Below are 110,568 nucleotides of genomic sequence, written 5' to 3' on the forward strand. Positions count from 1 at the left end.
CGGCCCGTGAGCTCGTCTTCGATCGTGTCGTCGTCGATGTAGGCCATCACGTGGTCCATGTACTTTTCGCCCTGGCGCTGGATCTCGTCGATGTCATACGCGAGGGCGTGGCGGACGTCCTCGATGGCCCGCTCGCGGTACTCCTCGCGGACCGTCTCGAGGTAGCGGTAGTAGGTCTCGAAGTTGTCCTCCGGGATCGAGCCGTGGTGCTCTAAGTTCTCCTCGAAGAAGTTGAATACCGTCAGCGGCGAGAGGAACCCGCGCGAGCGGTGTTTCGAGTCCATGATCGCCTCGGCGATCTCGTCGCCGATAAAGCGGGGCGAGACGCCGACCATCCCCTCGCCGATCTCGGCTTTCGCCTCGGCCTCCTCGCGGAGCTTCTTGACGTCGATGTCGTCGCCCTCGTCGATCTCGCCGTTGTAGGCCTTGGCCTTCGAGAGCAGGTCGACGGTCTCGGTGTCGGGCTCCTCGATCCGCGTGAGGACGCCGAACAGTCCCGCCATCTCGAGGGTGTGGGGCTCGACGTTGATGTCGGGGACGTCGGCGTTGTTCAGCATCTTCTCGTAGATCTGGGCCTCGTCCTCGTAGGAGAGGACGTACGGGAAGTCGATCCGCTTGGTGCGGTCGTTGAACGCCTCCATCTTCTCGTCGCCCTTCTTGTCCTTGTACTCGGGCATGTTCGTCCGCCCGACGATCACCTGGTCGATGTCGATCCGCGGGTTGCTCTTTGGCTTGATCGTCTGCTCCTGGGTGGCGTGTAGGAAGTCATAGAGGAACTCCCGCTGGAGCTTGAGCAGCTCCTCGCCGGAGAAGACGCCGCGGTTGGCGTTACAGAACGCCCCAGAGTAGTCGAACGCGCGCGGATCCGACTCGCCGTAGATGGCGATCTTCGAGTAGTTGACGTCGCCGGTTAGCTCGGTCTCGTCCTGGTTTTTCTTGTCCTTGGGCTCGAACGTCTCGAGGGCCTGACGCTTGTTCTCGTCGGCGACCAGCCGGATGACCTCGACGTGGTTCTCTAAGACCTGCTGGAGGTCGTCCTCGTAGTAGGCCAGCAGCCTGTCCATGTAGAACTCGCTTTCGGGGTCCAGCGCCTGCTCGTTCTGGATGGTGTAGGGCGCGTCGAGGACGTCGTTCAGGTCGTCGATCACCCGCTGGCGTTGCTCCAGGGGCAGCAAGACGAGCGGATCCTGGTTCATCGGCGAGCGAACCGTGTCGTCGGCGGGATCCTGGTCCTGGATGACGTCACAGAGGTTCGTCCAGCGGAACGTGTACATCCGCCCCTCCTCGCGGAGGGTGTAGTCCTCGAAGTACTTTCGCACCTGTTTGTCGAAGTGGGACTTCCCGGATCCGACCGGACCCAGCAGGAGCTTGATCCGCCGTTCCGGACCGAGCCTGCGAGCGCCCGATTTCACCTTGTTGACGAACTCGTGGATCGACTGGTGGATCACCTTCCCGTAGAAGGTGTTCTCGCCGCCGTGGAGCGGGTCCTTGGAGGCGAGTTCGTACTCCACCACTCCCTCGGTCTCGTCGTAGGTCGTCCCGTAGTAGTCGAACATGTCCGCAACCCGCTGGTGGGCGTTGCGGGTGATCTTCGGGTCCTCGTAACACTCCTCTAGGTACCAGCCGAAGGACTTGGTTTCCCGCAGGTCCGCGGGCATCGATTCCTTGTAATCCGTACTGAGCTTCTCGAGCGTCTCGATGTCACCGTTCATGGTATCATTGCCAGTTTCGTCCCCCGTCGGTCGTATCGGAGTGAACGTCGTTCGACCAGCCTGTACCGTCGTGCGGCCGGACCGCCGCTATCCGCCGTCTCGTATCCGTTCGACGCGCCACGGTCGAACCGCTCCGCGCGGCTGCCTGCGGAGGGCGCGAACCGGTGCGGACGGCGTCGATGCGTCGTGCCATGTGTGAGCCATCACCACCCTGCGTCGCGCGAGGACCGTGGTTTCGGTCTCGGACGACGGTGCGCCGGGGACGGGCGCGAAGTGGGATCGGTCCGGCGAGCGGATACCGATAGTATTTAATGAGTGAGTAATCCACGTACTTAAGCTTAGCCCCAAAAGGTATTTGCCAGCAGATGTTTTCTTCGTAGATCCTATGCAAATTATAGTTGGGTAACGATATCGCTTACCAGGGTCGCGGGACGGCGGAATAAGACCACCCCTTGCAGCTGACGGGGTTGGCGGTGCGCGACCGTTCACGAGGGGTGGACCGATCCGGGACGACGCGCATTTACGCCGCTCGCTCGTACTCCCAGTATGAGCGAACTCGAGTCGCTACCCGACGCCTGGGAGGTCTGGTCGGCCGAGGACGACGGACGGCTCGTCCTCGCGTACCGGCCCGACGTCTTCGACGGCGAGGCGTTTCCCGCGCCCTGTCTGCCGACGCTGTATCTGACACACGGGAAGCGAACGCGCAGACCGGGAACCAACCCGACGGATCGGACGGCTGCGACCGACTGGTTCGTGACCTTCTACCTCGAGCCCGACGTCTCGTTGAACGAGACGAACCGGTTCGAGACCCGCGCCGAGGGGCTCGAGCGGACCGTGGAGCTCGCCCGCCAGTTCGACGACGGCGGGATCGACTATCGGGCGCTGTACCAGGTTCCCCGCGAGGAGTACTTCGAACGGCTCGACGAACTCACTGGCCGATCGAGCTGAGCCGCGCTCGGACGTGAGGCTTAACCGCCGTCCGCGACTACCGATCCGTATGTCTACCGTCACCCTCATCGGCTCCCGGCTGGCCGAGCCGGGGACCGAGTTCGTCTACGAGGGCGAGGCCGACGGCTGTGCGGGCTGTCCGTACCGCAGCCAGTGTCTCAACCTCTCGCAGGGAACCAGATACCGCGTCACCTCGATCCGCGAGAACGCACAGACCCTCGAGTGTGCGATACACGACGAGGGGGTCCGCGCCGTCGAGGTCGAACCCGTTCCCGTTCCGGCAAACGTCCCCACGAAGGGCGCGTTCGCCGGGAGCAAGGCGAGTCTCCAGGGTCCCTGTCCGTACGTCGAGTGTCCGAGCCACGAGTACTGCGAGCCCGACGGTGCCGAGTTCGACGAGGAGTACCGGATCCGGGAGATCGTCGGCGATCCGCCCCACGACGTCTGCCACCTGGATCGCTCGCTCCAGCTGGTCGAACTCGACACCGACGGCTGACCGACGATCGGTTGCTACGGTTCCAGAGCTTCGCCCTCGAGCCAGCTATCGGCCCAGCAGGAGATCTCCGCGAAGACCGGTTCGAGCGACTCACCCTTTTCGGTCAGGCTGTAGTAGGTCGCGATCGGCGCGTCTTCCTCCAGGCGACGCTCGACGAACCCCATCTCGCCGAGATCGTCGAGGACTCGCGAGAGGGTGCGGGCGTTGGCACCGGTCTCGCGTTTGAGCTCGTTGAACCGGTGTTCGCCCTCAAGCAGCGTATGGAGGACCGCGAGCCGCCACTGGGAGCCGATCTGTTCGATCGATTCGACGACCGGACAGGCCTCCTCCTGCCGTTCGGACGAGTTCTGTGATTGCGGGGTTGCCATCGACAGTTCGTATACGGCCCCGGAGTATAGAGGTTCGGATCCGAACCAGCTAACCGAACGCCACCGCGAGGACTCACCGCACGGGTTCGTCCTCGAGTACAGATTCGATGCGCTCGAGCGCCCGCAGGCAGACGGGCGCGTAGCCGACGGCGGTCGGCGGAAGCTCGAAGACCACCCGACAGCGATCATCGGCGAGTTCGTCCACCCGGTGGCCCGTCGCCGAGACGCCCGCGATACGCCACGTCCAGCGGCGATCGGTGCGGTCGGTTACCGCGAACGGGAGCCAGAGACCGGGCACCCGGATTCGTCCGGTCGTTCCCGTCCGAACGCGGCCGTCGGTCGCGTCGACCCCGCGAATGATCGGCGACCACTCCGGCCACCGTCGGACGTCGACGAGCAGGTCCCAGACGTCCTCGGGCGGGACGGAGAGAACGTGGGAGGCCTCGAGCCGTCTCCCGCCCGCGGCGAGCTGCAGCCGTGTCATACGTTATCGTCGCGAGCCAGCGGTAAGGACGTTCTGCCGCCCGGGCTGGCGAGGGCGATCCGTCGCCGTGGTGCGGTTCGGACCCGACCGTTATGTCGGTCGGAGCGAATCGTAGGATCGTGACTGGAGACCACACTCGGCGCGCCGTCCTCGCGGGGACGCTCGCTGCCGGCGTCGGCGGGCTCACGCTGACCGGGGCGAGGGAGCTGCTCGACCAGTTCGCCCCGCTGTCGGGCCGTGCCTGGGACGCGGCCGACAGATCGATCTCGGAGCGCGTCGCGAGTCCCTACGGCGAGGCGAGGGTACGCTACGACGAGGACGGCGTCCCCAGTATCGTCGCCGACGCCGAGCCCGCGGCGTACTTCGCCGTCGGCTACGTCCAGGGGTTCGATCGGCTCGCACAACTGGACCTGCAACGGCGGGTCATGCGGGGGCAAGTGTCGGAGCTGGCCGGTGAGGGAGCCCTCGCGGACGACGAGTTCCACGTCGCGATGGACTTTGCCGGCGCGGCCGAGGCGACCTGGGAGCTTGTCGCCGAGACCCCCGCCGGACCGCTCGTCGAGGCCTACGTCGACGGCGTCAATGCGTCGATCGACGGCGAAGGGCTCCCCCTCGAGTTCGAGCTGCTGGGGTACGAGCCCGAGCCCTGGACGCCCGTCGACTCGATGCTGATGGAAAAGCAGATCTCCTGGGACCTGACCGGGAACTTCGGCGAACTCCGTCGCGCGCTGGTCGCCGACCGACTCGGCGAGGACGTCCTCGAGGAGCTGTTCCCCGAGCGGCTGGACCACGACGTGCCGATACTGCGGGAGTCGATCGAGGCGGAAACCCTCGAGGGCGAGCTCGACGTCGGCTCGGTTTCGGACGAGGACGCCGTCGGGTCGGCACTGACCGACTGGCTCTCGCGGTTCGAATCGCCCACCGGGATCGGCTCGAACAGCTGGGTCGTTTCCGGCGAGCACACCGAGAGCGGGCGACCGATCGTCGCCTTCGATCCACACCTGACGCTGATGACGCCTCCGCTGTGGTACGAACAGCACGTCGAGACCCCCGAGACCTCGGTTCGGGGTGCGACGTTTCCGGGCGTCCCCTTCGTTATCGCCGGCGCGAACGATCGGGGGACGTGGTCGTTCACGAACGTCGGCGCGGACGTGCTGGACTGTTACACCTACGAGATCGACGACGACGGCGAACGCTACCGCTACGACGGGGAGTGGCGAGAGTTCGATCGCGAGGAGCGGACGATCGCCGTCGCTGGCGGCGACGATCGGTCCATCGAGGTCAGGAAAACCGTCCATGGGCCGGTGTTGGAACGCGAGGGCCGAACCGTCGGCGTCGCCTGGACGGGCCACACCGCCACGCGGACGACCGAGGCGATCTACGAGTACGAACGCAGCGACGGCCTCGCGGACCTGCTCGAAGCGACTCGGAAGTTCGACCTGCCGACCCAGAACCTCGTCTACGCCGACGCCGACGGCCGGACGCTGTACTACGCGACGGGCAAGCTCCCGACCCGCGAAATCGACAGGGAGGTCGTCTCGGGTAATCGCATCTTCGACGGCTCCGCGGGCGAGGGCGAGTGGGACGGGTTCGAGCCGTTCGGTGAGTCCTCCTGGGAGGGGTTCGTCCCCTTCGCGGAGAAACCCCACGCGATCGACCCCGACGTCCTCGCGACGGCTAACCAGCGGGTGGTCGACGACCCCGGCCACTACGTCGGCGTCGCGTACGCGTCACCCTACCGCGGCGAACGGATCTACGACCGCCTCGACGAGCACCTCGCGTCGGGCGAGCCGACCGACCTCGAGTTTCACCGGGAGCTGCAGAACGACACCTACGACGGGCGGGCCGAACAGCTGGTGCCCGAGTTGCTCGCGGCGCTCGACGAGCGGATCGAGGACGGGGACGAACACGACGGCCTCGAGGACGCCCGCGACGTCCTCGCCGACTGGGAGTACGAGATGGACGCCGACTCCCGGGGAGCGCTCGTCTTCGCCCGCTGGATGGACCGCTTCCGGGAGCTGGTCGTCGAACCCGACTTCGAGAACGCGGATCTCGACGAGTCGTACTACCCCGACGACTGGGTCGTCGCGACGCTTCCCGCCGACAGCCTGTTCTTCGAGGAGCGCTCGCGGACCGAGACGATGGTCGCCGCGTTCGAGGACGCCCTCGACGAGATCGACGCGGCGGGGTGGGTGCGCTACGGCGACTGGAACTCGACGCGGATCATCGAGCACCCGTTCGGCGCGGAGGCGCCGTTTCTGAACTATCCCGAACTCCCGGCCGACGGCTCGCGAGCGACGGTGAAAAACTACCGCGTCGGCTCGGCTGTCGGCGCGAGCTGGCGGATGGTCGTCGAGCCCGGCGGCACGGCGACGGCGGTGCTTCCCGGCGGCAACTCGGGCGACTACTTCTCCGATCATTACGACGATCAGCTTGAGAACTGGCTCGCGAACGACCAGACGCCGATGGACCGAACGCTCGACGACGAGGGCGAGCCCGACGTCGTCTTCGAGGAGGGATCGTCGTGACCGAAATCGATCGAAGCGGCGAGGACGAGGACGCGAGCGGCGACCCCGGAATCGACGCTGTGCTCGAGCGCGTCCGCACCGAACCGCGGGCCCACTGGCTGGCCGTCCTCGTCGTCGTCCCGATCGGCCTGATTCTGGCCTGGCTCCACTGGCTCGGACTCATCGTCGCCGGGGCGCTCGTCGGGTTCATCTCGCCGACCGTGTGGCACGGGCTCGTCGGCGCCTTAGGGTTTGGCGTCGTCGTCCTCGCCGTCTTTGCGATCGGGCTCGGGGATTCGGTCCGGGGCGTCCTCGAGATGGCCCCCGCCGTCTACGTCACGGTCGTGAGCGCGCTCGGGCTACCCGCGCTGGGTGCGCTGTTCCGGGGTATCGTCTGAGTTCGACGAGTGCGCGGGCCGGTGCGGGGACACGCTTCGCGTATCAGGAAACGTCTCTTCGCGGTAACCGCTCGATGTGTCTCTTCACGAGCACACGGTAGACTGTCCCGAGCAACCCGTAGACGGCGAGACAGGAGACGAAGGCGATCGTCCCTAACTTGCCACCGGAGCCGCCCAAATACGGGGCGGTGTACACCACTACGAGCCCGACGGCGATACCCGCCATCGCCATCCAGCGTTCGTCCGGAATACGGGTCGAATCGCTCATCCCTGCAAACGAGGCCGCGTATATCGCTGCTGCCAGCAGGTCGCCAGCTCCCGGATACAGCCACGGAAGCGCGACTCCGCCGAGGATGCCGATAACAGCGGATGCTGACACCGGATCGAGTGGCAGTCGATGGTGCAGCGTAAACGTAACCACCGCCGCGATGACCGAGAAGCCCACGACGAGGACAACGGTGTCAGACGCCGGCAGCTGGTCGCTGAGAAACGATGTCGGCGTTCCGAGGATCGTGAGGGCCACTCCGACGAAAGCGGTGGTACCGAGTTTCCCGCCAACTCCGTGAAAGATCGGTTGGGCCAGGAGATAGATGACGACTGCCAGCATCGCCGCCACGAGACCCTGCCAGTAGGTCGGAAACACGATCGGCGAGGTCATACCGACGAACGCTCCACAGTAGGCCGGAACGGCGAGCGGACGCCTCACGGCGACCGCCAAGAGGCCGGTGAGGCTCGCGGCAACCACTGGTGTGAGTCGTCCCTCGACGACGAGGACGAAGGTTACCCCGGTCGAAACGGAGTCCGAAACAGCGCTCACCGACTCCCAGCAAGAGGCGCTGGTACTCGCGTACGATCGTGGCTACTTCGAGTCTCCCCGTCAGGTAACGATGGAAGAACTCGGCACAGAGCTCGGAATTTCCCAACAGGCTGTCGCGTCTCGGCTCCGCCGTGGACTAAAGCACATCCTCGGGAGTACCCTTCCCGAAACAGCGGACTCGAACCGGTAGCGCATTTAAGAGCGTTGTATATCCAAAAGAAGTCGTGATACCGTTATCCGGCTAAGAAGGGATAGACGATGCCAGAGGGAGAGGGAAACCGAGGAGTTGCGGAATGTCTCGACTGTGGAAATGCCTATGCGGCTACGAAGTGGCCGAATGGGGAGGTTCAACCGATCGGAAATAAAAACGGATGCCAATGTGGCTCAACGAAGTTTCAGATCGTCGAAATGGAGAGCGACACCGTTTTCGATGAAACTGATCTGACCGACTACTGAGGTCCACAGCGTTGCTCGGTAACGGGCTTCGGTGCGGAAAAACGGATGAGCGAAGACCGCGGCCAGTCGCAGTCGAGCACGTTCTTGATTCGCGAGACGATGCCGTCGTCGCTTGCCGATCCACGTACTGTTTTTTCGTTCCCCTGTGTACGAGGCGGTATGGAGTACACGACCCTCGGCTCGACCGGGATGGAGGTCAGTCGACTCTGTCTGGGCTGTATGAGCTTCGGCTCGAGCGACTGGCGCGAGTGGGTCCTTGAGGAGGAAGAGAGCCACGAGATCATCGACCGCGCGATCGATCTGGGGATCAACTTCTTCGACACGGCCAACCTCTACTCGAGGGGCGAGTCCGAGCGGATCCTCGGAACGGCCTTAGAGGGCCACCGGGAGGAGTCCGTCGTCGCGACGAAGGGCTACTTCCAGATGCGCGAGGACGATCCGAACTCGGGCGGGCTCTCCCGGAAGGCGATCGAACAGGAGCTGGCGGCCAGCCGCTCGCGGCTGGGGATGGACACGATCGACCTCTACCAGATCCACCGCTGGGACGACGACACGCCGATCGAGACGACGATGCGGGCTCTCGACGACGCCGTCCGCCGCGGTCACGCTCGGTACGTCGGGGCGTCCTCGATGTGGACTCGTCAGTTCGCTGATGCCCTCCACACCAGCGATCGGCTGGGCCTCGAGCGCTTCGCGACGATGCAGAACCACTACAACCTCGTCTACCGCGAGGAGGAACGCGAGATGCTGCCGTTCTGCGAGAAGGAGGACATCGGCGTGATGCCGTGGTCGCCGCTCGCGCGGGGCTATCTCACGCGTCCCCACGAGGAGATCGACGCGACGACGCGCGGCGAGACTGAAGAACACATGTACGACCACCCCTACCGCGAGGGCGGCGGCCAGGAGGTAAACGAGCGCGTCGCCGAGATCGCCGCTCAAGAAGGTGCCACGATGGCCCAGATCGCGCTCGCGTGGCTGCTCCACAAGGACTGGGTCGACGCCCCGATCATCGGCACCACGAGCGTCGAACACTTGGAGCAGGCCGTCGAGGCTCTCGAGATCTCGCTGTCGGCGTCGGACATCGCCTACCTCGAGGAGCCCTACGAGCCGGTGCCGGTGTCGGGACACAGCTGACCGCAACCGAGGACGGCCGCCGTCCACCAGCTACGCCTCGCTCACGTCCCAGTCCTCCCGCGTGTCAGCCATCTCCCAGAATCGGTGCTCGAGCTTCGCACTCGTCAGAAACGCCCGTTCCATCGCCTTGCGTTCGCCGGGGTAGCGCTCGCCACAGCGGTCGACGAACGCCCGCACCCAGTCGACGGCCTCGTAAAACTCCTCGCTCGTATACTTCTCGATGAACGGCATGTAGCGGTGGTCCTCGTCGGCGAAGTCGGCTCCGTGTTCAGCGATGTCGAGGTAGCCCTGCCCGCAGGGGTTGATCGCCGCTGCGATCTCCGCGAGGCTGCCCACGTGGGCCGTCCGCACGAGGAAGTTCGTGTACGCGACACAGGTCGGCGCCTTCTCGACGCGATCGAGGCCCTCGCCGATGCCGTAGTCAGCGGCGAACTCCCGGTGGAGATCCAGTTCGACGTCGAGGATCCCGTGGGCGACCCTCAGCAGGTGGGTCATCGTCTCATCCTGGTGGGCCTTCGTCCCCGCGATCGCGAACACGCGGGCGTAGTCCAGCAGGTAGCAGTAGTCCTGGCGCACCCAGTAGACGAACGTCGCTTTGTCGAGCGTCCCGGCCGAGAGTTCCCGGACGAACCGATGCGATTTCTGCGCGTCCCAGATCGGTTCGCCGCGCTCGAGGAAGTGATCGCTGAACGCCATCGAACGAAGGTGTTATGCTGTGGTACAACTGAATCATGAGGCGCGGAAACGGTAGGTGCTTCCGTGCGGGACGACCTAGCTCATGAAGAGTCGCCGTCCTGCACGTTCGTGGCGCATCCCCATGATTTCGGCCAGCGGCGCGAACGAGGACATCGCCGCGATATCGTCCTCGAGGTGGCGCTGGCAGACCGTCTCGATCACCGGTTGGAGGTCCTCGAGCGCGGCCTGGATCTCCGTGTGGCCGAACCGCCCGAGTCGCTGGGCGGCACCCAGCAACCCCGTCACGAACGAGTAGGTGTGAGCGAGGCAGGCCTCGAGTCGCGAGAGGCCGCGGCGCTGGGCGACGACACCGAAGGCGACGGGGTAGTGGCCGGGAGTCGAGCCGTCTTCGACCGCCTCGACGAAGCTCCTTGCGACGCTTCCGTTCGTCACCCCCTCCCCCTCCAGCAACAGCTCGGAGAGCTTCGCCCCCGCCTTCGTCGAACTCTCGCGGAACTCCGCGGGCATCGTCACCGCGTGGAGCCGTTCGTCGACCGCGAGCAGTCCTTCGAGATCTCCGTCGGCGCTCGCGGCGTGGGCGTTCGCGACCGCGACCGTTTCGCAGGGTCCGACAAGCCGTCGCAGATAGGCCGCGATTAGCTCCCTGAGGTCCTCGCCGTCCCCGATCCGGTCCTCGTTGACGTACTGCTCGAGGCCGTAGGAGGCGGTGTAGCTCCCGACCGGGAGAAACGAGTCCGAGAGCCGCAGCGCCGAGAGGAAGGCGTCGGCGTCAGTGCTCATGGTGGTCGTGGACGTGATCGGACGCGTGGCTGTAGTCGTCGTCACCGTGGCTGTGTTCGTGGTCGTGGTCGTGGTCGTGGTCGTGATCAGCACTGTGGGCGTGGTCGAGATCCTCGCCGTGAGTATGATCGTGTTCGTGGTCCACCCCACCGCCTTCGAGCTCCGTCACGAACAGATCGGCCTCGACCGTCGTCTCTCGGACCTCGGAACCGGGAACGACGTCGGCGACTACCCGCTCGACGATGTGGCGGTCGGCCTCGAGTGGAACGTAGACGGTTCCGTCCTCGACCGCCAGATCCCAGTGCTGGTTGCCGGTCCGGTGGCCGAGTTCGACCGCGGCTGCCATCGCGTCAGCGGTCGGAGCCGGCAGCTCGACCGCTAGCGCGTCGCGGGGCTCGAACGAGACGAGGACCATGCGCTCGTCGTCGACGAGCAGGACGTCCCCGGCCGAGACCGCGGGCCGATCGAGGACGACGCCGACGTCGGTCCCCGCGTCGGTGGTCGCCCGGAACCGCGAGCGTCGACGATCGTCGGCGTCGATCACGACCCGCTCGAGCGTGCCGTCGGCAGCGTGGTCGTCACGCAGCGCCGCGAGCTCGTCGTCGGCGTGGACGTTGCCGACGACGCCGTCGACTCGCTCCATCAGTACCGGCGGTCGGCTGGCGCGCCGACCCCCAGGAGCTCCAGTCTCGTCTCGTCCCACGCCGCCCGGAGCGCGCCCGTGACGTCGGCCCCGCGGTGGCCGAGGAGACGAACGACGGCGCCTGCCCCGCAGGGCAGCGCCGAGACGCCGGTGTGAACGTCCGGCTCACAGCCGTCCTCGTACGCCGCGAGGCGCTCACGAATCGACGCGACGAGTGTCGCCGACTCGTCGCTCACGGGTTTGTCGGCACCGTCCGCGCTGTCGCCGTCCGCATCGTCCCCCGCTGTGCCGTCACCCGGAGCGAGGACGTACAGCGAGCCGACGACGCCGTACTCGCCGACGCTGGCCGGGTCCCGTGGGTCTCGCGCCGCGGGCCGGAGGTCGACCGCGTCCGCACAGACCAGCCGATCGTCGTGGCGGGCCTCGACCCGCGAGTGGTAGTGGTCGAAGCTGAAGGGCTCGTGGTCGCTCAGCCCGTCGGGGACGAGGACGTCCGCGACGATCGCGACCGCGCCGTCCGCGAGGTCGACCGACACCGTCTGCAGGCAGCGGGCGTCCTCATTGACGATCGTCGGACCGGGGACGTACTCGAGGACGCTCCCCGCCTCGACGGTCAACGCGGCGTCGAGGTGGGCGTAGTTGGCGTCCATGCTGTGGACCTTCGTCGCGCTCTGAGTCGTTACGTGCGCGCGAGCGCCTGACCGCGCCTCAAGGCGCATGCGGTGGCGATCGCCCTGCGCGACCCCGCCGGTGGGCTCCTGGGCGACCAGCGTCGCGAGCCCGGGCGCGGGATCGGTGTCGAGGGTGCCGGTGTGGTGGTAGGGGACTTCGGCCCGGTCGCGGACGAGCCGCGTCGGTCCCTCGTCCGCGCGGGCGAACGTCGCCTCGAGCAACCCGTTCTTGCCCGGTCCCGCGGCGGGCGCCTGGGCGAGCGGTTCGGCCGCGTAGTCCTCGAACGCCGGCGGCAGCCGGGCGGTCTTGGCCCCATCCGCGGCGCTCACGCGAACAGCACCTCCCGCTCGACGTGCGCGAGGACGTCGTCGACGCCGGTGCCGTCCTTGCAGTTGGTGAAGACGAACGGATCGCCGCCGCGCACGTCACCCGCGTCGGCCTCGATCACCTCGAGGTCGGCGTCGACGTGGGGCGCGAGGTCGGTCTTGTTGACGACCAGCAGGTCGGCCTGGGTGACTCCGGGGCCCCGTTTCCGGGGGATGTCCTCGCCCTCCGCGACGGAGATGACGAACAGGAAGTAGTCCGCCAGCTCGGGGTTGAAGGTGGCGGCGAGGTTGTCGCCGCCGCTCTCGACGAGGACGACGTCGAGTTCGGGGTGGCGCTCGGTGAACTCGTCGATCGCCGCGAGGTTCATCGAGGGGTCCTCGCGGATCCCCGTGTGCGGGCAGGCGCCGGTTTCGACGCCCTCGACGAGGTCCGCGGGCAGGAGGTCGGCGAAGGACTCCCGGAAGACGTCGGCATCCTCCTGGGTCATGATGTCGTTGGCGATGATCCCCACCTCGTACCCTTCCTCGACGAGCTCAGGGACGAGCCGTTTCACGAGCGCCGTCTTCCCGGAGCCGACGGGGCCGCCGAGGCCGACCTTCGCGACGTCGCGGTACCCCATCAGTCGTCACCCTCCGTCGGATCCGGCCCCGCACCGCTTCCGCGGGCCTCGGCGTCCTCGCTTTCGCCCGGCTCGCCCGCTTCGCCGACCGCGAGCTTCTCGCCCGGGCCGGGATCGACCGTCTCGAGCTGGTCGCGCGTGTCGGCCCGGATCGGGTCGTGGACCGTCACGAGCTTGGTGCCGTCGGGGAAGACGGGCTCGACCTGGATCATCTCGACCAGCTCGGGAACGCCGTCCATCACGTCCTCACGGGTGAGCAGCTGGGTCGCCTCCGAGCGGATCCGCGAGACGGACTTCCCCTCGCGGGCGGCCTCGCAACACCAGTCGGAGATGTACGCGACCGTCTCGGGATGGTTGAGCTTCACGCCCCGCTCCTTCCGTCGGCGGGCGAGCTCGGCGGCCATGAAGACCGTCAGCCGCTCCATCTCCTTCGGCGAGAGGTTCATTCCCATGGGATCACCTCCGTCGGGTGTGCAGTGGTACCCGAAGCGGAAACTGGCGCTGAGTCCGGGTGCGATCGTGCCGTCGATACCGCCGAAATCGTCGTCGGAGCGGTCGCTGGAACTGTGTTTTCGGTGATCATGATCAGAGCAGGTATCGCTGTGCGAGCGGGACCTCGTCGGCCGGCTCGCAGGTGACGTGTTCGCCGTCCACTTGGACCTCGAAGGTCTGGGCGTCGATCTCGATGTCGTCGGGACAGTGGTCGTTGTGCAGCATCTCCGACTTTCGGACGGAGCGCGTGCCGCTGACGGGACGGACGGGCGTTTTCAGGTCGTAGGCGTCGCCGACCCCGTTCTCGGCGGCGGCCTCGCTGACGAAGCTGATCGAGAGCCCCTGTTTCGCCCGTCCCTGGGCACCGGCTCGCTCCCGGCCGAGGACCGGCTCGCAGGTCATCAGCGAGCCGTTGGCCTCGCCCATCTGGGACCAGACCGGGAACCCGCCCTTGATCACCGCCCGGGGCTTGATCCCGAAGAAGCCGGGATCCCACAGCACGATGTCGGCGAGCTTGCCGGGTTCGAGCGAGCCGACGTAGTCGTCGATTCCCGCCGTGATCGCCGGGTTGATCGTGTACTTGGCGACGTAGCGCTCGATGCGGGCGTTGTCCGCGTCAGTCCCCTCGTCGGCCTCGAGCGGTCCCCGCTGGGCCTTCATTTTGTGGGCGGTCTGCCAGGTCCGGGAGACGAGCTCGGCCATCCGCCCCATCGCCTGGGAGTCGGTCGTCATCATCGAGATGGCGCCCGTATCGTGGAGGACGTCCTCCGCGCCCAGCGTCTCCGCACGGATGCGCGACTCGGCGAACGCGACGTCCTCGGGGATGTCTGGATCCAGGTGGTGACAGACCATCACCATATCCAGGTGCTCGTCGAACGTGTTCTCGGTGTAGGGCATCGACGGGTTCGTCGACGAGGGCAGCATGTGTTCGTGGCCGATCAGCTCGAGGACGTCGGGCGCGTGACCGCCGCCGGCGCCCTCGATGTGGAAGGTGTGGATCGCCCGCCCGTCGATCGCGTCGAAGGTGTCCTCGACGAAGCCGGACTCGTTGAGCGTGTCCGTGTGGATACAGACCTGGATGTCCTCCTCGTCGGCGACGTCGAGGCAGGTGTCGATTGCCGCGGGAGTCGAGCCCCAGTCTTCGTGAAGTTTGAGGCCGCAGGCGCCGGCTTCGATCTGCTCGCGCAGCCCCTCGGGCCGGCTGCTGTTGCCCTTTCCGTAGAAGCCGACGTTGACGGGCCAGTCCTCGGCGGCCTGCAGGAATCGCTTGATGTTCTCCGGCCCAGGGGTACAGGTCGTCGCTCCACCGCCGAACCCGCCCCCGAGCATCGTCGTGACTCCAGAGCCGAGCGCGTGGTCGACCAGCTGCGGACTGTTGAAGTGAACGTGGATGTCCAGCGCTCCGGGCGTCGCGATCAGGCCGTCGGCGGGAATGGTGTCGGTGTTCGGCCCGATCACCATGTCGACGCCGTCCATGGTGTCGGGGTTGCCGGCCTTCCCGACGCCGACGATCCGACCGTTCCGAACCCCAACGTCGCCCTTGCAGACGCCCAGAACGGGATCGATGATCACGACGTTCGTGAACGCCCAGTCGAGCGCGCCCTCGGCCCGGGTCGTCCCGGACTGCATCCCCATTCCGTCGCGCATGGTCTTCCCGCCGCCGAAGACGGCCTCCTCGCCGGGCGTTCCGTAGTCGGTCTCGATCCTCGCCAGCAGGTTCGTATCACCCAGTCGGAGTCGATCGCCCTCGGTCGCTCCGAACAGCTCCGTGTACTCGCGTCGGGAGAGTTTTCGAGTCACGGCTCGTCCCCTCCCGCCGTCGGATCCTCGGTGTCGATCCCGAGGAACCCCCGTTCGCGAGCCCGCTCGAGCGCACGCTCCCGGACGTCCTCGTCATCCAGGGGCCCTTCGACCAGCCCACTCATTCCGTGAACGATCCGGTCGCCGCCGATCGCGACGAGCTCGACCGCCCGCTGCTGGCCGGGCTCGAACCGGACTGCGGTCCCGGCCGGGACGTTCAGTCGGAAGCCGTACGCCCGTTCCCGGTCGAACCGAAGGCCGGGGTTGACCTCGAAGAAGTGAAAGTGCGACCCGACCTGTACCGGTCGGTCCCCGGTGTTCTCGACCGTGACGGCTGTCGTCTCCCGTCCCTCGTTGATCCGAACCGGGTCGTCAGCCGGCAGCAACTCCCCCGGGACGATTCCGCTCATCCGCGGCTCACCACGACGCTCGATCGTTCGTCCATCACGCCGTCCTTCGAAAGGAGGTGTACTAACCCACATTGTTACACCAATATTTGCAATCCTAACGCATTCGTCTACAGAATCTGGTCAGAACGGAACGTATATTTCACCACTGGCCGCTATCACAGTGAAAACTGGACGATCGCCAACGGACCCGGGCGCCGTCGGTCACTTCGAACCGAGGGCTCGTTCGAACGCAGGAAGGTTGATCTCGCGCATCTGTCCCAGGTAGTCGCCGTACCCGTCTTCTTGCCACTCTGCGACGGTGCTCTCGGCGGGCGAGACCATCAGCGTGTCCTCGACGGTGTCGGCCTCCGCGGCGATCGTCTCGGCGAGGCGGTCGCCGTCGAAGTAGTCCCAGAGGACGTACTCGATGCCCTGCTCCTCGATGAACGCGACGGTGTCGGCGATCTCCTCGCTCGAGGGTGCGGCGTCGGGCGAGAGGCCGACCGGGGTGTGGATCTCGAACCCGTAGCGCTCGCCGAGATACCGAAACGAGTCGTGGCCGGCCAGCACGACGGCGTCGTGTTCCCGATCCGAGAGGCGCTGCTCGTACTCCTCGTGGAGGGCCGTCAGCTCCTCGAGGTAGGCCGCGGCGTTTTCCTCGTAGGCCGCCTCGTTGTCCGAATCGATCGCGATCAGTCCGTCGCGAACGTTCTCTACTCCTCGGCGAGCGAGGACGGGATCGGAGAAGAACTTCGCGTCGTACTCGCCGTGGCTGTGGCCGTGTCCGTGATCGTGGCCGTCGTCCCCGTGCTCGTGATCACCGTGTCGGTGCTCGTGCTCGCCGACCTCGGTCTCGAGCGGGGGCGCCTCCCAGACGACCTCGCCGTCCTCGAGGACCTGCACGACGAGTTCGGTGAACCCGTCCTCGAGCCCCTCGAACGCGATCGCGTCGTCCTCGACCTCATACTCGAGAACGTCGTCGCCGTGGCCGTCGGCCGTCCGGACGGCCAGGGTCTGCGCCCCGCCGACGTCGAGCTCGTCGCCGTCGTCGGTCTCGGCGACGACGGTCACTGAACGGACGTCCTCGAGCGGGATCGACAGCGGGTCGTCGTGCCAGTGGTCCCCGTGTGCGTACGCGACCGTCTCGTCGTCCGCGAGCAGGGTGAGTTCGCCGACAGCGAGCTCCTCGACGCGGTCGGCCTCGCCGTGACCGTGATCGTGGTCGTCGTCGTACTCGAGCAGGTCGATCCCCGCCAGCGCGTCGATCAGCGCGAGGTCGGACTCGTCCTCGAGTTCGGGGACGGCGTCGTCGACCCAGTGCTGGAACCCCTCGGCGTCGAGGTAGACGAAGGCGTCGGTTTCGGCGATCTCGGGGACGAGCGTCGACGGCGGCTCCCAGCCGTGGCCGTGCTCGCCCTCCGGAACGGCGTTCTCGACCGTCGCGGATTCTCCCGCGACGGCACCAGCAAACTCCGCCAGCGTGAAAAACGAGGCGTACAGGTCGCCGTCGGGAACGTCATCGTCGCCTACCGGCTCGTCGAGACAGCCCGCGAGGGCGACCGAACAGAGTCCGCCCGCCGCACTCAACACGTCGCGTCGTCGATGGTTCATCGATACCCCTTGCTCGCCACCGCCCTCACATATATCCCCCGTCTCGGGTAATACTGCTCGAAACGGTCGTTCGATCGGGTTCCGCTGGTGACGGCCGGATTCGGTATTCGTTCAGAACTCGTCGAAGCTGATCGTCCAACCGTCGGCGGCGTTCGATCCGGAGTTTCGGCTCGTCGAGGACGTTCGCTCCCGTTCGAGCAGAGGTGGCTCGAGCTGGAGTCGGACGATCTCATTCCGAAAGGTGGAATTATATCGAGTAGTAGGGAATGTAGGACGACGAACGTCCAGAATATTATCGTCCTTATCGACGACCACTTATCAGGGGAGACGTTGTACTATTATCAGGGAACGCTTTTATATTAGTGATAGAGTCCGACGAACAGAGACGATGTCTGGACGAACGTCACTCTATTCCGGAGAATCAGTTGACGAACTAGCACTCCTATCGAGAAACGCTGCGTGTTCGGAGGGGTGTTCGTGAGCGAACGGTCGCTTACCCGCCGTTCGGTGCTCGCGGCCGGATCGACCGCTGCACTGGCGGCCACCGCCGGCTGCGTCGGCGAGGGGGCCGTCCTCGGGATGGGAGATGGCAGCCCGAATCCGACGGCCGCCGTCCTCGAAGACCGGTCCGGAACGTTCGCGCTGACGGGCACGGCAAAGTACCGGACGACGAAGCTCGCGATCGAGGAGATCAACCGCGACGGGGGGATCCTCGGTGAGGAGCTCGAGGTCTTCGCGCCGGACCCGCAGTCGGACAACATGCGCTACCAGGATCTGGCCCGTCACGCGATCTACCAGGAGGACGCCGACGTGCTGTGGGCAGGATACTCGAGCGCCACCCGCGAGGCGATCCGGCCGCTGATCAACGACCACGAGCAGCTGTACTTCTACACCACCCAGTACGAGGGCGGGGTCTGCGACAAGACCGTCTTTCCGCTCGGCGCGACGGCCCGCCAGCAGCTGGGCGCCGTCGTCCCGCACATGATCGAGGAGTACGGCGACGAGATCTACACGGTCGCCGCGGACTACAACTTCGGCCAGCGCTCGGGAGAGTGGGTGAAGATCATCGCCGAGGAACACGGTGCCGAGGTCGTCGGCGAGGAGTACATCCCGCTCGAGGAGTCCCAGTTCGGTTCGACGATCAACAACATCCAGGCCGCCGAGCCGGATTTCGTGATGTCGATGCTCGTCGGCCAGGATCACTCGGCGTTCTACGAACAGCGCCTGGCCAGCGGGCTCACCGACGTCCCGATCGGCACCTCGACGAACATGGCCCAGGAGCGCGAACACCTGCGGATCGATCCGCCCGCCCTGGAGGACGTCTACGCCGGCGTCAACTACATGGAGGAGCTGCCGACCGACCGCAACGAGGCGTTCGTCGAGCGCTACCACGAGCGCTGGGACGACGCGGAGTACATCAACCAGGAGGCTCAGAACAACTACTTCTCGGTCTACCTCTACAAGGAGGCCGTCGAACGCGCGGGAACGTTCGATCAGGCGGCCGTGATCGAGGCCCTCGAGTCGGGCCTCGAGGTCGAGGCCCCGGAGGGCGACGTCACGCTCGATCCGGCCACCCACCACATGAACCACAACATGCGTATCGCACACGCCGACGAGAACCACGAGATCAGCTTCGACGAACCGCGGACGATCGAACCAGTCTTCCTCCAGGAGGTCGGCTGTGACCTGACCGAACGGGCCGAACAGACCCAGTACGAACCCGACGCGCTCCCCGAGGTGGCCTGAGATGACGGGGGCAGGACTGCTGAACTTCGGCTTCGAGTTCGTCGAGATCTTCGCGTTCATCGTGCTGGCGACGGTCGGACTGGCGGTAATCTTCGGCATGATGGGAATCATCAACCTCGCCCACGGCGAGTTCATCCTCGTCGGCGCGTACGCAACGACGTTTACCTTCGCCGCGGGACTCCCGCTCCCGCTGGCGATGCTCACCGGCGTCGTGCTGACGGCGGTCTACGGGCTCGTCCTCGAGCGACTGATCGTTCGGCACCTCTACGGACGCCTGCTCGACTCGATGGTCGTCACCTGGGGGATCAGCCTCGTGATGATCCAGCTTACGCGGATCGTCTTCGGCAACACCGCTCCCGGGATCGGGATCCCGTTCGGACAGCTTCCGATCGTCGACGGCCCCGTCTACTACCTCGTCCTCGCAGCCGTCGCGGTCGGGGTGCTCGGCGGGCTGTACGCGCTGTTTATGTGGACCGAGTTCGGGATCCGCGCCCGCGCGACCATGCAAGACGAGGCGACCGCACGCAGCATGGGCGTCGACACCGACCGGATGTACATGTCGACGTTCGCCGTCGGCTCCGGATTGGCGGGCCTCGCGGGCGCGCTGTACGCACCCGTGATGACGGTCACGCCCGAGTACGGTACCGGCTTCCTGGTCGAGGCGTTCGTCGCGGTCGTCGTCGGCGGCGCCTCCGTCCTCGTGGGGACCGTCCTCGCCAGCGGCCTCCTCGGGACGGTCAACGCCGCGGTGACGAACGTCGCCGGCACCTTCATGGGACAGGTCGCGATGCTGATCGCCGCGATCGTCGCCATCCGGCTGATGCCCGACGGAATCACGGGAGTGCTCGCCGACTGGCGCGAGAACCGGGGTGAGAGCCAGTGAGCGTCGATTCGGGCGAGGGTCCCCTCGCCGCCCTCCGTCGACCGTTCGAGGGGCCGAACACGATGGGCAACTCGTCGGCGTTCTGGCTCGGCCTCGCGGTCGCCGTCGCCGTCCTCGCGGCGCTGCCCGCTCTCTTCGGGCTCTACGCCGCGGAGGTCGGCGCGGTGTTTCTCGCCTACGCCCTGCTCGGGATGAGTCTCGCGTTCATCTGGGGGTACTGTGGCATCCTCAGCTTCGGGCAGGTCGCCTTTTTCGGCGTCGCCGGCTACGCGTTCGGAATCATCGCGATCAACGCCACGACGCTGACCGGGCTGACACTCGCCCTGCTGGCGTCGATCGCCGTCTCGACGGCCTTCGCCGCGGCGCTTGGCTACTTCATGTTCTACGGCGGGGTGCGGGACGTCTACGTGACGATCCTCACGCTCGTCGTCGCGCTGGTGTTGTACACGTTCATGGGCCAGACCGCGGGTGGCGAGTGGTCGGTCGGCGACGCCCGGCTGGGCGGGTTCAACGGGATGAGCGGTGTTCCGGATCTCGCCGTCGGAATCGGTTCGACCGGAGTCGAGATCGGACTGCTCGGCCACTACTACGTGACGCTGGGTGCGCTCGTGGTGACCTACCTCGGGCTGCGCGCGCTCGTCAACAGTCAGTTCGGCTACGCGATGATCGCGACCCGCGAGGACGAGGATCGGACGGCGATGTTCGGCTACGACACGACGTTCATCAAGCTCGTCGTCTTCACGATCGGCGGTGCGATCGCCGGTCTCGGCGGCGTACTGTTTACCACGCAGAACAACTACGTCGATCCGAGCGTCTTCGGCATCACCGCCGCGGCGCTCCCGGTCGTCTGGGCCAGCGTCGGCGGCCGAACCTCGCTGATCGGCACCGTCGGCGCCGCGCTCGCGATCCAGTTCGTCGACTACCGGCTCGCGCTCTCGGGCAGCGAGTGGGCGCTGGTGGTGATCGGCTCGCTGCTGGTGTTCGTCGTCCTCGTGATGCCCGAGGGGATCGCCCCGCGGCTCCACGAGTACGTCCTCGAGTCCCGCGAGGACGCCGACTCGTCACCCGTTCCACCGGATCCGCCCGCGGCCGCCGAGGAGGTGAGCGACTGATGGCGACGAGCGATCCGACCGTCCGGACCGCGCCGGCGGTCGACGAAACCGGCGCGGACTCCTCACGGATCCTCCAGACGCGCGGACTGCGCAAGGAGTTCGGCGGACTCACCGCGACCGACGACGTCGACTTCGCCCTCGAGGCGGGCGAACTGCGCTGTCTCATCGGCCCCAACGGCGCCGGCAAGAGCACGTTCCTCAACCTGCTCACGGGACAGCTCGAGCCCACCGACGGGGAGATATACTACGACGGCGCCGACATCACGGGGCTGGCGTCCCACGAGCGAGTCGACCGCGGAATCAGCATGAAGTTCCAGGTGCCGAGCGTCTACGAGGGACTTACGGTGGCCCAGAACCTGCGGATCCCGCTCCAGCAGGTCGTCGGCCCCGACGCTTTCGACGCTCGTACACACGAGATCCTCGAGCGGTTCGGCCTGCTCGACCAGTGGGAGACCGTCGCCGGAGCGCTCTCTCACGGCCAGCAACAGCGCCTCGAGATCGGAATGGCGATGGCGACGGAGCCGAAGCTCATGCTGCTCGACGAGCCCGTCGCCGGACTCTCGGTCGAGGAGACCGCAGATATCGCTGAACTCCTCCGGGAGATCGCCGGCGACGACGGCGTCGCCCTGATTGTCATCGAACACGACATCGACTTCGTCGAAACGATCGCGGATCGGGTCACGGTTCTGGATGGGGGCTCGATCTTCAGGGAGGGCTCGATCGAGGAGATCAAGGCCGATCCCGAAGTGAAGCGGATCTACCTCGGAGGTGATCACTGATGCTCGAACTCACGAATCTGCACGCGTCGTACGGGAAGACACCGATCCTCCGCGGCGTCGACGTCGACGTCGACGAGGGGGAGATCGTCGGGATCATGGGGAAAAACGGCGTCGGCAAGACGACGCTCGTCAAGGCCGTCATGGGCCTGCTCGAGGTCGACGAGGGACGGATTCGTTTCGCCGGGAGCGACGTCACCGACGAGTCGGCCGATGTCCGGGCTCGTCGCGGAATCGGCTACATTCCGCAGGGACGAGACGTCTTTCCGGAACTGACCGTCGCCGAGAACCTACGGATCGGCGAGACGATCAACGAGAGCGACGACCGACTGCAGTACGAGGCCGTCTACGACTACTTCCCGATCCTCGAGGAGCGCCGCGACCAGGAGGCCGGGACGATGAGCGGCGGCCAGCGGCAACTACTCGCGATCGGCCGCGCGCTCGTCGGCAACCCCGATCTCCTCCTGCTGGACGAACCTTCCGAGGGCGTCCAGCCCTCGATCGTCCAGGATATCACGCGAGATCTGCAGCGGGTCAACGAGGAGCTCGGGACGACGATCCTGTTCGTCGAGCAGAACCTCCACGTCGTCCAGAACCTCGCCGAACGGTGCTACGCCATCGACAAGGGGACGATCGTCGACGAGCTCGAAGACGATCGACTCCAGTCCCGGGAGGCGGTGACGGAGTACCTCGCGGTGTAGCCGTCCCCGACTCGGGCGGTGCCGAACCGCGTCAGGAGAACCGCGCGGCGACGTCGGCTTCGGTGATGATCCCGACCGTCTCGCCGGCCTCGGTGATCATCACGGCCTTGTAGTGTTCGAGCAGATTGCTGATCTCGTCTAAGGTCGCGTCCTTCGAGACCGTCGGGAAACTCTCGCTCATGTGCCCTTCGATCGGCTCGTCGCGGGCCTCCGAATCCAGGTGGACGAGGTCGCTCTGGCTGATCGAACCGACCGGGATCCCGTCCTGGATGACCGCCAGTTGTGAGTACGCTTCCTCCTCCATCTTCCGGGCGGCCTCCTTGACGGGGTCGTCGGGTGCGACGCTGACGACCGCCTCGTTCATCAAGTCCTCGGCGCGGACGACGTCACTCTCGGCGGTCTCGAGGGCGTTGACGATCCGGCGTAGCGTCGAGAGCCGCGGATCGACGTCCCCGCCCTCGATCCGGGCGATCAGGGGTTGGGAGACCTCAGCTGTCTCGGCCAGTTCGCTCTGGGTCAACCCGAGTTCGGTGCGGCGCTGGCGCAGATCCGCGGGCGTCGGAAGCTCCATACGAGCCAATAACTAAGGGTTATAGAAAGGTGTTTGGGTGGTGGCGAAGCTACTCGTCGTCGGGCGTCTCGACGATCTCGACGACCGACAGCGGTACGTCCCGCAGAGCGCCCCCGACCTCGCTTTTCGCGATCCGGGAGGCGTGTTCCTCGCTGTCGGCGTTGAAAACCTCCATCTCGAGGGCCAGGCCGACGAGTGCGGTGTCGGCCGCGACGAACGCCGAGTCGAACGGTTCACCACAGGCCGGACAGCCCGTCGCGCCGACCTCGACCTCGACGTAGTCCAGCCCCTCGCTGTTGAGTCGTTTGCCGGCTTCGCTGACGGCGACACCGATCGCGTCGTCGATCTCATCGACGTCACGCACCAACCACGCTGCTTCCATCGCGACGAGGTAGTTTCCCATACCGGATGGTCGGTCCGGGGGGTTTCCTGCTTTGCGGTTCGGTTCGGCCGACGGTCGACGGCGCGCACGGGAACCGGATAATTCGCATAAGTTACGAGAATTGGCCGAATCGATTCGGGCCAGGATAGCCGAATCCCGGTCCCGGACCACATCGAGTTGGCCGTTCTGCAAGTCTGGTTGAATCGCAAGACGGCACCGACTTATTTCTGAATCAACGATCGTTATACTCTTCGCTCGGCAGGAACACTTATATATCACCTCGGTCTCCCAACGGGTGAACGCCGATGAAAACCCGCGTGCACCACGCGACACTGTTCGCACTGTACCAGCTCAGCATCGTCGTCGGCATCCTCATGATGCCGCTTGCGATGGCGACCCGCCAGGCCGGCTACACCCTCCCGATCCACCGTCTGATCGAAACCGTCGGCGAAGCCTACGACGACGTCAACCAGGAGTGAACTGGGACCGTTTTCCGTTCGATGCCGTTCCAGCACCGCTCTCGATCGACGGCGCCGTACGGACCGTCGGTACCGGAAACGAGCGTTGTGACCGCCGATGTTTTATATGGCCCCGACCGTAACCTTCGGTCAATGCGTACGCCTACTCACGACTCGGACTTTTCCCGAACGAGCGAGCAGCTGTCGGCGGAGGTCAACCCCTACGAGCCCGAACTCGGCTCGCTGCCACAGAACGACCTCTCGGCGGCCGACCTCGACAATGTCAACAAGACCGGGACGACGACGATCGGTATCACGACCGCCGACGGCGTCGTCATCGCGACGGACATGCGCGCCAGCCTCGGTGGCCGATTCGTCTCGAACAAGAACGTTCAGAAGGTCGAGCAGATCCATCCCACTGGTGCGCTGACGATGGTCGGCAGCGTCGGCGGTGCCCAGTCGTTCATCAAGAGCCTGCGCGCCGAGGTCAATCTCAACGAGGCCCGACGCGGCGAGGCCATGAGCATCGACGCGCTCGCGACCCTCGCCGGAAACTTCGCCCGCGGCGGCCCCTTCTTCGCCATCCACCCGATCCTGGGCGGTGTCGACGAGGAGGGTAGCCACGTCTACAGCATCGACCCCGCCGGCGGCGTCATGGAAGACGACTACACCGTCACCGGCTCCGGGATGCAGCTGGCCTACGGTCACCTAGAGCAGGCCTACGAGGACGACATGTCCAACGAGGAGGCCAAGACGGTCGCCGCACGCAGCATCAAGTCCGCGGCCGAACGCGACACCGGCTCCGGGAACGGCGTGTTCCTCTGTGAGATCACCGAGGAGAGCGTCGACATCCACGGCCACCACGACTTCGACGAAGTCATATAATCCGCTCGTCGCTCGATCGCGGCTGCTTTTCCGTCTTGTTCGGTTCCTGCGAGCGCCGTTGCCGTTCTCGGACGCGATAGCGACGTCGCAACCATCACTGGGACAACAGTTATACTGCATGTTGTTAGTTGGTATCATATGGCGGTAGAACATAATCTCGAGAGCTACGAGGCGGCCCGTGAATCGTTCGACTGGGACGACATCTACGCCGACGCCGACTGGGACGCCCCCGAGGAGATCAACATCGGCCACGAGGTCTGCGACCGTCACGTCGAGGACGGGGATCGGGTCGCGCTCCGACAGGTCGGCGTCGACGGCGAGTCCCGCACCCTCACGTTCGAGGACGTGGCCGAGCGAACGAACCGGTTCGCGAACGTCCTCGAGGAACTCGAGATCGAACGGGGCGAGCGCGTGTTCTCCTACATGCCTCGGATCCCGGAACACTACGTCGCGCTGGTGGGAACGCTCAAGCGCGGCGCCGTCTTTGGCGGGGTCAACGAGCGGTTCGGTCCCGACGGGATCTCCTATCGACTCGAGGACTGCGACGCCTCGGCGGTCGTCACGACCAGCGACAACTTAGACACCGTCGAGGACGCCCTCGCTGACGCCCCTTCGGTCGAGCACGTCCTCGTCGTCGACCGGGGCGAGGGGGTCGGCGAGCGGGTCAATCTGGCGGACGCGCTCGCGGACGCCGCCCCGGAGTACGACACTGTCCGGACGAGCGGCGAGGACGACGCCCTGCTGTACTACACCAGCGGGACCACCGGGCCCGCGAAGGGGGTGCTCCACAAACACCGCTGGGTCACCGGCGTGGCTGCCACCCAGCAGTTCGCGGTCGACCTCCGTGAGGACGACTGCTACTGGTCGACGGGCGATCTGGGCTGGCTCACGGGACCGATCAACACCCTGGGCGCGTGGTTCTGGGGGACTGAACTGTTCACCTACGAGGGCGAGTTCGACCCCGAGACCTGGGCCGACCTGCTCGACGAGTACCCGATCACGGTGCTTTTCAGCGTTCCGACTGCCTACCGGATGCTCCGGGAGAACGAGGCCGTCCTCGAGGGCTGCGAGCTCGATCTTCGCCATGCGCTCTCGATCGGCGAACCGCTCTCGGCGGGTGTCGTCGAGTGGGGCGAGGACGTCCTCGGCGTGACCGTCCACGACACCTACGGCCAGACCGAGACGGGCAACATGATCATCAACAACTACCCGACGATGGAGCTGCGGCCGGGCAGCATGGGGAAGCCGCTGCCCGGGATCACGGCCGAAATCGTCGACCCCGAGACCGGTGAGGTTCTCGGGCCGGGCGAGACGGGCGAGATCGCCCAGCGGGGTGACTACCCCTGTTTCTTCGCCGAGTACTGGCGGAAACCCGAGAAGACCCGGGATTGCTTCGTCGACGGACCCGACGGCGAGTGGTACCTCTCGGGTGACCTGGCACACAGGGACGAGGACGGCTACTTCTGGTTCGAGGGACGGGCCGACGACGTGATCATCTCCTCGGGGTACCGGATCGGCCCCTTCGAGGTCGAGAGCTCGCTGGGCGAACACGAGGCGGTCGCGGAGGCCGCGGTCGTCCCGAAGCCCGACCGCCAGCGTGGGACAATCGTCAAGGCCTACGTCGTTCCGAGCGAGTCCGCTGACCCCACGGAAGCCACAAAAGAGGACATCAAGACCTACGTCCGGGAGGAGCTCTCGGCCCACGAGTATCCCCGCGAGATCGAGTTCCGCGAGGAGCTCCCGAAGACGGTGACCGGGAAGATTCGCCGCACCGAACTGCAGGACGACGCCGCCGAAGAGGCGGGCGAGGCCGAAACGGCGTAACGGAAGAAGGGGTCGCGAGGCTGCGTTCGTCAGTCCGACTGCTGTGTGGTCTCGAGTTCGGGTGTGGCCTCTGACTCGGCGATCTCGGGGGTCTCGATCCGCTGTGCGCGGCCCGTCTCGCTCGATCGGTAGATCGCGTCGATGACCCGCTGGACCGTCAGGGCCTCCTCGACCGTGTTCGTCTCGGGCTCGACGCCCGCGGCGACCGTCTCGAGGAACCGGGCGTCCTGCTCCTGGTGGCCCGTCAGCGAGGCGTCGCCGGTGAGGCTGACGTCGGCGTAGTGATCGCAGCCGGCCGTGCCGGCCTCGAGGATCTCCATGTCCGTCGAGCCGATGTCGAACTGGGCGCCCGCGTCGGTCCCCCGCACGCGGAACTCCATGCTCGGCTCGCGGTTGGTCGCCCACGCGGCCTCGAGCGAGATCGTTCGGCCGTCCTTGCAGCGAACGAAGGCGCTGACCGAGTCGTCGACCTCGTAGGTCTCTGCGGTTCCGTCCCAGGCGTCGCCGAACCCGTCGGGGTCGGCGTAGTCGTCGTCCATCCCGAACGTCGAGCGGGCGACGCCGCTGACCTCGACGACCTCGGGAAAGTCCATCGCGTACAGCGCGAGGTCGATCGCGTGGACGCCGATGTCGAGCAGCGACCCCCCGCCGGCGAGGTCGGCGTCGGTGAACCACGAGCCGGGACCGGGCACCCCGCGCCGTCGAACGTAGTTGGCCTCGACGTGGGTGAGCTCGCCGAAGCGGTCGCGTTGCTCGTCGAACATCGCCATCGAGGCGGCGTGGCGGTTGTGGAACCCGACCATGCAGATTCCCTCGGCCTCGGCCGCCGCGTCGGCGATCCGCTCGGCGCTCTCTAACGTGTGGGCCAGCGGCTTCTCGACGAGGACGTGGTTACCGGCCTCGAGGGCGTCGATCGTGATCGGCTCGTGAAAGCGGTTCGGCGTCGTCACGATGACGGCGTCGACGTCCTCGTCGACGACCAGTCCCTCGTGGGTCTCGTAGGTTCTGGCACCGAACTCGGCGGCGAACCCCTCGCGCTGGTCCTCGACGAGGTCCGCGCCGGCGACGACCTCGGCGCCGAACTCCTCGACGCTCCGGGCGTGGAGGTGGCCCATCCCGCCGAGACCGACGACGCCGACGCCGATGTCCGCCTCGATCACTGAGAAACCCCCCGTTTCTCACCCGTCGTTTCGATTTCTGCACCGAAAACCCCGAATTTCGCTGTCGTTTGCGTACGATCCTGATTCATACCGAAACGCGGGCAGCGATCGAGATAAGTATTGTGTCCCGCAAATCTGTACATCGACTGTTCATATACACTCGGCGATAGTATTCCCGAATAAAACCACCGACGAATACGGTCCGAACTCCGCGATTACTCTCCGTCCGGAGCTCACCGTCCGAATAAATTATCCATTGTGTCCCGCCGCGAGGACGCCGACCGGTCCAGCTAAGGACGTGCGGGCGGGAGCTCCCGGCCATGGTCGCAGTCACAATCTGGAACGAGTTCCGACACGAACAGGAAGAGGAAGAGGCCGCCGCAGTCTATCCCGACGGGATCCACGGGGCGCTGGCCGACGTCTTCGCTGACGCCCACGAGGTGCGGACGGCCACCCTCGACGAACCGGAACACGGGCTCACCGAGGACGTCCTCGATGCCACCGACGTCTTGCTGTGGTGGGGTCACATCGCTCACGACGAGGTCGACGACGAGATCGTCGACCGGGTCCAGGAGCGCGTCCTCGAGGGGATGGGGCTGATCGTCCTCCACTCCGGCCACTTCTCGAAGATCTTCAAGCGGCTCATGGGGACGACCTGTAACCTCCAGTGGCGCGAGGACGGCGGTCGCGAGCGGCTGTGGGTCGTCGACCCCGGCCACCCGATCGCCGACGGGCTCGGGGAGTCGATCGAACTCCCGACGACGGAGATGTACGGCGAGCCGTTCGACGTCCCCGAACCCGACCGACTCGTCTTCACGAGCTGGTTCGAGGGCGGCGAGGTGTTCCGCAGCGGCTGCTGTTACCGGCGCGGGAACGGCCGGATCTTCTACTTCCGACCGGGTCACGAGACGTACCCGATCTACGAGAACGAGGATATCCAGCGGGTCCTGAAGAACGCGGTCGAGTGGGCGAGTCCGCGTGCGGGCTCGCCACGGACGTTCGGGGAACGCGAGTGAGCGGCGACCGGCGCCTCCTCGTCGGCGAAGCTACAGTTCCTGGCGACCCTCGTCGGTGATCACGCTCTCGAGCAACTCGATCGGCGTGGCGTCGTAGGAGGGGTTCTCGATCGCGAACCCCTCGGCGGGCTCGGACATCACCTCGCTGCCGGGGCGGTACTCGTTCTCGAAGACGAACCCCTCGCCGACGATCTTCGAGGCCGAGCCGACGACCGTGACCGGGACGTCGAGCTGGGCCGCCGTCGCGGCGATCGGGAAGGTCCCGACGCGGTTGTACAGCGTCTCGTCGACGATACAGTCCATCCCGACGACGACCCGATCGCAGTCCTCGAGGTAGAGCCCGTGGGCGCTGTCGGTGATCAGCGTCGCGTCGACGCCCTCCAGATCGGCGAGGGACCGAGCCGTCTTGCGACCGATGTAGCGCGGGCGAGCCTCGGTGATGTAGACCTCGAACTCCTTGCCGGCCTCGACGGCCCGTTCGAGGGCCTCGAGGACCGTCGAGGAGTAGTCGTGGGTCAGCAGGGTGGCGCTGTCCTCGAGATACTCGACGGCGTTCTCGGCGGCCAGATCCTTCCCCGATTCGACCCGGGAGACGACCGCGTCGATTCGCTCCTGGGTGAGTTCCTTGGCCTCCGGGACCGTGTCGACGTCGGCCTCGGTGACGTCGTCGACGACCTCACGGACGGCGTTCTGGAGCGAGGCGTGAGAGGGGTTCGCCCGGCGCAGTACCGACCCGTTGCGCTCGAGGGCGCGTTCGTACTCCTCGAGTGTGGCGAACTCCCGTTCGAGGAGCTCCTCGAGCGCTCGCGTCGCGTTTACCGCGACTACCGAGGAGCTGTGTGTCTGCAGGTCCTTGATCTCCTCGACCGTCTCGTCGATCATACCTCCACGGATTCCCGTGAAGGCAAAAGGTGTTCCGGGTGTCCTCGCGATCCGAACGCGGCTACGCGTCGTCGAACTCGAAGCTCCGAACCAGTTCGTCCGCGATGCGCTCGCGAAACTCCGCGAGGACGGTGTCGAACTGCTCGGTGTCGTCGACCGCGGCCCGGACGTCCTCGACGCGCTCGTCGGGCAGCTCGATCCGGAACTCGCGGTCGCCGACGTAGACGGGCTCGCTCTCGCTCAACACCTTCCGGTCGATCGCACGGAGGATCTCCGACTCGTACCGGCCGTGGAGCTGGTCGTAGGCGTTCGAGTACGCCGCCTCGAGCTCCTCGAAGTAGTGGACGTACTTCTCCTCGAACTTCTCGGGGTCGAACTCGGTCACGGGTGGTGTTCGGGGAGCGAGGGGGTAAACGGTTCGGGACCCCGACGTCCTCGGCACGGCCCACGGTTCGTCGAGGACGGAGCGTCCGTCCCGCAGGCTTACCTTCGCGAACTCCCTAGAGCTGGTGATGACCGTTACCGTCCGCTACACCTGTCCCCACTGCGACGCGGTCCACAGCCTCGAGCGCCCGCCCGATCTCGCCGACCGCTCGGTGACGACGGTCTCCCAGCCGGGCTGGGAGTACGCTTCCCCCGACGACCCCGATCGCGAGGACGCCGACGGGATCGCCTTCGTCTGTGGCGAGGACGGCCCGACGACGGATCTCGACGGCGAGCCCGTGGAGGGCTGTGACCGTTCGTTCTACCTCAACTTCGTCAGGTACGAACACGGCGTCGAACTCGATCCCGATCCGCCGACGTACGGCGGCCCGCGGTTCGATTTCAACGCGTGAGAAGCTGTTGTTCGGACCGCTACGCATAGGACAAGTACTGTTTGGTACTTTCGAATACAGGAGAGTGAAAAGAACAAACTGGTTATAACTTCTCGGCGATTTCCTCAGCAGTAGTCACCAGTCGATAGAGTAGATAAATGACACCCAAACCGCCGAGAACGAGAAGTGCAGGAATGGGTTCAAGGCCTAACAGAGAGACTATAGCAACCCCAACAAGCAACGAGAGAAAAAGTTCGGCCAACGTTCTGTGGGGATGATCGGTATGAGAGGAGGCCATATTTTGATTTCAGATTCTTGATTGAAATTCTTTGTGAAAATGGGTGGTCTAAGGTGCTGGTTGAGACGCTCAGCGTTAGGTACGCATCCCTACGTAACGCAGTCCCCTCGAAATCCGAGTTCGCCGTCAGCACCCGTAGAGCAGCCGTCCAGAGCGAAACCGCAACAATTCTCGCATACGTAGCGTTCAAGGCGTCTTTTCCCGTAGCCGCGGGTAGTGACCCAAGAGCTCATCGGGGTGTTGTTCGGCGACCCGTTCGCCGTGATGAACACGATCGGGCTGGTCGCGTTCGCACTCGTCGGCTCGAGCAAGGCGATTCGCGAGCGGTTCGATCTGTTCGGCATCGCCGTCGTCGGACTGGCCATGGCGTTCGCCGGCGGGGTGACACGCGACGTCCTCGTGGCCCGCGTACCGTTAGCGCTGCAGTCGCCGATCGAGATCGCACTCGGACTGCTCGGCGTGAGTTTGGCGATCGCCCTGAGCGTCGTACTGCGCTCCCCGGACGATCACCCGATCACGCTCGTTTCGGACGCGATCGGACTCGCGGCCTTCGCCACGACCGGAGCCATCGTCGCGACGGAGACCGGCGTGTCGGCGTTCGGCGTCGTGGCTATCGCGACGATCAACGCGGCAGGCGGTGGTGCGGTCGCCGATATCCTCCTCGATCGATCACCCTTTATCCTCCTCGAGGACTTCTATGCGAGCTGTGCAGTGCTGGGCGGGAGTGCGTACTGGCTGGCCGGAGCTGTGGGTGCGACCGCGGGGACCGCTGCCGCGGCGTGTGCAGCGGTGACGCTCGCGACCCGGCTGGCTGCGGTGTCGTACGGCTGGAGTCTCCCGACGGCACAGAAGCTGGAATCGTTCGGCAAGTAGCTCGAGCTCGTCTCCGTTACAGTCGCGAGAGGCGTCCGCCGTCCGGTTCGATCCGCTCCAGCCGTACTTCCGCACCCGGATCGCCTCCTCCATCGGACACCGATATCCGAACACAACCCTTTTCGACGGCGGGCCGTACCCTCCGGTATGGACGAAGACGCCGTTCGCGACCGCCTCCGGACGGTCGAAGATCCGGAACTCGAGGACGACATCGTCTCGCTCGGGCTCGTCAACGAGCTCTCGGTCGACGGCGAGGAGGTCGACATCGACCTCGCGCTCGGGGCGCCCTACTCCCCGACCGAGACCGACATCGCCGGCGAGGTCCGGGAGCTGCTGCTCGAGGAGGGTCTGGAGCCGAACCTCTCTGCGAGCATTCCAGACCGGGACGACGGGGGCGACGAACAGGTGCTACCGGGAGTCAAGAACGTCATCGCCGTCGCCTCCGGGAAGGGCGGGGTCGGCAAGTCGACCGTCGCGACGAACCTCGCGGCCGGGCTCTCCCAGCTCGGTGCCCGGGTCGGTCTGTTCGACGCCGACGTCTACGGGCCGAACGTCCCGCGGATGTTCGACGCCGACGAGCCGCCGATGGCCACCGAGGACGAGACCCTCGTCCCGCCCGAGAAGTACGGCGTGAAGCTGATGAGCATGGCCTTCCTCACCGGCGAGGACGACCCCGTCATCTGGCGGGGACCGATGGTCCACAAGGTCATCACCCAGCTCACAGAGGACGTCGAGTGGGGGAACCTGGATTACCTGATCGTCGACCTCCCGCCGGGGACGGGCGACACCCAGCTGACGATGCTCCAGACGATGCCCGTCACGGGCGCCGTGATCGTCACGACCCCCCAGGACGTCGCCTTAGACGACGCCCGGAAGGGACTGGAGATGTTCGCTAAACACGACACCGTCGTGCTCGGTATCGCCGAGAACATGTCGACGTTCGCCTGTCCTGACTGCGGCGGGGAACACGACATCTTCGGCTCGGGCGGCGGCGAGGAGTTCGCCGAGACCCACGAGATGCCGTTCCTCGGCTCGATCCCGCTCGATCCGACCGTCCGCGAGGGCGGCGACGGCGGGGAGCCGACCGTCGTCTCCGACGACGGCGAGACCGGGGACGCGTTCCGAACGATCACCGAGAACGTCGCGAACAACACGGGGATCGTCCACCGACGCGGCGCTTCGCAGTCGAGCGGGCAGGGAACCCGCGTCTCGGAGCGATGACCGACCCCGAAGATCCCGAGTTCGAGCCCGACCCCGAACGGGTCGACGCGCTGCGGGAGGTCGCGGACGAGATCCGCGGCGAGAGTAGCGAGCGAAAGCAGCTCGCCAACATCCTCTACCGGACCAGCGACCTCTACGACGAGAGCGAGGACACCTCGCCCGAGGAGATCGTCCGAAACGTGAAGTTCATCCTCGAGGTCACCGAACGCGGCGGGCTCGATCGCTGACCGTCCGATTTCGGCCGTGGGCTCCGTCGGAGCCGCCAGGCGCGGCGCTTTTGGTTCCCTGTCCCGAGGTACCACCGTGGACGCGAACCAGCAAACCCGCGCGAACCCGTACGGGATGGACGAGGACTGCCGGAACTGTCCGGCGCTCTGTGAGACGCGCACGCAGGTGGTCCACGGCTACGGTGACGTCGGCGCGGACTTCCTGTTCGTCGGCGAGCGGCCGACGGCCAGGGCCGACGAGGTCGGCGTCCCCTTCCTCGTCGAGGACTCCGAGCGGAGCGACGAGGACGGCACCTCCCTGCGACGAATGCTCGAACGGCTGGGCCTCTGTGACGCGACCTCGCCCGCCGACCGCCCCGAGCTCGAGAACGTCTACCTGACGAACCTCACCCGGTGTCGCGACCCCGATCGGAAGCCGACCGACGGGGAGATCGGCAACTGCGAGCCCTACCTCAACGCCGAGATCCGGATGATCAACCCCGAGATCATCGTCCCGGTCGGCGAGCGTGCCCTCGCCGAGATCGGCGTCGAGTACACGACGACGCCCGTCGAGGAGCTCGCGCTCGAATCGGACCACGCGACGACGATCCGCGGGCGCGGGTTCGAGCTCGTGCCGATGGTCGAGCCCCGGGAACAGACCGACGCCCAGACCCAGGCGTGGCTCGAGCACTTCGTGGAGCTGATGGCGTCGGACTATCGACAGACGAAAGGTCGACAGAAACGCTAACGGCAGTCGCGCTACCAGTACGGGTTCTCCAGCCGTCGCGTCGATCCCGAGCCGAGAGCGATCAGCGCACCGACAACGACTGCGGCGATGGCGAGCGAGCCGACCGTCGGCGCAAGCCACTCGCCCGGCGAGTCGATGACGTAGCCCGCCAGGAAGCCGCCGACGCCGACGCCGACCAGCAGTGCGATCGCGAGCGTTCCGACCAGTCCGGTGCTCGAACGCGAGTCCATACCGACACACTGGTCTCGATCCCCATAGTTTTACGCGACACGACGGCTCGGACTGGAGGCGCCGCGTTCAAGGCCCGCCACGCCCGAGAGACGCGTATGATCGTCGTCGTCCCTGTCGACCCGCCACGCGAAGGAGTCGTTCTCTCGTCGCTCGTCGATCGAACCGTGTTGACCGAGGCCGAAGCCCGCGAACTCTACGAGGCGAGCGTCGTCGACGTCCTCCGGACTGCCGCCTCGAGCGGCGGCGACCTGCTCGTGAACTACCGGGACGAGGACGCCCTCCCCGACTCGATCTCGGCAGACCCCAAGGCCGAGGTCCGCGAGCTGGCCACCGCGGCGCTTGGCGCCCTCGAGGACGTCCGGTTCGAACGCCAGGTCGGCTCAACGCGTGCAGCCCGGGTCGGGAACACGGTCACGCACCTGCTCGAACAGGAGGGCGCCGACAGCGTCGGCGTCCTCGAGCCGACGGCGCCGCTTGTCGCTCGCACCGAAATCGACGGCGCGGCGATGTCGCTGCGGCGCCACGACGTCGTCCTCGGGGCGTCCTCGGGCGGCCGAACGTACTTCACGGGCTTTTCCGAGCCGATCGACTTCACGGACGCCGACGCGGTCCCCGAGTTAGCGACGCTCGCCGAGCGGGCCGACGAGGACGGGCTTGACGTCGGGTTCGCCCCGACGGTGCCGACGATCGCGACCGAGTCGGGCCTGTGTGCAACGATCGCGGGCGGACGGGCCCGAGCGGTGACGGAGCGCTCCGCGGGAGCGACGACGACGGCGGTCGCCGAGGATCTGGGGCTGCGCGTCGGCGAGGGGGAGTCGATCGAACGCGAGTAGACCGATAACCCTTTTTGAACGGGTGGAGAACGTAGGGGTGAGGTGGGGTGGCAGAGCGGCCTAACGCGCCTGCCTTGAGAGCAGGTGGCTGTCAAGCCTCATGGGTTCAAATCCCATCCCCACCGTTTTTCGGCGAACAACTGCGACGAGCCTCGCGAGGAGCACGTGAGCCGGAAAACGAAACGGTGGGATTTGAACCAGACCGAGGTTCTGCGAACGCAGTGAGCAGGTTCTCGGGCGTGGTTCAAATCCCATCCTCACCATTGCTGTTGCGAACAACTTCATGACCGACAGCGACGTCGGTGGGACTCGAACCACCTGAACTTCGGCCACTTCGCTCCCTCGTTCTGCCGTTCGAATCCCACACCCACCATCTTCTTCCGAGACCACACGACGAGCCCCGCCGACGTGAAAACGGCTCGAGTGCAGCACCCGACTCACCGCACTGCAGACGCCGATTCGGAGTGGCGTAACAGCAAAAGCAGCCCCGGCACGAACAGGAGCGCAAGCGCGAGGACGAACGCCAGGAGTCCGAATGGGAGAACGGAAAACAGCTGGATCGCGAGGACACAGACTAGCAGTCCGATGATAACGTTCAGCCGGAACAGGACGTCCTTGTCGGTCATCGTCCCCGAATTTCGAACGGGACGGCAAGTGTCTTCGGGACGATGCGTCGCGTCAGTGCTTGCGGGCCGACCGAAGCGCGGTCGGGGACGACACGCCTATCGGTAGATCCCCCGATAGCGCTCGCGGTACTCGAGGACGCCGAGCCGCGCCTGCCGGCGCGATCGGAAGCCGATCCCGAACGCGGGACAGTCGACGTCCTCGCAGTGCCAGTAGAAGGTGTCCGTCCGCCCGTCCCGGCCGACGTCGACGTCGGTATCGCAGCGCGGACACCGCCACCCCCATCGCAGATTACCCGCTCGCGGTCTCGGTCGAGTCATGGCAGCCCCGTTCGAGCGTTCGGTTCGGTGCGGAAAGCGATCGGGCTGTACATGGTGTCGCTATTTGTCGGGGTGGAGAGCACGGGCTCCGAACGTCGCTATACGGGTGAATACTTTCTGTCCAGAAATGTCGATCCAAAAGGGGAAGAAGGGGGTCGGCGAACCGGTTCTCGGTGGTGGACGACCGCTCGAGGACGGCGTCCTCGGCCACGCTACTCGCCGCGGCGAGCGACGAGCGCGGAAGCGCCTATCGGTAGGACAGCTCGAGTTCGAGTGCCCGGTCCAGCAGCTCGCCGTCGTAGCGCTCCTCGGTCTGGTCGGGACGGCGGTCGTGGATCGCCCGCACCGTTTGGACGGTGTTACGGAAGTTCTTGAACGTCGCCTCGTCGACCATCTGGCCGTCGATGGTGACCGCGCCGGTGCCCTCGCGTTTGGCCTCGTTGAAGCGCTCGATCTTGTGGACGTCGCGCTCGAGTTCCTCGGGCGTGGGCATATGGATCGTATTCGCCTGGAGCGTCTGCTTGGGGTACAGCGACCAGGAGCCGTCCAGTCCGACCTGGGCCTCGCGTTCGACCTGGTCGGCGTACGCCTCGGCGTTGTAGAACGTCAGCCCGGCCCGCTCTTTGAACAGGTCGTCAAACGGGCCGCCGATCGCGAGCAGCCCGCCCGCGCTGGCCTCGTTCGAGAGCGCCTCGAGCAGCCCGTCCCAGCGGGGCATGCCCTCGCCGAGGTCGCGACCGCCCAGCTCGGCGGCGTAGTCGACCGGTCCGAAGATCAAGGCGGTGAGCCGCGAGTCGGCGCCGAACTTCGCGATCTCGCGGAGGTCCGAGCGGGCCCGCCCCGACTCGATGATGATCGAGAGATCGATCGAGCCGTCGGGGTAGCCGTGCTCGCGTTCGGCCTCCGCGACGGCGGCGGCGGCTCGCTCGACGTCCGCCACGCGGCCGACCTTCGGGACGACCACGCCGTCGATCTCGTCGCCGATCTCGGCCACCAGGCGGTCGATCTGTTCGCGCCCGTTCTCCCGGAACCGGTCGTCGTCGTAGGCCCACTCGACGCGCGGGTGGATCTCGCCGGGGAACTCGTACTCGGGGACGCGATCGATCGTGTTCTCGAGCCCCTCGGCTTTCATGTCGGGCGCGGTGCCGTCCTCGAGGTCGGGGACGAGCCAGTCGGGTGCCTGGAACCCCTCGGCCTCCAGCGCCGAGACGAGGTACTTCGCCGTCTCCTCCTTGGGGACGGCGGCGGGTGCAGTCTGGAACGTGCGGCAGAGTCGGATCTCGGTATCGTCGGTCATGCGTGTGGATGTGTCTGGTGTGGTCGGAAACGGGCGGTCGGCGGGCGGTTCAGCTCGAGCGCTTGCGGATCTCCGCGGTACGAGTCCCGGAGTAGACCGGTGTCTCGTCCTGGTTGAACGCGATGTGTTCGAAACGGACGGTGCCCGCTTCGTCACGCCCCGTCTCTTCGGCCTCGAGGACGCGGGTGAACGCGTAGACGGTATCGCCGGGCGTGACGAACGTGTGGAACTGTTCGTCGTCGAACCCGACCTCGCGGTAGGTGTCCTCGTCGGAGCGGGCGTGACCCAGCGCCGTCGATCGGGTGACGTCGCCGTAGGTGACGATGTCGCCCGACGGCGAGTTGGCCATGACGTCGGCGTTGTGGTGCTGTTTGGCAGTGTTCAGCGTTGCCAGCGGCAGTCCGGCGACGGTCGTGTCGTCCTGCGTGCGACCCCGCTCGTGGCGGTAGGCGACTGCGGCGTCCCGGTCGTCGGCGCGCTCGAGGGCCTCGCGGAAGTCCTCGAAGGCGCCGCCGTCGGGGGTGACGAACTCGCTCGGGAGGTCGGGCTCGTCGGGCTCTTCGGCCGCCGCAGCGCTTCCGCCGCCGCCGTCGGTCGCGACGGGCTCGCGTCGCGGGATCATGTTCGTTCGTTCGTAGGAGCAGAGGACGTCGTCGGTCTCTGCGTCCCGACCGCGGGTGCGCCAGGTGACGATCCCGTACTCGGGCCGGGAGCTCGAGGTCGCCGTCGAGACGACCTCGCTCTCGACGCGCAGTTCGGTGCCGGTGTAGACGGGGGCGCCGGGGTATCGGACGTCGGTGCGTCCGAGGAAGTAGCCGCCCTTCTCGCTTAAGTCCTCGACGGTGATTCCCAGCGTGGCGGCGGTGAGGTAGTCGGGATGGACCGGGGGCTCGTCGAACCCCCGCTCCCGGGCGGCGTCGGTCCGCCAGTAGGCGGGATCGTGGTTCAGCGTCTGGCTCATCCAGGCCTCGTTGCCCCACTGCGTGAGCGTGAGCCCGGGATCGTGCTCGATCAGATCCCCCTCCGCGAACGCCTCGAAGTAGTTGCCCTTCTCGCGGGTGTCGGCGCGGTCGAGCGCCCGGGCGAACGTCTCGGTGTCGGTCCAGTCGATCGATCGCGGCTCGCTTCGCTCGCCGCTCTCCGTTCTGGAGTCGCCTTGCGATTCCCTAGTCATCTGCAGCCACCTCGTCAGTGTTCGGACGTTGTCGGTCTCTGTTTCGTCTGGCGACGGTTCGTCGCATCTCGTTTTCCACGATCATGTACCCCTCGTCGAACCCCATTCCGGGCTTTGCAAGCACCTGTGCGGCGTCGGTCGCGAGCGCGACGTGCGCGCAGGCCCGCGCGGAGGTCTCGGTCTCGTTGCAGGTCCCGCCCAAATAGGCGCGGGTGTCGGTCCCCTCGCAGTACCGCACCGCCTGGCCGCTGCGGTGGATCCCGCCGAGGTCGGGAGTCTTGATCTGGACGACGTCGGCCGCGCCCCGGTCGACGAACGCCCGGACGTCCTCGAAGGTATTACACCACTCGTCGGCGACGATGTCGACGCCGACGCCGGCGGCGGCGAGCCCCTCGCGGAGCTCGACCATCGCCTCGATCTGCCCCTCCCGGTCGCCGACGTCCATCGGCCCCTCGATCTGGATCGGAGAGGGCGCGGCGGCGTCCTCAAGCGCCCGGAAGTAGTCAACGACCTCCTCACGGTCGTAGGGCGGGCCGAATATCTCGCCGATCATGCCGTAGACGTCGATGTGGAACCGGGGGTCGTACCCCTCCGGGCCGAGCTCCTGTGAGCGCTCGACCAGCCACTCGACGTACTCGAGCAATGTCCCGCCGTCCTCGCCGATCTTCTCGACGCTGTTAATCAGTCCGTGGGGGAGGACGGGAACGCCCTTGACGAACATCTTCTCGGTGTTGACATAGCGGTCGTCGCCCGACTGGCCGAAGACCGGAACCGGCTCGGTTGCCGGCTCCGTCCCGAGCTCGTCTGCGAGGACGTCCGTCCGCGTTGCGGCCGCGTCGCGTGCGGCCGCGGCCAGCAGCGCCTGTGAGACACCGTATCGGATCGCCGTGTGGAGCCGGTCCCCTTCGATCTCGAGGTCCTCGAGTAGTTCGGCGTTCGCGAGGAACTCGCCCGCCTCGCGGCCGGTCAGCGCCTCGGCGACGGGACCCTCGACGACGGGGGCGTACTCGGCGGCCCGGAACAGGGGGTCGCGTCCGCCCGCGCCGGAGTACTGGACCGCGGCGCAGTCGCCGCGGTGGAGGCTTCCGTCCTCGAGTTCGACCTCGACGAGCAGCGTCTCGCCTGCCTGGCGGATCTCGTCGAACCCCTCCGTGACGGGCTCGCCCTCGTAGGTGAACCCGTCCTGGCTGGCGCCCGCTTTGATCGCGCGCTGGTCGTCGAAGAAGAACCCGCTGTAGCCCGGCGTGGCGTGGATCGTCTCAATCCGCACTGCCGACACCTCCTTTCTCCTGCGGGCGGCCGATGAGCTTCCCGTCGCTGATCGCGTCGACGTCGTCGGCGACCATCCGGAACGACTCCTCGCGGCCCTCGGTGTCGGCCCGCTGGGAGAGTCGTGCCTTGTGAATCTCCTTGATGTCGTCGTCCATCGCGAGGTCGCCCCACTCGAAGATCCGCACGCGACCGTCGTCGTCACGCGCGGGCAGGACGGCGCCTCTCGCGCTGTCACTGGGCGCGAAGGGGACGTCCAGCGCTCCGGAGTCGAACGCCTTGATCGTTCCCTGGACGACGTCGCCGTCGCCGTGGCTGAAGATCGTATCCATGAGACACCGCGTCTCTCGCTCGATCAGCTCCTGTTCCTCCGCGATACCGTCGATGTCGATGTTCTGCTCGATCGCCATATCGATAACCTGTCTCGTCGTTCGAAGCCCGGCAGCGTTCGCTTCCTTCGTCGGGACCCCCTGGAACTCCTGGGGCGATTTGGTGATCACCTTGTTTGGCTGGGCGATGGCGGCTGTCATCCCGCCGAGGCTGATGACGCCGTTAGCGCGAGCCTCGTCGGGCGGGAACCCGCCCATCCACTCGTGAAAGACCGTCGTGACGACGACCTCGTCGGGGAGATACTCGTCCCCGAGCTTCTGGAGGGCGTTCAGAGCGGCGACGTCCTGGACGACGTTGCCGACCTGGCCGTAGCCCAGCGTGATCGAGCGCACGCCCTGGGTCGCGGCGAGCTGGCCCTCGACGATCATGATCGCGATCGCGATCGAGGGCGGGACCAGCGTCCCCGTCAGGGGGCCGAACGGCTCGCGGTTGATCCGCACGCCCCGCTCGGTGTAGGCACCCGCCAGCCGATCCACGAACTGCCACTTCTCGATGGTCTCCTCGAGCCCGTGGCGTTTCGTGTAGGGGATGTTGTACGAGATCGGTCCGCCCTCGAAGCTCTGGAACCCGCCCGCGAAGGTGATCGCCGCCAGTAGCCGGGCGTCGGGAGTGCCGTGACGGACCTCGATCGGGGCGTCTAAGGCCTCGATCAGCTCGCGACAGCCCTCGATCCCGTGGTTGACCGCGGGGAACCCGTTGAGGGTGTCCTCGCCGGTCTCGCGAGCCTTCTCGAGCCCCTCCTGGGCTTTCCCGTACTCGTTGTCGCGCGTGTAGGAGTCGATCGTCGTCGGGAGCAGATCCGCTCTCCCGTCGTCCTGCAGATACTCCAGCAGCTCGATCTGGTCGTCGAGCCGCGGGACCCCCGCACGCGGTTGCAGGAGCGGTTTGTCGGCCGACTCGAGGACGTCGGCGAACCGCTTGCTCGCCGGCAGCGACTCGTGGTAGCGAATCGCCTCCTCGAAGTCGACGTCCTCGCCAGTGGACCAGCCGGAGCGGATTTCGTTGTCGATGCGCCGCAGCTCGTCGGACGGAATGCGTTCGTCGCGTATCATCGAGGGAGGGCTATGAGGTGACGGTGACCTGGTCGGACTCGGAGGTGGTGAGGTGGAGGTCTCGTTCGAGGGCGGCGATCGCCTCCTCGGGGTCGGTCTCGGAGTCGAAGACGCGATCGAACCCGAGCTCCTCGAACGTTTCCCGGGTCTGCTCGAAATCGTCCTGGCCGACCGCGAGGTTGCCGCCGATGTAGGTGACGGCGTCGATGTCGGCATCGTCGAGGACGTCGTGGAACCCCTGACAGTCCTGCTCGGCGTGCCCGTAGAGCGAGGAGACGAGTACAGCCTCCGCCGAGTGGGCTACCGCGGCCTCCGCGAAGTCCTCCTGGGAGGTCTGGACGCCGAGGTTGACGACGTCGAAGCCAGCTGCACTCAGGGCCTGCTCGAGGATCGTGATGCCAACGACGTGAGCGTCGGAGCCGATCACGCCGAGGACGACCGTTTGGGACATCGTGTGCAGAACCATGAGGAATACCCGTATAAAGTTAATGGTTGATCATGATAATACTCCTTATACAACCTAGCACCACCCCCTTGAGAGACAACCACACCTTCATGATCTATTGCAAAGGTTTTTGCGCCTGTCCACAGTCACTCGCACCCATGGGCGCACTGTCGAATCTGCGCGTGATCGACCTGACGCAGGTGCTGGCCGGCCCGTACTGTACGATGCTGCTCGCGGATATGGGCGCCGACGTCGTAAAGATCGAGCGTCCCGGTGGGGACCTAATCAGGTCGAACCCCCCGTTCGTCGACGACGCCGACGAGGAGGCCTACGGCGGCTACTTCCAGAGCGTCAACCGCGGCAAGCGCAGTCTCGAGCTCGATTTCAACGACGAGGACGACCGCGACGATTTCCTCTCGCTGGTCGAGGAGGCCGACATCGTCGTCGAGAACTACCGCGCGGGGACGATGGAGAAGTACGATCTGGGCTACGAGACCCTCAGCGAGCACAATCCGGAGCTGATCTACTCCTCGATCCGGGGTTTCGGCGATCCGCGTACGGGCGAGACCCACCGTCAGGGCCAACCCTCCTTCGATCTCATCGCGCAGGCGCTTGGCGGCGTGATGGAGATCACCGGCCACGAGGACGGGCCGCCGACGAAGGTCGGCCCCGGGATCGGCGACCTCTTCACCGCGACGCTGAACTGTATCGGGATCCTCGCGGCGGTCAACCACCGCGAGCAGACCGGCGAGGGCCAGTACGTCGATACGGCGATGTACGACGCGATGCTCAGTATGACCGAGCGCGCGATCTACCAACACTCCTACACCGGCGAAGCGCCCTCTCGTCGCGGAAACTCCCATCCGACGCTGTTTCCGTACGACGCCTTCGAGACCGCGGACGGGTACGCCGTGATCGCCGCGTTCGGCACCAACCACTGGCGGGAGGTCTGCGAGGCGATGGACCGACCCGATCTGGCCACGGAGTACCCCGATGCGGCCGATCGCCTCGAACACCGCGAACAGTTGCGCGAGGAGATCGCCGCGTGGGCCGAGGGCATCGAGACGGAGACGCTTGTCGACACCCTTGAGGGACGGGTTCCGGTCGCGCCGGTCCAGAGCACCGACGAGATCTTCGAGGACCCCCACGTTCGCGACAGGAAGATGCTCGTCCCCGTCGAACAGCCCGGAGCCGACGAAACCGTCGAGATCGCAGGCTCGCCGATCAAGATGACCGAGACGCCGCCCGAGCCCGGTCGGCGAGCGCCGTTGCTCGACGAACACCGCGAGGAGCTTCTCAAGGACGGCGAACTCGAACCCGCGGATCCCGAAACCGCGGCCGACGACTGATCGTCGACGGACGGATCGTCCGCGGACCCGTTTCACGGCGAGATCGGAGCGGAGGGTAATCCTTTTGCGCCCCCCACACACACCTCGGAGTATGGACTGGCCATTCGACCCCGACGGGGAGCAGGGTAGCGAGGGAATGCGGAAGTTCGACATGCGGATCATCGCTGATAAGGTCGACGAGGAGGAAGACTTCCCGATGGATCGCGACGAGTTCGTCGCCGAGCACGGCGACGACCCGATCCGGATCAACTACCAGCGCGTCGTGCCGATGCGGGAGATCTTCGAACACGTCGACGCTGAGGAGTTCGAGACGATCGTCGACATGCACAAGGCCGTCGGCGCCGCGATGCGGACCGGCGAGTTCTGGGAGTACCACCCGAAGGGAGCCGACCCCGAGAAGAAACGCGCCTGAGCGGCGTCACGGATCTGGATTACGTACCACTTATACGACACCGCTCGAAATTTTCGGGTACCGTGACGAACACGCAGGTTACGCTCCTCCAGATCGACAACTACGGCCCGTGGACCGTAACGCCCGAGCCGCGACGGGAAGCCGACCTCCAGACGCTCCAGTCGCGGCTGTACGCCGACGTCTCTCAGTTCGTCGGGAACCGCGACGGCTACGTCTTCTTCACCCGCTTCGACAACATGATCGCCGTCACGAACGGGCTCTCGCGCGAGGATCACGCGTTGCTCCAGGAGTCCGTCGGTAACCGCTACCCCGTTACCGTCAGTCTCGGGGTCGCGACCGGGACGACCCCGGTCCAGGCGCTTTCCGACGCGACCGCCGTGCTCCAGGAGGCCGGCAGCGCACAGGACAAGAACCGTCGGGAGTGTCTCGAGGGTCGAACCATCGACGACGCCCACCGCACCGGCGAGGACGTCCAGATCGCACACTTCGACGTCATCGACGCGACGGGCGAGTACACCGACGAGCTCAACGCCTTCGATACGTTCATCGAGATCGAACAGGGGTACGCCTCTCTTATGCGACACATGCGACGGGCCCACGACAGTCTGGCCTTCTTCGTCGGCGGCGACAACGTCATCGTCGTCTGTCCAGATCTCGGGGTCGACGCCTACGAAGAGGCCATCTACCACGTCGAGGAAGACGTCGACGTCGAACTCCAGGTCGGCGTCGGACGCGGCAGCGTCGCCCACGAGGCGGGCATCGCGGCCAAACACGCCCTCGAGGACTGTCGGGCCGACGGGACCAGAGTCGAGTTCGATCGGTGAACGGTTCCGATCACGAACGCAGCCGTTCTCCCGGTTCTTCGTACTCAGCGTCGAATCCAGTACGTTTGTCACGCGTTCACTTAACCGTGCCGGAGATAGTTTTTAGCCGGTTCGTGGGATTTGTACACATATGGAACAGGAACTGTCCGTCAGGGAGGTCCTGACGACCGAATACGTCGGCGTCAGCGAGTCGGACCCCGTTCTGGAGACCGTCCGCCTGATGCGTGAGGAACGGGCGGGCTGTGTCCTCGTTGTTCGCGGCTCGGAACCGGTCGGGATCATGACCGAGTGGGACGTCCTCGGACTCGTCGCCGCGGAGGACGACCCCGCTGAGACGACCGTCGGCGAGGTGATGACCAGCCCCGTTATCTCTATCGGTGCAGGCTGGTCGCTGGCCGACGCCGCAACGACGATGAGCCGACAGAACATCCGTAACCTGGTCGTCGAGAGCGACGATGAGGTCGTCGGCGTCCTCACGCAGCGCGACGTCATCACTGCGGCCGGCTCCTTCCAGGGTGCGGCGAGCGGTGCCGCCGAGCCGCCGCTCGAAACCGATCGACCGATCGGCCAGTCACGGGGCTCCCGTCCGAGCGAGGAGATCGACACCGAGCTGTTGCCCAACGGCGGCGACGAGTTCTCGACCCAGGGCGTCTGTGAGGCCTGTGGCTCGCTCGCCGACTCCCTGTGGGACGCCAACGGGCGACTGGTCTGTTCGGACTGTCGCTCGGTGTGATAGCAAACCCTTTCTGACGCTGCCGCCGACCCGACGATAATGCCTCCGGAGACACCGGTCGTCGAGCCGGCGACGCAGGCGGATCTTCCCGCGATCACCGAGCTGTGGGTTCGACTCGCTCGCGGTCAGCGTACCCACGGTTCCTCGGTCCGCGCCGAGGAAAACCGGGAGACAATGCGGGAGCTGCTGGCCGGCCACCTCCACACCGATGGGCTGCTGGTCGCTCGCGACGGGAACTCGATCGTCGGTTTCGTCTCGTTCTCGCTCGAGCGCGGGACGCTCGCGCTCGATGCGACCCGCGGACTGATCTCGAACGTCTACGTCGAACCCGCCTACCGCGGACACGGTGTCGGGACGGCGCTGCTCAAGGCCGCCGAGGACGTCCTCGCCGATCGGGGCGCGGCGGTCGCCGTGCTGGAAGTGCTCTCGGACAACGAGGACGCCAGGCGGTTCTATCGTCAGCGCGAGTACGACACCTACCGGGTATCGATGCGCCGATCGCTCGCGGACCGATCGGAAAGCGATACACACTCAAAGGAGGACGGGTAACTCACTGCTGTGCCAGGGGAGCATGGGCGGTTCATGCACTCGACTTGTAATCGAGACTTCGTGGGTTCAAATCCCACCCCTGGCTTGACGTCGCGAGCACGCTCGCGAGCGACGAACAGGCGCGTGAGTTTGGAGAAGAGAACGGCGCCGCCGTGACCGTCGTTCAAATCCCACCCACTCCGCGGACGTGACAAAGCAGTTCGTCGCGATCATCTCGCTTTTCGAGTCTGGTTACGATTCGGACACGTATCCGATCGACGGACACGCATACCATCCAGACCGACTGTCCTGCCACTCGAGCGGTTCGATTCGGCCGGTGTAATCGGTCGTTACGGTGGGGTCGTCGATACTGGTAGCCGTTCCGATTCATCGCGGACTAATCCGACGTGGTTCGGATATAGTTCTGCAATCGACCCGCTGAATCGGGTGAAAAACCCGTAGGACACTGTTTCAATCATCACAACTTCTCGGAGCGTATAAGTGCTGCGAGGGATTCGGCGTGAAACTGTTCTATTTCGACAGCCACTACCTCCGGGTCGATTATTTCCGCGCTAATTCGCCGGTAGGGGTGAACCGCGAGATAAGGGGGAAGGGCCCTCGTTCCGGCGGGAAAACAGTTGAATCGGGGCCGTTCGCGAACTGCGATATTTTCGACTCAGATTACTTCGAGTATATGTATAACCGACCCGTCTCTACAGAAAGCCGTAATGTCGAACGACTCTGGTAACTGGCTGACAGGTAGACGATCGTATCTGAAGGGCTGTCTCGCTGGTCTCGGTACGCTTTCGGTCGCCGGGATGGCCTCCGCGTCCTCGGACGCGAGCACGAGCGAGGACGACTACAGTAACGTCGTCGATATCGTCGAAGCGGGTGCGGATCCGAACGGGAACGAGTCGGTCTCCTCTGTCGTACAGGAGAACATCGCGGACGACACGCTCCTGAAGTTCCCCGAAGGGGAGTATTACATGGACTCTCAGGTACGGATCACCGGGTTCAACAACGTTGGCGTCGTCGGCGACGGCGCGACGCTGATCCCGGCGAACTACAGCTCCTTCGACGGGCCGCAGTACCGACTGTTCCGACTTGGAACCAGCGGGAGTCCGGGTGGGTCCGTCTGGTTCGAAGGGTTCGACGTCGACCAGACCGCTTCTAACACGGGAATCCGCGTCATCAGCGCGGAGGTCAGCAACGAACTCGTCGTCCGGGACGTCTTCGTCCACGGTGTCCACGACAGCGGTACCTGGGGTCCGGCGCTGTTCAACATCACCGACTCCGACGGAACCGGTATCGTCGACTGTTTCCACGCGTTCGACGGCGGACAGCACGTCGACGATACGCCCCACGGCGGCCGCTGGCGCGGCGCCACCGGGATTATTCTCAACGGCAACCACCAGGGCCACATCACGTTCAAGGACTGCGTCCTCGGAGCGTTCCCCGACAACGGACTGTACGCCTCCGGCGACAACGGTCGCATCGACGTCGAGGGTGGCTGGTACGAGAACAGCGCAACCGCTTCGGTCCGTCTCAGCGGCAACAGCGGCTCGATCTCCGACGCGATCCTCGTCGTCGACGAGAACCCGACCGGTGCGGAGGGACAGCACGCGGTCCGTCTCGACCACGGCAACGAGTACACGATCTCGAACGTCACTATCGACACGCCGAACCAGAACGGCGAGTCGATCCGTATCATGAACGGCGTCGACTCGACGACCGTCGAGAACACGCTGATCAAGGCCGGTGGACAGGGAACTGCGGTTCGTATCGACGACGGTGCCGGCGCGGTCGACTTCCGGAACTCCGAGGTCGAGATCAACGGCAGCGCCTACGCCTTCCGCATCCTCGGTAACAACGCTGGAGCGGTCTCGCTCGAGGACGTCAACGTCGTCGGTAGCGCCGGGGGCTCCCCGATTCAGCCGGCGATCTTCTGCGAGCGGAACGACTGCCAGTTCGAGGGGCTCTCGGTCGAGCAACTCGGTAGCGGCAACCGGCGCGGCCTCGAGCTTCGCGGCAGCAACTACGAGGTCACAAACAGCGAGTTCGAGACGAGTCACATCCCGATCATCGTCCACAACGCCAACGACGTCGACATCGAGAACACGTACGCACGGGCCGACGACGGCAGTACGTCGGTTCACATCCGTAGCGGCTCGAGCGGCGTCGACCTCCAGGGCAACGACCTGCCCCAGGGCGTCGACGACCGTCGGTAATCCGGATTCGGGAAAGGGTCTGTACCGCCGTCGATCGAGCGTGGTTTGTCGCTCGTGAAGCCGCCGATCGGGTGGACGGTATCGAGCGTATTTTCTCTGAACACTCGTTCCAGAACAAGAGTGTCGCAGCTTCGAGCCAGATCCGGGAACCAAATATAGTCAATACTGTATAGATGTGTTGTACAGTGTACGATAAACTTCTCAGAAGCCGTCGTGAGGACAGTGGATTTATATATGCCGGCAGAAAGAGTCCGGCCAATGCTACTCTCAGTCGATCGTTCGGACACAGCTACCGGCATGTCCCTGAGTTACGAGGTCATCGCCGAGATCGCCGCCCGAGAGGGCGTCGAGCCGACCGATATCGAGCCACCGGAGTACGACGCACTCTACGACGTGATCAATCCGGAAGCGCTCGATTCATTGTTCGCTCCCCGCGAGAACGGACTGTCTCGGGCAAGCGGACGGATCGAGTTCGAGTACTGTGGCTACGACGTCACCGTTACCAGCGACGGCGACGTCGAGGTCTCGAAGCACGAGCAAACGTACGAATAGAATAGCTGCGCCTGTCTCTCGTGTCGATCGAACGGTGAGCCGCGGTACTCCGTGAACGGGAGACTACCCGTCCGAACACGCCGCCTCGAAGACCGACTCGTGGAGTCGGTCCGTGACGGTCTCCATCAGCGGTTTCATGTTCTCCGTGTCCGCACGGTTGTACGCCACGAGTCGTTCGAGAGCCGCCTCGTCGCCGCGTTCGTACTCCCGCCAGAGCCGAACGGCGTCGCGTCCGCTGAGATCGGGCATGTCGCGGCCGATACCGAGCTCTCGCTCGATCGCCTTCAGCCCCCCATCGAGTCCGACCTTCCGACAGGGATACATGAGATCGACGTGGGGTGTCGTCACGTCGACGTCGTAACAGGTCTCGAGGAAGGGGACGTCGAAGCGCTTTCCGTTGAAGGTGACCAGCAGGGACGAACGCTCGAGTTCCTTGCGGAGTCGCGAGGCGGTCAGGTCGCGACCGCGCACGAACGTCTTCGTCTCGCCGCCGCGATGGATCGACACCGTCGTCACGTCGCTGGTGGTAGCGTTTAGTCCGGTCGTCTCGATGTCCAGAAAGGCGGCGTCCTCGCGGACGTTCTCGTAGAGCCGCCACTGGCTCGCGGCCGGGAGCGCCTCGGCGAACGTCGAGACGTCGCCGCGCTCGAGGTGTGTCCACCCCTCGTCGATGAACCGTTCGATCCGCTCGGCGACCGTCTCGCCGACGACGCTGCCGTCGAACTCCTCCCAGTGGGTGACACCGTTCTCCCAGAGCCGGCGCTCGGTAGCCTCGCCGACTCCCCGAACGGGAATGAAGCTGTTCTCGATTCGCACACCAGTGTAGGGGTTCCAGTCGGGCAAAAACGCTTGGTTCCGTGCGGGAGAGCGGTGGTTCGAACACCTGGCTTTTGGTTCCGGCCCGCATAGGTGGAGTATGGTCGACTCCAACGAGGAACTCGCCGAGGCGATTCGCGAGCTCACGCGAACGATCGAGGAGTTACAGACGGAACTCGAGGACTCGCCGCGCGGGCGCCGTTCGTTGCCAGCGCCTCGTCCGCCGACCCCTCGTGAACTACTCCGGGTCGCCGACGAGGTCGCGATCCCGGCGCTGCTGGCGACGCTCGAGTCGAGCGTCCGCACCCTCAAGGCCCTCCAGCGCGGGCTCGAGATCGTCCGTACGGAGCAGGAGGTGCGCGATCGGGTCGACGAGACGAGCGACCGAACCCGGTCGCGCGCAAACGAGGTCCGTCGAACGACACTTTCACAGCTGGATACCGTGCTGGCGGAGCTCCAGCGGGCAGCCTCGGAGGGAACGCTTCCCGCCGACGAGGACGCCCGGGAGCTGCTGACGGAGGCCCGCGAGCTCCGCGACGAGGTCGACGGCCGACTGCGGGACGCGGTCGATGGACAACGCGAGGACGAGGGGGACGGTCCGATACGGATCGATATCGATGAACCCGACGAGACGGAGCAACAGGACGACGCTGACGACGAGCCGGATTCGAGCGTCGACGTGGACGCGGAGCTCGAGACGCTCAAGGATCGATACACGGAGAGCGACGGTGAGGACGACACAGCCGGCGACGAAGAACCCGACGACGCCGACGACGGCTCTCAGACCGGTTCGAATCGGTAGCCGTCCCAGTCCTGGCTCTCGGGCTCTCTGATTCCCGCGCCGGGCTCGCGCAGCTCCTCGGTGTAGACGGGTTCGACCTCGTCGCCCGTCTCGACGTCGCCGTCGGTTAACTGAACGAGCGCCCGGACCGACGTCTCGGCGTCCTCGTCCTCGACGTCCTCGCTGACGTCGAACTCGACGATCGCGAGGTGGTTCGGCTCGCGGACGCCAGGCGGGGTCGCGGTGCTGGTCGTCCAGGTGACGACCTCGGCGGTGTGTTCGCTAAGGTCGATCGTTCCGACCGGTTCTGCGCCGTCCCGGCTACGCGGGTGGCCGGGGTAGCTGATCGTCCCGTCGTCGTATCTCGTCGCTTCCATCGTCATTGTGCTGCCTCCATAATGGTCGTAATCACGCAGTTTCCGAAGCCGCCGACGTTACAACAGAGCCCGACCTCGGCGTCGACCTGGCGGTCGTCCGCCTCGCCGGTCAGCTGTTCGTAGATCTCGACGCCCTGGGCGACGCCGCTTGCCCCGAGCGGGTGGCCCTTCGATTTGAGCCCACCGGAGGTGTTGATCGGCAACTCGCCGTCGCGTTCGGTGGAGCCGTCCTCGACGAGCTTCCAGGCCTCGCCCTGCTCGGCAAAGCCCAGTCCCTCCATCTGGAGGAACTCCAGGATCGTGAACATGTCGTGGAGCTCGGCGACGTCGATATCCTCGGGCCCGCGACCGCTCATCTCGTAGGCCCCCTCCCCGCTCTCGACGACCCCGCCCATCACCGTCGGGTCCTCGCGCTCGTGGACGACGTGAGTGTCGGTCGCCCCGTCGATCCCCGAGATGACGACGTACTCGTCCGTGTACTCCTCGGCGACCGACTCGGGACACAGCATTAGCGCCGCCGAGCCGTCGGTGATCGGGCAGAAGTCGTACAGCCGCAGCGGGTCGGCCACGATCGGCGACTCGAGGACGGTGTCGACGTCGACCTCCTTCTGGAACTGCGCGTGAGGGTTGTCGACGCCGTTTTTGTGGTTTTTCGAGGCGACTTTCGCCAGGCTCTCTCGCGGGGCGTCGAACCGTTCGAGGTAGTGTCGCGCGGTCATCCCCGCAAAGGAAGGGAGCGTAACGCCGGTCTTGTACTCGACGGGATGGGTGAGCGAGGCGATAACGTCGGTGGCCTCGCCGGTCGTGCGGTGGGTCATCTTCTCGCCGCCGACCAGCAGCGTCATCTCGCTGGCTCCGCTGGCGACGGACTGCCAGGCCGCGTAGATCCCTGCTCCGCCGCTGGAACTCGTCTGATCGATCCGCTGGGTGTAGGCCGGCAGGGCGCCGATATCGTGGGCCAGGCCGTTCATTACGCCAGTCTGACCCTCGAACTCGCCGCTTGCCATGTTCGAGACGTACAGATGTTCGATCGCCTCGGCGTCGACGCCCGCGTCCTCGAGACAGTCGAGTCCGGCCTCCGCGAGGAGCTCCTGGATCCACTCCTCGCGTTGCCCGAACTTCGTCATCGAGGCACCGATGATTGCAACGCGTTCCATACCCCATTCGACTCAACTCAATAATTTATATTGAGGGGTTCGCGGCAGCGCTCCGGCGTGACCAGCGAGCCGAAAACGGACGTGGCGTTACAGAGAACCAGCGCGAACGTCCACGATTTCAGGCCGACTCCGCCGCGGCCGTCTGCAGCTCGCTCGCGCGCGAGCGAGCCTGTGAGATGACCGCAGGCCGGGCCTCGAAGGAAACCAGCACGTCGTCGTCGCCGTAGTTGACGTCCTCGACGTGGGCGTTGTCGTGGAGCCAGGAGACGACGCTCATCGTGTCGTCGGTCATCGGCAGGACGAGCCGCTCCTCCTCCCAGTCGGGCAGCTCCCGGTCGATCCGTTCGAGCAGCTCGTCGACGTTCGTCCCCTCGCGGGCGCTGACGACGACGGGGTTCGGCGCCAGCGCCGAGAGCGCCTCTTTCTTGCGCTCGAGCTCCTCCTCGTCGACCTGGTCGACCTTGTTCAGGACGGTGACGATCGGCGCCTCGTTGCGCTCGTAGAGCGTGTCGTGGCTGGTGACGAGCTTCTCGTGGATCTCGTCGACGTCCTCGCTGACGTCGACGACGAGCAAGACCAGATCCGCCCGGTAGACCGAATCGAGCGTCGACTTGAACGATTCGACCAGCCAGTGGGGAAGGTCGCTGATGAATCCGACCGTGTCGGTCACCAGAACGTCCCGTGGCTCGATATCCGCTCGACGGGTCGTCGTCCCGAGCGTCGTGAACAGCCTGTCCTGGGACTCGGCGGTCGTGTCGAGATCGGGGTGGAGCTGTTCGTTCTCCTCGATCTCGAGGTCGGTCGCGAGCTGTCGGAGCAGCGTCGACTTCCCGGCGTTGGTGTACCCCGCGAGCGCGACCAGGTCGAACCCCGAGTCGCGCCGCCGTTCGCGGCGGTGCTCCTCGGTCTGCTCGATCTGTTCGAGCTCGTCTTTGATCCGGCTGATCTGGGCCTTGATGTCCTGCTCGCGGCTCTCGTCGTACTCGCCAAGCCCCATGAATCCGGGATGTTCGTCCCGTTTGGCGAGGCTCGTCTTGGCTTCCGCTCGCGGGAGCTCGTAGCGCAGTTCGGCGAGCTCGACCTGGAGCTGGGCCTTCCGTGTCTGGGCGCGCTGACCGAAGATCTCGAGGATCAGCGTGAACCGGTCGATGACCTCGACGCCCTCTGGCAGCAGCTGGCCGAGGTTGTACGTCTGATACGGCCCGAGCCGGTTGTCGAAGATGACCGTCTCGACGTCGGTTCGTTCGGCGACCGCGGCGAGCTCCTCGGCTTTCCCCTCGCCGAGCTGGAGCGCCGCGTCGGCGGTTCGCGACTGTGTGACCTCGCCGAGGACGGTGTAGCCCGCGGCTTCGGCGAGCTCGCGGATCTCGGTCGTGTCTGCGGTGCCGGAGTCGACTCGCTTGGCGATGATCGCGTTCATACGGGTTGTCGTGTTCGGTAGTGGTCGCTCGCGACGGATCGCTCGTCGTCGATACCTTCGGCCCGGGACCGTCGCTCGAGCGACGCCTGCGTTCGAACGCTACGGATAGCGATCGAACACCTCCGTTAGACGGTCTCGGGGCATAGCTTTGTGTACGCCGCCGATCGTCTTGAATCCAGTGCACGATCCGGCCGCTAGCGGTTCGTGGACCGAGAGAAACAACAGAGCCGTCGGCTACCGGGTGCTGAGCTCGTCTTTGTCCTTGATGAGCTCGGTTTCGGCCTCGCCGCTCGAGTGCTCGTTGACGGTATCGTAGAACTCGTTTTGGAGTCCGGCCGGGAACGTCAACACGCCGATCCAGGAGCCGTCGGCCTGCCACTCCTCGCGTTCCAGCTCGCCGAACTCGCGGATCTTTGCCTGGGCGCTGCCGGCGTGTTCCGCGGGGATCTGTACCGCCATCGTCACCTCCTCGAACCGGATCGGAATCACCGGCCGCAGGGCGTCCAGGGCTTCGTCGACCTGCTGTTGGACCGGCTCCATCGGATCGACGGTAAAGCCCGCCTCCTCGAGGGCGTTGTCGATCCGCTCGGGCGGGTGCGGAGCGTTGTCCATCTGCGGGTTGACCGCGTTGCGCGTGATCGTGTCGATCAGCTGCTTGCGCTTTCGCTCCTGCATCTCGCGGCGCTGGTCGGCCGTGATCTGGATCTCCCCTTCTTTGATGACCTCGGGAATGATCTCGAGGGGATCGGTCGTCTCGAAGACCGTCTCGAGGTCGTCCTCGGCGGGACGATCACCGCGCGAGGCGTTCTCGAAGACGTCCTCGGCGGCGATGACGTCCTCGAGGTCGCCCTCGAAGTCACCGCGCTTGATCGCCAGTGCAGCGTCCGGATCGACAAGCACCTCGAAACGCGCCCCGTGTGATTCGAGCCGCGCCGTCACCGCCTCGTCGAGCGATATCATACCCGAGCATACCTCCGGCCGGGTAAAAGAGCTTTTCCTGCCGGAGTTTCCTCGCGAACGCGTTACTCGTCGGCTTCCTCCTCGCCGTCGTCGAGCAGGTCGTTCTCCTCGAGGTGGTCCTCGATGCGGTCATAGTCGAACTGCTCGAAGGACTCGCTGTCGACGTCGATCGTCGCGAGCCCGACCTCGCTGGGCAGCAAGGAGCCGTCGTTGACCGACGCGAGCGCGTCGAGCGCGAGCGCGATACCGCCGTCGAGGTCGGCCTCATCGTCGTAGTTCTCCTCTAAGTACTCCTGGAGCTCACCGCGGTCGGAGCCGACCGCGAGTGCCTTCCACTCGTAGGGCGTTCCGGAGGGATCGGTCTCGAACAGCCGCGGCTCGCCGTTGTCGATGCCGCCGACGATCAACGCGACGCCGAACGGACGAGCACCGCCGACCTGAGTGTACTGCTGGATGTGATCGGTGACCTCCTTCGTGAGCGTCTCGACCCCGATCGGCTCGCCGTACCGTAGCTGGTTGACCTGGGCCTGACGGCGCGCGAAGTCGATCAGCTGGCGCGCGTCGGCGACGTGGCCGGCGCTCGCGATGCCGACGTGGTCGTCGGCCTTGTGGATTTTCTCGACGCTCGAGTCCTCCAGTAGCGGGGAAGGAACTCGCTTGTCGACGGCCAGCACGACGCCGTCGTTGGTCCGCACGCCGATGCTTGCTGTACCTCGCTTGACCGCCTCGCGAGCGTACTCGACCTGGTAGAGTCGGCCGTCTGGCGAGAAGATCGTGATGCCGCGGTCGTACGCCTGCTGTTGTTGTTGTCCCTGCATAGTATCACGCGAAATCGCAATCGAGGTCTGTCGTGCCCACGAACGCGTCATCGAGTCGCACGTCTGCAGACCCGTCGCGCACGACGGCGACTCGCTCTTCGTTCCCGAACACGACGTTTCTCTCCTTCGAATCTTGCCGGCGGCGTCCTAAATAGTTTTCTTCACCGGCACGGATCGTGCCACTGATACCGCAGACCCGAATCCCGACCGTAGCACCGTCGATCTCGTCGATACAGGCGATCGCCGCTCTGGCGGATTCGGTCTCGCCTCGGCGAACTCGCACGATTGCGGATCCGGTTCCATCGTCGAACTCGAACCTGACGACCGTCAGATCGGCCGCGGCGCTTCCCGGATCGCCCAGCAGGTTCTGGCCCGCGTACCAACACTCCCGCTGGAACGCTCGCCGGTCGATCTCGGCGTCGGGCCAGCCCTCGAGCTCGAGGACGAGGTAGCGCCACCGGGGCTGGAGGTGTTTCGGGAGGTGTTTCATCCGTCCGTCTCGAGCTCGCCGTCGGTCGCGGGGCCGCGTTCGGCGACCAGGACGCCGACCTGGTCGTGGACCCGTTCGACGGCTGTCAGCGAGAAGCCTGCGCTCGTGAAGGCGTCGGCGAGCGTGCCGACGGTCGCGGGGTCGTCGACCTCCGGCGAGTAAAACGGCTCCTCGGGGTCGGGCTCGCCGAAGAACATCACGTCCCCGAGGACGAACCGATCGGGCTCGAGGGCCGCGATCACGTCGATCGCCTCGCGCTTTTCCTCGTCCGAGAGGTGGTGCATCGCGAAGTTCGAAGTTACCACGTCCACACGAGGGGACCGAGTGTGGGCTCGAGACGTCTCCGACGTCTCGGCGTCGACGGGCCCGTCGTACTCGGGCTCGCGGAAGGTTCCCCGGTCGAACTCGACGTTCTCGAGGCCGTCCTCCTGGGCTTTCGTTCTCGCCTCGTCCATCATTCCCTCGCTGATGTCCCGGCCGACCACGCGGTCGGCATCCGGTGCCAGCGCGAGTGCGATGGCGCCCGTCCCGGTCCCCAGATCGAGGACGACGTCCTCGGCGTCGGGCGCGGCGTGTTCGATCACCAGGTTCGCACAGGCGCGGTACTCGTCGGATTTCGACTCGTCGTACTCGGTCGCTTTCTCGTCGAAGCGGGCGGCGTGTTCCTCAGGACTCTTCTTCATACCTGCTCCGTTCGATCCCCGGCTCAATGAACGATGCGAATGGGGTGCCGGATGGGGTTCCCCTTGTTCCCATCAATTACGTATCTTATACACTTCTATCGAATTTAAGTGCGAGTGTATGGGTGATGACTATTAGATATAAGCAAAGACGCAATAGTTACAGGTTGTGGTAGACGAAACACCATCACGGCGAACAATCCTGAAAGGTGTCACAGCAGGCAGCGTTCCAATTGCGATGGGGTCCGCCTCAGGCAATCCTGGCGCGAAGAACAATGGAAACGGCCCGAAGACGGATTTGGAGATACTAGACTCAGCAGCCAAATCCCACTCGGAGGCACATAAGGATGCACACGCTGTGTTAGATGATGAGACGGTAACTGAATTGAGCATCGCTATTGAGTTGGTAACGTCCGATCCGTCGGTGAATAATCGTAATCCCGCTATCCTTCACTTGCCGCTTGCTTCGGACGATGAAGAATACACTGTTGATAATGGTGGCGTCCTCATGGCCTTGGTCGTTGACCACGGAGACGATCGTGTCCCGATTCAGGCGATGGGGATCACGAGAGAAGAAGCCGAAGACGAAATTAGCACTCAATCATCCGACGGGACAGAAGCGTCGGTCGAAATGAAGGTATTCGGCGAAAACGAAACGTCTGGATTAGGGCTCCTTGAAACCACGGCAGACACACCAGCGCGTGAGGATTCCGTTTCGACACAATCGATTCACGGTTCCGTCGGTTGTGAGATGTGTACTACGATCATTGCGACCGCCTGTGTAGGCTCTTCTCGTATCACCCAAACATCCTGTGCGAAGGCCGCAGTATCGGCTGGCGCATTCAATCCGTGGGCGGGCGGTGCTGCGGCGGCGTTTTGCCTCTACGTCGTTCAAAACGCTACGACGCTCACCTGCACTGCCGCTCCCGGGACGATCTGCGTCGGAGCAGGTATTTGTGATTAACGATTTGATATAACAAAAATGCCATCTACGATAAGGATTTATATGAAACTTCTACAGTCGAATAGTGCTATCAGAAAGAACGGGTTGGAAAACGTATATGAGCACGGACAATAACTCACTCGAGCGGTACCGACAGTGGATTATCGCCGGAACAGCCGCCCTCAAAATTGGACTCGTTGTGTACGGCGTTTGGGTGACGCTTGCGGTTTACCAGGCTGGACTCGAATGATTGGCCCTCAGTTTCGGCATCGGTGGCGGGCTCTATCTCCTCGTCGAGGCGGTAGCCGACTGGCGGAAGGGACGACGGCCATGGATGCCGACTCGGCGAGTCATCGCAACGGAATTTGACAAATCACCATCGATTCGGCGTGGTAGTATCATCGGTGTGGTTGCCGCGAAACTGACAGTCATCGGACTCTGGGCATTCGTGACCTATACGGTCTATCAGGCAGGATTAGAGGGGATTGCCGCGAGTTTCGTTTTCCTCGGAGCCACCTACGTAGTCGCCAGACTCGCACTCGATTTGCGAGCGGGCCGTCCGCCGTGGCTCCCGATGGATCGCGTGCCGCTATTCGAGTAATCTCAGAACTGTCAGCTATCGTCGGCCTCGTACTGTCCCCATTCAACCTCCGGTTCAATGAACGACTCGGAGTCGATGCGACGATTGCGCTCGGCGAGTCGGCCCCACTCGGCGAGTCCGTCCTCGATAAAGTCACTCGAGAGGCCGATCTCCTCGCCTACCGCCTGCAGTTCGCGGGGTGAGCGAAGCTCGAGGTGCGAGTACGGGTCGGCGCTGACGACGTAGGGCGCGTCGTAGTAGTCGACGATCTCGGAGAGCTTCCGCAGCGACTGGAGGGTTCGAACCCGCCGCCCGCCGCTCTCCCGGAGCGCGCCCGAGAGGTCGAACTCGATTCGGACGCCGTTCTCGACGGCGGCTTTCGCCAGTACGTGGTTGACGTCGCCGTCGCCGGCCATCGGCCCCGCCAGTACGTCGACCTTCGCTTGTTCGACCGCAAACCGGTTCAGGGCGTTCGTCCCGCCTTCGAGGGCGATGAGGGTCCGTGAGGTGCGGTAGTTACCGACCGAGCCGCTGGCCTGTTGGGGGTCTGCGGCCCGGATCTCGACGCCGTCGACGACGTCGATCCCGTACTCGTTGGCGATCGTGTCGGCGTCGTAGTCGGCTCGAGTTCCGGAGTGGTTGCGCACGACCATCCCCTCGTACCCGTAGTCGGCCGCCCGTTTCGCGAGCCTGGCGACCGTGCTCTGTCCCTCGGGGTGGACGCGGACGGCCTCGTACATACTCGAGGACTCTCGGAGCTTCGACTTGGAGTTTGCGTCACGCGCTCGCCCGACTCTCGCTCGAGCAACGGATTACAGCCGGGAGCGCGCTCGCCGACCTTCGGCGAGCGCGCGACTCAACGAAAGAGCAAGCTCTTTCGAGCAGCGAGGGATCGTCGATCCCTCGAGTAGTCGGCGCGAAGTCGTTCGAAACGGATTTGCCGTTTCATGATGCCAAAAATCTTCGATTTTTGAGCACCCCGACGACCTCGCGAACGCGCAGCGTTCGCTCAACGGGGAAGGGCAGGCAGACTCACGGTACTCACCGCGAGCGAACCCGACGGGTGAGCGAGCGGGCCGACGACCGATGTGAGTGAGGACTATCGGAACGAACGAACGGAGGGAGGAGTGCTTTTGATCGAAATTTTATCGAGGGACATCGCGGTCGCGAACCGCCGCGACCGCGATAGACCGTGGTTCGAAAGACGCCAAAGGCGTCTTTCGTCATCATGCGAGACCACAGGTCTCGCGGACCTCGCGGAGCTTCGCTCCGCTCAGTCACGAGAGAGCGAAGCTCTCTCGAACGACAGAATAAAATTTCGTTAGTTGAGAATCGACTGGGCGACCGTCGCGAGCTGGCCGTTGTCGGCCTCGGTGAGCCGCTCGTCGCCGATCTTCAGGCGCAGGCGCGGGCGGCCGACGTCGATGGGAACCTTCTCGGTGTCGATCAGGCCCATGTCCTCGAGTTTGGTCTTCGTGCGGCTGAACGTCGCCTTGCTGGCGATGCCGACGTCCTCGCCCCATTTGCTGATGTCGTACAGCAGCGCCTCGTTTTTGGCGGCGACGAGCAGCGAGATCGTCACCTCGTCGAGACCGTCGCCGTCGCCGCGGGCGGTCTCCAGCGAGTCGAGGATCGCGCTGAAGTCCTCCTGGGCGCCGGGGCTAATCTCCTCGGAGAGCGTGTCTTGAACGTCCGAGATCGGTGGCGTCCGGAGGTTGAACTCGGAAGCGTCCTCCCAGCGGGTCGCGTACGCGTCGTGGGTGTCCTCGACGAAGCTCTTGTCGTCGGTGACCAGTCCGCCGACGCGGTCGTTCGCGTGGACGATGGCGACGACGCTGTCTTCCGTTACGAGCAGCGAGTTCTCGGGGGCCTCCTCGAGTGAGCGCAGCGAGAGCGAGCCCTGGCTAACGAGGTCGGCGGCGTTCGACGCGACGATGAAATCGTCCATGACGTCTTTGAGCGTCCGTTCGTCGGCGAGCATGTGAACCGAGGGGAGTTCGCCGTCGAAATTCGTCGCGACGGAGACGAACTCCTCGATGGCGTCTCGTGACGGGTTTACCATGTAGACGTCACCGCTCGCGTCTCCGAGGATCGATTCGAGGATATCGTCAATCTGGTGATTGAGTAAATTCGAGGTCATGCCAATACAGAAGTAAACGAGGTACAGTTACTTAATTTTGGTGGCCGTTTCCCCGCCAGAACCGCCGTGTTCTATCCGTACGCCGCGATACGAACCCGGGTCACCGTCGCGAGCGCAGGTCGTGCCAGGAAGCCGTATTTGTTTCTATGATCTGTCTTATCAGATTATTAGTATATACCGTTTTGTCTCTACTTATGTTTGAAATTACGACAAAACTTATGTTCGGGTTCTGGCATTGTAGGGTTGCATGGGTGCAATTGGTGACCTGATCGACTCGGTGCAGGTGTGTGTGAAACAGCAACTTCGAAACGACAGACGCGATCGCTCGCTCCAAGCGAGCGGGGTTAGTACGTACAGCGGACCCTAACCGCTCAAACGAACTGCGACCACAGTTCTCCGGACCAGTAGATATCGCCGTCGTAGATCACCGGCGACTCCGTATCCTGTAGCATCGACACTAGCTCGGACCGGTCTAGCGTGAAACTGGACTCGTTTCCACAGAGGTACGCGTACTCGCTGTCGGTTGTGTGGGGAACGTAGTACGATCCCGTTGCGTGTGTCGAGTAGCAGTCGAAGGTCGCCAGATATCGGTCGTCCTCGAGTTCCTCGAGGGAGATCGTCGTTGGGAGACGACTCTCGCTTTGGGTAAGCGAGTGGGTGCCGTCGCCGACGACGGCGTAATCTTTCCCCATCATGATCCGACGGCGAGCGAGTCGGAGCGCTCGCTCGATGCTGAACCCGTGGACGAGCAGCTTGGCGAACGTCGAACCGACCTTGATAGCGTGGTCGTTTAGCACCTTCCGGAACGTCACCGCGCCCGCGACGCTGCCTTTCTCGATTAGTTCCATCCCCTCGTAGTAGGAGCCACAGGCGTTGAGGAAGAACGTCTGTGCGGAACACTGATCGAGACTCGAGGCCGAGAGCGTTCCGTCCGTACAGCGAAGGCCGTCGGTCTCGCAGTGACCGATGTAGTGAACGAAGTCGTAATCGCTCTCGAAGACGGTAGCGAGCTCGGCTCGTGTCAGCCCTTCCTCGACGGAAACGTCCATCCTGACCTCTTTCGAGCGTCGCCGGTAGATCTCGGCGACGTCGTCGTGTTCGCCGGCCATCTCGGGGTCGTTCAGAACGACACAGATCGAGGTCGATTCGCTCGAACGCTCGAGGTACTCCAGCCGGTTGTGGTAGGCCGCAGCCGTCGATTTGAACACGTCGATCGGGACGCCATCGGCGAGCCAGCCGTGAACTCGTGCGTCCCGCAGGTCTGGTTTCACGATGTCGACCGACGCAACCTGCCCGGAGTGAGCTCCACCCGGCGAGCCGTTTCCGCCGCGGTAGAAGTCGGTCAGCGAGCGCTCGATCAGTTCCTCTCCCTCGAGCTCGGAGGTGCGAGGAGTATAGAGGAGGCTCATCCGATCGAGCAAAAACGGGAGCGTCTCGACGGTCTCGTACTCGGGAGAGATGTACGTCGCGAGATGCCACTCCGGCAATCGGTGTTCGACCGCCTCGTAGGGTATCTCGAGGTACGTGGCGAGCCGCTCGGCCGGCGTCGCCTCATAGAGCCGTTCGGCGTCGAGCTCCAGTACGTCGAGCAGACTCGATTCGGCGAGCTGCGTTCCGTACGGCCCGACGTTGCGGACGAGACAGTCCAGAAAGAACGTCTTTCGGAGGAGCCGCTCCACGTCACGCTCGAGACCGGGCATCGGTGAGAGCTCCGTCTCGATGCTCCGGTCGGGCACGCGGAGCCGAGGACGCGTTCCGGCGCCGTCGGCACAGTCCGTCGTTCGCACCGTCGCCTGAAGGTAGTACGCAAGCGAGGCGGTGGCGTACAGCGCCTTGTAGTCGGGAGGGACGACGATCTCGATTCCGCTTTTCGGGCGTTCGGAACGGATCGTGTCGGGTATCTCGAGTTCGTCGCCGAACTCGATCAGCGGCGGGTGGCCACGGAGCGTCGGGTAGGTGCGGTCGGGGCTGGTGGTCTTGTACGACGAGGTTAGATGGGAGATCGCCGTCGCCACATCGGTCGGCGAGTCGGGGACGGTAATCGTCCCCGCGGGACGTTCGTGACGGCTCCGCAGTCCGAGGACGACCCGAACCGGCTTCGGGAACGAGACGACGATCGACTCGAAGTCGTCGGTCTTGCGAACCGTCGCGCGGCCGGAGAACCGGAGATAGCTTTTGATCTCGGTGTCGACGTCGATCACGTACTCGTCGGCGGGCAAGGAGAGCGGTTGCCCCCCGGGATCGAGCTCGTACCGGGCGTTCGACCCGAGCGCGAACGCGTAGACGACCGCGTTGGGGAACCGTAGCTCGTCGGTTGTGACAGTGATCGTCTCGTCGACCGGACGCGGGAGCTCGCGTCCGGTGTCGACGACCGAGAGATCGTCGCCCACGACGGTGAGTTCGGCGTTATCCGTGTCCATGACGTGGAGCGTTTCCCCGGCCGTCGCCCACTCTATCATTCGGTATGCCGATGCTCGTCCGATTAGTTAGGTGTATCGGACGTTGCTACTTGGTGGAAATGAATTTATCAGTGAAATGAATAACTATCGAGACGGTCGTCCTCGAAACGAGTACTGGCTCGACTTGCCGTAGACGGGTACACTTATACGCACACCGAACCGCACACCAGACATGGATCACGAGCACGTTCGGGACGTCGACCCCGCCGTCGCCGACGCACTCGAGGGAGAGATCGAGCGCCAGCGCGACTCGCTCCAGATGATCGCCAGCGAGAACCACGTCAGTCGCGCCGTCGTCGACGCCCAGGGTAGCGTCCTGACGAACAAGTACGCCGAGGGCTACCCGGGTGCCCGGTACTACGGCGGCTGTGAGTACGCCGACGAGGTCGAAGAGCTCGCGATTGAACGCGCCACGGAGCTGTTCGGTGCCGAACACGTCAACGTTCAGCCCCATTCGGGAACCCAGGCCAACCAGTCCGTCTACTTCGCGATGCTCGAGCCCGGCGACAAGATCCTCTCGCTGGATCTCAACCACGGCGGCCACCTGAGCCACGGCCATCCAGCGAACTTCGTCGGCCAGCTTTACGAGGTCGAACAGTACGAGGTCGACGCCGGGACGGGCTATCTCGACTACGAGGGGCTCGCCGAGCACGCCGCCGAGTTCGAGCCGGATATTATCGTCTCGGGTTACTCGGCGTACCCCCGCGAGGTCGAGTGGGAACGAATCCAGGAAGCCGCCGACGACGTCGGCGCCTACCACCTGGCGGACATCGCCCACATCACGGGACTGGTCGCCGCGGACGTCCACGCCTCGCCCGTCGGCGTCGCCGACTTCGTCACGGGCTCGACTCACAAGACGATCCGCTCCGGACGGGGCGGCATCGTGATGTGCGACGAGGAGTACGCCGACGACATCGACTCGGCAGTCTTCCCCGGCGGACAGGGCGGCCCGCTGATGCACAACGTCGCCGGCAAGGCGGTCGGCTTCAAGGAGGCCCTCCAGCCGGCGTTCGAGGAGTACGCCGAACAGACGGTCGCGAACGCGCAGGCGCTCGGCGATCAGCTTTCCGAACACGGCTTCTCGCTGGTCTCGGGCGGAACGGATAACCACCTCGTACTCGTCGATCTTCGAGAGAGCCACCCCGACACCAGCGGGGGCGACGCCGAGGACGCCCTCGAGGAGGCGGGAATCGTCCTCAACGGGAACACGGTCCCCGGCGAGACCCGCTCGCCGTTCGACCCCTCCGGGATCCGCGCCGGGACGCCCGGGCTGACGACGCGGGGCTTCGACGAGGACGACTGTCGGACCGTCGCCGACCTGATCGCACGCGTTATCGACGCGCCCGACGACGAGGACGTCATCGCCGAGGTTCGCGACGAGGTCGCCACGCTGTGTGAAGCGAACCCGCTCTACGAGTAACGCTCGATAGCGATCCGTTTTTCCGCGCCCGTCGACCCGTCAGTCGCCGACGTCGCCACGTTTCGCTGCGGAGACGGTTGCTCCCGTCGAAACCGCCGCGTGCGAACCGAACGTCTCGAACGAGCGTCGAGCGATGGTCACACGACCGTCGGACGGTGAGGGTGCGGGATCGTCAGGTTGGCCGGAGCGACGGCACGAGGCGTCGCCTCTCGGCTCGAGCCGACACCGGCTTTCGGTGCGCCTGACCTGGTTTCGTGTCCGGCACAGCGTGTTCCCACGTCCTCACGGATCGAAGAGGGGTCGAGTTCGACGACCGAGGCAGGCGGCTACAGACCAGTGGACGTCGAGGACCGAGACGACGATCCGTCACGTCCACCGGGCTGTGATTCCGACGATCGACGCCGACGAGAAGTCGGCGCTGTGAGACACTCTTGAGACGAACGTCGCGTTCACGGACGTGACCCGGGCCATCCGTGACGTCTCCGAACACGCGTTCGAACGGCGGCGGGAAAGCGGTTCGAAGCGGGAGTCGTCGATCCTCGAACTGTTCACGATCGTGGCTATCGAGTTCCGTCTGCGAGTGGAAATGGGCACGGATCCGAGCGTTGATTAGCCTCGCGGCCGGTCTCTCGAGTATGACCGAGATCATCGACGGAGAGGCCGTCGCAAGCGGGATCCGCGAGGACTTGACCGACGCGATCGAGCGCCTCGCCGACGCCGGCGCGCGGCCCGGGCTGGCGACCGTGCTGATGGGCGACGATCCGGCGAGTCAGACGTACGTCGAGATGAAACAGCGTGACTGCGAGGAGGTCGGCATCGAGAGCCACCACGTCGACGTCGACGGCGACGCTCCCGCCGCGGAGCTGTACGACGCAATCGCCGATCTCAACGCGGACGACGACGTCCACGGCTACATCGTCCAGGCTCCGGTTCCGGATCACGTCGACTACCGCGAGGTAATCCGTCGAGTCCATCCCGCGAAAGACGTCGACGGCTTCCATCCGGAGAACGTCGGGCGGCTGGTCGCCGGCGACGCTCGGTTCCGTCCGTGTACCCCCCACGGCGTCCAGAAGCTGCTCGAGGACGCCGGCGTCGAGACGGAGGGTGCGGACGTGACGATCGTCGGCCGTTCGGATATCGTCGGTAAGCCGCTGGCGAACCTGCTGATCCAGAAGGCCGACGACGGGAACGCGACGGTCACCGTCTGTCACTCTCGGACCGAAGATCTCGCGGAGAAGACCCGCAGCGCCGATATCGTCGTCGCGGCCGCGGGCGCGCCCGAACTGGTCGACGGCTCGATGATCGGTGAGGGTGCGGTCGTGATCGACGTCGGCGTGAACCGCGTTGACGCGGACACCGAAAAGGGGTACGAGCTCGTCGGCGACGTCGAGTTCGAGAGCGCGAAAGAACAGGCGAGCGCGATCACGCCCGTCCCCGGCGGGGTCGGCCCGATGACCCGCGCGATGTTGCTGTACAACACGGTCAAAGCCGCGAGCCAGCAGGAAGACGTCGCCGTCGACCTCCCCTGACTTACACCACGCCGCCCGGCTCGAGATCCTCGAGGCGATCCTGTGCCCGGGCGAACGCCAGCTCGTCGCCCCGGAGCCCGTTCGCGAAGTCGCGGGTCGCTTCCACCAGCCGCTCGGCCGTGCGCGGTTCGACTTCGCCGTCGAGCATCCTGATCCGTTTGACGTGGTCTCCGAGCGTCTCGAGGACACCACGCTCGGCGTCGGTCAGCTGCCGGTCCTCGGTCCAGCTTCGGACGTCGCGTCGGTACTCCCTGACCGCGTTCGCGTACGCGAGCCCACGTGGACCCTGCAGGGACGGTGGCACCTCCTCGACGGGTGGTCGCTCGCCCCGATCGGCGCCCCGAAGCAAGGCCAGGAAGTACAGCTCTTCCCGATCCTCGAGGTCGATCGTTCGGCCGACGACGTCGGCGACGTGAAGCAGCTCCGTCGCCGCAAGATAGCGGTCGTCGAGCTCGCGGAGGTCGCCGGCGTTGATGAACCCCCGCCGCCGGGTGTACTCCTTCGCGCGGTCGCGCGCGCGTTCCGCGAGCTCCGCCGGCGGGACGTCCTCGATTGCGTTTCTGACGGGCGTGAGATCGAACTCGACCGAGAGGTCGGTGTGTTCGGTGCGCTCGTCGAGCCCGACGCTGCGGAGGCTCCCACAGGCCGGACAGCCGACGCTGCCCGTCTCGTAGTACGACCACCGCGTTCCACACTCCTTGCACTCGCGTTCGCCCCGGACCTTCATGGCCGTGGCTACGACCGGACCGACAAAAAGTCCCATCGGACCTGACTACGGCTCCCCGGCCAGCAGGACGCTCGCGGCAATCCCGCCGACCGTCACCGTGAGCCAGTACGTACAGAGCCGGTAGATCAGCGCGACCGTCAGCGCGGCCGCCGGCTCGAGGCCGCCAATCGCCGTGAGCGTCGCGGTGACCATCGCCTCGACGCCACCGGTCCCCCCAGGCGCGGGGACGACCGATCCGAGCTTGCCGAAGGCGACGGCCACCGCGACGACGGCGAGCGGGAGCCGGTAGCCAAGCGCGACCGCGCCGACGTAGACCGGAAGCATGAGAAAGGCCATCCCGAGATGCGAACAGACGACGGCGATCAGGAGCGTCCGTTTGTCGGCGGAGATCGTATCGACGGTCCTGTAGAACCCGTCCAGCCGACTCCGGACCCGATCGGGGGTGAGCGACTCCTCGAACCGGGAGCTGAACCTGCCGACGAGGCGGCGAACGAGAGCCGCCAGCCCGAGGACGGCGGTGTAGACCGCCGACGGTCGGTAGATGACGAGGACGACGGCCCCGACGAGCACCAGAAAGAGGCCGCCGAAGGCGACCAGCTGGTCGACCAACCCGTCGCCGAGCGCGTCGCCGACGACCAACACGCCGAGTGCGACGAACCCGAACGTGTAGTAGGGGACGTAGTTCGACAGGTCCGCCGAGAGGACGCTGGCGAGCCCGTCCTCGTAGGCCATCGTCTCGTCTTTCGAGACGAGGTAGGCGACCAGCGGCTCGGTCGCGATCTGGCCGTACGGCGTGACGTACTTGAGAAACATCGCGGTCAGGAAGAGTCCCGCGATCCGGAGCCGAGAGAGCTCCTCGTCGATCAACAAGAGGAGCTGCACCCACACCGCTCCGCGAAACGTCAACGCGAGCAACCCCGAGAGGACGCCGAGCGCGAGGACGGACGGGTCGGCCGACGACAGCTCGGCGAGCAGCTCCCCACCCCCGACGACGTGTACCAGAACCGCCAGCAGAACGGCGGCGAGCGCGAACCCGACGCCGATCCGCCGTTTCATAAGTACCCATCGCGGCAGGTGTTCAATTATATTATCGGTCGACGGACGACGGGCCGGGTGTCGGACTGCTCGGCTACCGAGCCGTATTCGTTCGTCCTCAGGATGAAGTTTCTAAATATTATATTTTTACCTTGAAATACTCTCGAACCGATGACTGTCACGAGAAGATGTTCGATTCCCAATAGGACATTAACATACGGCACCTGCAGGCCACATCGCCACCAATCGGTACGTACTACCCCGGGACATGTCCCAAGACCGACTCAACCGACGGAAGTTCGTCGCTGCGGCAGGTACTGCGAGTGCGCTCGTCCTGGCTGGCTGTGCCGACGACGGAGCCGAGGAGGACGACGACGCGGTGGACGACGAAGACGACGACGCGATGGACGACGATGACGACGAGATGATGGACGACGACGACGACGAGGAAACGGACGACGAGGACGAGACGTACACGCTGACGGTGACCGTCGAGGACGACGGCGATCCCGTCGAAGGAGCAACCGTCACCCTCGAGGAAGACGATGAGATGGACGACGACGATGACGACGCGATGGACGATGACGAGGACGACGACCTCGAAGACGACGACGCGATGGACGACGACGATGACGAACTGGACGACGATGACGAGGATGACGACCTCGAGGACGACGACGACGCGATGGACGATGACGAGGACGACGACCTCGAAGACGACGACTGGGAGGACGAGACCGACGAGGACGGCGAGGTCGAGTTCGAGGACCTCGAGGACGGCGACTACACGGTCACTGCCGAGTACGAGGGCCAGGAGGCTGAAGACGACGTCGAGATCGACGGCGACGACGAGGAAGTCACGCTAGATTTCGCCGATGACGACCCGATGGACGACGATGACGAAGAGGACGACGACCTGATGGACGACGACGATGACGAAGAGGACGACGACCTGATGGACGACGACGATGACGACGAGGACGACGACGGGCTGGGCGACGACTGATCGCGACACAGCCACACGTTCGGTCGGCAACCGCACAAGTGCCGGTTTCGGCCGGAAAGCTACCACTTCCGCCCGAAACGGAACCGCTCTCAGGCGAACTGCGATCCCGGCGACGCCGAGAGCGAGGTAGCGTTCGCCACGGCGACCTTTTTTGCGCTCGCTCCGGTAGGAGCCGGTATGCGAGACGAGGAGGAGATCCGCGAGCAGTACGAGTTCCTCGAGGAACACCTCGAGAGCGAGGAGATGCGCCACGACGGCGTTCGTGAGATGTTTACTTACTACAAGCGCGCGCTGGGGTGGGTCCTCGAGGAGGAACACATCTGAGGGGTCGAACGAAACCTATCACCGCTCGTTCCGTTTGCGACAGAGTTAAGTAGTGGGAACGGAATCTTTCGAGTGACGCTTCGCTTGGAGGGCCGAAGCGTCAGCGGGGACCAATTCAGGGCGGCAAGCGGTCGCGCGACATTTTTCCGTCGCGCGACTCGCTTTCCTGTTTCGATCGAGTTCTGAGCCGCAGCTCCGCCCAGTCCGTTCGTCGTTCGAACTGGCCGATCAGCGACATGAAAGCGGAGTTACGATCCGGCTCTGTCGAATCTCTCGCTCCTGTTACCATTTGAAACTGGCCGAAACAGCTATCTTCGATGGTAATATCCCTGTTTCACTCGAAACGACCCGATAGCCTTATTAAAATTCGACAGTAAGTACAGGTGGTACTTTCCCAATGTACGACCTGACAGGATTCCAGCGGGATCTGCTCTACGTCATCGCTGGTGAGGAAGAGCCACACGGGCTGGCGATCAAGGAGGAACTCGAGGAGTACTACGAGAAAGAGATCCACCACGGGCGGCTGTACCCCAACCTCGATACGCTCGTCGACAAGGGGCTCGTCGAGAAGGGGAGCCGCGACCGACGAACGAACTTCTATACGCTTACTCGCCGCGGTCGCCGAGAGCTCGAAGCGCGCCGGGAGTGGGAAGCCCAGTACGTCGATCTGTAGGACGGTACCGCTGGGTTTCCGGACGGATACGGGACGCCGTCGTCCGTTCCTGTCGGTCGCGCTCTTCTCACCGCGATACCGCCGACGAGGCGGTCGAGGCTGTCGTCGCGTCCGGTTTCATCATCGAGGGGTTACCGTTGCCGTCCTCTCATTGCTCCTGTTGGTCCTGAAGCGGGAGATCCATCAGTTCGCCGGCGGACTCAGCCGCGAGGAGATGCGCTCGACGACGGATTCGCCATCCTCGCGTTCGTCGTCTACCCGCTGTTGCCCGCCGAGTACGCCCTCGAAATCGGCAACCTGACGATCCCGCTCGAACCCCAGGTCATCTGGCTGATGGTCGTTGCCGTCGCCGGAATCTTGCTCGCGAACGCGGCGATGGCTGCCCGGAACCTGGCGATCGCGGTCGGCTTTACCGTCGGCAGCGGCAGCGCCGTCCTGCTGATCGGGGGCGGGCTCGCGGCCACGCTGGTCGTCCTGTAGCGGGCGGTAGTGTTTCTTTAACTCGGTGGGGTTCCAACGGTCCACATGGACCGCGACACGGTCGAGCCGACGGTAGACACGATGCCCGGCGAGCGGGCGAAACGCTGGGCCGACTACCATCACCGGTACGCCGCACCGAGCACGTACGTCTACGAGTTCGTCTGGGACACGCAGGCCGACGCCGTCGGACCGTTCTGTACGGACGTCGACGGTAACGTCTTGCTGGATTTCACGAGTCACGTCGCCGCCGCACCCCTCGGGTACAACAACCCGACGTTGCGCGAGAAGCTCGCCGAGTTCGACCTCGTCGATCCGCTGAAGATCGCCGGTCAGGACTTCTACGTCAGTGGCGGCTGGCCGCCCGAGGACCCCGAGTTCCCCGGCCCAACCCAGCTCATGGATCGACTGGTGGCGATGACCGATCACTACGGGATGGATCGGGTCTTTCTCTCGAACTCCGGCGCTGAGGCCGTCGAGAACGCGATCAAGATCTGCTACGCTTCGGGGGGCCACCGCGCGTTCACCTTCGAGGGCGCGTTTCACGGTCGTACCCTCGGTGCGCTCTCGCTGAACCGGTCCAAGGCAGTCCACCGAACGGGTTACCCCGAGATTCCCGGCGTAATCAGCGTCCCCTACCCTTCGAGTGTGGAGACCTACGAGAACCGCTGGCTGACCGACGGTCCCGGCGGGAACGTCGTCGCCGACAGGCTCCACCCCGATCGGGGCGTGATCGATCCCGACGAGGTCGCCTACCTCATTCTCGAACCGATCCAGGGTGAGGGTGGCTACCGCGTCTCACATCCAGAGTTCGCCCGCGACCTCGAGGACTTGCGCGAGCGCTACGACCTGAGGATCGTCGCCGACGAGATCCAGTCCGGACTCGGCCGAACCGGGGAGCTGTGGGCCGTCGACGACCTCGAGCTGACGCCCGACGTCATCGCGGCCGGGAAAGGGCTGCGGGTCGGCGCGACGATCTCGCGCTCGGAGATCTTCCCCGAGGAGACGAGCCGAATCTCCTCGACGTGGGGCGCCGGCGACGCGATCGCCGCGATGCAGGGTGCTCTGACGATCGACGTCATCCACGAGGACGATCTGCTCGCGAACGTCCGCGAGCGCGGCGATCAGCTCCGACGGCGGCTCGAGACGGCCGACCTGCCGGGCGCGGTCGACGTTCGCGGGAAAGGACTGATGCTGGCCGTCGAGTTCGACACCACGGAGCGCCGCGAGGACGTCGTCGAGGTCGCCCTCGAGCGAGGGCTGCTCACGATCGGCTGTGGGTACAAGTCGCTGCGGCTCCTGCCGCCGCTGGACGTAACCGAACGCGAGATCGACCTCGGGGTCGAGCTGTTGATCGAGGCCGTCGAGAGCGTCGCCGCCCGGTCGCGGTCGGTATAGGTTTCCCACGAAAGCCGCAGCTACTTGCCGCTACCCGTCCCAGTCGTGGTACGATGATCGGTGCGTTTACCGTCGGCAAGAAGGCGCTACTGTTCGGGTACAAACGCTACGGAATACCGGGAGCGATCGCCTCCGGGGCGGTCTTTCTGGCCGGCTACGTGGCCGTTCGCCGGCTGCTAAGCGGCTCCGCGAACGCCGAGTCCCTCGAGGACGTCGTCGAGGACGAACTCGGGACGTCGGAGGCCTCCGGCGGTGCCGACGGCGGCGGTTCGGGGCCGAACTAGCGGCCCGAACCGTGGGCGCGATCCGACCACAACACTATCCTGTAGTCGCTTCGAACCGTCGGGAGATGTCACGGGAACCGCGGATCCGACGGCTCGCCGAGGCGCTCACGCTCGAGGAGAAGGTTCGGCTCACCCACGGCGCGAACGATCCCACAGGACGTGCAACCGGCTACGTGGCGGGCGTCGAACGGCTCGGAATCCCGCCGCTGCGGATGGCCGACGGCCCGCTCGGCGTGCGGATCCCCGACGAGTCTACGACGGCGTTTCCCGCGCCGATCGCGCTCGCCGCGACCTTCGAGACGGAGCTCGCACGCGATCACGGCGCGGCGCTCGGGCGCGAAACCAGGGGAAAAGGCCAGGACGTCCTGCTCGCTCCCGGCACCAACCTCCTCCGGGTGCCACAGAACGGACGGAACTTCGAGTACTTCGCCGAGGACCCCGTCCTCTCCGCGTCGTTCGCGGGAGCCGTCGTTGCGGGGATCCAGTCACAGGACGTCGCCGCGACGCCGAAACACTACGTCGCGAACAACCAGGAAACCGCCCGTGCCGCCGTCAACGTCGACGCCGACGAGCGGGCGCTTCGCGAGCTCTACCTCCCGTCGTTTCGATCGGCCGTCGAGGCCGGCGCGGGCTCGGTGATGACCGCCTACAACGACGTGAACGGGACTCGAATGAGCGACCACGAGCGACTCCTCCGGGACGTGCTGAAAGGCGAGTGGGGGTTCGAGGGGTACGTCGTCTCGGACTGGTTCGGCACCGAGGACGCGGCCGACGCGGCGAACGGCGGACTCGACGTCGAGATGCCGGGCATCTCGATGGCGGAGATGCAGGCCGCGATGGCGGGCGACGACACCGACGGGCCCGACGCCGCGGACGGGGACGGCGACAGTGATGACGCGAACGAGCTCCCGGACGCCATCGCCGACGGGATGCCCGACCACGAGAGCTGCGAGCGGTTCGCCGACGCGCTGACCGAGGCCGTCGAGTCGGGCGCCGTCCCGGAGGAACGGCTCGACGACATGGTCGCACGCGTCCTCCGGACGATGGACCGGGTCGGTCTGCTCGCTGACGGCAAGACGCGACGCGCCTCGAACGGTCGGACAGGGTCCGAAGACGGCGCGGTCGACACGCCCGCCCACCGCGAGCTTGCGACCCGCGTCGCGACGCGGGGGACCGTCCTGCTCGAGAACGACGGCGTCTTGCCGCTTTCCGACGAGGCGGACGTCGCCGTTATCGGCCCGAACGTCGACGAGTCCGTCCTCGGCGGCGGCGGGTCCTCGGAGACGACACCCGTCGTCGAGGCGAGTCCGCGTACGGGGATCGCCGAGCGCGCCGACGGCAACGTGACGGTCGCGTACGGGATTCCGCGCGTCGAGGGCGTCTCGATGCTCGAGGCGTTCGTCGGCGACGACGGCGCGGAGCGCGAGGACGCTACTCGCGAACCGGACCTCGAGGACGCCGCGGCGACCGCGCGGGAGGCCGACGCCGCGGTCGTCTGCGTTCGCGACACCGCGACCGAGGCGCTCGACCGCGAGGACCTGCGCCTCCCCGGCCGCCAGGCGGAACTGATCGAGACCGTCGCCGCGGAAAACGACCGCACGGTCGTCGTCGTCAACTCGAGCGGCCCGATCGAATGTCCCTGGCGCGAGGATGTCGCGGCCGTCCTCGAGAACTGGTACCCCGGTCAGGCCCACGGCGAGGCCGTCGCCGCGGTGTTGTACGGCGACGCCGACCCGGGCGGGCGACTGCCCGTGACCTTCGCGCCCGAGGACGCCTACCCGACGGCCGACGAGCGCCGCTACCCGGGCGTCGACGGAACGGCTCGCTACGAGGAGGGCGTCTTCGTCGGCTACCGTCACTTCGACGCCGCCGACCGCGAGCCGACCTACCCCTTCGGCCACGGCCGTAGCTACGCCGACTACGAGTACGTCGACGCCGACCCGGACCTCGAGGACGGAACCGTTCGGGTCACCGTCGAGAACACGACCGACCGGGACGGACGGGAGGTCGTCCAGGTCTACGTCCGCCCACCGTCCGTCGAGGGCGTCGACCGCCCCGTTCGCGAACTCGCGGGCTTCGAGAGCGTCGCGGTCCCAGCCGGCCAGCGCGTCTCCGTCGCGGTCGAGCTCGAGGACCTCGCGTTCGCTCGCTACAGCGAGGACGGAGACGGCTGGACGGTCGATCCGGGCGAGTACGTCCTCGAGATCGGGCGGTCCTCGCGGGACGTTCGAGCGACCCTCCGGACGGAACTCGACCCGGCGTTCCGGCACCGAGTTCGGGAGTCGCTCGCGACCCGCGAGTCGTCGAGCGATCGGCGCTAACGGTCTTGCAGCTCCTCGACGTGGTCGATCCGCTGCTGGACGAGCTCGGGTTTCCCGATGTCGTGACGGACGTGGAGTCCCTCCTCGCCGGCGACCGCGAGGGCGTCCTCGGCGATCTCCTCGGCTGCGGTGATCGTGTCGGCGACGCCGACGAGGGCGAACGCTCTCGACGTGGTCGTGTAGATGCCGTCGTCGCGCTCGTCCACACTGGCGTAGTACAGCAGGGCGTCGCCCGCGCTCTCCTCGTCAACTTTGACCTTCGTGCCCGCCTCCGGATCGGTCGGATACCCCTCTGGAACCGCGTACTTACAGACCGTCGCCTGCGAGGCGAACTCGAGCTCCGGCAGCTCGTCGCCGTCGCGGGCGGCCGTGAGGACGTCGAGGAACGGCGTCTCGAGGACGGGCAGGGTGTTCATCGCCTCGGGGTCGCCGAAGCGGGCGTTGAACTCGATGACCTTCGGCCCCTCGCTGGTGAGCATGAACTGGCCGTAGAGGATCCCCCGGTAGCCCTCGAGGGCGTCGACGGTCGCCTCGATAATCGAGACGGCCTCGTCGTAGTCGTCCTCGGTCATGAACGGGAGCTCGAACGTGGCGTCGGAGTAACTTCCCATCCCCCCGGTGTTCGGCCCCTCGTCGCCCTCGTAGGCTCGCTTGTGGTCCTGAACGGCGGGTGCGGTCCGGACCTCGCCGTCGGCGACGAACGCCTGGACGGTAAACTCCTCGCCGACCAGCCGCTCCTCGAGGACGATCCGGTCGTAGTCGGAGTCGCGGATGTACTCTTTCCCTTCCTCGGCGGTGACCTGGTCGCCGATGACCTTCACGCCTTTCCCCCCGGTGAGCCCGGCGGGCTTGATCGCGAGGTCGCCGTCGTACTCGTCGATGTAGTCACAGGCAGCGTCCATGTCGTCGAAGGTCTCGAAGTCGGGACAGCCCGGCACGTCGTGTTCGGCCATGAACCGCCGCTGAAAGGCCTTGTCCGTCTCGATGCGGGCGTCCTCGGCCGTCGGCCCGAACGCGTAGATCCCCGCGTCCTCGAGCTCGTCGACGACGCCGGCCTCGAGGGGCGCCTCGGGGCCGACGACCGCCAGCGTCGCCCCGACGTCCTCGGCGTACTCGCGGACCGCCTTCGGGTTGGTCGTCTCGAGCGTCTCGAACTCGGTCGCGAGCCGGGCGATGCCGGGGTTTCGGTTCCCCGCGCAGGCGTAGAGGTCGACCTCGCCGCCGTCGGAACCGCCCTCGAGCGCCCGCGCGATCGCGTGTTCGCGCCCGCCGCCGCCGATCAGGAGCACGTGCTCTGCCATGCTCGATAGCGAAACGCACGAACCTGTAAGCGTTGCCCTTTGTGCGAGCGAAAAGTATGCACGAGTACGGGTATCCTACTCGAGTCCGCCACCGCGAGCGGTCGCGCTCAGTCGTCCGCGCTCGGCGAGGGCTCGAGGGGTGCGCCGGCGTCCTCGTCGTCGGCGTCGACGTCCGTCTCGGCGTCACCCGGACGCGGGAAGTGCTCGATGGTCGCTTCGCGGAAGGCGTCCTCGTCGAACTCGTAGTCGCCGTCGAGGAACTCGAGCAGGGTGTGGGTGTCCCGCATCGCGTTTTTCAGACAGGTCGAGGCGCCCGGCGAGGGGGTGATGTTGAAGATGACGTCGTCGCCGACGATCTTGGCCTCGCCCATGTCGAGGGATTTCGTCTCGGTGTCGACGATCTGGGGACGGACCCCGCCGTACCCCTTCGCGCGCTCGATGTCGTCGAGTTCGACGCTGGGAACGACCTTCTGGACGTGGGGCAGGAACTGCTTCGGACCGACGTTCGGTACGTCGTAGACCAGGTTCCGCAGCACGTACGGCAGGAGGATCCGATCCGAGAGGATGTTCGCGTAGCTGAGAAACGCCGCGGCGTTGAGCCCGAAGACGTCGAGAAAGTCCGTGACCGTAGAGATACGTCCTCGCTCGAGGGTCGGGACGAGCTTCGCGGTCGGCCCGAACCGCGTGATCGAGGAATCGTGGACGTCGGCGTCGCCGTGGACCGCAGCGAAGGGGAGCTTCTTCATCTGGAGGGTGTAGACCTTCCCGTTGAGCAGATCGTCCGCGAGGAAGAAACTCCCCGCGACCGGGAGCAGAACCTTGTTCTCGCCGTAACCGAGCTCCTTTGCGATCTGGAGGCTGTGGGAGCCGGCGGCGACGACGGACGCGTCACAGTCGAACCGGCCCTCGGTCGTCTCGATCGTGTAGCCGTCGAGCGTCGGCGTGATGTCTTTGACCTTCGTCCCGGTGTAAACGTCGACGCCAGCCTCTTCGCGTGCGAGTTCGACGAACGACTGGGTCGTCGCGCCGTAGTCGACGACGTAGCCGTCGGGCGTCTGGAGCGCGCGCAGCTCCGTGTCGTCGTCTCGGCCCTCGACGACTTTCGGCTCGAGTTCGGCAATCTCCTCGCGGCCGATCGAGCGCAGCTTCGGGAACAGGTCGCCGAAGCCGTCGCCCTCGTAGCGACGCTCGAGCTCCGCGACTTCCTCTTGGCCCACGCCGAGTACCATCTTGCTGCGCTTGTCGTGCATCTCCCGGTCGGGGTCGTGGTTCTCGAGGTAGCCGGCGAGGAGCTCGGCGCCCTCCTTGACATCTCGAGCCTTCTCGAGGGTGTAGTTGGTCTCGATGTCCCCGAAGTGCAGCGTCTGGGAGTTGTTCGTGTGATCGGAGTTGATCGCCGCGATCTCGTCCTCTTTCTCGATCAGTGCGATAGAGTCGATATCGGTGAACGTCGCCGTCGTGTACAGCAGCGACGCGCCGCTGATGCCGCCGCCGACGATAACGAGGTCGTATTTGCCAGACATTGTTATGGTGGCCGCTACTTGCCCAACTCGAGTCCAGACGTATAACTCATATTTTTTGTCGGAGAATTCGTCAATCGACGAAAACCGTCTCGACGAGGGTTGTGCCGTCCTCGAACGACGGGCTCTCAACCGAGCCAACGGGCGTTGCAGTGCTTCCGATAGCTATCATATCACTCACCTAATGTGATCGGTCCACTGTCAGTCGAACCGGTTGCGGGCACGCGAAACACAAGCAAATTATCCGGCCACTGCGAAAGGCGCGCCAATGCGACAGTACCTCGATCTCGTCGACGCGGTGCTCTCGGGAGGCACCCACAAACCCAACCGGACCGGGGTCGACACGATCTCGTCGTTCAGCGAACACTACGAGGTCGACCTCCGGGAGGGGTTCCCGCTGTTGACGACAAAAAAGATGGACGGCTACCGCTGGAACTCGATGCTCCACGAGGTCGCCTGGTATCTCTCGGGGCAGGAACACATCCGAGAGCTGCGCGAGGAGACCAAGATCTGGGACGCCTGGGCCGACGAGGACGGCCACCTCGACACCGCCTACGGACGGTTCTGGCGTCGGTATCCGGTTCCCGACGAGGACGCACAGCTCGGGAGCGAGAGCTGGCCCGACGAGCACCACCGCTGGGTCACCGAGGAAGACGACGGCCGCCGGACCTTCGACCAGCTCCAGTACGTCGTCGACACGCTCTCGGATGCGCCGAACTCCCGACGGCTTGTGGTCAACGCCTGGCACCCCGCGAACGCGGCCGTCTCGACGCTGCCGCCCTGCCATTATTCGTTCGTCTTCAACGTTCAGGGCGACCGACTGAACTGCCACCTGACCCAGCGCTCGGGCGACGTCGCGCTCGGGGTGCCGTTCAACATCGCGGCCTACGCGCTCCTGACGAAGATCGTCGCCGAACAGACCGGGTTCGAGCCCGGAACCTTCGCCCACACCGTCGTCGACGCCCACGTCTACTGCGGGCGCGGCGAGCGGGGCAAGTGGTACGCCGACAACCTCGCGGACCTGCAGTCCCGGCTCGCCGACGTCGAAAAGCGCGAGGAGTACCTCGCGGTCAAGGAGTGGCTCGAGAGCGAAGCGCCGGCCGAGGCCGACGGCGATGAGCGCCTCGATCACGTCCCCGGTTTGCTCGAGCAGTGTTCCCGGGAGCCCCTCGAACGGCCGACCCTCGAGATCGGCGACGCCTCGATCGACGACTTCTCGGTGGCGGACCTCGAGCTTCGGGAGTACGACTCCCACGAGGGACTCCGGTTCGCGGTGGCCGAATGACGGGGACCGACCCTGCGCTCGAGACCGAGCTCGAACTCGCCGGGATCGTCGCCGTCGCCGACAACGGCGTCATCGGGCGGGACGGCGAGATGCCCTGGCACATCCCGGCGGATCTGCAACACTTCAAGGAGGCGACGATGGACCACCCCGTGATCATGGGACGGGTGACCTACGAGGGGATCCTCGAGGCACTGGGCGAGCCGCTGCCGGGGCGGACGACGGTCGTCCTCACGAGCCGGGCGCTCGAGACGCCCGAGGACGTCGTCCTCGCCCGCGACCTCGAAGATGCCCTCGAGACGGCCGAGCGCGCGGCCGAGGAGCGCCACGACGGCGGCGACACCGCCTTCGTCGCGGGTGGGGCGACCGTTTACGAACAGTTCCTGCCCGTTCTCGATCGGCTGATCGTCACCGAGATCCACGACGCTCCCGACGGCGACACCGAGTTCCCCGACTGGGACCGCGACGATTGGACCGAGGTCGAGCGCGACGAGCGTGACGGGTTCGCGTTCGTCGAGTACGTCCGCGAGGAGTGACGGTCGAGTCGATCGCCGACACGGTCGCCCGCGCGCCCGAGACCGACTCGTCGGGACGACCGCGCTCGAGCGCGGTCGAATCCGCTTCCGGCGTAGCTACTCATCGGCACGGGTGTCCTCACTCATGACTTTCGACATCGGTACGAATCCCCGTCCGCGCTCACGGAGCACAGTCGTCGCTTCGCGCAAGTGCGCTATTTCACGCTGTCGAAGCTGGGTAGTGTCACCATCAGCCGCAGAGAGTTCGCGGATCACCTCGAGAAGCCGTTCCGAGGCGAGCAAGTCGGGGACCGCGACGTAGGTTGCACCCGCTTCGAACAGTTCGAGCGCTTCGTCCGTGTTTTTCGCGCGGACGATGACGTCGGGATCACGAACGCGTGACAGAAGCGTATCCGAGAGGATTCGATCCGCGGTTGTCGAATAGACGAGGCGGCTCTCGGAGACGTTCGCTAACTGTAACGTATCCTCGACCATCGCGTCGCCGAACACGTAGTACTCTCGCTCCGCTCGTACCCGAGACAGCTGTGCGGGATCGTGGTCGATTACGACGACGTCGATTCCGAGATCGTCGCAAACGGCGGCGATTCGTGAACCGAGTATTCCGTATCCGATGATAACGACGTGGTCGGTGAGATCGGAATCGACGCGGCTTCGCGTTCGGAGCTGCTCGTGGCTCGAGCTAAAGACGTCCGCCCGAGCAACGATCCTCGAAAGCGTCTCGTCGTACTGTTTGGTGGCCGCAGACGTAATCATCGTAATCGCGGACGCCAGGATGATCGCCTGAAACACCGGCTCCGAGATCCGCTCGAGCAACAGTGCCTGAATAGCGATGATGAGCGCGAACTCGCTGACCTGATCGAGCGTGAAACTCGTCAGGCAGGCGGTGCGTGTCTCGTACCCTCGGCGAAGCAGCAACACGACCATCACGAGCGGTTTGACGAAAACCACGAACAGCGTGAGAAGCCCGGCGATCAGCACGACTTCGAGGAGTGCCGTCGTCGTCGCCGGGATCGTAACGAGGCTTCCGAGCGTCACGAAGAAGATCGCGCTGAAGAAGGTGTTGAGCGAGTCCAGACCGGAAAGCAGTGCGAGGTTGTTCGGAAAGTCTCGAGTCACTGCGAGCCCCGCAGCGAAGGCGCCAACGGCGATCGAGACCTCGAACGCTACGGAGCTTCCGATAAACGCGATCAGAAGTCCGATTCCGGAGAGGATAATGAGCTCGTCGTTGTCGCCGGAAAGTTTCACGAGCCAGTCGAAGGCATAAACCCGAAAGAGAACCGCGGTGGCGAGCAGAATTACGCCGTATCCGAGTTTGAGTGCGACTCCGTCGAGTGTGAAGACCGCTGCACTGAGGACGAGCAGGACCGCGATCGCGAACAGGTCCTGAATGAAATGAATGGACTGGACGAGCCGTCCGTGAACGAGATTGAGGTAGATCTCTCGCCTGAAGAGGCTCTGACCGACGAGCGAGGAACTGAGTGCTGCGGCGATAGCGAAGTACGCCGCATCGAGCGTCTCGAGACCGACCCCGAGTGCTACTGCGAGCGCTGCACCCCCGACGATCACGAGCTGTGCAGCAGCGACGTGCTCGCTGTCTTTCGCAATCGTTCGGAATCTACCCGGTTCGACGTTTACCCCGAAGATGAACACCAGAAATGCGATCCCCCACTGGGCGAGTTCCAGCGTCAGGTCGTCGCCAACGAGCGGAGGCAACACCAACCCAGCGACGATGTAGACCGGTACGGCGGGGATCGGAAACCGGTTCGTTGCGACTAGCAGGACTGCAGCGAGAATGAAAATCGTCGCCAGCGTGACGAGGAGATCACTCATTCGGCTCCCCCCAGTGCATCCGACCGTAGTCGCGCTCGCGAACCGCTTCGAACGAATCTGGGTCCGTGAAGTACGTCCGAAGCTGCTCTTCGATCATATCTTGCGTCAGGACCGTGCTGTGGATGACGAAATCGGCACCCCGATCGTACAGCTCGAACGCGTCGTCGATCTGGTCCGCTTCGGCGAAGACGATCGCGTCGTCGCGTGTCGCCTCGAGCAGCGTTTTGTTGACGTCTACCTCCACGGACGTACTGAGTGCAAACGCCGCCCGTTCGAGCTTCGCTTCGGCGCGAAGCTCGCTGAACTTGAAGTCCCCACGTATCAGGTCGTATCCCTCGTCGTACAGGTACTCAGCATCTCCAGGATTTCGGTCGATGATGACGACCTCGCCGTACTCTTCACGGAGCAGTGGGAGCACGTCTCTGGTGATCTCGTCGTGCCCGATGATGACTGCGTGATCCCGACGTGCGACGAGTTCGTCGTCGGACTCTCCCTCCCGCTTGAACCGTTCTAAGTACGGTTCGGCGATGGCGTACAACCGATAGTTGTAGTTGAGAAGATACGTCGAGGCGCTCATCGTGATGATCGCGACGAGGCTGAGATAGCCGAGGATTCCCTCGTCGACGAACCCCTGGGTCAGCGCCAACGCACCCAAGACCAACGAAAACTCGCTGACCTGCACCATGTTGAGCGAGCCGATGAACGACGTCTCGAGTGTGAACTGTTCGCGGTAGATGAGCGCGGCCATCACGACGAAGTTTGCGACCATGAGCACCACGGACGCGATCACCGCCTCTCGCCAGTACGCAAGCAGGTGCTCAGCCGTAAGCTGGAGGCCGATGCTCGTAAAGAAGACGAGCATGAAGAAGTCGGTAATCGGCCGGATCTCCTCCGAAAGTTGCGTACTCTGTGGCACCTGTGCGAGGCTGATGCCCGCGATAAACGCGCCCATCTCGATCGAGAGGCCGAGCTGATCCGACGCCGCGATGAAGAGAAACGCCCACGCGACACCGACGATGAACAGCACTTCCCGATCACCGGCGATTTCGGTAAACAGTCGCGGAAGAACGTATCGGGCTGCGACGTACGAGAAGACGGCAATGAGCACCATAAACACGAGCACGAATCCGACGCTCGTGAGGATCTCAACGGGGCTCTCGAGTGAGTCCGAACTCAAGATAGCGAGGAGGACGACCAGGTAAATGTTCTGAAGAATGAGGACGCCGATATCGATTCGGCCGGGGAGCGTATCGAGCTGGTCGTTATCCTGAAGCACTTTGACGATAACAGGTGTCGCTCCGAAAACGGACGCAAGGCCGAGAACGAGTACCTCCGTCGGCTGAAACCCGAGTAGCCAGGCCACGCTGAGTGCCAGTGCGGTTTGTGCGACCGTTCCGAGAACGGTGAGGTTGACTATCGGTCGAAAGATCTCTCGAATGTCCTCGAAGCGAAGCTGGAGTCCGACGAGGAAGAGCAAGAATCCGAGTCCGAGCTCGGACATCGTGTCGATCAACTCGGTTTCCGTGACCAGTCCGAAGACCGCCGGGCCGATTATCAAGCCGGTGAAGATGTACCCGACGAGCACCGGCTGTCCGGTGAGCCGTGCGGCGTAGCCGAGCCCGATAGCGACCAGAATAATAAACGCAAATTCGGCGGCCAGCGCAACCGTTCCAGTCATCGAACGTGTGTCCGGATCACGACTCTCTGTGTATGAGTCTATCCTTTCCAAATCCCGGAAATTCCAGGCCGATCGATGTAGTGGCGGCTGTTATCCCACAGTGTCCGATCAAATGCGGCCACTAGATACTTTTGGCTGTGGGCGCTACCGCGGCTGATACCGCTCCCGTCGAACTCCTCGAGCTACTGAAACGCACACCCTGACCGCCAAATATAGGGAGTATATGTTCTCTAGGGAATATTCTCGAGGGATTCAAATACCACGGGTTCGCAGCTCGAGTATGGTAGTTGATGAGTTCTCGGAGGCGATCCGGGAGTTCGAACACGGCGGCGAGACGTACAAGATGGCGGACCTCACGGTCCTCGAGGAGCGGGAGCTCTGCGATCTCGAGAAACTGCCGGTGAGCATTCGGATCCTGCTCGAGTCGGTGCTGCGAAACGCCGACGGCGACCGGATCGACGCCGAGTCGATCCGCGCCGCGGCGTCCTGGGAGCCGGACGTCCCGGACGCCGAGGTTCCCTTCACGGTGTCGCGGGTCGTCCTGCAGGACCTGACCGGAGTTCCCGCAGTGGTGGACCTCGCGGCGCTGCGTTCGGCCGCCGAGCGCGAGGACGTCGACCCGACGGTCGTCGAGCCCGAGGTTCCCTGCGACCTCGTGATCGACCACAGCGTGCAGGTCGACCACTTCGGCAGCGAGGACGCCTACGAGAAAAACGTCGAGATCGAGTACGAGCGCAACGAGGAGCGCTATCGCGCGATCAAGTGGGCCCAGCAAGCGTTCGACGAGTTCAACGTCGTCCCGCCAGGGACGGGGATCGTCCACCAGGTCAACCTGGAGCACCTCGGCCGCGTCGTCCACGAGCGCGAGGAAGACGGCGAGCAGTGGCTCTACCCGGACACGCTCGTCGGCACCGACAGCCACACCCCGATGATCGGTGGCATCGGCGTCGTCGGCTGGGGTGTCGGCGGGATCGAGGCCGAGGCAGCCTTGCTCGGCCAGCCGATCAACATGAGCCTGCCGGAGGTCGTCGGCGTCCGCCTCGAGGGCGAACTCCCCGAGGGCGCGACCGCCACCGACCTCGTGCTCCACATCACCGAGAAACTGCGTGAGGTCGGCGTCGTCGACAAGTTTGTCGAGTTCTTCGGCCCCGGCGTCGCCGAGCTCTCGGTCGCCGACCGGGCGACCATCTCGAACATGGCCCCCGAGCAGGGGTCGACGATCAGCATGTTCCCCGTCGACGAGAAGACCCTCGAGTACCTCGAACTCACGGGACGGGATCCCGACCACGTCGAACTCGTCCGCGAGTACCTCGAGGCCCAGGGGCTGTTCGGCGAGCAGGAGCCCGAGTACACCGAAACGGTCGAGTTCGACCTCGGCGACGTCGAGCCGAGCCTCGCGGGCCACAAGAAACCCCACCAGCGCATCCCGATGGGCGACTTAGACGCGCACTTCCCGGCCCTCCTGCAGGAGGAAGGCGTCCTCGGCGCTGGCGGTGAGCCCGCAATTGGGGATGGGAGCGGTGCGGCCGCCGCGGAAGGGACCGACGCCGGACCCGGCCTCGCGTTAGACGAGAAAGTTCCCGTCGAACTCGAGGACGGGACCGAGATCGAGATCGGTCACGGCGACGTCCTCGTCAGCGCGATCACGAGCTGTACGAACACCTCGAACCCGTCGGTGATGGTCGCTGCGGGGCTGCTTGCCCGCAACGCCGCCGAACTCGGACTCGCGGTGCCCGACTACGTCAAGACGAGCCTCGCGCCCGGCAGCCGCGTCGTCACGGAGTACCTGAAACGTGCGGACCTGCTCGAGGACTTAGAGGAGCTGGGCTATCATGTCGTCGGCTACGGCTGTACGACCTGTATCGGCAACTCGGGGCCGCTTCCGGAACCGATCGAGAACGCGATCGACGACCACGATCTCTGGACGACGAGCGTCCTCTCCGGAAATCGGAACTTCGAGGCCCGAATCCACCCGAAGATCAAGGCGAACTACCTCGCCAGCCCGCCACTGGTCGTCGCCTACGGGCTCGCCGGAACGATGGACGTCGACCTCGAGACCGAGCCGCTCGGCACGAACGACGACGGCGAAGCGGTGTACCTCGAAGACGTCTGGCCGGACGCCGAGGAGATCCGCGAGACGATCCACGACACCGTCTCTCCCGAAATGTTCGAAGAGAAGTACGCCAGCGTCTACGAGGGCGACGAGCGCTGGGAGGCCCTGGACGCCCCCGAGGGCGACGTCTACGACTGGGACGAGGAGTCGACCTACATTCGCGAGCCGCCGTTCTTCCGAGACTTCCCGCTCGAGAAGCCCGGCGTCGACAACGTCGAGGACGCCCGTGCGCTGTTGACCCTCGGTGACACGGTCACGACCGACCACATCAGTCCTGCCGGACTCTTCAGCGAGGACCTGCCCGCCGGCCAGTGGCTCGAAGAGCGCGGCGTACCGGTCCACGAGTTCAACACTTACGGCTCCCGTCGCGGGAACCACGAAGTCATGATGCGGGGGACGTTCGCCAACGTCCGTATCGAGAACGAGATGGTAGACGGGAAGGAGGGCGGCTACACGATCCACCACCCCTCCGGTGAGGAAACCACGGTCTTCGAGGCCAGCGAGCGCTACCGCGAGGAAGACACGCCACTGATCGTGATGGCCGGCGAGGAGCTCGGCACCGGCTCGAGCCGCGACTGGGCCGCCAAGGGGACCGACCTGCTGGGCATCCGCGCGACGATCGGCAAGAGCTACGAGCGCATCTACCGCGACAACCTCATCGGGATGGGCGTCCTCCCGCTGCAGTTTGCTGAGGGCGAGGGCTGGGCGGAACTGGGCCTCGCAGGCGACGAACAGTACACGATCGACGGGCTCGAGGACGGCCTCGAACCCAACGCCGAACTGACCGTCACCGCCGAAGACGACGACGGCGAGACGACGGAGTTCACGGTGACCGCACAGGTCGACACGCCGATGGCGGTCGAGTACGTCGAGAACGGCGGCGTCTTGCACCTCGTGTTGCGGCGGCTGCTGCAGGAAGAGACGAACTGACCTCGACCGGAGCCGACTCGCTCGACGGGGCCGTTCGAACCCGACGAGCGCGAAGACGGGGTCGTCCGCCGGAGAGTGAGCGTCAGCGTCTTTGGGGTTCCGTACACAACGTCGATCGATGACCGACCTGCGATACCTCCCCGACGCGGACGACGTGACCACGTTCACCGCCACGATCACGGAGACCACCCAGGACAGCGTCTTCCTCGACGGAACCTACTTCTACCCCGAGGGCGGTGGCCAGCCCGCCGACCGCGGCGCCCTCGAGTGGGACGGCGGCCGCGCGGACGTAGTCGATGTCCGGAAGGATCACGGCGACGTGCGCCACGACGTCGAACTCCGAACGGGGGAACTCCCGGCCGAGGGGACGACGGTCGAGGGTCGGATCGACGAGGACCGTCGCCGCAAACTGAGCCGGATGCACACCGCCCAACACGTCGTCTCCCGCGTCGTCCTCGACGAATACGGGGCGAGTACCGCCGGCAATCAGGTGTATCCCGATCGGTCGCGGATCGACTTCGAGCCCGCGTCGTTCGACGACGAGGACCTCGAACGCATCGAACGCCGGTCGAACGAGGCTATCGATCGAGACCTGTCGCTGGTCAAGGAGAACCGTCCGCGGTCAATCGTCGAGGAGCGGGTCGACGAGGGTCGCGTACCGTTGGATCTGATCCCCGACTCCGTCGACCCGCTCCGCGTGGTCGAGATCGAGGGGTTCGATCGCTGTCCCTGCGGCGGCACCCACGTGTCTCGGCTCGGCGAGATCGGTCGGCTAACCGTCACCGACCACGTGTCGAAGGGCGAGGACACCGAACGGATCGAGTTCGAACTCGAGGACGCGACCTGAGCGACGGCTCCGCGTTCCGGTTACGAGAGCGGGGGCTCGACGCGTCGTCACGGCCGTCCTCGCGTTTGCGGGTACGTCGAGCTTTTCCGGCGTCCGATCGTAGGGCGTCCCATGAGTACTCCGACCGAGCGCAATCGGCTCGACGAGGAGGAGAGTCCCTACCTGCGCCAGCACGCGGACAACCCCGTCAACTGGCAACCGTGGGACGAGCGGGCCCTCGAGACCGCGCGCGAACAGGACAAGCCGATCTTCCTCTCGATCGGCTACTCGGCGTGTCACTGGTGTCACGTCATGGAGGAGGAGAGCTTCGCCGACGAGGAGGTCGCCGAGGTGTTAAACGAGGAGTTCGTCCCGATCAAGGTCGACCGTGAGGAACGGCCAGACGTCGACAGCATCTACATGACGGTCTGCCAGCTCGTCAGCGGGCGGGGCGGCTGGCCGCTGTCGGCCTGGCTCACCCCCGAGGGGAAGCCGTTCTACGTCGGCACGTACTTCCCGAAGCACTCGAAACGCGGCCAGCCGGGCTTTCTGGACCTCATCGAGGGACTGGCCGACTCCTGGAAGACCGACCGCGAGGAGATCGAGAACCGGGCCGAGGAGTGGACCGCGGCCGCGACGGACCGCCTCGAGGAGACGCCCGACTCGATCGGCGCCGCGGAGCCGCCATCCAGCGACGTCTTAGAGCGGGCGGCCGACGCCGCCCTCCGCAGCGCCGACCGCCAGAACGGCGGGTTCGGCTCCGGCGGGCCGAAGTTCCCCCAGCCCGCCCGGCTGCGAGTCCTCGCCCGGGCGTACGACCGCACCGGACGCGACGAGTACCGCGAGGTCCTCGAGGGGTCGCTCACCGCCATGATCGAGGGCGGCCTCTACGACCACGTCGGCGGCGGCTTTCATCGGTACTGCGTCGACGAGGACTGGACGGTCCCCCACTTCGAGAAGATGCTGTACGACAACGCCGAGATCCCCCGCGCCCTGCTGGCGGGCTACCAGCTTACCGGCGACGAACGGTACGCCGACTCCGTCCGGGACACCCTCGAGTTCGTCTCCCGGGAGCTAACCCACGCCGAGGGCGGCTTCTTCTCGACGCTGGACGCCCAGAGCGAGGACCCCGCGACCGGCGAGCGCGAGGAGGGGGCCTTCTTCGTCTGGACGCCCGCGGAGGTCCGGGAGGTCCTCGGAGACGAGACCGACGCCGAGCTCTTCTGTGCTCGGTACGACATCACCGAGTCGGGCAACTTCGGGGGGCAGAACCAGCCGAACGTCGTCGCCTCGATCTCGGAGCTCGCAGAGCGGTTCGACCTCGCGGCCGAGACGGTCGAGCAGCGCCTCGAGGACGCCCGGGCGGAGCTGTTCGAGGCCCGCGAGGAACGTCCTCGACCGAACCGCGACGAGAAGGTGCTGGCGAGCTGGAACGGCCTGATGATCGCGACGTGTGCGGAGGCCGGGCTCGCGCTGGGCGAGGACCGCTATGCGGGAATGGCAGTCGACGCCCTCGAGTTCGTTCGCGATCGGCTCTGGGACGCCGAGGAGGGACGGCTCTCGCGGCGATTCAAAGACGGTGACGTCGCCGTGCAGGGCTACCTCGAGGACTACGCCTTCCTCGCGCGCGGCGCACTGGGCTGTTACGAGGCCACCGGGGAGGTCGAGCACCTCGCGTTCGCGCTCGAGCTGGCCCGCGTCATCGAGGCCGAGTTCTACGACGCCGAGCGCGAGACGATCTACTTCACCCCCGAGAGCGGCGAGTCGCTGGTCACGCGACCCCAGGAGCTCAACGATCAGTCGACGCCCTCGGCGACGGGCGTCGCGGTCGAGACCCTGCTCGCGCTGGACGGGTTCGCGGGCGAGGGATCGACGAGTCCTCGTGAAGACGGCGACGCGGAGTTCGAGGAGATCGCGGCGTCGGTCCTGCGGACCCACGCGGGCCGTCTCGAGTCGAACGCGCTCCAGCACGCCACGTTGTGTCTCGCCGCGGATCGCCTCGAGTCGGGCGCGCTCGAGGTGACCGTCGCGGCCGACGAGGTGCCCGCCGAGTGGCGCGCGGCGTTCGCCTCGCGGTACCTGCCTGATCGACTGTTCGCGCCGCGACCGCCGACCGAGGACGGGCTCTCCGAGTGGCTCGACGAGCTGGAGCTCGAGTCGGCGCCAACGATCTGGGCCGGCCGCGAGGCTCGCGACGGTGAGCCGACGCTGTACGTCTGCAGAAATCGGACCTGTTCGCCGCCGACCCACGACGTCGACGAGGCCCTCGACTGGCTCGAGGGCTCGGGCGGGATCGACGAGGACGTCGACGCCGACGACGTGCCGTTCTAGTCGGCGGTTTCGGGTTCGCCCTCGACCTCGAGTTCCCGGGCGAGCCAGACCGCCGGCGGGACGTCCTCGTCCTCGACGAAGCGGACGACTTCCTCGCCCGATCCGTCCTCGACGACGATCGTGGGGATGTACTCGATATCGTACTCATCGACGCCGGGGCCCTGCTTGTCCTGATCGAGGGCGATCTCGTCGATTCGCTCGTCGGGGACCCCCGCGGCTTCGAGGGCTGCGCCGAAGTCGGGCAGCAGGGCACGGCAGTCCTTGCACCAGTCCCCGCCCCACACCTTGTAGGTGAGGTCCTCGCGGGCCGCGAGCGCGTCGACAGTGTCCTCGTAGGAGGCGGCGTCCCACGTCGGATTGGGTCGCATGGTTTCGAGACTCATACCCGCGAGTTTCGGCCCCGAGGGCTTAACGGCCGCGCTTCGGTGGGCGGATCGGTGGTATTTTTACGGGAAGGGAAAAGATTATTACGTATGGTATTTGACTCGATCGGCGACGCCGGCCACGAACAGGTATCGTACTTCACCGATCCCGAAACGGGGCTGCGAGCGATCGTCGCGATCCACGACACGACCTTAGGACCCTCCCTGGGCGGCACGCGGATCCTCGACTACGACTCCGAGGACGCAGCCCTCGAGGACGTCCTGCGGCTCTCGGAGGCGATGACCTACAAGGCCGCCGCCGCGGATCTCCCGCTGGGGGGCGGGAAGGCCGTCGTCCTCGGCGATCCCGAGGAGGTGACGGCCGAGCCGGTGCTCGAGGCCTACGGTCGCGCCGTCGATCGCCTGGGCGGGCGCTACATCACGTCGGTCGACATCAACTCGAGCGCCGCGGAGATGGACGTCGTCGCCCGGGAGACCGACCACGTCGTCGGCACGACCGACGGGCTCCAGAACCCGTCGGCGGTGACGGCACACGGGGTGTTCTGCGGGATCCGGGCCTGCGTCGATCACGTCTACGGCGAGGACGATCTGGAGGGGCTCGAGGTCGTCGTTCAGGGTCTGGGGAAGGTCGGGCGGTCGCTGGCCGAGGAACTGCTCGAGGCCGGCGCCGCGGTGACGGTCTCGGACGTCGATCGGGAGGCCCTCGAGGCGTTCGCGACCGAACACGGCGCGGGGACGGTCGAGCCCGACGCCGTCTACGAACGCTCCTGCGATGTCTTCGCCCCCTGTGCGGTCGGCGGAATTCTCAACGACGACACCATCCCCCAACTGGAGTGTGATATCGTTTCCGGCGCCGCGAACAACGTGCTAGCCGAGCGCCGCCACGCCGAGGCGCTTCGCGAGCGCGGAATCCTGTACGCGCCCGATTACGTGATCAACGCCGGCGGGCTGGTCACCGTCGCCAAGGACCACTTCGGCGGCACATACGAGGAGGCCTACGCGGAGGCCGAGGCGATCGAAGCACGGCTGCGCGGGATGATCGAGCGCGCCGACGAGGAGGGGACGACCGTCCTCGACGCGGCCGAGACCTACGCCGAGGAGCGGATCGCGGGCGCGGACGGCGAGTCGCGGTCGATGCCGCAGCCCTAGGGTCGCGAACACCGGCACGACATGCGAGGGCCAGTACGGGTTTACGTCTCCGCTGCCTACGCGCTCGCAATGAAGGGAAGTATCCTGGACACGATCGGCTCGCCGCTCGTCCAGGTCGACTCGCCGGAGGGCGCGACCGTCGCCGCGAAGGTCGAATCCTTCAACCCCGGAGGATCGGCCAAGGATCGGCCGGCTCTCGAGATGATCCGCACGGCCGAACAGGAGGGACTGATCGAGCCCGGCGACTGGCTCGTCGAGCCGACCAGCGGCAACACCGGAATCGGTCTCGCGCTGGTCGCGGCCGCGCGGGGCTACGACCTCACGATCGTGATGCCGGCCTCGAAATCCGAGGAGCGACGCCGAATCATGGCCGCCTACGGCGCCGAGCTCGAACTCGTCGAGGGTGAGATGGAGGCGGCCCGCGAGCGTGCCGACGAGCTCGAGGCCAAGGGAGCGGTCCAGCTCGGCCAGTTCGAGAACCCCGCCAACCCGCAGGCCCACTACCGGACGACCGGGGAGGAGATCCTCGAGCAGGTCGGCGACCGCGAGATCGACGCCTTCGTCGCCGGCGTCGGCACCGGGGGCACCCTCTCGGGAACGGGACGACGGCTCCGCGAAGAGTTCCCCGAGATGGAGATCGTCGCCGTCGAGCCGGCCGAAAACGCCGTCCTCTCGACGGGCGAACCCGGCGACGACGACTTCCAGGGGATGGGTCCGGGCTTCGTCAGCGACAACCTCGACGTCGACCTGATCGACCGCGTCGAGACGGTCCGTCTCGAGGACGCCGAAGACGAGTGTCGTCGGCTGGCCCGCGAGGAGGGTGTCCTCGTCGGCCAGTCCAGCGGTGCGACGAGCCTCGTCGCGAACCTGATCGCCGAGGAGATCGCCGAGCCCGAGGCCGGCTGTCCCGAGCTTCCGGACGTCTTCGACCGACAGCCCCAGGCGACCCCCGAGACCGACGGTGGCACCCCCGGGGACTGCCCGCTCGTCGTCACCGTCTTCTGGGACAGCGGCGAGCGCTACCTCTCGACCGGCCTTTTCAACTGATCGGTACAATACCCCTTTCACCTTGCCGAACGTTCTTTGTACTAGATATCATCTAAACGAGTATGGAACGCCGATCCAGGCGGGCGCTGTTGAGCGCAGTGACGGGAGCGGCCACGCTGCTTGCGGGTTGTATCGCGGACGAGCTCGGCGACGAATCGAACGAGAGCGACGACGGAACGGGTTCGAACGGCGACGACGAAGCGGACGACGGAAACGAGAGCGACGAGGCGGCCAACGGAAACGGGAGCGACGACGCGGTAGACGAGACGGCGTTTACCACCCCGGAACCACGGGAGGAGCCGGCCGTCGCGTTGCTTACCGACCGCGATGGCGCCGACGACTGGTTCGCGGTCCGGGACGTCGACGACGACGTCGGCACGTTCCTCGAGGACACTGCGTTCGACGACGCGTCGGTGATCGTCCTCGAAGCCCGCGCGCCGAACCTGTGTTACGAACTCGGCCTCGAGTCGGTGACGATCGAAGACGGGGTCACGATCAAGGCGGTCGTCGACGACGATGACGCCGCCGGCTGTGCACAACAGGAAGCGACGACGGGACAGCTCGTTGGGCTCTCGGAGGGCGGTGAGCCGGTCACGGACGGAACCGTAACGATCGTCGATCACGACGCCGCGACCCACGAGTTCGACCTCGACGAGGACGCCGAGTAGCCCGCGGGCGGGCTACGGGGAGTACTCGGCCTCGGTGAGCCGGACGACGAGTGTCTCCGCGACGTCTCGGAGGTCGTACTCGGGGAGGTCGCCGTCGGTCCGACGGACGTACAGCGGCTCGACGAGCCGCGGTCGTGTCCGCGACGCGTCGGTCGGGTCGCCGTCGGTTCCGTCCTCGTCGTCGTTCGGGTCCGTATCTGGGCGTTCGAGCCCATAGATCTTGCAGAACTCGCCGGTGTCGTCGGCCTCGAGGACGCCGTTTCGCAGCTCGTCGGCAAGCGACCGCGAGAGCCACTCCGTCCCGCTGACCGAGGGCTCTCGGACGAGCGCCTCGTCGACGAACCGGGTGAGATACCAGTCCAGATCGTTCAGCAGCGAGATCGCCGCGCCGACGCTGACGGTTCGAACGGCGAGGGAGTTCTCGAAGGGGCGCTCGAGGTCGTAGGTTGCAAGCGCCTCGCGGGAGGTCTCCCGGGAGAGGAGCTCGTACTGAAGGTTCACCTCGGGATCGCCGACGAGACAGACGCGGGTCACTGCCGGGTGTTGGCGGATCGCGATAATGGGCGTTTCGTCTCCCGACGGAGCCGTCACTCGATCTCGGAGTCGCGTCTGACGATCAGCACGTCCGCGGGCGCTTCGTTGACGACGTACTTCGAGACGGTGCCAAGGAGCTTCTCCGACACGCCGTCCGCGCCGGTCGAGCCGATGACGATCGCGCCGATATCGTGGTCGTCGGCGTAGGTTTCGATCGCCGTTCGCGGGATCCCGGTCGTTACGGTCGACTCGACCGCGATTCCGGCGTCGGCCGCGTTGCGTTCGAGTCGCTCGATGACGCTCCGGGCCGCTTTTCGCTCCTCGGCAATCTTCTCCGCCAGTCCCTTCTGCTCCGGATCCTCGCGAGACTTCTCGACGACGTAGAGCACGTGCAGCTCGGCGTTGTACTGCTTTGCCATCCGGATCGCCCGCTTCGCGGCCAGCTCGGCGTTGTCGCTGCCGTCGGTCGGACAGAGAACCCGCTCGTACATATGCTGATTTGCGTTCCTCGAGGGGAAAACGATCCCTCCTGAATAATCGTGGGTGTCACACCGACGGGTGCGTTTATGGCTCGACGAGCTTCGCGTTTCGGGCGGCCTCCTCGGCTCGCTCGAAGAGGTCGTCGGGTTCGGCCGCGAGCAGGGGCTCGAGCCGGGCGTTGGTCTCGGCCCGGTCGGGCGCGACGCGGTTACAGCCCGCGTCGATCGTCGACTCGGTGAACGTGCCGATCTCGCGGGCTTGCTCGACGATATCAGCCTTGTCGCGGGTCAAAAGCGGGCGATGGATCGGCAGGCGGGTCGCGCGGCTCGTCACCCCGAGATTCTGGACCGTCTGGCTCGACTTCTGGCCGACCGCCTCCCCGGTGACGATCCCGTGGGCGTCGACGCGCTCGGCCAGCACCTCCGCGGCCCGATAGAAAAAGCGCCGCATCGAGAGCATTCGGCCCTCCTCCATCTCCTCGACGAGGACGGAGATCGTCTCCCCGCCGGGAACCCTGTAGACCTCCATGTCGAAGTTCGGCGCGTACCCCGAGAGGACCCGGACGGTCTCCATCGCGCGGGCCTCGTGGTCGATCCCGCCGAACGGGCCCAGATCGACGTACACCGGGACGATCGGGCTCCCGCGTTTCATCGCCTCGTAGGCCGCGACGGGCGAGTCGATCCCGCCGCTGACCATCGCGATCACCGGCTCCTGGGCGCCAAGCGGCAGCCCGCCCGGCCCGGCCCGCTTCTCGAGGTAGACGAAGGCGACGTCCTCGCGGACCTCGACGCCGAAGGTGAGGTCGGGGTCGTCGAGGTCGACCTCGGGCTCGAACTCGTCGGCGACGGCCTCCCAGATCGCGGCTCCGCCCTCTCGCGCGAGGTCGTCGCTGTCGTAGGGTAAGCTCTTGTCCGCCCGGCGGGCGTCGACGGCGAACGATCCCCCGTCGTAGCGAGCCCGGGCGGTCTCGGCGAGGACCTCCAGGATCCGGTCTTTCTCGGTGCTCGTGGTCAGACACGGGCTCGCGGAGACGACTCCGAAGGTGTCTGCTGCGGCCGCGGTGGCGTCCTCGACCGCGTCCTCAGTGGTGTGGACAAGCGGTCGGCTCCAGCGGCGCTCGACCTCCCCGGGAACGGACCGGTCCGCGAGGATCGCCTCGAGGTTCTCCGCGAGGAGCCCCTCCATGTACCGCTTGACGGTGTTGCTCTTGGTGTTCAGGTCCCCGTGGCGGACGAGGACGGTGTCGGCTCCCGGCGGATGCATACCGGGTCGTAGCCGGGCCCGGGTATAAGGGGATTACGAGCCGCGGAGGTTAGCGTTCGGTGACCGCGAGCGCGTTCTCGAGGGTCGACTCGATCTCCGCGGCCGCCTCGTCGTCGGTCGCGACCAGGGGCGGTCGGACCTCGTCGGAGGGGAGTACGTCGCGCTGGACCAGCCCCGTCTTCGCCGCCTGGGCGAACCCGTAGGCGCCACAGGTTTCGAACAGCGGCGCGATCGCCGCCGACTGGAGCTGCTGGCCCCGGTCGGTGTCGGCCGTCTCGACCGTCTCGGCGAACGTCCGCGGGACGACGTTCGACAGGGCGTTGATCCCGCCGTCGCCGCCCAGTCGGATCGACGGAACCAGCAGGGAGTCATAGCCCATCAGACAGAGGAACTCGTCGGGGGTCTCCCGGACGAGCGACTGGAAGTAGGTCAGATCCCCGCTCGAATCCTTGATCCCGACGAACGCCTCGCGCTCGGCGAGGGCCGCGACGGTCTCGGGTTCGATCCGCTCGCCGGTGTACTGGGGGATGTTGTAGAGGACGATCGGCAGGGTCGTCTCCGCGGCCACCCGCTCGAAGAACCGTTCGTTCCCTTCCGGGGCGTTCGCCGGGGTGAAGTACGGCGGGACCAGCGCGGCCGCGTCGGCGCCGGCGTCCGCGGCGTTATCGACGTGGGTGACGGCCTCGTCGACGCTGGTCGCGCCCGAGCAGGCGACCACCGGGCCGTCGGCGTGGTCGACGGTCAGCTCGATCACGCGGCGACGCTCCTCGGGGCCGAGACTCGGAAACTCCCCGGAGGTGCCACAGGCGAAGACGCTATCGATCCCGCCCTCCCGGAGGTGTGCGAGCAGGTCGACGAGCGCGTCCTCGTCGATCGCGCCGTCGTCGAACGGCGTCACGGTCGGACAGCTGACACCACGGAGCGCGTTTCGCAGATCCATGGCTGGAGGCAGTAGCGCTCGAGTGAAAGTCGTTGCTGTCGCGGCGATCAGAACGTAGTGAGTTCGCCGTCGATCACCTGGCGGGTGATCTCGGTGACGTCGGCGAGTTCGCGGTCGACGATGACCTCGACGTCGTCCTCGACGTCCTCGAGCGCGACGTCCTCGTCGGTGACGACGTGAACGTCGGCGACGTGGGGCTGGTCGATCGGCCGCCCGATCTGGGAGAGCAGCCGCACCCGTAGATCGCGGATACCGTCGACGTCGTCGACGACCGATTCGGCGATCGAGGTCGAGAGCAGGTTGTAGATCTTCCCGATGTGGTTGACCGGGTTCTTTCCGCTGGTGGCCTCCATCGACATCGACCGGTTGGGCGTGATGAGCCCGTTCGCGCGGTTGCCGCGGCCGACCGAGCCGTCGTCGCCCTGCTCGGCGGAGGTGCCGGTGACGGTCAGATAGATCGACCCCTCCTCGTAGTCGTCGGCGGTGTTGACGTGGACGTCGACCTCGCGGTCGGTGTGGTCGCGGGCGACCTCGGTGACGAAGTCCCGAACCGACTCGACCGCCTCGGCGTACTCGTCGATGTCGGCGATGTACTCGTCGACCATCGCCGCGGCGACGGTGACGTCGATCTTCTCGCCCTCGCGTTTGCCCATGATCTTCACGTCGGGGCCGAGTTCGGGATGAGTACTCGCGTACTCGCCGTTCAGCTGCCGTTCGGCCTCGAGGACGATCCGTTCGGTCTCTGTCAGGGGCGCGTGGCCGACGCCGAAGCTCGTGTCGTTGGCCATCGGAACGCTGACCTCGTCTTCCCCGAAGACCTCCTGGAGATCGCCGCTGCCCTCGCCGAGCTTGACGTCGACGACGATATCCTCGCCGTAGGTAAGCTGTGGGATCGTCTCTTCGAGATACTCGCGGGCGGCACGCAGCGCAATCGTCTCGGCGGGGATCATCTGTCCCTCGTAGCGTTTGGTCGCACGGCCGACGATCAGCAGGTAGATGGGATCGACGACCTCGCCGCCGCCGAAGGCGGGCGCGGCCTCGCCGGCGACCAGCTGGGTCTCGTCGGTGTTGAAGTGCAACACCTCGCCGACGCGGTCGATGTATTCGCGGGCGAGCGCCCCGGCGACGCTCTCGGCGACGCCGTCGCAGATCGAGTCGGGGTGGCCGATCCCCTTTCGCTCGACGATCTCGACTTCCTGGTCCTCTACCGCCTGGCGGTCGATCGGCTCGACCCGGATGTTCCGTCCACTCATTGACGGGGATAGTCGGCTCGAGGTTCTATAACTTCCGGAAACAAATCTCGACAGAAAATACCCCGCGGTAATGCCTCGCTTAGGCGTCGTTCTCCAACAATAGCCCGAGATACGACGTGCGGATCTGTGCGCCGGGGTCGAGCCCGAGCCGTTCGAGGACGTCGAACGCACCCTCGCGGGCGTCCTCGAGGGCGTCCTCGTCGTCGACCTCGCGCTCGACCTCGACGTAGTCGCCGACGTCCTCGACCGAATCGAGGGTGATCGTGTACCCCTCGAGGGCGAACCGTTCGCGGTCCTTGCGGACCGTCGCGGCGGGCTCGAAGTCCAGTTTCGTCAGGACGGTGTCGACCTTCTCGCCGCTGCCGACGGCGGTCTCGACCTCCTCGCGGCTCTTCGACGTCTCATCGAGGAGCGGCCCCTTGTAGGTGAGCCGGGTCTCGTCGGGGGCGTCCTCGGGACGCTCCGTGCGGATCCGCAGCGCCTCGTCGGTTTCCGGAAAGGATCGGTGGGGGGCGTCGTAGTAGGTGTCGACCTGGACGACGGCGCCGGTCGGCGTCGCACCGAGCTCCGCCAGCCGATCCCTGACGGTCTCGAGATCGGCGGGAACCTTGACCTCGACCTCGTACATACCTGCGGGGACGGGGAGCGTCCGTAAGTATCGGTCGCTCTCGGGAGAAAACGTCGTACTTAAATGTGGACGGGCGGACGTACAACGTATGACCGAGGAAGAGGAGGCCGAACTCGAAGCGCAGGCCGATGACGTCGACGAGAACGCAGACGCCGACGAAGCCGAGGGGCTTCAGGCCGGCGACTTCGTAAAGCTCGCGTACACTGCCTACACCACCGAGGACGACCAGCTGGTCGACACGACCGACCCCGAGGTCGCTGAGGAAGAAGGGGTCGACGACCAGGCCGAGGAGTTCGAGCCGCGAACGCTCGTCCTCGGCGAGGGCCACATCTTCGACGAGGTCGAGGACGCGATCATCGGTGGCGAGGTCGGTGACTCCGGCACCGTCACGATCGAGGCCGCGGAGGCCTTCGGCGAGTACGATCCGGACGACGTCCAGACCGTCAGCGCCGAGAAGATCGACGAGGACGACCGCTACCCCGGCGCGAACGTCCAGATCGACGGCAAGCAGGGCTACATCAGCACGATCGTCGGGGGCCGCGCCCGCGTCGACTTCAACCACCCGCTCGCGGGTGAGGACGTCGAGTACGAGTACGAGGTCGTCGAGGAAGTCGACGACATCGAACAGCAGGCCGCGGGCCTGTTCGAGATGTACCTCGGGATGGAGCCCGACCTCTGGATCGAGACCGACGAGGTCGAGGAGGAGGTTCCCGTCGAGTCCGACGAAGACGACGAGGACGAGGACAGCGAGCCTGAGTTCGAGACCGAGGTCGTCGAGAAGGAGACGCTCTACCTCGAGGCTACGCCCCAGATGACGATGAACCAGCAGTGGATGATGGGCAAACAGCAGATCGGTCAGGACGTCATCGACAAGCTGGGCGTCGACCGGGTCATCGTCCAGGAGGTCATCGACGGGATGGGCGGCATGGGCATGCCCGGCATGATGGGCGGCATGGGCGGCGGTGCAGGCGGCGAGGCCGACATCGAGGAGGCCCTCGAGGAGGCCGACGTCGACGCCGACGAGATCGTCGAGGAGCTCGAAGGCGCCGAAGAGTAACGGTTCGACCGCTCGTTTTTTCGGACATCAGCGTCGATAGCGCGCCGTACGGCGCTCTTACGGCGCGTTTCCCGACCCCGATCGGAAACCGGAACCGTAGCGACGTCAGTCGTCGCTCGGCGCGCCGCTCTCGAACGAGGACGGCGAGCCTGCGTCCTCGGTGAGATCACCCCGTCGCCACGTGCCGCGACGGAACCAGAGGGCCGCGCCGACGGCGCCAACCAGGTGGGCCACGGCGAAGGAGAGCCAGACGCCCGTCGGTCCGAGCGCGTTCGCGGCTGCCCACGCGACGGGGATCTGGACGGCCATGAACGCGAGCAGGACCAGCCCCGCAGCCGTCCCCGTCATCCCGGCGCCACGGAACCCGCCGATGTAGACGTACATCGCGCCGAAGAGCCCGAAGGTGGGCGCCACGTAGTAGAGGAACGTCGCGCCGGCGTCGACGACGGCCGGATCGTTCGTAAAGAGCGCGACGATCGGTTCGGCGACCAGCGTCGAGAGCACGCCGGCGGCGGTCAGGACCACGAACAGCGCCGCCGCGGTGAGGTGGTTCGCCCGCGCTGCGCGCTCCGGCTTTCCGGCGCCGACGTTCTGGCCCGTCATTGTCTCGACGCCTTGCGAGAGCGCCATCGCCGGCAGTACGATCACCGAGAGGATCCGCGTCCCGATCCCGTAGGCTGCGACGACCGGGGTCGCAAACAGCGCGACGACGAACAGCAGCAGCGACATCGACAGGGCTCGGCTGGCGCCCTCGAACGACGCCGGCAGCCCGATGCGGACGAGTTTCACTCCGTAGCTCGGGTCGGGAACTAGCTCCCGAAGCCTGATCCGAACGCCCCGGTACCCCCGGAACATGAGCCAGAGGCCGACCGCGAGCGTGAGTCCGCGGGCGATGATCGTCGCGTAGGCCGCCCCGGCGATGCCGAGTTCGGGGATCGGGCCGACCCCGAAGATGAGCAGCGGGTCGAGGACGACGTTGATCACGACCGAGACGAACATAATCAGCATCGGCGTCACGGTGTCGCCGTACCCCCGCATGAGCGACATGAACATCAGGAAGCCGAAGACGAAGACCAGCCCCAGCGCGTAGATGCGCATGTAGCTCGCTGCGGCCGCGATCACCTCGGGTTCGGCGGCAAACAGCGCCAGCACGTCCTCGACGACGAAGTAGCCGAACACGCCGAGGACGAGCGCACCGATGATCGAAAACGAGACGGTCTGGGCGGCCGCGTACTCGGCGTCGCGTTCCCGGTCCGCACCGACGTACTGGGCGACGAGGACGCTGCCCGCGACGGAGAACCCGATCGCGAAGGAAATCAACAGAAAGATGATCGGAAAGGCGAAGCTGATCGCCGCGACCTCCGTCGTCCCGTACCGCCCGAGCCAGAACGTGTCGGCGACGTTGTATGCCGTCTGGAGCACGTTCGTGATGATCAGCGGCAGGGAGAGGTAGAGCAGCGGTTTGACGATTCCGCCGTCGGTCAGATCGACTTCCTCGTGGACCGAAAACGTTCGTTCGAGGTGTTCCCGAACCGTCACTCGACGATCCCTCCTCGGGACCTGAACGGATCGCGCTCGTCGGTCATGTATTAACTGACCGTTCAGTCAATAAGTATCTTCTGACTCCAGCACTGGCTCGGGAGGACGGAAAGCGAGAGGAACTGAAACCAACCGTCGGCTTCGGGACGATCAGTCGGAGAGGCTCGGGGACGGGGAGGGCTCGGTCTCTTCAGGCGTCACGTCGAGTTCGGAGGTGACCAGCGACCGGTAGGCACGGCGCAGTCGCTCGGAGAGCGCCTGGTGGGAGATGTCGAGCTCGTCGGCGAGCTCCTGCATCGACACCTCGCGGGGGATGTCGAAGTAGCCGTGGTCGACGGCCGCGACCAGCGTGTCGTACTGGCGCTGGGTGAGCCCGGCCTGGGAGTGGCTCTCGGCGCTCGTGTCGTACAGACGGATGATCGTCGGACTGAGCTCACGATCCTCGAACGCGTCGTAGATCGCGCTCGCGTCGCTTCGCTCCTGGACTCGAATGTTCAGCACCCAGGAGCCGTCGGGCGCGGAAGCGTCGAGGATCGTTCCGCCCTCCTCGAGCACCAGCTCGAAGACGTCGGTCGTCTCCGGGCTGAACTCGACGTTGTACAGCCACTCCTCGTCGGCGCCGTTGACGCAGGTGTAGTGGTCGATCGCCGAGGCTTTCTCCAGCCCGTCCTCGATCTCCGCTCGCGGCGCGTCGGAGAGCCACAGATCGTGTCCCTTCGAGACGACAGTGGTCTCTGCCTCGCAGCTAAGCGACGGAACGGCGTTGAACAGTTCCGCCAGTCCAGTCCCCTCGCCGGAAATCTCGAGATTGACGATCGAGGTCATGTGTTCACTTCTATACACAGGCTGAAACGGTATAGGGGCGTTTCCAAACCCTTTTGACGCTATCTCGATGAATTTATATTTATCCTATAATTCTTTGTTTTTTGACTTTCGAGATCAGGCGTACGTTCCGGTGAGCGCCGCCGCTGACGGTACAAGCGATGACGTTCGCCGAGCTACTCCCGCGGGAACGCCGGCAGCGCGTGGGTCGCGGTCACCGAAACGTCGACCGCCGTTCCCGTCTCGTACCAGTCGTCGTGAGACTGGCGACTCGAGACGCACTCGCCGCCGTCGAGTTCGATCCGATAGCGGACCGTCTCCCCGTCGAACCGCCTGTCGACGATCCGGCCGTCGCCGGCCGAGGTCGGCGTTATCGCCACGTCGTCGGGCCGAACGAGGACGTCGACGCGCCGTTCGTTCTCTGGAAGCAGGACGCGGTCGGCGTCGAACCGTCCGATCGGTGTCTCGACGACCCCGTCCGCGAGGCGCCCGGGGAGGTAGTCGCCCCGGCCGAGGAAGTCGGCGACCATCCGCGAGGCGGGTTTCATATACAACGCGCGCGGAGACGCGAGCTGTTCGATCCGTCCGGCGTTCATCACGGCCGTGCGGTCGCCGACCGAGAGCGCCTCCGCCTGGTTGTGCGTGACCCAGACGGCGGTGACGTCGACCTCGTCCAAGATCCGCTGGACGCTCTTTCGCATCCGAGCCCGGAGCCCGGCGTCGAGATTCGAGAGCGGCTCGTCGAGCAACAGCACCTCGGGGCGGGGTGCCAGCGACCGGGCCAGCGCGACCCGCTGTTTCTGCCCGCCCGAGAGCTCGTCGGGGTAGCTGTCCCGGTACGCCGAGAGGCCGACGAGATCGAGCAGCTCCGTGACCGTCTCCGCCCGTTCCTCGTCGCTTTCTCCGTCGAGCCCGAAGCCGACGTTCTCGGCGACCGTCTTGTGGGGAAAGAGCGCGAACTCCTGGAAGACGATGCCGACGTCGCGTTCCTCGGCGGGGCGGTAGGTCGTCCCATCCGCGAGCGTCTCCCCGCCGATTCGGATCGTCCCGCCGTCGGGGCGCTCGAGCCCGTCGATCAGCCGCAGGGTCGTCGTCTTGCCACACCCCGAGGGGCCCAACAGCGTGAGGGTCTCACCGCGGCGCACCGACAGCGAGATCCCGTCGACCGCGGGACGGCCGTCGTAGCGCTTTCGGACGTCCTCGAGCTCGAGGACGACCTCCCGCTCCCCGGAGTCCGCATCGCTTGCGGCCGACCGCGAGCTCGCGCCGTCGACGGTCGTGCCGCCGTCCATCACGGCTCGATCGCTCGTCCGGTCTGGAAGCGGTCCGTCCTCGTCGCTCGGGGCGTCGTCCCGGTTCCGGCGCCACTTCCGTAGGACCGACAGCACGGCGGGGTAGTCCCGGGAGACCACGCCGAGGATCGAGAGCCCGGAGATGAACACGAGCACGAGCGCCGGCACGGCGGCGTAGCCGTAGTAGGCGTTTCGCTCCGCGGCCCAGATGAACGTCGCGAGCGTGTCGAACCCGGTCGGCCGGAGCAACAGCGTCGCCGGCAGCTCCTTCATCCCGTGGAGAAAGACCAGCGCCGCGCCGGCGACCAGCCCGGGGAAGACGAGCGGAAGCGTAATTCGACGAACGCCTGGAGCGGCGTGTTCCCCAGCGATCGGGCGGCCTCGACGAACTGCGGGTTGACGTAGAGGATCGCGGTGCGGGTCGAGCCGACGGCCAGCGGGAGGTAGAGCACGACGTAGGCGAAGACCACGAGCGGCACCGTCTGGTAAGCCGAGGGGAGATAGCGTGTGGCGAAGTAGACGAGACTGAGCCCGATGACGACGCCGGGGACCGCGAAGCCGACGTAGGTCGCCCGCTCGAGGACGCCCGACAGCGGCGAGGGGTGGCGCGCGGCGAGATACGCCACCGGGAGCGCGAGGCAGGCGGCGACGGCCGCGGCCAGCGCGGAGACGGTGACCGAGTTGAGCGCGTAGCTCGGCTCGAACCCGAAGCTCCCGGCGTAGGCGTCCGGCCCGGTGAGCAGCCAGGAGAAGAGAAACCCGATCGGGACGAGGATCGCGAGCGCGACGATCGCCGCGGGAACGATCAGCGCGGGCCAGCGCCAGCGGCCGAGCCGGATCGTGTACGGGCCCGAGCTCCCGCGAGCGCTGCCGTGGAGCCGTTCGTGGCTGCGGACCTGGGACTCGACGAGGAGGATCACGAGCGTGATCGCGACGAGATGCAGCGAGAGCATGGCCGCGTAGTCGTGGGCGAGGGCGTTGTACTCGAGGTAGATCTGGCGGGTGAACACGCTGAGCCTGAGGATCGCGGGGACGCCGAAGTCGCCAGCGGTCTCGAGGGCGGTGAGCAACGCGCCCGCGGCGACGGCCGGTTTCACCATCGGGAGGACGATCCGGACGAAGACCTCCCGAACGCCGGTCTCGAGGCTCCGAGCGGCGTCGACGTAGGTCTTGTCCAGCGCCCGGAGCCCCGCGATCGTCGTGAGGTAGACGAACGGGTAGTTGTACAGCGTGAGGACGAACACCGTCCCCGGCATCCCGTAGATCTCGGGGAGCGAGTCGACGCCGAGGGGGGCGAGCACCGACTGTAATCGGCCCTGCGGGCCCCACACCGAGACGAACGAGAACGCGGAGACGAAGCTCGGAACGACGAGCGGCAGGGAGAGCGCCACCATCCAGAACCGTTTGAACGGGAGGTCGGTGAGAACGGTGAGGAAGGCAAGCGGCACCGCGATCAGGACCGACAGGGTCGTCACCGCGACGATCAGGACGACCGTGTTGAGCAACACGTCGAGCATCCCCCGCCGGAGGACGATGGAGACGGCCCGGTCGAGGTCGACGCTCAGGGCGACGACGCCGATCCAGACGACCGGGATCACGACCGTCGCGGCGACCGCGCCGGCCAGCAACGCGAGCCCGACCGGCGTCCGCTCGCCGTCGTCGTCGTCGCCGTCGTCGTCCTCGCGTCGCTGGTGCTTCTCGTCCGGGTAGTCGTCGACGGCCTCGAAGGGGGAGAGCGAGGACATGTGGGTGAACGCCGCTCAGAACGGCACGCCCACGTCCCGCAGGATCTCCTGGGCCGGTTCGGGCTCGGCCAGCTCGTTGAGATCGAACTCGGGGGGTTCGAACTCGTCGGTCGACGGCACCTCCTCGATCGGCTCGACGCCGTCGACCGTCGGATACTCCCAGGTCGTCGTTGCGAAATATTCCTGGGCCTCCGCCGAGACGAGATGTTCGACGAACGCCTCCGCCGTCGACTGGTCGTCGCTGTCGGCCATGACGGCTCCCCCGGTGACGTTGTACATCGCGCCGGCGTCGTCGCTCGTAAACGCGATGTCGTAGGCCTCGCCCGGACTATCCGCGAGCGTGTAGTGGTTAGTGAGCCCGACGCTGACCTCGCCGTCGGTGACCGCCTGCGCCAGCCCGCTGTCTCCGCCGGGGGAGATCTCGGCGTCCTGGTCGTTCGTCAGGGTCTCGACCCACTCTCGGGCCTCGTCCTCGCCGTGGATGACGATCATCGCCGTCAGAAACGCCTGCGTCGACCCCTGATCGGGAGGCCACATGATGTCGCCGGCGAAGCGGTCGTCCTCGGCGTACGCGAAGATGTCCTCGGGCAGGTCGTCGGCGTCGTAGGCCTCGGTGTTGTATGCGACCGCCCGATACCGCCTGGTGAACCCGATCCAGTGACCGTCGGGATCCCGGGACCCCTCGTCGACGTGATCGAGGACGTCCCCCGAGAGCTCGACCGTGTACCCGTCGTCTTTCAGGTCGGTCATCGACTGGGTCTCGCTCCCGTAGAAGACGTCCGCCGGCGTCTCGTCCTCGGCCTCGATCGCGCCGACGAGATCGGCGGTGTCGTCGTAGCGCACCTCCAGCGAGAAGTCGTCGTATTTCGATTCGACGTGTTCCATCAGCTCGCCGATTCGCGGTTCGCTCCGGCCCGAGTACACCGTCAGCTCTCCGCTCAGATCGGGTAGTTCCTCCATCGATACCCCGCCGGGATCCGGCCGCCCTTCCACGTACTCCGGATCGCCGAGGACGTCCTGGTCGTCGGTCCCGCCGAGACAGCCGGCCGTCAGTCCGATCGCGGTGCCCCCGATCGTCGCGAGCGCGGTGCGTCGCGTCGCCACCCGTTGTTCCATGGTACCGTGGCTATACGAGGGGAGTGATAAACCCCCGCTTCCGGGTACGGTCCTTCGTTGAACAGCTGTACACGCACGGCCGCCTCGTGGACCGACCGCGACGTCGGTGCCGTCGACGAGCGATCAGGCGATGTCGCGGCTCGTGTCGATTTCGACCGCCCCCGTGAGTTCGAGCGTGATCGCCCCGGTTGGCTGGCCCCCGTCGCGGAACTTCGGGACCGTCAGGGTCGTCTCGAGGCGACCGCCGGCGCGTTCGGTGTAGAGCTCGAAGACGGCGTCCGCGGCGTGAAGCGTTCGCGTCCGGTTGGCGGGCGCGTCACCGCGCAGGCAGTGAACGACGGCCGCACCGTCGGTCTCGAGCAGCCGTCGCTTGAGGGTGGCCAGAAAGTCGACGTAGGCGTCGACGTCGTTTCGCTCGAGGCGATCGATCGGGTCGACGATCAGGAACGCGCGGTCGGACAGCCCGTCGACGGCCCGCGTGGCGTCCTCGAGGTCGTCGAGGACGTCGATCCGCGGATCGCCGACGGCGGCGGGCGAGCGCTCGAGGGCATCGCGAACGGCCCGCGCCGGGCGCTCGGTCGACAGGTAGCGAGTCTCGCGAGCGGCGGTCAGCTCGTAGAGTGGCAGCTCCGACTGGCTCGCGGGGGTCGCAGTGTAGGCGACCAGCGAACCCGTCGGCAGCCCGCCCCCGAGCTTGCGATCCAGCACGTCGATCCCGGTCCGGAGCCGATCGGCCATGCGGTCGACGAGGTTGTGACAGCGACGGTATAGCTTTTCTCCCCACGAACAGGGAGATTCAAGGGGTTCGCAGGCCCCGTTTCCAACGAGATGCGCCACGACCACGTGATCACCAGCAAACACCTCTCGCGGGCCGACATCGAGACCGTCCTCGACCGGGCCGCCGAGATCGCCGCCGATCCGTCGGCCGTCGCGGATCGCCACGCCGGGGCGTTGCTCGGACTGCTCTTTTTCGAGCCCAGCACGCGAACGAAGATGAGCTTCGAGACCGCGATGAAACGCCTGGGTGGCGACGTCGTCGACATGGGCTCGGTCGAGTCCTCGAGCGTCAAAAAGGGCGAGACCCTCGCCGACACTGTCCGGGTCATCGAGGGGTACGCCGACGCGCTCGTTTTGCGCCACCCCAAGGAGGGTGCGGCGACGATGGCAAGCGAGTTCGTCGACGTCCCGCTTTTGAACGCCGGCGACGGGGCCGGACAGCACCCGACCCAGACCCTGCTCGATCTGTACACGATCCGCGAGAACGCCGGGCTCGACGACCTGACGATCGGAATTATGGGGGACCTGAAGTACGGCCGGACCGTCCACTCGCTGGCCTACGCGCTCTCGAACTTCGACACCCGTCAACACTTCATCAGCCCGGAGAGCCTGCAGCTCCCTCGGGAGGTCGTCTACGACCTCCACCAGCAACAGGGCGGTCGGGCACAGCTCCGCGAACACGAGACCCTCGAGGACGTCCTGCCCGAGCTGGACGTCCTCTACGTGACCCGGATCCAGCGCGAGCGGTTCCCCGACGAGTCGGAGTACCGGAAGGTCGCAGGCGAGTACCAGATCGATACGGAGACGCTCGAGGACGCGGGCGACGACCTGACGGTAATGCACCCGCTCCCGCGAGTCGACGAGATCGCACCCGAGATCGACGACACCGACTACGCCGCGTACTTCGAGCAGGCCCACAACGGCGTTCCGGTCCGGATGGCGCTGCTCGATTTGCTCCTGAGCACGGACGGAGGTGGTGGCGATGAGTAACGACGACCGCGGCGATCACGAGCTACGAGTCAGCAAGATCCGCAACGGGACCGTCATCGACCACATCCCGGGCGGCCAGGCGCTGAACGTGCTGGCGATCCTGGGAATCGACGGCAGCGAGGGCGAGGAGATCTCGGTCGGGATGAACGTCCCCTCCGATCGGCTCGCGCGCAAGGACATCCTCAAGGTCGAGGACCGGGAGCTGAGCCAGGACGAGGTCGACGTCCTCTCGCTGATCGCGCCCGACGCGACGATCAACATCGTTCGGGAGTTCGACGTCGTCGAGAAACACCGCGTCGACCGTCCCGCGGTCGTCGAGGGCGTCCTCTCCTGTCCCAACACGGGCTGTATCACCACCGGTGACGAGCCCGTCGACTCGCGGTTCGACGTCCTCGACGACGGCGTTCGCTGCGAGTACTGCGAGACGATCGTTCGCGAGGGGATCGCGTCGCTGATCGAGACCTGAGCGGCCGACCCATCACTGTCAGGGAAAGAACCCATAATTGATAAGTAGCTACCACCCCATCCTCCGGTAGGTATGTCCCGCGTAGCCAAGATCCTGATCGCCACGTTCGCTATCGCCGTCGTTTGGAAGGTCGTCCTCGGTGGCACCTCCGACGTCGAGTACGAGTATCAGCCGGTCGAGGAGTAGCCGATCCGAACGGCTTACGGCCCCGTAGCCGCACACGGTTCGTATGCACGGCGTCGTCACCCGCAACGAGGACGAGATACGGTGGCCGGAGTTCGACCGCGGCTTCTACGAGGTCAAAGACGTCACCGGCAGGTCCGCCGAACCGATCGAAGACGCGGTGAACATGGTTTCCTGTTTCGGCGACAACGCCGCGGCCGACGCGGATCCCTCGCTGGTCCCGGTCGACGATCTGGGGCGGCCGGCGACGCGGGATCGGAAGTACTTCGACTGGGCCTATATCTGTCCCTCCCGCGAGGAGTACCGCGAGGGACTGTTCGAGATCATCGACGACTGCGCCGCGGCCAACGGGGACGTGCGGCTGGACGACATCGGCTTCCCCAGGGAGGAGTACTGTCGGTGCGGAGTCTGCGAACAGCACTTTCAGGAGAGCGAGTACGACGATCGCTTCGAGTGGCGCGCCAGCGTCATCACGGAGTTCGTCGCGGAAGCGGTCGAGCACGTCCCGGGGCGGGTCTACATGACGCTGTACCCCGATCCGTACCCCGGTCACCTCTACGAGCGGGCCGGGATCGACCTCGAGGCCCTCGAGGAGTACGTCGACGAGTTCGTCGTCCCCCTGTACGATACGGCCTACGAGACGACCTACTGGCTCGAGACGATCGCGAAGGGGTTCGAGAGCGCACTCGAGACGCCGTTTAGCATCGAGCTCTACGCGGTCAACGTCGACGTCGACAACCTGATCCACGCGACGGAGGTCGCCGAGAGCTACGGGAAGGACGTCTTCTTCGGCTACCAGGCGTCGAACGCCAGAGCCGCGTTGCGGCGCCGTCGGGCCGACGAGCGCGACGGGGTTTCCCACGGCGAGCCGGACGGCTCCTGAGCGGAGTCGGCAGACGGATTCGCTCTGCAGCGACCGAAGACCGTCGTCTCCGTCGGCACTCGAACTCCGAATTTAGCGCCGATCGGGCGCAGGCCGAAGTCGGCCTGCGAACGGCCCGAGTCCGAAACGTCCCCACTGAGTCCTGTCCGTCGACAGCAGTGGCATCTGTACGCCGCCCCACGGCGGCGTTTCGGTGGCCGTCGGAGAAGGGGTCGGTCTGGTTGATTACCGGGTGTCGCCGACGCGGTCGTCGTCATCGTCACCGATCAGGTCGTCATCGTCGTCGTCGCCAATCAGGTCGTCATCGTCATCGCCAACGAGGTCATCATCGTCGTCGCCAATCAGGTCGTCATCGTCATCGCCAACGAGGTCGTCATCGTCATCGCCAACGAGGTCATCATCGTCGTCGCCAATTAGGTCGTCATCGTCGTCGCCAACGAGGTCGTCGTCATCGTCGTCACCGATCAGGTCATCGTCATCGTCGCCAACGAGATCGTCATCATCGTCGTCACCGATCAGGTCATCATCGTCGTCACCGATCAGGTCATCATCGTCGTCACCGATCAGGTCATCATCGTCGTCACCGATCAGGTCATCGTCATCGTCGCCAACGAGATCGTCATCATCGTCGTCGCCGATCAGGCCGTCATCATCATCGTCACCGATCAAATCGTCATCGTCGTCGTCGATGAACTCGTCGTCATCATCCTGGAACGTATCGCCGCCTCGATCCGCCGTGTCAGTGCTACCGGTCGCCGCTTCGGCGCCAGCCGTCGTCCCGGCGCCGGCCGCGCCGGTATCCGCTCCGGAGCTAGACTCGAGATCACGCTCGAGGTGGACCTCGTCGTCGGTCACCTCGGCGACAGCCGGCTCCTGGAGGGGGTACATGTTCTCGTCGGAGTCACCCCAGCCGAGTTTCGCCTTGATCGTATCCGTGATTCCCGGATCCGGTTCGACGTGTGCGGTTCCGTGCTCGACGTCCGCGACGAGTCCGACCTCTTCGCCGTCTGCGTTGATAACGGATTTTCCGATGTCGTCGTCGGTAAACTCTGGGGACATTGCGTTTCGAACCACAACGAAGCGCCGTACAATGGTGTTGCTTGCGGTGGCTTGCGACTCGAGTGTTCTCGCGGGCGAAATCGAGAGTCCGTCAACTACTCGTCGAACTCGGGTTTACGCCCCTCGAGAAACGCCGCGACCCCCTCCTCGTGGGACTCCGAACCGCGGGCCTGGACCTGCAGGGTGTTCTCGTAGTCGACGGCCTCCCGCCAGTGGCGAGCCATGTTTTCGTGGAGGGCTTGCTTGGTCATCCCGATCACGTCGGTCGGTCGCCGTCCGAGTCGGTCGACGGTCTCTTCTACACGGTCGTCGAGCTCCGCCGCGGGAACGGCTTCGTTGACCAGTTCGAGGTCGGCCGCCCGCTCGGCGTCGAAGAACTCCCCGGTGAACGCGAGCTTCTTCGCCGCCCGCAGGCCGACGATGTGGGGCAGCATGAACGTGCCGCCGGTGTCGGGAATGAGCCCGACCCTGACGAACGCACAGGAGAAGGTGGCGTCCTCGCTCGCGTAGGCGATATCCGAGAGGGCGACGACGGCCAGCCCCGCACCGATCGCGTCGCCGTTTACCTTCGCGACGATCGGCACGCGCGACTCGAGCATCGCCTCGACCACCCGTCCGAACGTCTCGGTGACCTCCTCGTAGGACTCCCGCGGAGGGCTGGGCGGCTCGGCCATCGCTTCGATATCTCCGCCGGCGCTGAACGCGTCACCCTCACCGGTGATGACGACCGCGTGGTGCTCGTCCGGCTCGGCCTGCTCGATCGTCTCGGCCAGCTCCGTCGCGGCCGTCTGGCTCATCGCGTTGAGAACGCCCGGTCGGTCGAACCTGATCTCGAGGACGCCGTCGTCGCTGTCGACGTGCATACGTCTACACGTCGCGGACGGATCATAATTGTACGCGGTGTGGCGCCTCGTGCGGTCGCGTTCGGCCCGGAGCGGGGAGAGGGTTAGTCGGACGGAACCGGCGGGGCGGTCGTCTCCTCCTCGGCGACGTTGAGCTCGGACGTGACCAGTGCCCGGTAGGCACGGCGCAGGCGCTCGGAGAGCGCCTGGTGGGAGATATCGAGCTCTTCGGAGAGCTCCTGCATCGAGACCTCTCGGGGGATCTCGAAGTAGCCGTGGTCGATCGCCGCAACCAGCGTCTCGTACTGGCGCTGGGTGAGGCCACACTGGGAGTGGTTCTCCTCGGCGACGTCGAACAGCCGGACGATCGTCGGCGTGACGTCGTGGTCGACGAGTCGCTCGTACAGCGAGCTGACGTCCTCGCGCTCGAGGACGCGGACACTCAGGAGCCAGGAGCCACCGGCGGCCGACGCGCTGAGGACGGTGCCGTTCTCCTCGAGGACGAGCTCGAAGGGGTCGACGGTCTCGGGATCGAACTCGACGTCGTACAGCCAGCGGTCGTCGTCGCTGCTGATCAGCGCGTAGTCGTCGACTGCGGTCGCCTCCGAGAGCGCGGCTTCGATCTCGTCCTGCGAGGCGCCCGACAGCCACAGTCCGTGGCCGCTCGAGGTGATAACTTGCTCCACCTCGCAGGTCAGCGACGGAACGGCGTCGAACAGCTCGCCCAGCCCGGTTTCCTCGCCCGGAATCTCGAGGTCCGCGATCGATGTCATACTTCCCGATACTGGAGGAATCACAATAACCGCACTTCCAAACTTATCAGCACCCGCATTGGTGAATTTCAACAGTTCTTTTCTTTCAAATCAGATGATTGGATCGGTACGGAACGGGCCTCAGAACCGGTTCGGTGAGCCGACGACGAACTGGACAAACCCGACGACGACGAGCGTGATCGCAAGCAGTGCCAGCGCGATCGGGATCACCGCCTCGAGGCCGTGAGAGATGTACGAGACCCAGATCCGGGTCGGGATCGTTCGCGGGTTGTACGCGACCATCATCGTCGCGCCGAACTCGCCGATCGCCCGGACGAACGTGAGGACGATCCCCGCGGCGATGGCGTTCCGGGCCAGCGGGAGCGAGACCAGCCGCGCGCTCTCGAGAGGGGTTCGGCCCAGCGTGCGCGCGGCCTCCTCGAGACGCGGGTCGACGGCGTCGAAGCCCGAACGGGCGGTCACGACGAGAAACGGCGCGGCGACGAACGTCTGAGCGAGGACGATCCCCGCGTAGCTATCTGTCAGCGGGACGCCGACGGCGGCCGCGGCGGCGCCGATCGGGGTGTACCTGCCGACGAGGGTCAACAACATCGCGCCGCCGACCACCGGCGGGATCACCAGCGGCAGGAGGACGGCAGCCTCGACGAGGCGCTTGCCGGGAAACGAGCCTCGCGAGAGCACGTACGCCAGCGGGACTCCAAGGACGGTCGCGATCGCCGTCGAGATCGGCGCGGTCAGCAGCGAGGCGGCGATCGCCTCCTGCACCGCGGGGTCGGCCAGCGCGGCCGAGACGTCGACGGACCGAACCTGGGCGAGAAATGCCACGAACGGAACGACGAGATACACGAGCAACACCGCACCGACCAGTGCGGGGATGCCAACCCCCCTGGTGAGCCGATCGAGCCCTCGGCCGACCGACGCCCACCCCGGATCGGTCGTTCCGTCGTCGTCGGAGCCGGCCCGTCCCGTGGGACTCGCGGTGACGTCGTCGGCGCTCACGGCTCGATTCCCTCCGGCAGTTCGCCGTGTGCCCGCGGGAGCGACTCCCCTCGCCGGAGTCCCTGCTCCTCGAGCAGCGTCCGGTTCTCGAGGAGAAACGAGAGGAACTGCTGGCCGACCTCGGCGCGGTCGGCATCGCGTCGCACCGTCGCGTTGTACACCGTCGGCGACCCCTTCGTCTCGTACCCCTCGTCGGTGGTGTAGCTCGCCTCGGCGTACCGGTCGGCGTACTCCGGGGTCCCAAAGTTGTAGGCGTCGGGCAGCTCGAGGAAGGGGACGTCGTGGTCGACGGCCATATTCCGGTACGCGACCGCGCAGGCCCGGTTTCCGGCCTCGATTCCCGACAGCAGC

Annotated in this window: 111 protein-coding genes, 2 tRNA genes and 2 pseudogenes (2 of these 115 cut by a window edge); 54 read left to right on the forward strand and 61 right to left on the reverse strand. The window is 65.7% G+C overall.

What is annotated here, in order from left to right; translation table 11 throughout:
• On the reverse strand, nt 1-1,712 hold the 5' portion of the coding sequence (locus NATOC_RS06995; protein ID WP_015320727.1) for a PrkA family serine protein kinase. 361 nt of this gene lie to the left of the window's left edge; 1,712 of the gene's 2,073 nt are visible here — the first part of the coding sequence; the start codon lies at nt 1,710-1,712; its stop codon lies off the left edge, out of view.
• 546 nt (nt 1,713-2,258) lie between these two features.
• On the opposite strand from NATOC_RS06995, the gene NATOC_RS07000 reads away from it, so the two are divergent.
• Nucleotides 2,259-2,660, forward strand: a complete 402-nt coding sequence (locus NATOC_RS07000) for a DUF5820 family protein (protein WP_015320728.1) — start codon at nt 2,259-2,261, stop codon at nt 2,658-2,660.
• Nucleotides 2,661-2,709: 49 nt separating this feature from the next.
• The gene (locus NATOC_RS07005; RefSeq protein WP_015320729.1) at nt 2,710-3,156 is read left to right on the forward strand and encodes a UPF0179 family protein; all 447 of its coding nucleotides are present in this window, start codon (nt 2,710-2,712) and stop codon (nt 3,154-3,156) included.
• A gap of 14 nt (nt 3,157-3,170) precedes the next feature.
• On the opposite strand, the gene NATOC_RS07010 is transcribed toward NATOC_RS07005, so the two are convergent.
• Together NATOC_RS07010 and NATOC_RS07015 are read right to left on the reverse strand one after the other, a co-directional pair.
• The gene (locus NATOC_RS07010) at nt 3,171-3,524 is read right to left on the reverse strand and encodes a winged helix-turn-helix transcriptional regulator (RefSeq protein WP_015320730.1); all 354 of its coding nucleotides are present in this window, start codon (nt 3,522-3,524) and stop codon (nt 3,171-3,173) included.
• 73 nt (nt 3,525-3,597) lie between these two features.
• Nucleotides 3,598-4,008: an SRPBCC family protein gene (locus NATOC_RS07015; RefSeq protein WP_015320731.1), complete on the reverse strand. Its 411-nt coding sequence runs from the start codon at nt 4,006-4,008 to the stop codon at nt 3,598-3,600.
• Between the two features lie 119 nt (nt 4,009-4,127).
• On the opposite strand from NATOC_RS07015, the gene NATOC_RS07020 reads away from it, so the two are divergent.
• Both NATOC_RS07020 and NATOC_RS07025 read left to right on the forward strand, forming a co-directional pair.
• Nucleotides 4,128-6,536, forward strand: coding sequence for a penicillin acylase family protein (locus NATOC_RS07020; protein WP_049888900.1), 2,409 nt, complete (start codon nt 4,128-4,130; stop codon nt 6,534-6,536).
• A complete protein-coding gene (locus NATOC_RS07025; RefSeq protein ID WP_015320733.1) occupies nt 6,533-6,913 on the forward strand; it encodes a hypothetical protein in 381 nt (126 codons plus the stop codon). Before NATOC_RS07020 ends, NATOC_RS07025 begins: the two co-directional genes overlap by 4 nt.
• 43 nt (nt 6,914-6,956) lie before the next feature.
• On the opposite strand, the gene NATOC_RS07030 is transcribed toward NATOC_RS07025, so the two are convergent.
• Nucleotides 6,957-7,730, reverse strand: a complete 774-nt coding sequence (locus NATOC_RS07030; RefSeq protein ID WP_169330919.1) for a hypothetical protein — start codon at nt 7,728-7,730, stop codon at nt 6,957-6,959.
• Here NATOC_RS07030 and NATOC_RS07035 point away from each other — a divergent pair.
• Together NATOC_RS07035 and NATOC_RS07040 are read left to right on the forward strand one after the other, a co-directional pair.
• Nucleotides 7,693-7,920: pseudogene (locus NATOC_RS07035) on the forward strand (helix-turn-helix domain-containing protein); the annotation flags it as partial. The gene NATOC_RS07030 and the pseudogene NATOC_RS07035 overlap by 38 nt on opposite strands.
• Before the next feature lie 425 nt (nt 7,921-8,345).
• Nucleotides 8,346-9,320 (forward strand): aldo/keto reductase, encoded by a 975-nt coding sequence (locus NATOC_RS07040; RefSeq protein ID WP_015320735.1) that lies wholly within the window; start codon nt 8,346-8,348, stop codon nt 9,318-9,320.
• A gap of 30 nt (nt 9,321-9,350) precedes the next feature.
• Here the strand turns inward: NATOC_RS07040 and tenA are convergent, their stop codons facing one another.
• From tenA to NATOC_RS07085, 9 genes are all read right to left on the reverse strand, one after another.
• Nucleotides 9,351-10,016 (reverse strand): thiaminase II, encoded by a 666-nt coding sequence (tenA, locus tag NATOC_RS07045; RefSeq protein ID WP_015320736.1) that lies wholly within the window; start codon nt 10,014-10,016, stop codon nt 9,351-9,353.
• Nucleotides 10,017-10,091: 75 nt separating this feature from the next.
• A complete protein-coding gene (locus NATOC_RS07050; RefSeq protein ID WP_015320737.1) occupies nt 10,092-10,796 on the reverse strand; it encodes an urease accessory protein UreF in 705 nt (234 codons plus the stop codon).
• Nucleotides 10,786-11,439: an urease accessory protein UreE gene (gene ureE, locus NATOC_RS07055; protein WP_015320738.1), complete on the reverse strand. Its 654-nt coding sequence runs from the start codon at nt 11,437-11,439 to the stop codon at nt 10,786-10,788. Before ureE ends, NATOC_RS07050 begins: the two co-directional genes overlap by 11 nt.
• Nucleotides 11,439-12,440, reverse strand: a complete 1,002-nt coding sequence (locus NATOC_RS07060; RefSeq protein WP_015320739.1) for an urease accessory protein UreD — start codon at nt 12,438-12,440, stop codon at nt 11,439-11,441. Before NATOC_RS07060 ends, ureE begins: the two co-directional genes overlap by 1 nt.
• Nucleotides 12,437-13,057, reverse strand: coding sequence for an urease accessory protein UreG (gene ureG / locus NATOC_RS07065; protein WP_015320740.1), 621 nt, complete (start codon nt 13,055-13,057; stop codon nt 12,437-12,439). Before ureG ends, NATOC_RS07060 begins: the two co-directional genes overlap by 4 nt.
• Nucleotides 13,057-13,503, reverse strand: a complete 447-nt coding sequence (locus NATOC_RS07070; RefSeq protein ID WP_157224677.1) for an urease subunit gamma — start codon at nt 13,501-13,503, stop codon at nt 13,057-13,059. The genes ureG and NATOC_RS07070 overlap by 1 nt, the downstream gene beginning before the upstream one ends.
• Before the next feature lie 139 nt (nt 13,504-13,642).
• Nucleotides 13,643-15,349, reverse strand: a complete 1,707-nt coding sequence (ureC, locus tag NATOC_RS07075) for an urease subunit alpha (protein WP_015320742.1) — start codon at nt 15,347-15,349, stop codon at nt 13,643-13,645.
• Nucleotides 15,346-15,759, reverse strand: a complete 414-nt coding sequence (locus NATOC_RS07080) for an urease subunit beta (RefSeq protein ID WP_015320743.1) — start codon at nt 15,757-15,759, stop codon at nt 15,346-15,348. The genes ureC and NATOC_RS07080 overlap by 4 nt, the downstream gene beginning before the upstream one ends.
• A 201-nt stretch (nt 15,760-15,960) precedes the next feature.
• A complete protein-coding gene (locus tag NATOC_RS07085; RefSeq protein ID WP_015320744.1) occupies nt 15,961-17,349 on the reverse strand; it encodes a metal ABC transporter solute-binding protein, Zn/Mn family in 1,389 nt (462 codons plus the stop codon).
• Between the two features lie 477 nt (nt 17,350-17,826).
• Here NATOC_RS07085 and NATOC_RS07090 point away from each other — a divergent pair, with 477 nt between their 5' ends.
• The 5 genes from NATOC_RS07090 to NATOC_RS07110 are packed head-to-tail and all read left to right on the forward strand — an operon-like array spanning nt 17,827 to nt 22,567.
• Nucleotides 17,827-19,095 (forward strand): urea ABC transporter substrate-binding protein, encoded by a 1,269-nt coding sequence (locus NATOC_RS07090; protein WP_049888901.1) that lies wholly within the window; start codon nt 17,827-17,829, stop codon nt 19,093-19,095.
• A gap of 1 nt (nt 19,096) precedes the next feature.
• On the forward strand, nt 19,097-19,978 hold the full coding sequence (gene urtB / locus NATOC_RS07095; protein ID WP_015320746.1) for an urea ABC transporter, permease protein UrtB: 882 nt from the start codon (nt 19,097-19,099) through the stop codon (nt 19,976-19,978).
• Nucleotides 19,975-21,090 (forward strand): ABC transporter permease subunit, encoded by a 1,116-nt coding sequence (locus NATOC_RS07100; protein WP_049888699.1) that lies wholly within the window; start codon nt 19,975-19,977, stop codon nt 21,088-21,090. The genes urtB and NATOC_RS07100 overlap by 4 nt, the downstream gene beginning before the upstream one ends.
• Nucleotides 21,090-21,869 carry an ABC transporter ATP-binding protein gene (locus tag NATOC_RS07105; protein WP_015320748.1) on the forward strand — a complete coding sequence of 260 codons (780 nt, stop codon included), beginning with the start codon at nt 21,090-21,092 and terminating at the stop codon, nt 21,867-21,869. The genes NATOC_RS07100 and NATOC_RS07105 overlap by 1 nt, the downstream gene beginning before the upstream one ends.
• Complete coding sequence (locus NATOC_RS07110; RefSeq protein ID WP_015320749.1) at nt 21,869-22,567, forward strand: ABC transporter ATP-binding protein; 699 nt, start codon at nt 21,869-21,871, stop codon at nt 22,565-22,567. The genes NATOC_RS07105 and NATOC_RS07110 overlap by 1 nt, the downstream gene beginning before the upstream one ends.
• Nucleotides 22,568-22,598: 31 nt before the next feature.
• Here the strand turns inward: NATOC_RS07110 and NATOC_RS07115 are convergent, their stop codons facing one another.
• Complete coding sequence (locus tag NATOC_RS07115) at nt 22,599-23,138, reverse strand: CBS domain-containing protein (RefSeq protein WP_015320750.1); 540 nt, start codon at nt 23,136-23,138, stop codon at nt 22,599-22,601.
• 49 nt (nt 23,139-23,187) lie between these two features.
• Nucleotides 23,188-23,541, reverse strand: a complete 354-nt coding sequence (locus NATOC_RS07120; RefSeq protein ID WP_015320751.1) for a DUF555 domain-containing protein — start codon at nt 23,539-23,541, stop codon at nt 23,188-23,190.
• Nucleotides 23,542-23,825: 284 nt separating this feature from the next.
• Between NATOC_RS07120 and NATOC_RS22270 the strand changes: the two genes are divergently transcribed.
• The 3 genes from NATOC_RS22270 (at nt 23,826) to NATOC_RS07130 (ending at nt 26,687) form a co-directional block, all read left to right on the forward strand.
• On the forward strand, nt 23,826-23,999 hold the full coding sequence (locus NATOC_RS22270; RefSeq protein ID WP_015320752.1) for a hypothetical protein: 174 nt from the start codon (nt 23,826-23,828) through the stop codon (nt 23,997-23,999).
• Between the two features lie 132 nt (nt 24,000-24,131).
• On the forward strand, nt 24,132-24,863 hold the full coding sequence (gene psmB, locus NATOC_RS07125; protein WP_015320753.1) for an archaeal proteasome endopeptidase complex subunit beta: 732 nt from the start codon (nt 24,132-24,134) through the stop codon (nt 24,861-24,863).
• Nucleotides 24,864-25,001: 138 nt separating this feature from the next.
• Nucleotides 25,002-26,687, forward strand: coding sequence for an acyl-CoA synthetase (locus tag NATOC_RS07130; protein ID WP_015320754.1), 1,686 nt, complete (start codon nt 25,002-25,004; stop codon nt 26,685-26,687).
• A 29-nt stretch (nt 26,688-26,716) separates the two neighbouring features.
• Here the strand turns inward: NATOC_RS07130 and NATOC_RS07135 are convergent, their stop codons facing one another.
• Nucleotides 26,717-27,847: a Gfo/Idh/MocA family protein gene (locus NATOC_RS07135; protein WP_015320755.1), complete on the reverse strand. Its 1,131-nt coding sequence runs from the start codon at nt 27,845-27,847 to the stop codon at nt 26,717-26,719.
• Between the two features lie 320 nt (nt 27,848-28,167).
• Between NATOC_RS07135 and NATOC_RS07140 the strand changes: the two genes are divergently transcribed.
• Nucleotides 28,168-28,863 (forward strand): ThuA domain-containing protein, encoded by a 696-nt coding sequence (locus NATOC_RS07140; protein ID WP_015320756.1) that lies wholly within the window; start codon nt 28,168-28,170, stop codon nt 28,861-28,863.
• Nucleotides 28,864-28,893: 30 nt separating this feature from the next.
• On the opposite strand, the gene NATOC_RS07145 is transcribed toward NATOC_RS07140, so the two are convergent.
• Nucleotides 28,894-29,745 carry a translation initiation factor eIF-2B gene (locus NATOC_RS07145; protein WP_015320757.1) on the reverse strand — a complete coding sequence of 284 codons (852 nt, stop codon included), beginning with the start codon at nt 29,743-29,745 and terminating at the stop codon, nt 28,894-28,896.
• A gap of 61 nt (nt 29,746-29,806) precedes the next feature.
• Entirely contained in the window at nt 29,807-30,130 is a 324-nt protein-coding gene (locus NATOC_RS07150) for a DUF5783 family protein (RefSeq protein WP_015320758.1), read from the reverse strand.
• A gap of 127 nt (nt 30,131-30,257) precedes the next feature.
• Here NATOC_RS07150 and NATOC_RS07155 point away from each other — a divergent pair, with 127 nt between their 5' ends.
• The 5 genes from NATOC_RS07155 (at nt 30,258) to NATOC_RS07175 (ending at nt 33,906) form a co-directional block, all read left to right on the forward strand.
• Entirely contained in the window at nt 30,258-30,581 is a 324-nt protein-coding gene (locus NATOC_RS07155) for a hypothetical protein (protein ID WP_015320759.1), read from the forward strand.
• Between the two features lie 541 nt (nt 30,582-31,122).
• Entirely contained in the window at nt 31,123-31,731 is a 609-nt protein-coding gene (locus NATOC_RS07160; RefSeq protein WP_394296444.1) for a trimeric intracellular cation channel family protein, read from the forward strand.
• A 147-nt stretch (nt 31,732-31,878) separates the two neighbouring features.
• Nucleotides 31,879-32,952 (forward strand): Mrp/NBP35 family ATP-binding protein, encoded by a 1,074-nt coding sequence (locus NATOC_RS07165; protein ID WP_015320761.1) that lies wholly within the window; start codon nt 31,879-31,881, stop codon nt 32,950-32,952.
• Complete coding sequence (locus NATOC_RS07170; RefSeq protein ID WP_015320762.1) at nt 32,949-33,179, forward strand: hypothetical protein; 231 nt, start codon at nt 32,949-32,951, stop codon at nt 33,177-33,179. The genes NATOC_RS07165 and NATOC_RS07170 overlap by 4 nt, the downstream gene beginning before the upstream one ends.
• 76 nt (nt 33,180-33,255) lie before the next feature.
• Nucleotides 33,256-33,906: a uracil-DNA glycosylase gene (locus tag NATOC_RS07175; protein ID WP_015320763.1), complete on the forward strand. Its 651-nt coding sequence runs from the start codon at nt 33,256-33,258 to the stop codon at nt 33,904-33,906.
• 11 nt (nt 33,907-33,917) lie between these two features.
• Here the strand turns inward: NATOC_RS07175 and NATOC_RS07180 are convergent, their stop codons facing one another.
• Nucleotides 33,918-34,136: a hypothetical protein gene (locus NATOC_RS07180; RefSeq protein WP_015320764.1), complete on the reverse strand. Its 219-nt coding sequence runs from the start codon at nt 34,134-34,136 to the stop codon at nt 33,918-33,920.
• Nucleotides 34,137-34,232: 96 nt separating this feature from the next.
• Here NATOC_RS07180 and NATOC_RS07185 point away from each other — a divergent pair, with 96 nt between their 5' ends.
• Nucleotides 34,233-34,970, forward strand: a complete 738-nt coding sequence (locus tag NATOC_RS07185; protein WP_015320765.1) for a hypothetical protein — start codon at nt 34,233-34,235, stop codon at nt 34,968-34,970.
• A gap of 41 nt (nt 34,971-35,011) precedes the next feature.
• Nucleotides 35,012-35,095 (forward strand) — tRNA-Ser (locus NATOC_RS07190).
• Nucleotides 35,096-35,407: 312 nt separating this feature from the next.
• On the opposite strand, the gene NATOC_RS07195 is transcribed toward NATOC_RS07190, so the two are convergent.
• The 7 genes from NATOC_RS07195 to glmS form a co-directional block, all read right to left on the reverse strand.
• Complete coding sequence (locus tag NATOC_RS07195) at nt 35,408-35,596, reverse strand: hypothetical protein (RefSeq protein ID WP_015320766.1); 189 nt, start codon at nt 35,594-35,596, stop codon at nt 35,408-35,410.
• A 96-nt stretch (nt 35,597-35,692) separates the two neighbouring features.
• On the reverse strand, nt 35,693-35,914 hold the full coding sequence (locus tag NATOC_RS07200) for a hypothetical protein (protein WP_049888701.1): 222 nt from the start codon (nt 35,912-35,914) through the stop codon (nt 35,693-35,695).
• Nucleotides 35,915-36,161: 247 nt separating this feature from the next.
• Nucleotides 36,162-37,211, reverse strand: a complete 1,050-nt coding sequence (gene citE / locus NATOC_RS07205) for an L-malyl-CoA/beta-methylmalyl-CoA lyase (RefSeq protein WP_015320767.1) — start codon at nt 37,209-37,211, stop codon at nt 36,162-36,164.
• Nucleotides 37,212-37,260: 49 nt separating this feature from the next.
• The gene (gene mch, locus NATOC_RS07210) at nt 37,261-38,385 is read right to left on the reverse strand and encodes a 2-methylfumaryl-CoA hydratase (protein WP_015320768.1); all 1,125 of its coding nucleotides are present in this window, start codon (nt 38,383-38,385) and stop codon (nt 37,261-37,263) included.
• The gene (locus NATOC_RS07215; protein ID WP_049888702.1) at nt 38,378-39,655 is read right to left on the reverse strand and encodes a methylaspartate ammonia-lyase; all 1,278 of its coding nucleotides are present in this window, start codon (nt 39,653-39,655) and stop codon (nt 38,378-38,380) included. The genes mch and NATOC_RS07215 overlap by 8 nt, the downstream gene beginning before the upstream one ends.
• Nucleotides 39,645-41,096, reverse strand: coding sequence for a methylaspartate mutase subunit E (locus NATOC_RS07220; RefSeq protein WP_015320770.1), 1,452 nt, complete (start codon nt 41,094-41,096; stop codon nt 39,645-39,647). The genes NATOC_RS07215 and NATOC_RS07220 overlap by 11 nt, the downstream gene beginning before the upstream one ends.
• A 10-nt stretch (nt 41,097-41,106) precedes the next feature.
• Nucleotides 41,107-41,562, reverse strand: coding sequence for a methylaspartate mutase subunit S (gene glmS / locus NATOC_RS07225; protein WP_015320771.1), 456 nt, complete (start codon nt 41,560-41,562; stop codon nt 41,107-41,109).
• Nucleotides 41,563-41,699: 137 nt separating this feature from the next.
• Between glmS and mct the strand changes: the two genes are divergently transcribed.
• The 8 genes from mct (at nt 41,700) to NATOC_RS07265 (ending at nt 48,167) form a co-directional block, all read left to right on the forward strand.
• Nucleotides 41,700-42,890, forward strand: coding sequence for a succinyl-CoA:mesaconate CoA-transferase (gene mct, locus NATOC_RS07230; protein WP_015320772.1), 1,191 nt, complete (start codon nt 41,700-41,702; stop codon nt 42,888-42,890).
• 91 nt (nt 42,891-42,981) lie between these two features.
• Entirely contained in the window at nt 42,982-43,302 is a 321-nt protein-coding gene (locus NATOC_RS07235) for a DUF5785 family protein (RefSeq protein WP_015320773.1), read from the forward strand.
• 62 nt (nt 43,303-43,364) lie between these two features.
• Nucleotides 43,365-44,126 carry a GTP cyclohydrolase III gene (locus NATOC_RS07240; protein ID WP_015320774.1) on the forward strand — a complete coding sequence of 254 codons (762 nt, stop codon included), beginning with the start codon at nt 43,365-43,367 and terminating at the stop codon, nt 44,124-44,126.
• A gap of 130 nt (nt 44,127-44,256) precedes the next feature.
• The gene (locus NATOC_RS07245) at nt 44,257-44,859 is read left to right on the forward strand and encodes a CBS domain-containing protein (protein ID WP_015320775.1); all 603 of its coding nucleotides are present in this window, start codon (nt 44,257-44,259) and stop codon (nt 44,857-44,859) included.
• 39 nt (nt 44,860-44,898) lie between these two features.
• Nucleotides 44,899-45,408 carry a GNAT family N-acetyltransferase gene (locus NATOC_RS07250; RefSeq protein WP_015320776.1) on the forward strand — a complete coding sequence of 170 codons (510 nt, stop codon included), beginning with the start codon at nt 44,899-44,901 and terminating at the stop codon, nt 45,406-45,408.
• A gap of 11 nt (nt 45,409-45,419) precedes the next feature.
• Nucleotides 45,420-45,493: transfer RNA gene (locus NATOC_RS07255), tRNA-Thr, on the forward strand.
• Nucleotides 45,494-46,115: 622 nt separating this feature from the next.
• On the forward strand, nt 46,116-47,615 hold the full coding sequence (locus tag NATOC_RS07260; protein ID WP_015320777.1) for a hypothetical protein: 1,500 nt from the start codon (nt 46,116-46,118) through the stop codon (nt 47,613-47,615).
• A gap of 258 nt (nt 47,616-47,873) precedes the next feature.
• Nucleotides 47,874-48,167: a HalOD1 output domain-containing protein gene (locus NATOC_RS07265; protein WP_015320778.1), complete on the forward strand. Its 294-nt coding sequence runs from the start codon at nt 47,874-47,876 to the stop codon at nt 48,165-48,167.
• Nucleotides 48,168-48,230: 63 nt separating this feature from the next.
• Here the strand turns inward: NATOC_RS07265 and NATOC_RS07270 are convergent, their stop codons facing one another.
• On the reverse strand, nt 48,231-48,983 hold the full coding sequence (locus NATOC_RS07270) for a ribonuclease H-like domain-containing protein (RefSeq protein WP_015320779.1): 753 nt from the start codon (nt 48,981-48,983) through the stop codon (nt 48,231-48,233).
• Between the two features lie 100 nt (nt 48,984-49,083).
• Between NATOC_RS07270 and NATOC_RS07275 the strand changes: the two genes are divergently transcribed.
• Nucleotides 49,084-49,785 carry a DUF7547 family protein gene (locus tag NATOC_RS07275; RefSeq protein WP_015320780.1) on the forward strand — a complete coding sequence of 234 codons (702 nt, stop codon included), beginning with the start codon at nt 49,084-49,086 and terminating at the stop codon, nt 49,783-49,785.
• Here NATOC_RS07275 and NATOC_RS07280 read toward each other — a convergent pair.
• The 7 genes from NATOC_RS07280 to NATOC_RS07310 all read right to left on the reverse strand — a co-directional run bounded on the left by NATOC_RS07280 (nt 49,764) and on the right by NATOC_RS07310 (nt 55,669).
• The gene (locus NATOC_RS07280) at nt 49,764-50,147 is read right to left on the reverse strand and encodes a hypothetical protein (RefSeq protein ID WP_015320781.1); all 384 of its coding nucleotides are present in this window, start codon (nt 50,145-50,147) and stop codon (nt 49,764-49,766) included. The two genes, NATOC_RS07275 and NATOC_RS07280, sit on opposite strands and share 22 nt — an antisense overlap.
• Entirely contained in the window at nt 50,144-51,298 is a 1,155-nt protein-coding gene (locus NATOC_RS07285) for a thiolase family protein (RefSeq protein ID WP_015320782.1), read from the reverse strand. Before NATOC_RS07285 ends, NATOC_RS07280 begins: the two co-directional genes overlap by 4 nt.
• A 118-nt stretch (nt 51,299-51,416) precedes the next feature.
• Nucleotides 51,417-52,718 (reverse strand): GTPase HflX, encoded by a 1,302-nt coding sequence (hflX, locus tag NATOC_RS07290; protein ID WP_015320783.1) that lies wholly within the window; start codon nt 52,716-52,718, stop codon nt 51,417-51,419.
• Between the two features lie 234 nt (nt 52,719-52,952).
• Nucleotides 52,953-53,678 carry a ribosome assembly factor SBDS gene (locus NATOC_RS07295; RefSeq protein ID WP_015320784.1) on the reverse strand — a complete coding sequence of 242 codons (726 nt, stop codon included), beginning with the start codon at nt 53,676-53,678 and terminating at the stop codon, nt 52,953-52,955.
• A gap of 62 nt (nt 53,679-53,740) precedes the next feature.
• Nucleotides 53,741-54,496 carry an archaeal proteasome endopeptidase complex subunit alpha gene (gene psmA / locus NATOC_RS07300; protein ID WP_015320785.1) on the reverse strand — a complete coding sequence of 252 codons (756 nt, stop codon included), beginning with the start codon at nt 54,494-54,496 and terminating at the stop codon, nt 53,741-53,743.
• Nucleotides 54,497-54,500: 4 nt separating this feature from the next.
• Nucleotides 54,501-54,986, reverse strand: coding sequence for an Rpp14/Pop5 family protein (locus tag NATOC_RS07305; protein ID WP_015320786.1), 486 nt, complete (start codon nt 54,984-54,986; stop codon nt 54,501-54,503).
• A complete protein-coding gene (locus NATOC_RS07310; protein ID WP_015320787.1) occupies nt 54,983-55,669 on the reverse strand; it encodes a class I SAM-dependent methyltransferase in 687 nt (228 codons plus the stop codon). The genes NATOC_RS07305 and NATOC_RS07310 overlap by 4 nt, the downstream gene beginning before the upstream one ends.
• Nucleotides 55,670-55,835: 166 nt before the next feature.
• Between NATOC_RS07310 and NATOC_RS21060 the strand changes: the two genes are divergently transcribed.
• Both NATOC_RS21060 and NATOC_RS23045 read left to right on the forward strand, forming a co-directional pair.
• Nucleotides 55,836-56,630: a halocin C8-like domain-containing protein gene (locus tag NATOC_RS21060; RefSeq protein ID WP_157224598.1), complete on the forward strand. Its 795-nt coding sequence runs from the start codon at nt 55,836-55,838 to the stop codon at nt 56,628-56,630.
• 97 nt (nt 56,631-56,727) lie between these two features.
• Nucleotides 56,728-56,859 carry a hypothetical protein gene (locus NATOC_RS23045; RefSeq protein ID WP_015320789.1) on the forward strand — a complete coding sequence of 44 codons (132 nt, stop codon included), beginning with the start codon at nt 56,728-56,730 and terminating at the stop codon, nt 56,857-56,859.
• Between the two features lie 362 nt (nt 56,860-57,221).
• On the opposite strand, the gene NATOC_RS07325 is transcribed toward NATOC_RS23045, so the two are convergent.
• The 3 genes from NATOC_RS07325 to NATOC_RS07335 all read right to left on the reverse strand — a co-directional run bounded on the left by NATOC_RS07325 (nt 57,222) and on the right by NATOC_RS07335 (nt 61,788).
• Nucleotides 57,222-57,929: an RNase P subunit p30 family protein gene (locus NATOC_RS07325; protein WP_015320791.1), complete on the reverse strand. Its 708-nt coding sequence runs from the start codon at nt 57,927-57,929 to the stop codon at nt 57,222-57,224.
• Nucleotides 57,930-58,510: 581 nt separating this feature from the next.
• Entirely contained in the window at nt 58,511-59,329 is an 819-nt protein-coding gene (gene tbsP / locus NATOC_RS07330; protein WP_015320792.1) for a transcriptional regulator TbsP, read from the reverse strand.
• A gap of 371 nt (nt 59,330-59,700) precedes the next feature.
• Entirely contained in the window at nt 59,701-61,788 is a 2,088-nt protein-coding gene (locus NATOC_RS07335) for a hypothetical protein (RefSeq protein ID WP_015320793.1), read from the reverse strand.
• A gap of 172 nt (nt 61,789-61,960) precedes the next feature.
• Here NATOC_RS07335 and glyA point away from each other — a divergent pair, with 172 nt between their 5' ends.
• Both glyA and NATOC_RS07345 read left to right on the forward strand, forming a co-directional pair.
• Nucleotides 61,961-63,208, forward strand: coding sequence for a serine hydroxymethyltransferase (gene glyA, locus NATOC_RS07340; RefSeq protein ID WP_015320794.1), 1,248 nt, complete (start codon nt 61,961-61,963; stop codon nt 63,206-63,208).
• A gap of 635 nt (nt 63,209-63,843) precedes the next feature.
• A complete protein-coding gene (locus NATOC_RS07345; protein WP_015320795.1) occupies nt 63,844-64,737 on the forward strand; it encodes a bifunctional methylenetetrahydrofolate dehydrogenase/methenyltetrahydrofolate cyclohydrolase in 894 nt (297 codons plus the stop codon).
• Nucleotide 64,738: 1 nt separating this feature from the next.
• On the opposite strand, the gene NATOC_RS07350 is transcribed toward NATOC_RS07345, so the two are convergent.
• Together NATOC_RS07350 and NATOC_RS07355 are read right to left on the reverse strand one after the other, a co-directional pair.
• A complete protein-coding gene (locus tag NATOC_RS07350) occupies nt 64,739-65,464 on the reverse strand; it encodes a DUF7117 family protein (RefSeq protein WP_015320796.1) in 726 nt (241 codons plus the stop codon).
• A 45-nt stretch (nt 65,465-65,509) separates the two neighbouring features.
• Nucleotides 65,510-66,520 carry a lysylphosphatidylglycerol synthase transmembrane domain-containing protein gene (locus tag NATOC_RS07355; RefSeq protein ID WP_015320797.1) on the reverse strand — a complete coding sequence of 337 codons (1,011 nt, stop codon included), beginning with the start codon at nt 66,518-66,520 and terminating at the stop codon, nt 65,510-65,512.
• A gap of 247 nt (nt 66,521-66,767) precedes the next feature.
• Here NATOC_RS07355 and NATOC_RS07360 point away from each other — a divergent pair, with 247 nt between their 5' ends.
• The 7 genes and pseudogenes from NATOC_RS07360 to NATOC_RS07385 all read left to right on the forward strand — a co-directional run bounded on the left by NATOC_RS07360 (nt 66,768) and on the right by NATOC_RS07385 (nt 72,982).
• Nucleotides 66,768-67,505, forward strand: a complete 738-nt coding sequence (locus tag NATOC_RS07360; protein WP_015320798.1) for a hypothetical protein — start codon at nt 66,768-66,770, stop codon at nt 67,503-67,505.
• A gap of 177 nt (nt 67,506-67,682) precedes the next feature.
• Nucleotides 67,683-67,829 (forward strand): hypothetical protein, encoded by a 147-nt coding sequence (locus tag NATOC_RS22275; protein WP_005555567.1) that lies wholly within the window; start codon nt 67,683-67,685, stop codon nt 67,827-67,829.
• Nucleotides 67,830-68,226: 397 nt separating this feature from the next.
• On the forward strand, nt 68,227-68,502 hold the full coding sequence (locus tag NATOC_RS07365) for a PadR family transcriptional regulator (RefSeq protein ID WP_008425896.1): 276 nt from the start codon (nt 68,227-68,229) through the stop codon (nt 68,500-68,502).
• A 92-nt stretch (nt 68,503-68,594) separates the two neighbouring features.
• A pseudogene (locus tag NATOC_RS21065) lies at nt 68,595-68,943 on the forward strand (MgtC/SapB family protein); the annotation flags it as partial.
• Nucleotides 68,944-69,027: 84 nt separating this feature from the next.
• Nucleotides 69,028-70,377 (forward strand): aminotransferase class III-fold pyridoxal phosphate-dependent enzyme, encoded by a 1,350-nt coding sequence (locus NATOC_RS07375; RefSeq protein WP_015320800.1) that lies wholly within the window; start codon nt 69,028-69,030, stop codon nt 70,375-70,377.
• Nucleotides 70,378-70,430: 53 nt separating this feature from the next.
• On the forward strand, nt 70,431-70,661 hold the full coding sequence (locus NATOC_RS07380; protein WP_015320801.1) for a hypothetical protein: 231 nt from the start codon (nt 70,431-70,433) through the stop codon (nt 70,659-70,661).
• A gap of 65 nt (nt 70,662-70,726) precedes the next feature.
• Complete coding sequence (locus NATOC_RS07385; RefSeq protein WP_015320802.1) at nt 70,727-72,982, forward strand: beta-glucosidase; 2,256 nt, start codon at nt 70,727-70,729, stop codon at nt 72,980-72,982.
• Here NATOC_RS07385 and purD read toward each other — a convergent pair.
• Both purD and NATOC_RS07395 read right to left on the reverse strand, forming a co-directional pair.
• Nucleotides 72,979-74,283, reverse strand: coding sequence for a phosphoribosylamine--glycine ligase (purD, locus tag NATOC_RS07390; protein WP_015320803.1), 1,305 nt, complete (start codon nt 74,281-74,283; stop codon nt 72,979-72,981). The two genes, NATOC_RS07385 and purD, sit on opposite strands and share 4 nt — an antisense overlap.
• A 107-nt stretch (nt 74,284-74,390) precedes the next feature.
• Complete coding sequence (locus NATOC_RS07395; protein ID WP_015320804.1) at nt 74,391-75,806, reverse strand: FAD-dependent oxidoreductase; 1,416 nt, start codon at nt 75,804-75,806, stop codon at nt 74,391-74,393.
• A 265-nt stretch (nt 75,807-76,071) separates the two neighbouring features.
• Here NATOC_RS07395 and thyA point away from each other — a divergent pair, with 265 nt between their 5' ends.
• The gene (gene thyA, locus NATOC_RS07400; protein ID WP_015320805.1) at nt 76,072-77,088 is read left to right on the forward strand and encodes a thymidylate synthase; all 1,017 of its coding nucleotides are present in this window, start codon (nt 76,072-76,074) and stop codon (nt 77,086-77,088) included.
• The gene (locus tag NATOC_RS07405; protein ID WP_015320806.1) at nt 77,085-77,621 is read left to right on the forward strand and encodes a dihydrofolate reductase; all 537 of its coding nucleotides are present in this window, start codon (nt 77,085-77,087) and stop codon (nt 77,619-77,621) included. The genes thyA and NATOC_RS07405 overlap by 4 nt, the downstream gene beginning before the upstream one ends.
• 96 nt (nt 77,622-77,717) lie before the next feature.
• On the opposite strand, the gene NATOC_RS07410 is transcribed toward NATOC_RS07405, so the two are convergent.
• Complete coding sequence (locus tag NATOC_RS07410; protein ID WP_015320807.1) at nt 77,718-79,451, reverse strand: cation:proton antiporter; 1,734 nt, start codon at nt 79,449-79,451, stop codon at nt 77,718-77,720.
• Nucleotides 79,444-81,129, reverse strand: coding sequence for a cation:proton antiporter (locus NATOC_RS07415; protein WP_015320808.1), 1,686 nt, complete (start codon nt 81,127-81,129; stop codon nt 79,444-79,446). Before NATOC_RS07415 ends, NATOC_RS07410 begins: the two co-directional genes overlap by 8 nt.
• A 280-nt stretch (nt 81,130-81,409) precedes the next feature.
• Between NATOC_RS07415 and acnA the strand changes: the two genes are divergently transcribed.
• The 3 genes from acnA to NATOC_RS07430 all read left to right on the forward strand — a co-directional run bounded on the left by acnA (nt 81,410) and on the right by NATOC_RS07430 (nt 87,329).
• Nucleotides 81,410-84,172: an aconitate hydratase AcnA gene (gene acnA / locus NATOC_RS07420; protein WP_015320809.1), complete on the forward strand. Its 2,763-nt coding sequence runs from the start codon at nt 81,410-81,412 to the stop codon at nt 84,170-84,172.
• A 118-nt stretch (nt 84,173-84,290) separates the two neighbouring features.
• Nucleotides 84,291-85,019, forward strand: a complete 729-nt coding sequence (locus NATOC_RS07425; RefSeq protein ID WP_015320810.1) for an alanyl-tRNA editing protein — start codon at nt 84,291-84,293, stop codon at nt 85,017-85,019.
• Between the two features lie 111 nt (nt 85,020-85,130).
• Complete coding sequence (locus NATOC_RS07430; RefSeq protein ID WP_015320811.1) at nt 85,131-87,329, forward strand: thioredoxin domain-containing protein; 2,199 nt, start codon at nt 85,131-85,133, stop codon at nt 87,327-87,329.
• Here the strand turns inward: NATOC_RS07430 and NATOC_RS07435 are convergent.
• A complete protein-coding gene (locus NATOC_RS07435) occupies nt 87,326-87,712 on the reverse strand; it encodes a TlpA family protein disulfide reductase (RefSeq protein ID WP_015320812.1) in 387 nt (128 codons plus the stop codon). The genes NATOC_RS07430 and NATOC_RS07435 overlap by 4 nt on opposite strands.
• Before the next feature lie 90 nt (nt 87,713-87,802).
• Here NATOC_RS07435 and NATOC_RS07440 point away from each other — a divergent pair, with 90 nt between their 5' ends.
• The 3 genes from NATOC_RS07440 (at nt 87,803) to NATOC_RS07450 (ending at nt 90,576) form a co-directional block, all read left to right on the forward strand.
• Nucleotides 87,803-88,861: a Leu/Phe/Val dehydrogenase gene (locus NATOC_RS07440; RefSeq protein ID WP_015320813.1), complete on the forward strand. Its 1,059-nt coding sequence runs from the start codon at nt 87,803-87,805 to the stop codon at nt 88,859-88,861.
• A gap of 69 nt (nt 88,862-88,930) precedes the next feature.
• Nucleotides 88,931-89,908, forward strand: a complete 978-nt coding sequence (locus NATOC_RS07445) for a PLP-dependent cysteine synthase family protein (protein WP_015320814.1) — start codon at nt 88,931-88,933, stop codon at nt 89,906-89,908.
• A 62-nt stretch (nt 89,909-89,970) separates the two neighbouring features.
• Nucleotides 89,971-90,576 (forward strand): hypothetical protein, encoded by a 606-nt coding sequence (locus NATOC_RS07450; RefSeq protein ID WP_015320815.1) that lies wholly within the window; start codon nt 89,971-89,973, stop codon nt 90,574-90,576.
• A 12-nt stretch (nt 90,577-90,588) separates the two neighbouring features.
• Here NATOC_RS07450 and NATOC_RS07455 read toward each other — a convergent pair whose 3' ends face one another.
• From NATOC_RS07455 to cyaB, 6 genes are all read right to left on the reverse strand, one after another.
• Complete coding sequence (locus tag NATOC_RS07455; protein ID WP_015320816.1) at nt 90,589-91,110, reverse strand: DUF5804 family protein; 522 nt, start codon at nt 91,108-91,110, stop codon at nt 90,589-90,591.
• 53 nt (nt 91,111-91,163) lie between these two features.
• Complete coding sequence (locus tag NATOC_RS07460; protein WP_015320817.1) at nt 91,164-91,601, reverse strand: universal stress protein; 438 nt, start codon at nt 91,599-91,601, stop codon at nt 91,164-91,166.
• Nucleotides 91,602-91,674: 73 nt separating this feature from the next.
• Complete coding sequence (locus NATOC_RS07465; protein ID WP_015320818.1) at nt 91,675-92,853, reverse strand: tRNA sulfurtransferase; 1,179 nt, start codon at nt 92,851-92,853, stop codon at nt 91,675-91,677.
• Nucleotides 92,854-92,902: 49 nt separating this feature from the next.
• On the reverse strand, nt 92,903-93,793 hold the full coding sequence (locus NATOC_RS07470; protein WP_015320819.1) for a dihydrodipicolinate synthase family protein: 891 nt from the start codon (nt 93,791-93,793) through the stop codon (nt 92,903-92,905).
• Between the two features lie 47 nt (nt 93,794-93,840).
• Entirely contained in the window at nt 93,841-95,046 is a 1,206-nt protein-coding gene (locus tag NATOC_RS07475; RefSeq protein WP_015320820.1) for a methionine adenosyltransferase, read from the reverse strand.
• A gap of 79 nt (nt 95,047-95,125) precedes the next feature.
• On the reverse strand, nt 95,126-95,674 hold the full coding sequence (gene cyaB, locus NATOC_RS07480) for a class IV adenylate cyclase (RefSeq protein ID WP_015320821.1): 549 nt from the start codon (nt 95,672-95,674) through the stop codon (nt 95,126-95,128).
• An 88-nt stretch (nt 95,675-95,762) separates the two neighbouring features.
• Between cyaB and NATOC_RS07485 the strand changes: the two genes are divergently transcribed.
• Nucleotides 95,763-96,731 (forward strand): FKBP-type peptidyl-prolyl cis-trans isomerase, encoded by a 969-nt coding sequence (locus NATOC_RS07485; protein ID WP_015320822.1) that lies wholly within the window; start codon nt 95,763-95,765, stop codon nt 96,729-96,731.
• 105 nt (nt 96,732-96,836) lie between these two features.
• Here NATOC_RS07485 and NATOC_RS07490 read toward each other — a convergent pair whose 3' ends face one another.
• The 6 genes from NATOC_RS07490 to NATOC_RS07515 form a co-directional block, all read right to left on the reverse strand.
• The gene (locus tag NATOC_RS07490; RefSeq protein ID WP_015320823.1) at nt 96,837-98,270 is read right to left on the reverse strand and encodes an MATE family efflux transporter; all 1,434 of its coding nucleotides are present in this window, start codon (nt 98,268-98,270) and stop codon (nt 96,837-96,839) included.
• 150 nt (nt 98,271-98,420) lie between these two features.
• Nucleotides 98,421-99,095 (reverse strand): helix-turn-helix domain-containing protein, encoded by a 675-nt coding sequence (locus NATOC_RS07495; RefSeq protein ID WP_015320824.1) that lies wholly within the window; start codon nt 99,093-99,095, stop codon nt 98,421-98,423.
• Between the two features lie 173 nt (nt 99,096-99,268).
• Nucleotides 99,269-100,657: an ABC transporter ATP-binding protein gene (locus NATOC_RS23180; RefSeq protein ID WP_015320825.1), complete on the reverse strand. Its 1,389-nt coding sequence runs from the start codon at nt 100,655-100,657 to the stop codon at nt 99,269-99,271.
• A complete protein-coding gene (locus tag NATOC_RS23185) occupies nt 100,654-102,129 on the reverse strand; it encodes an ABC transporter permease (protein WP_015320826.1) in 1,476 nt (491 codons plus the stop codon). Before NATOC_RS23185 ends, NATOC_RS23180 begins: the two co-directional genes overlap by 4 nt.
• Before the next feature lie 15 nt (nt 102,130-102,144).
• The gene (locus NATOC_RS07510; RefSeq protein ID WP_015320827.1) at nt 102,145-103,245 is read right to left on the reverse strand and encodes an extracellular solute-binding protein; all 1,101 of its coding nucleotides are present in this window, start codon (nt 103,243-103,245) and stop codon (nt 102,145-102,147) included.
• A 123-nt stretch (nt 103,246-103,368) separates the two neighbouring features.
• On the reverse strand, nt 103,369-103,983 hold the full coding sequence (locus NATOC_RS07515; RefSeq protein ID WP_015320828.1) for an RAD55 family ATPase: 615 nt from the start codon (nt 103,981-103,983) through the stop codon (nt 103,369-103,371).
• Nucleotides 103,984-104,073: 90 nt separating this feature from the next.
• On the opposite strand from NATOC_RS07515, the gene pyrB reads away from it, so the two are divergent.
• From pyrB to NATOC_RS07530, 3 genes are all read left to right on the forward strand, one after another.
• A complete protein-coding gene (gene pyrB, locus NATOC_RS07520; protein ID WP_015320829.1) occupies nt 104,074-105,012 on the forward strand; it encodes an aspartate carbamoyltransferase in 939 nt (312 codons plus the stop codon).
• Nucleotides 105,005-105,478, forward strand: coding sequence for an aspartate carbamoyltransferase regulatory subunit (gene pyrI, locus NATOC_RS07525; protein ID WP_015320830.1), 474 nt, complete (start codon nt 105,005-105,007; stop codon nt 105,476-105,478). Before pyrB ends, pyrI begins: the two co-directional genes overlap by 8 nt.
• 229 nt (nt 105,479-105,707) lie before the next feature.
• Nucleotides 105,708-106,544 (forward strand): hypothetical protein, encoded by an 837-nt coding sequence (locus tag NATOC_RS07530; protein ID WP_015320832.1) that lies wholly within the window; start codon nt 105,708-105,710, stop codon nt 106,542-106,544.
• A gap of 225 nt (nt 106,545-106,769) precedes the next feature.
• Here NATOC_RS07530 and NATOC_RS07535 read toward each other — a convergent pair whose 3' ends face one another.
• The 5 genes from NATOC_RS07535 to NATOC_RS07555 all read right to left on the reverse strand — a co-directional run.
• The gene (locus NATOC_RS07535) at nt 106,770-107,603 is read right to left on the reverse strand and encodes a hypothetical protein (protein ID WP_015320833.1); all 834 of its coding nucleotides are present in this window, start codon (nt 107,601-107,603) and stop codon (nt 106,770-106,772) included.
• A 95-nt stretch (nt 107,604-107,698) separates the two neighbouring features.
• Nucleotides 107,699-108,466 carry an enoyl-CoA hydratase/isomerase family protein gene (locus NATOC_RS07540; protein ID WP_015320834.1) on the reverse strand — a complete coding sequence of 256 codons (768 nt, stop codon included), beginning with the start codon at nt 108,464-108,466 and terminating at the stop codon, nt 107,699-107,701.
• Between the two features lie 83 nt (nt 108,467-108,549).
• Nucleotides 108,550-109,218: a helix-turn-helix domain-containing protein gene (locus NATOC_RS07545; protein ID WP_015320835.1), complete on the reverse strand. Its 669-nt coding sequence runs from the start codon at nt 109,216-109,218 to the stop codon at nt 108,550-108,552.
• Between the two features lie 120 nt (nt 109,219-109,338).
• Entirely contained in the window at nt 109,339-110,217 is an 879-nt protein-coding gene (locus NATOC_RS07550) for an ABC transporter permease (RefSeq protein ID WP_015320836.1), read from the reverse strand.
• Nucleotides 110,214-110,568 carry the final stretch of an extracellular solute-binding protein gene (locus NATOC_RS07555; RefSeq protein WP_015320837.1) on the reverse strand. 578 nt of this gene lie beyond the right edge of the window, so only the last 355 of its 933 coding nucleotides appear in the window; its start codon lies off the right edge, out of view — the gene reads right to left on this strand; it ends in the stop codon at nt 110,214-110,216. Before NATOC_RS07555 ends, NATOC_RS07550 begins: the two co-directional genes overlap by 4 nt.

Origin of the sequence: Natronococcus occultus SP4, assembly GCF_000328685.1 — an archaeon.
Classification (GTDB): Archaea; Halobacteriota; Halobacteria; order Halobacteriales; family Natrialbaceae; genus Natronococcus; species Natronococcus occultus.

What these genes read in the sequence shown, in the direction of transcription:
- NATOC_RS07410 (WP_015320807.1), bottom strand. Translation starts at nt 79,451, where the DNA reads ATGAGTGATCTCCTCGTCACGCTGGCGACGATTTTCATTCTCGCTGCA.
- citE (WP_015320767.1), bottom strand. Translation starts at nt 37,211, where the DNA reads ATGACCGACGATACCGAGATCCGACTCTGCCGCACGTTCCAGACTGCA.
- NATOC_RS07285 (WP_015320782.1), bottom strand. Translation starts at nt 51,298, where the DNA reads ATGGAACGCGTTGCAATCATCGGTGCCTCGATGACGAAGTTCGGGCAA.
- NATOC_RS07310 (WP_015320787.1), bottom strand. Translation starts at nt 55,669, where the DNA reads ATGAAGAAGAGTCCTGAGGAACACGCCGCCCGCTTCGACGAGAAAGCG.
- NATOC_RS23180 (WP_015320825.1), bottom strand. Translation starts at nt 100,657, where the DNA reads ATGAAGGAGCTGCCGGCGACGCTGTTGCTCCGGCCGACCGGGTTCGAC.
- NATOC_RS23045 (WP_015320789.1), top strand. Translation starts at nt 56,728, where the DNA reads ATGAGCACGGACAATAACTCACTCGAGCGGTACCGACAGTGGATTATC.
- NATOC_RS07335 (WP_015320793.1), bottom strand. Translation starts at nt 61,788, where the DNA reads ATGATAGAGTGGGCGACGGCCGGGGAAACGCTCCACGTCATGGACACG.
- NATOC_RS07445 (WP_015320814.1), top strand. Translation starts at nt 88,931, where the DNA reads ATGAAGGGAAGTATCCTGGACACGATCGGCTCGCCGCTCGTCCAGGTC.
- psmA (WP_015320785.1), bottom strand. Translation starts at nt 54,496, where the DNA reads ATGCAGGGACAACAACAACAGCAGGCGTACGACCGCGGCATCACGATC.
- NATOC_RS07010 (WP_015320730.1), bottom strand. Translation starts at nt 3,524, where the DNA reads ATGGCAACCCCGCAATCACAGAACTCGTCCGAACGGCAGGAGGAGGCC.
- NATOC_RS07425 (WP_015320810.1), top strand. Translation starts at nt 84,291, where the DNA reads ATGACCGACCTGCGATACCTCCCCGACGCGGACGACGTGACCACGTTC.
- NATOC_RS07380 (WP_015320801.1), top strand. Translation starts at nt 70,431, where the DNA reads ATGATCGGTGCGTTTACCGTCGGCAAGAAGGCGCTACTGTTCGGGTAC.
- glmS (WP_015320771.1), bottom strand. Translation starts at nt 41,562, where the DNA reads ATGGTTCTGCACACGATGTCCCAAACGGTCGTCCTCGGCGTGATCGGC.
- NATOC_RS07535 (WP_015320833.1), bottom strand. Translation starts at nt 107,603, where the DNA reads ATGTCCCCAGAGTTTACCGACGACGACATCGGAAAATCCGTTATCAAC.
- mch (WP_015320768.1), bottom strand. Translation starts at nt 38,385, where the DNA reads ATGACTAGGGAATCGCAAGGCGACTCCAGAACGGAGAGCGGCGAGCGA.
- NATOC_RS07495 (WP_015320824.1), bottom strand. Translation starts at nt 99,095, where the DNA reads ATGACCTCGATCGTCAATCTCGAGATTTCCGGCGAGGGGACTGGACTG.
- NATOC_RS07165 (WP_015320761.1), top strand. Translation starts at nt 31,879, where the DNA reads ATGGACGAAGACGCCGTTCGCGACCGCCTCCGGACGGTCGAAGATCCG.
- NATOC_RS07325 (WP_015320791.1), bottom strand. Translation starts at nt 57,929, where the DNA reads ATGTACGAGGCCGTCCGCGTCCACCCCGAGGGACAGAGCACGGTCGCC.
- psmB (WP_015320753.1), top strand. Translation starts at nt 24,132, where the DNA reads ATGCGTACGCCTACTCACGACTCGGACTTTTCCCGAACGAGCGAGCAG.
- pyrB (WP_015320829.1), top strand. Translation starts at nt 104,074, where the DNA reads ATGCGCCACGACCACGTGATCACCAGCAAACACCTCTCGCGGGCCGAC.
- NATOC_RS07545 (WP_015320835.1), bottom strand. Translation starts at nt 109,218, where the DNA reads ATGACATCGATCGCGGACCTCGAGATTCCGGGCGAGGAAACCGGGCTG.
- NATOC_RS07460 (WP_015320817.1), bottom strand. Translation starts at nt 91,601, where the DNA reads ATGTACGAGCGGGTTCTCTGTCCGACCGACGGCAGCGACAACGCCGAG.
- pyrI (WP_015320830.1), top strand. Translation starts at nt 105,005, where the DNA reads ATGAGTAACGACGACCGCGGCGATCACGAGCTACGAGTCAGCAAGATC.
- cyaB (WP_015320821.1), bottom strand. Translation starts at nt 95,674, where the DNA reads ATGTACGAGGTCGAGGTCAAGGTTCCCGCCGATCTCGAGACCGTCAGG.
- NATOC_RS07070 (WP_157224677.1), bottom strand. Translation starts at nt 13,503, where the DNA reads ATGAACCTCTCGCCGAAGGAGATGGAGCGGCTGACGGTCTTCATGGCC.
- NATOC_RS23185 (WP_015320826.1), bottom strand. Translation starts at nt 102,129, where the DNA reads ATGTCCTCGCTCTCCCCCTTCGAGGCCGTCGACGACTACCCGGACGAG.
- tenA (WP_015320736.1), bottom strand. Translation starts at nt 10,016, where the DNA reads ATGGCGTTCAGCGATCACTTCCTCGAGCGCGGCGAACCGATCTGGGAC.
- NATOC_RS07475 (WP_015320820.1), bottom strand. Translation starts at nt 95,046, where the DNA reads ATGAGTGGACGGAACATCCGGGTCGAGCCGATCGACCGCCAGGCGGTA.
- NATOC_RS07415 (WP_015320808.1), bottom strand. Translation starts at nt 81,129, where the DNA reads ATGACTGGAACGGTTGCGCTGGCCGCCGAATTTGCGTTTATTATTCTG.
- NATOC_RS07305 (WP_015320786.1), bottom strand. Translation starts at nt 54,986, where the DNA reads ATGAAACACCTCCCGAAACACCTCCAGCCCCGGTGGCGCTACCTCGTC.
- ureG (WP_015320740.1), bottom strand. Translation starts at nt 13,057, where the DNA reads ATGGGGTACCGCGACGTCGCGAAGGTCGGCCTCGGCGGCCCCGTCGGC.
- acnA (WP_015320809.1), top strand. Translation starts at nt 81,410, where the DNA reads ATGGTAGTTGATGAGTTCTCGGAGGCGATCCGGGAGTTCGAACACGGC.
- NATOC_RS07435 (WP_015320812.1), bottom strand. Translation starts at nt 87,712, where the DNA reads ATGAGTCTCGAAACCATGCGACCCAATCCGACGTGGGACGCCGCCTCC.
- NATOC_RS07195 (WP_015320766.1), bottom strand. Translation starts at nt 35,596, where the DNA reads ATGACCGACAAGGACGTCCTGTTCCGGCTGAACGTTATCATCGGACTG.
- NATOC_RS07260 (WP_015320777.1), top strand. Translation starts at nt 46,116, where the DNA reads ATGTCGAACGACTCTGGTAACTGGCTGACAGGTAGACGATCGTATCTG.
- NATOC_RS07280 (WP_015320781.1), bottom strand. Translation starts at nt 50,147, where the DNA reads ATGACGATGGAAGCGACGAGATACGACGACGGGACGATCAGCTACCCC.
- NATOC_RS07265 (WP_015320778.1), top strand. Translation starts at nt 47,874, where the DNA reads ATGCTACTCTCAGTCGATCGTTCGGACACAGCTACCGGCATGTCCCTG.
- NATOC_RS07510 (WP_015320827.1), bottom strand. Translation starts at nt 103,245, where the DNA reads ATGGAACAACGGGTGGCGACGCGACGCACCGCGCTCGCGACGATCGGG.
- NATOC_RS07245 (WP_015320775.1), top strand. Translation starts at nt 44,257, where the DNA reads ATGGAACAGGAACTGTCCGTCAGGGAGGTCCTGACGACCGAATACGTC.
- NATOC_RS07430 (WP_015320811.1), top strand. Translation starts at nt 85,131, where the DNA reads ATGAGTACTCCGACCGAGCGCAATCGGCTCGACGAGGAGGAGAGTCCC.
- NATOC_RS07000 (WP_015320728.1), top strand. Translation starts at nt 2,259, where the DNA reads ATGAGCGAACTCGAGTCGCTACCCGACGCCTGGGAGGTCTGGTCGGCC.
- NATOC_RS07375 (WP_015320800.1), top strand. Translation starts at nt 69,028, where the DNA reads ATGGACCGCGACACGGTCGAGCCGACGGTAGACACGATGCCCGGCGAG.
- NATOC_RS07515 (WP_015320828.1), bottom strand. Translation starts at nt 103,983, where the DNA reads ATGGCCGATCGGCTCCGGACCGGGATCGACGTGCTGGATCGCAAGCTC.
- NATOC_RS07250 (WP_015320776.1), top strand. Translation starts at nt 44,899, where the DNA reads ATGCCTCCGGAGACACCGGTCGTCGAGCCGGCGACGCAGGCGGATCTT.
- thyA (WP_015320805.1), top strand. Translation starts at nt 76,072, where the DNA reads ATGCGACAGTACCTCGATCTCGTCGACGCGGTGCTCTCGGGAGGCACC.
- NATOC_RS07160 (WP_394296444.1), top strand. Translation starts at nt 31,123, where the DNA reads ATGAACACGATCGGGCTGGTCGCGTTCGCACTCGTCGGCTCGAGCAAG.
- NATOC_RS07120 (WP_015320751.1), bottom strand. Translation starts at nt 23,541, where the DNA reads ATGGGAAACTACCTCGTCGCGATGGAAGCAGCGTGGTTGGTGCGTGAC.
- NATOC_RS07155 (WP_015320759.1), top strand. Translation starts at nt 30,258, where the DNA reads ATGACCGTTACCGTCCGCTACACCTGTCCCCACTGCGACGCGGTCCAC.
- mct (WP_015320772.1), top strand. Translation starts at nt 41,700, where the DNA reads ATGGGCGCACTGTCGAATCTGCGCGTGATCGACCTGACGCAGGTGCTG.
- NATOC_RS07350 (WP_015320796.1), bottom strand. Translation starts at nt 65,464, where the DNA reads ATGAAGGTCCGGGGCGAACGCGAGTGCAAGGAGTGTGGAACGCGGTGG.
- NATOC_RS07200 (WP_049888701.1), bottom strand. Translation starts at nt 35,914, where the DNA reads ATGACTCGACCGAGACCGCGAGCGGGTAATCTGCGATGGGGGTGGCGG.
- NATOC_RS07185 (WP_015320765.1), top strand. Translation starts at nt 34,233, where the DNA reads ATGATCGTCGTCGTCCCTGTCGACCCGCCACGCGAAGGAGTCGTTCTC.
- NATOC_RS07295 (WP_015320784.1), bottom strand. Translation starts at nt 53,678, where the DNA reads ATGATATCGCTCGACGAGGCGGTGACGGCGCGGCTCGAATCACACGGG.
- NATOC_RS07365 (WP_008425896.1), top strand. Translation starts at nt 68,227, where the DNA reads ATGTACGACCTGACAGGATTCCAGCGGGATCTGCTCTACGTCATCGCT.
- NATOC_RS07145 (WP_015320757.1), bottom strand. Translation starts at nt 29,745, where the DNA reads ATGATCGACGAGACGGTCGAGGAGATCAAGGACCTGCAGACACACAGC.
- purD (WP_015320803.1), bottom strand. Translation starts at nt 74,283, where the DNA reads ATGGCAGAGCACGTGCTCCTGATCGGCGGCGGCGGGCGCGAACACGCG.
- NATOC_RS07170 (WP_015320762.1), top strand. Translation starts at nt 32,949, where the DNA reads ATGACCGACCCCGAAGATCCCGAGTTCGAGCCCGACCCCGAACGGGTC.
- NATOC_RS07465 (WP_015320818.1), bottom strand. Translation starts at nt 92,853, where the DNA reads ATGCATCCGCCGGGAGCCGACACCGTCCTCGTCCGCCACGGGGACCTG.
- NATOC_RS07115 (WP_015320750.1), bottom strand. Translation starts at nt 23,138, where the DNA reads ATGGAGCTTCCGACGCCCGCGGATCTGCGCCAGCGCCGCACCGAACTC.
- NATOC_RS07450 (WP_015320815.1), top strand. Translation starts at nt 89,971, where the DNA reads ATGGAACGCCGATCCAGGCGGGCGCTGTTGAGCGCAGTGACGGGAGCG.
- NATOC_RS07470 (WP_015320819.1), bottom strand. Translation starts at nt 93,793, where the DNA reads ATGGATCTGCGAAACGCGCTCCGTGGTGTCAGCTGTCCGACCGTGACG.
- tbsP (WP_015320792.1), bottom strand. Translation starts at nt 59,329, where the DNA reads ATGACCTCGAATTTACTCAATCACCAGATTGACGATATCCTCGAATCG.
- NATOC_RS07110 (WP_015320749.1), top strand. Translation starts at nt 21,869, where the DNA reads ATGCTCGAACTCACGAATCTGCACGCGTCGTACGGGAAGACACCGATC.
- NATOC_RS07220 (WP_015320770.1), bottom strand. Translation starts at nt 41,096, where the DNA reads ATGATACGCGACGAACGCATTCCGTCCGACGAGCTGCGGCGCATCGAC.
- ureE (WP_015320738.1), bottom strand. Translation starts at nt 11,439, where the DNA reads ATGGAGCGAGTCGACGGCGTCGTCGGCAACGTCCACGCCGACGACGAG.
- NATOC_RS07140 (WP_015320756.1), top strand. Translation starts at nt 28,168, where the DNA reads ATGGTCGCAGTCACAATCTGGAACGAGTTCCGACACGAACAGGAAGAG.
- glyA (WP_015320794.1), top strand. Translation starts at nt 61,961, where the DNA reads ATGGATCACGAGCACGTTCGGGACGTCGACCCCGCCGTCGCCGACGCA.
- NATOC_RS07130 (WP_015320754.1), top strand. Translation starts at nt 25,002, where the DNA reads ATGGCGGTAGAACATAATCTCGAGAGCTACGAGGCGGCCCGTGAATCG.
- NATOC_RS07085 (WP_015320744.1), bottom strand. Translation starts at nt 17,349, where the DNA reads ATGAACCATCGACGACGCGACGTGTTGAGTGCGGCGGGCGGACTCTGT.
- NATOC_RS07005 (WP_015320729.1), top strand. Translation starts at nt 2,710, where the DNA reads ATGTCTACCGTCACCCTCATCGGCTCCCGGCTGGCCGAGCCGGGGACC.
- NATOC_RS07235 (WP_015320773.1), top strand. Translation starts at nt 42,982, where the DNA reads ATGGACTGGCCATTCGACCCCGACGGGGAGCAGGGTAGCGAGGGAATG.
- NATOC_RS07405 (WP_015320806.1), top strand. Translation starts at nt 77,085, where the DNA reads ATGACGGGGACCGACCCTGCGCTCGAGACCGAGCTCGAACTCGCCGGG.
- NATOC_RS07040 (WP_015320735.1), top strand. Translation starts at nt 8,346, where the DNA reads ATGGAGTACACGACCCTCGGCTCGACCGGGATGGAGGTCAGTCGACTC.
- NATOC_RS07360 (WP_015320798.1), top strand. Translation starts at nt 66,768, where the DNA reads ATGTCCCAAGACCGACTCAACCGACGGAAGTTCGTCGCTGCGGCAGGT.
- NATOC_RS07275 (WP_015320780.1), top strand. Translation starts at nt 49,084, where the DNA reads ATGGTCGACTCCAACGAGGAACTCGCCGAGGCGATTCGCGAGCTCACG.
- NATOC_RS07530 (WP_015320832.1), top strand. Translation starts at nt 105,708, where the DNA reads ATGCACGGCGTCGTCACCCGCAACGAGGACGAGATACGGTGGCCGGAG.
- NATOC_RS07355 (WP_015320797.1), bottom strand. Translation starts at nt 66,520, where the DNA reads ATGAAACGGCGGATCGGCGTCGGGTTCGCGCTCGCCGCCGTTCTGCTG.
- NATOC_RS22270 (WP_015320752.1), top strand. Translation starts at nt 23,826, where the DNA reads ATGAAAACCCGCGTGCACCACGCGACACTGTTCGCACTGTACCAGCTC.
- NATOC_RS07080 (WP_015320743.1), bottom strand. Translation starts at nt 15,759, where the DNA reads ATGAGCGGAATCGTCCCGGGGGAGTTGCTGCCGGCTGACGACCCGGTT.
- NATOC_RS07345 (WP_015320795.1), top strand. Translation starts at nt 63,844, where the DNA reads ATGACCGAGATCATCGACGGAGAGGCCGTCGCAAGCGGGATCCGCGAG.
- NATOC_RS07485 (WP_015320822.1), top strand. Translation starts at nt 95,763, where the DNA reads ATGACCGAGGAAGAGGAGGCCGAACTCGAAGCGCAGGCCGATGACGTC.
- urtB (WP_015320746.1), top strand. Translation starts at nt 19,097, where the DNA reads ATGACGGGGGCAGGACTGCTGAACTTCGGCTTCGAGTTCGTCGAGATC.
- NATOC_RS07540 (WP_015320834.1), bottom strand. Translation starts at nt 108,466, where the DNA reads ATGCACGTCGACAGCGACGACGGCGTCCTCGAGATCAGGTTCGACCGA.
- NATOC_RS07395 (WP_015320804.1), bottom strand. Translation starts at nt 75,806, where the DNA reads ATGTCTGGCAAATACGACCTCGTTATCGTCGGCGGCGGCATCAGCGGC.
- NATOC_RS07385 (WP_015320802.1), top strand. Translation starts at nt 70,727, where the DNA reads ATGTCACGGGAACCGCGGATCCGACGGCTCGCCGAGGCGCTCACGCTC.
- NATOC_RS22275 (WP_005555567.1), top strand. Translation starts at nt 67,683, where the DNA reads ATGCGAGACGAGGAGGAGATCCGCGAGCAGTACGAGTTCCTCGAGGAA.
- NATOC_RS07180 (WP_015320764.1), bottom strand. Translation starts at nt 34,136, where the DNA reads ATGGACTCGCGTTCGAGCACCGGACTGGTCGGAACGCTCGCGATCGCA.
- NATOC_RS07015 (WP_015320731.1), bottom strand. Translation starts at nt 4,008, where the DNA reads ATGACACGGCTGCAGCTCGCCGCGGGCGGGAGACGGCTCGAGGCCTCC.
- NATOC_RS07105 (WP_015320748.1), top strand. Translation starts at nt 21,090, where the DNA reads ATGGCGACGAGCGATCCGACCGTCCGGACCGCGCCGGCGGTCGACGAA.
- NATOC_RS07050 (WP_015320737.1), bottom strand. Translation starts at nt 10,796, where the DNA reads ATGAGCACTGACGCCGACGCCTTCCTCTCGGCGCTGCGGCTCTCGGAC.
- hflX (WP_015320783.1), bottom strand. Translation starts at nt 52,718, where the DNA reads ATGAACGCGATCATCGCCAAGCGAGTCGACTCCGGCACCGCAGACACG.
- NATOC_RS07440 (WP_015320813.1), top strand. Translation starts at nt 87,803, where the DNA reads ATGGTATTTGACTCGATCGGCGACGCCGGCCACGAACAGGTATCGTAC.